We start from the raw sequence: 115,343 nt of genomic DNA on the forward strand, positions 1-115,343 counted from the left end.
GACCAACTTACATTTGAGCAGGTAATTTCTGTCTCTTCTTATAACTTTATCCTGGAAGCTCTATTCTATGCAGCTTCACATTGAATTGGTATTACATGCTATTTGATGATAAATACGCAGATATTAAGGTAGCAAATGGGATTAAAGGATTTATTGGCTGGGCTTTAGGAACTATCGGCGTGGACAATATAGCTACAGCTCGTGGCTATACTCCTCTTCCAGCTGCGATTAAAACTTTGTCTAAAGGTGTTGTCAATACTTACGTGAATGATGCCTTGAATCCATAATTGCGTGAATACCGTTTTTGGTTTTAACCGCCCTTGTCTGCTTTAAATTTATAAATATCTTAGACAGGATATGAAGATGATGCCCCAGGATTATATTTACAATCCTGGGAATTTATTTAGGCGATTATTTATGTCAATAACTCGTAAAGATGCTCTTAATTTTTAGAAAATATAAGGTAATAAATGGGTATAAATAAATATCAGAGAGTTTGTGATTGCGATCGCTTTTAGGCGTTCCAATATTGTCCGAAGTGAAGCGATCGCAGGTGTTGACAATTTAAGTATTTACCCATAGTACTTTGTATTAATAGCAACTAAAATAGTTGAGAAAAGTTTAACCGTCAACTATGTTATGATTAGGTGATTGAGAAATATTTTCGGTCATGTAACTGACTATATAGACTGCCTCTCCGAATCTAAATCTCTACATCCTTTGATTCTGGAGGTGTTTGATGTCAGTTTATATTGCTAATCTACCTAATAAGACCCAATCAGGTTGAAGATGATCACCTAGAATAAGTCTTCTCAAAGTAGAGATTATGTTAAAAGAGTTTTGGTGTCTACCAACTAGAAAAGTGGTGAAAATAGGGGATTTGCCGTTGTAGAAATGGAAACTGACGCCGAAGAATTAACTGCTATTCAGGCGTTGAGAGATATCCAAGGGATGGGTTATAGTGTCAAAGTTAATACAGCGAAGACCTTTAGAGATGAGAGTCTTCAGCATTCCAAAACTTGAAATTTTTAGTGAGCCGAACTGTATTGCAATACCTCGCGTGAAACTTATACATCTTACTGTCAAGAAATGTGCTAAGAAGAATGGACAGTAAAGTTTGTCACACACCCAGACAACATACGGATAATACTTGAATTTATGCCAACGGATATAATTACCCGTCCTGAATCCCTCACAGAAGATTGTTTCTTTACTTACGCCCTTGGAACTGATCTGCATGATACTAATTCGACAGCCCAATATTTACGCCGAATCAGGAAAGAAGATAAACCCTATATCGACATAGCTGTTTCTCCCAGACCTGGCTATCGGTTTGAGGTTTGCCTTATCCCTGTTGAAGGGTTTGCTCAAGAAACAATTTTGACAAAGGATGGGTTCGCCAAAGCTTTAGCGATTATTTGTGCTGTATCTAACAAAGCGAGGAAGCGATTCCCTTCAGGAAATGGACAAGATATAGTCCGGTGTCAATTTAGCAACTTAGCTGATGCAGTCGCTGTAGCGAACAGATTATCTGCATTACCCTCTGATATGTATGAAACTCTCGCCAAGCTACCAAGTGCCTTGTGAAATCGCGTCCGTGTGAAGATTTATTATTAGGACTGACGCGAAGACATTTTAATGGTAAGTAACTAGACGGACAAGAGAATAAAAAATTCAATGGTTCATTTATCTGTTGACAAAAGACTTGTTATACAAGACTTTTAAGCTTAGTGTAGAACTTTCCTGTTTTTGTCAGTTACCCGTAATTCAAAGTGAGTTTTTTTTATGCCTATAAGTCCTTTGCGTGAAGAACCTCGTAACCAACGAGCGCCTGTAATTCGTACAAGTAATGAGTTTATTCTCTTGGAATGGTTAAAGTCAACTGGTCGTCTAATAGAGCGTGAACATCAAGAATCTGAGTATCTAAATGAAGTAGAAGAAATTTCAGAAATGATCGACCTTGACGATATCCCTTATGATCATGACGATGACGATACTGAAATGGATTTAGAGGCTTAGTACCGCAAGGCGGAAGTTAAAAGTCACTCATTCACTCATTCAAAAGAATTATATTCCTTGCTCTTGCGCCATTTTGAATGGTGAGGCAGTCCGGTCTTCTCCCAAAGGGAGAGGCTAGCGCCTGCCGTAGGATGCCCGTTCGCGGAGCGTTTCGTAGAGAAGGGCTGTAGGGGGTTCCCCCGATGAGGAACTGCCGAACCCGTTAGCGCAGCGTAAAGCCTGCGGCATGGCTGCGCTTAGAGCGAGTCCTCGAGCGTCAGGGGTTGTTTATTTACGCGCCCGCTGTACTAGTAGATTAGCTCCATTTTAAAGCAGTTATATTGAGTCGGCTGGCATACTTGTAGCAGTTTTCAATTGCGTGAAATACTGACAATTCGTAGGGGCGCACAGGTATGCGCTCCTACTTGAGTAATAGATAAAATAATTGCCCATTGCTGGCTGTAATACCTGCGCGATCGCCTGCTAATTTCCCAGTACCTAAAAAATAATCTACCCTACCTGCGCCTTTAATTGCACCTCCGGTATCTTGGTCAAGAACATACCGACTAACGATGCGCTCCTCCATTTTTCCAGTAGGATTAACAAAGGGAATAGAAGTGTGAATCAACGCTAAAGCACCAGGAGGCATGAGGGATTTATCTGTAGCGATAGAACGCTCTGCTGTTAGTGGGACGTTGATAGAACCTTGGGCTGGCTCACCGTGATTTTCTTGAAAAAAAACAAAACTGCGATCGCGCGGAATATAAATATTTAATTCTTGGGGATGCTTTTGGAAATAGTCGAGAATAATTGGCATAGTCATACCTTGTAGCGGTAATTTGCCATCATTTGCTAATTCTCGCCCAATGCTTTTGTAGTTATAAGCGTTATTACCAGCATAGCCGATTGTTGTTTGAATTCCTTCGGGAAGCTGAAGTCTTGCTGAACCTTCAATTTGAGCTAGATATGGTTCGAGGCGATCGCGAAACCAAAATAACTCTAATCCTCGCAATTTCCCTTTTGCAGCTTGTAAACCATCTACTCCTTCTAACTCCAGGCGTGTAGGATGAGGTTTAGACCAGGAGTTTAAATCAGGAGGTAATCGATAAACAGGATAACGATATTCTGCTGTAGGGACGCGACTGGCTGCGTAAAGCGGTTCATAATAGGCGGTAAATAAAACGGAACCTTTGGTGTCTTTACCGACTGACTGGTAAAGAACAAATTCCCGCTCGATGGCTTGATGTAATTCTGTTGCAGAATTAGTTTTTAATAGAAGTTCGCGGAATCTTTTCAAGCTTTTGAATACGCGAGTCCGCAGGGGCAAGCCGCCGAAAGCGGCATCACGTTTAATGTCAGCCACCTGATAGTTTTGATAAGCAGCCACAGCGTTAGCTGTTTGCAGGTATTGGAGACTGTGAGCGATCGCACTCATCAGTGCCTTTTTGTCTGCTATTTGTTCATAAAGTACTTCATCCAAACAAGAGCTATCAGCTTGACAACAAGTAATTGGTAACTTCTTGATCAATGATGCTTTTTGCTTTTGTGTAAATGCATCTTGATTTTTAGCAGTCAAGGAAACTGGTATATCCCACTTTTTCAGGCGACATTCTGGCGGACTGAGTTCTCGATGCACCAAAGATTGCATCCACACCAGCAAAATCGAAAAAACCACAGGTAAGCTGATAACAATAATTTTGTTAAATTTTCCTAACCCAGCAAGTGTATTTTTCATCAAAATTAAAAATTTTTGCCTTCCCATACTCCAGCAAATAATGGTTTATGTCATTAGTGTTGATGGGTTGTGAAAGTTCGTACTCAGTAGATATAGCCTTGACACCAGTTGCGATAACGGAGAGCACCTCCCACCCACTGACTTACTAATGCCAAGACCAAATACCTTATTCATTCATATTACGGTAGGTAGCAACCGCAGAAGGAGATATCCGGTTCAAATATCGGAAGATCCAATATTTGAAAATGGTATCTAAAATCACTGGAAATGTGGCAATAAATAAGAAGATAAAATCTCGATTTGCTGGTAATCCCCAATGACGTGATACACCTTCTAGGAGTACTTCCCAGCCATGAGGAGAGTGGAAACCTACAAATATATCGGTAAACAAAATGATGATAAATGCCTTAGCACTATCACTAAGTCCATAGACAATATGATCAAAGAAATCTTTGATCACAGCAATAGAAGACTTGCTGACGAGTAAAAGCCAGATAAAAGCAGCAACTGAAAAAATATCTGCAAAAACATTTTTGATCGCATTAGAGCTTTCGTGACGAAATTCTTCAGAAAGCTCAACAGCCCTCTTTTTTAGTTCTATTTCTATCTGCTCAGGTAACAGTGGAGGGGCATTTCTAATGAGATTTTCAAACTTGACCTTTTCTTCAAATCTTTGTAATTCTTCCAGGGCTTCCTCTTCCATTTCTGAATTGAGGAATATTTGCATTTGCTCAGTGTCTCTTGACCGCTCAATAATTGGCCCTACTACGAAAGTTTTTGCTATCTGATGTGTCAAAAGTGGTACGATAATTAATAGTAAAATAAACCTGATAGATATTATTGTTCTTCTTTGACCCTGACGAAAATTTTGAATTACCTCTTGTTCAGAATTAGGGTCTAATTCAACTTGCAGACGAGTGATAGTACTTAAAATAGAGCGGGGCAAAACGCCCGTTGTATCAGTTTTACCCTTTGGTTTTGGTCTTTTATCCCAGTCTTGAGCTTGTATTTTGGGTGGTAATGTTGGAGTATTGACAAGCAGCGACTTGTTGTCAGATATCACAGAGTTAACTGGTAGATTTGAAGGTTTGACTACTAGAGCTTTGGAAGTTATCTGAGCAGAACTTGTTGTGTATTTGGATATAACTTGATCGATGAAGTTTAGCTTTTCCAAAACCAAAGAAGGACTGGGATGCTCTATACCTGCTTTCTGAGCAGCTTTTTGATTCTCTTCATTTAGAAACCAACGGCTTGCTTTAAACTCTGTCAGCCGCATCCTGGCAATTTTTAATAGCTTTTTTAGGTCTGACTCAAAATAATCCATGACGCTGTTACTGTACATGGCTGAGTCACTGTCTATTTTATTACCATTGAAATGCTTATTTTCTATTTCCTGAATCTTTAATGCTGCATCGTAAGCCTCATGTAAAGAACGTTCAGGAGTCTGTAAGTACCGTCGATAAGCAGCAAGTAAGAAAGAATAGATTTTTTGGCTAAAAACTGAGTTTTTCATTGCAGACAATCATCCAGCATTATTTGGTGATTATTAACCTTAAGTTAACGCACGAGGTATACTAGCAAATCTACAAGGAGAAAGTTTGTGGTTTCTCATTCGGTTTGGATTGTTGGCAATAGCCGCAGTGGTAAGACAGCTCGCTTGGTAGAGCAATTTTGTAGTTGGGTACAACCTGAGAAGCAGCATACTGAATCATTTTATACTAAAAAACCAGGACGTAAAAAAGGCGAACGCATACCCGAATTTTTAGATCTTAAACAAACAGAGCCAGGAGTTTTAGTCTTAGCTGCCAATGATGATAATCGTCGAGAATTGGGAGATATAATTGTTACATCTACATTAGGAAAATATCCGGTTCGTGCCAAGACGCCACTGGGGTTTTTTCAGGATGAAGTTATTTTATTTTGGCCGTTGCTAATTAACTCGTTGAATCTGAAGGCACAGTTTCCGGTAAGATTGCGACCAGAAACGGAGCAAGAGTTGGCAACCAAACTCTGGCGTCCCCAATTAGACGAAGAAATTTTACGGCTTGCGGGAGTGAATGAGTCTCGCCTGGTGCGTCGCATCTTAGACTTATTGCAATTAGCAGCTTACAGTGGTACACATTGCGAAGATATTGCCCAGATTTTGACAAGGGGTCTGGAGGAAAATACTACAAATTTAGAACCGGAATTTCTAGCCTCTTTGCTCCTAGATTGGCATAACTGGTGTTTAGAAAGGGGGTTACTGACTTATGGAATTATTACTGAACTTTATAGTCAACATTTGTTAAGCGATCGCAATTACCAGCAGCACTTAGCTAAACGCTATCAGGCGGTACTGGCGGATGATGTAGATGATTATCCTAGCGTAGCGCGTCTTTTGTTTGAGTTGCTGTTAGATCAAGGTGCAGTCGGGGCGTTTAGCTACAATCCCGATGGTGCAGTGCGATTGGGATTGGGAGCAGATCCCAACTACCTAGAAGGGCTAGCAGAGCGTTGTCGGGTAGAAATTTTAACTGGGCCGCCTCCTGAGTCGCTTGGTGAGCAACTCACTAAACAAATGGTGGAATTAGTCACAGAGCCGATGGTACTGTTGAGCTTACCTGAGATTGTGCATTCAATTCAAACCACCTCCCGCGCCCAATTATTGCGGCAAACAGCAGAAGTTATTGCTAATGCCATCCAATCACGGCAAGTGCAACCAGAACAAGTGGCGATTATTGCACCAGGTTTAGATGCGATCGCTCGTTATACTCTAGTAGAAATCCTCGTCAAGCAAAACATCCAGGTAGAATCGCTGAATGACCAACGTCCCTTAGTTAGTTCACCCGTCATTCGCGCATTACTCACCATGCTGGCACTAGTTTATCCCGGCTTGGGACGCCTCGTAGATCGCGATGCTGTGGCAGAAATGCTAGTTGTTCTGAGTAGGAAACAACAAGCACCAGAAAACTCTACAGACGCGATGAATCGTGTCTCTACCGATATTGACCCTGTACGTGCTGGTTTGCTTGCAGATTATTGCTTTGTACCCCATCCCGATCGCCCCAACTTGCTACCAGTATCAGCCTTCGAGCGCTGGGATAGAATCGGCTATGCAGCTACTACAGCCTATAGTGAGATATTACAGTGGTTAGAAGAGCAGCGATCGCAACAAGAACTGCGTTTAATTCCCAGCCCCATTTCCCTTTTAGACAGAGCAATTCAGCGCTTCTTGTGGAATGGTAGCAATCTCCCCTACGAACAACTAGCAGCACTGCGGGAATTATTAGAAACTGCCCAACACTACTGGGAAATTGATACCAGATTACGACAAATTGCCCCAGTTGAGACAACGCCTCACATAACTATTATTGAATTCATTCAACTATTACGACGTGGTACTATTACCGCCAACCCTTACCCTGTGCGCCCCATTGGTGGAGCGAGAAAGGCTGTCACATTAGCAACTATATTTCAATACCGGTCTAGTAGGCGATCGCACCGCTGGCATTTTTGGCTAGATGCTGGTTCACCCCTGTGGGCAAAAGGTGGGGCGGCGACTTTGTTCGGTGCGCCGTTTTTTCTCCGAGATAGGTTAGGCGAACCTTGGACAGCAGAAGATGAGAAATTGGCAGAAGAACAACGACTGCGAAGGATTTTAGCAGATTTACTGTCTCGTGTATCCGAGAGAGTTTATTTGTGTCACAGTGATTTAGCTGTAAATGGACAAGAACAATTAGGGCCACTGTTACCTTTAGTGAATGCCTGTGTAACGGTTATTTCTGATACTAATGCTAAGTAAGGCTCAGATCCCCGACTTTAAGAAGTCGGGGATCTTGTAGAATATTTGTTTGTATAAAGTAGTAATTGTCCCCTTTTTAACATTGAGGTTTGGGGTTGATCTTTGCAACTTTCGGGACTGTGGTTGAGTTGGAACAGGAGAATGAGAAGGGACTTGATCACGCCTTAAGAGCAAAGGAATACTGAGAAAGCCCAAAATAATTACTACTCCAGTCATTATCCAAACCATTAACCTATTTGGTTTATAATCCCCTAGTTCAATTTGCCAGAAAACTTGATTGTATCGCCACGCGGCTAACGCAATAATCAAAATTCCAAAAATTACCAAAGCCAGACCCAAATTTTCTGAGTTGGATAATGGATTTACCGGAGGTTCTTGTTGAGTAAGAGCAATATTAAGCTGGCGCAGAAATATACCAAATCGCGCAATCGCAAAACCAAAGCCAATCAATGCAATAGAAGTGCGTAGCCAAGCTAGAAAAGTCCGTTCGTTCGCTTGATGCTCCCTTTGACGATCAATTTTGGGTATTTTATCCATGAGTATCTTCTGACGCCAAGTTTCCCTTGATATAGCATTAACTAGTGAAACAAACACCCAGACGCATCTGTAAGGGTCAACACAATCCAGTGAGGATTCTCTAGAAAACCCCAAGCGATCGCGAGAATCTTTAGAATAGTAAATAAGGTAAAGATATATATCAGAGTCAAAATCAATGGCACTATTCGGATTTGGCAAAAAGCAAAATATGCCCACGGCTGAGGAAGCTTTGTCAGGAAGGGCACAGTCTATGTCAGTACCCGCTGCTCATTATGTGAACAAGAATCCCCTGAAACCTCCTTATCCCGAAGGATTAGAGAAGGCAGTTTTTGGCTTGGGCTGTTTTTGGGGTGCAGAACGCAAATTCTGGCAACTTAAAGGAGTTTACACCACCACAGTGGGTTATGCCGCTGGGTTAACACCCAACCCCACCTATGAAGAGGTATGTAGTGGGCGAACTGGTCATAATGAAGTGGTGTTAGTTGTGTTTGATCCCAAAGTGATTAGTTATTCCGAACTGCTAAAAGTGTTTTGGGAAAGCCACAATCCTACCCAAGGGATGCGCCAAGGTAATGATGCTGGCACTCAGTATCGTTCGGGAATTTATGTATATTCCGAAAGTCAGAAGCAGCAAGCAGAAGCATCGCGGGAAGCTTATCAGCAAGCTCTCAACGGTGCAGGTTATGGCAAGATTACTACAGAAATCTTGGATGCTCCTGAATTCTATTACGCAGAAGCCTACCATCAGCAATACCTAGCTAAAAATCCCAATGGGTATTGTGGTTTAGGAGGGACAAATGTTTCTTGTCCCGTGGGTGTAGTTGAATCCCAAGTGAGCGGGTAAGGGGGAATAGAGGAGCAGGGGGACAAGGGAGATAATTCTTCACTCCTAACTCCTAATTCCTAACTCCTTAAAGTGCAGCTTTGAGCAAAGCGATCGCTCGAAGCCACAACATAATACTAATCGGCGCTCCAATTAAAATACCAGCGATCGCCCAGCCTCTTTGATGGGCTTTGAATTGTTCAATACTGCGCCACGGCCTACTTTTCCAAGCCCATTCATTGCCTTTAGCACCAAGAGCGATCGCCATTAACCACCAACCGTGGGGTACAAAACAGAATAGACCATACCACACTTGATTCGGCCACATCCACAACCAAGGCATCAGAAATGCGCCCCAATTCCAACCGAGAATTTCCTCTGGAACTGTTTCATCCTGATTATTTATCCCGCATCCAGAATTGTTAATTATTTCTTTTAGCGGTAAAAGCTGATTCCTGTTTACAGATTTTACAGCCAGACCAGATTTGAGAGCATTTAGCGCTTGGCTGGCACTAGTAAATCTTTGTTCGGGAGCGGGTTCTATCAACTTTTGTAGCCAACTGACAAAACTAGGACTGAGATTAACTCGGTCTGTAAATTGCAGTCGCAAATTCTGCTGAGGTAAATCAGAAGGAGAAGTCCCAGTTAACAAATGAATTAAAGTCGCTCCCAGTGCATAAAGGTCTGAAGCCGCAACCGCTTGACCACCAAATTGTTCCATTGGGGCATAACCATAAGTACCTACAACGGTAAAAGTAACGCCCTCTCTTGCCGCTTTATCCTGAACTGCACCAAAATCAACTAAATAAATCCGATTATCTTCGCCCCAGATTAAATTACTCGGTTTAATATCTCTATGTAACACCCCTGGATTCAATTCATGTAGATACGTGAGAATATTTAAAACCTCAACAGCAATTTTCCTAGCTCGCTTTTCAGTAAACCTTTTGCCAACAGCAAGTTTTTCCTTAAGCGACTCACCAGGAATATATTCTTGGATTAAGCCAAACCAGAGTGTGCGATCGTCGATACAAAAATAATCTATATATCGAGGGATGCGGGGATGATTTAGCTGTTTAAGAATTTGTGCTTCCCTCTCAAAAAGTTTCAGGTCATCCCACTGTACAGTACCGCCAAAGGCCAAAAGTTTGACCACAACGGTCGAATTTTCGCCATTAGAGGCTTGTAAATCCAATGCTTGCCAAGTTTGACGAATTCCATTGTTGCCGAGTTGGCGTTGGATTTGATAACGATCTTGTAATATCTGTTCTGGTTGCAGCATCTGACACCTGCTGGCAGTTTACGCTGATCTGATTTCCTTATTATTTAAGGATAGTCATTATCTACAGAAACTGTGAGAGCCTGATAATTTTTTGAAAAGAGAGTACCTAAGCCGTGAGAAAATTTAGAACACTCGATGAATTTGAAGAAGAGTACTTCCGTAAGCACCCGGAAGAAATCGACGATTATTTGACCGAGATTTTTCAGAAATATTCAGAAAACAACGATTCTGGCGCATTGTTGGCATCCTTGCGCGTTTTTCTCAGTGTACAAGGAATTATATAGGTAGCAGATCAAATAAGTATGACGACACGAAGGGGGTTGCAAAAAGTGTCAGTGGAGGAGACAGCAATATGAGCCAGAAGCTAGTACTAGCAAGAATACCAACACCAGGAAAAATTTTAAGTCGAGAAATAAAGGCCCGTGGCTGGACACAGAAAGATTTAGCAGAAATTATGGGGCATCCAGTTCAAACCATCAATGAAATTATTCAGGGAAGCAAGCAAATTACACCTGAAACAGCTATCGAACTCTCCCAAGCCTTGGGTACTTCTCCAGAGTTCTGGACAAACCTTGAAGCAAAGTATCAAGTTCATCTAGTGGCTTCCCAAAAAACTTGATTTGATAAGCATTACAGTCTTTTGCTCTTGCTCTCTTGTTTTACTAAAATTAGCATGATAAAATACATCCGTTTAATATCAAGCTAAGGAGAAACTCAATGTTTAGTAATTGCTCTTGGAGTAAAGTCTTAAAAACTTTTGGTGGTTTAGCTGTTGGCATTGCAAGTATTAGTACAGTTAACTACTTAACCAGTAACCATCTAGCTTTAGCGACATCAAATTCTTCTAAACTCCAGAACAGCAATCAGTTAACTATTAGCAAAGGCAAAAGTAGCTCAGAAAATATACTACTTGCTCAGGTTCCTTTTATTACTCAAAGAATCAATGGTGTAGCAGTTACGGCATACCCACTCTACCGTTACTATAATCCATCAATTGTTGACCATTTTTATACGGTTAATTTTGCTGAACTAGGAAATGGTAATAGCGGATATATTTTAGAAGGAATTACCGCCTATATTTCTAAAATACAATACGCTGGAACTGTTCCTCTATATCGATATTACAGCTCCGCAGCTACAGACCACTTTTACACTACTAATTTTAGTGAGCTGGGTGGTGGTAAGAATGGGTATGTGTTTGAAGGTATTGCAGGTTATGTTTATCCTAGACCTATTACAAATACTCTTCCTGTATATCGATATTACAGTTCCGCAAGTCAAGACCACTTCTACACTACTGATTTTAGTGAGCTAGGTGGTGGTAAGAATGGGTATGTGTTTGAAAATATTGCAGGTTACGTTATCCCCAGTAGTTAAGAGGTCATCATGCCCAATATCGAATACGACTGTGTAAGGCACTAGCTTTGAAAAAAACAAGCAGCACTGTCTCAAATGTTGAATTAAAATTTTGGCATAAAAATTTTAATTCAACATTTTTAGTAGACCAAAAAGTTCTGCGATCGCACAAACTCCATCCATAATGCCTGTTAATCAATCAGTAGTAAAAAAGCTTTTTATCAAAAAGCGATTGAAGAATTTGCTCAAAATTAAAATAGACATCCAGACATAATTCTTGGTCACTTACATTATGATAAATTACTTCCCCATAAAAATTTGAGAACGTTACTCGTTAGAGTTAGCCCAATTTTGGATTATTCTACAGATAATTTTTGCGATAATAGACTTGATATTCCGCAGATAACAGAGTTTCCCACCAATCACGATGATTGAGATACCATTCAACAGTTAAACGTAAACCCTCAGCAATCGTTACTGAAGGTGTCCAACCAAGCTGAGTTTTAATCTTGTTCGCATTAATTGCATATCTTCGATCATGTGCCTGTTTTACCATCCCCTAAATAGTTACAGTAAGTATTTATTTAGGCAAATTAAGGAAAAGTTTCATGAAATTTACACAAGAAAAGACAAATATTGCCAAAGGTGTAGCAATTTGTTTGATGTTTACTCATCATTTATTCAGCTTCAAAAATCGTCTGATTAATGGCAATAATTACTTTCAAATTATCCCATTCTTCGATGCAGAAGTTGCACTAGGCGATTTTGGTAGTATATGTGTTGCGATGTTCTTATTTTTATCTGGGTATGGGATGTTTTTGGGTTATCTTCGAGCTAAGACATCACCAATAACTTATGCCTTGAGGAAAATCAAGGACTTCTATCTGACTTATTGGCTATATTTTCTGATTTTTGTACCAATAGGGATACTGTTCTTTAAAAATGTCACATTATGGAATTCACAAGAAATCCGATACATTGCAGAGCCACATATCTTATTAAAAGGTTTTTTAGGTTTTAGCTCAAGATATAATGCAGAGTGGTGGTTTGTTCGTTTGTTTATAGCAATACTTATTATATCTCCCATCTATCTCAGGCTTATAGAAAAAAATCCTATCTTGATATTATCTATAAGCTTCTTGGTTTTTTGTTTACATTTACAAATAGATGGGTATATTGATCATTATCTTTCTTTAAACTTATCTTTTTGGCAAATATTATTTGCATTGGGTATGTTATGTGCAAAAACAAATTTTTTTGCAGGTAGACTCATTGAAAAAATTGATAAATATAACTCATTTATTACTGTCTTAATTATATTATTGTGTTTTATAATACATCCTTTTGTTAAAGATAATTATGAATTTTTGATCATACCTTTTTTTATATATGCTTCTGTTCGGGCAATAACCATATTGAATCTGTCTCAAGTATTTTCATATCTAGGTAAATATTCATTTCCTCTTTGGCTAGTCCATTCCTTCTTTTGTTATTACTACTTTCAAAATATTGTTTACTGTCTGAAGTGGTCGCCACTTGTATTTGTAGTTTTAACTAGCCTGTCACTACTGCCAGTTTTAGGAATAGAATATTTGTGTTATTTTTTATCACAACTGAAATGTAAGAGCTCAGAGGGGTAAAAGCAGAGATAGTAAGTCAGGGGAACCAAAATTTGGTAATATTCAAAGGGCTAAAACAGTTGCACCCAGCTTGTTTAGAGGAAATAACCCAGGAAGATTGGGAAAAAACCCATTGGAGCCGACGAAACTAATTTTCCACAAGGAAACATCAACGGTAGCAATCCAAAACAGCGTCAAGCTTGCTTATGGGTTGCATAATTGTGACAGTGGATGGTGATGAAGAGGGAAACTATCTCATAATAATCGATATCGAAGACTACCACTAACTTTCGTCGGCAGGGGAGACAGCAACATGGGCATGACAAATTAGTTCCTCTTAAAAATTTTAGACCGTTACTCGTTAGAGTTAGTCCCCTTTTAAGTTATTCTACAGATAATTTTTGCGATAGTAGACTTGATATTCCGCAGACAGCAGAGGTTCCCACCAATCACGATGATTGAGATACCATTCAACAGTTAAACGTAAACCCTCAGCAATCGTTACTGAAGGCGTCCAACCAAGCTGAGTTTTAATTTTGTTTGCATTAATTGCATATCTTCGATCATGTCCCTGTCTATCCTTGACAAAAGTAATCAACTGCTTTGCCGGACGTACTGGTAAATCAGGCGCTAATTCATCCATCATCTGACACAAAAGTTGCACGAGGTTAATATTTTCCACCTCATTGTTACCACCAACATTGTATGTTTCCCCTGGTTGACCATGATTAATTACCATATCCAAAGCACGACAATGATCGCCCACATAAAGCCAATCCCGCACATTTTTACCATCGCCATAAACAGGTAATGGTTTCCCTATCAAAGTGTTGATACACATCAGGGGAATTAGCTTTTCGGGGAACTGATAAGGGCCATAATTATTAGAGCAATTTGTAATAATGCTTGGAAGTTTATAAGTATGATAATAAGCACGGACTAAATGATCACTACCAGCTTTCGAGGCTGAATAGGGACTATTGGGAGCGTAGGGTGTAGTTTCACAAAAAGCTGCATCATCTGTGCTCAAACTACCGTAGACTTCATCAGTAGAAACGTGTAGAAAACGATAATCAGATGGTTGTGCTTTTGCCTCCCAATGTTGGCGAAAAGCTTCTAGTAAGGTGAAAGTTCCCACCACATTAGTTTGCACAAAAGCAGCTGGCCCAAGAATCGAACGATCAACATGAGATTCAGCAGCAAAATGGGCGATGGTATCAATATTTTCTGTTGATATTAACTCATTTACAATGGTGCGATCGCAAATATCCCCCTGCACAAACCGAAAATTCTCTCTTCCCTCAACCAGCGCCAAATTCAGACGATTCCCCGCATAGGTAAGAGCATCCAACACCACCACTCGATCATCTGGATAAACCTGACACCAGTGATGCACAAAATTCGCCCCAATAAACCCCGCACCCCCAGTAACTAATAACCGCCGACTCATTCAATTTCCTCTCTTCTCTCTGTATTCTCAGCGTCTGGAGCGGTTCGTTTAAGTAAGCAAGAATAAATCAAACTATGTTACGCAATGTAAAATTAATTAAATCTTAAAATATTTCTTCCTCAGCTTACCGTATATCCTCTGTGCAAATAACTTTACTACACGTGTTCTCGTCAAACTCTTAATATTAGACGGCTGCTGAATTTTGTGGTCAAAAAAATCATTTAACTCATCCAGAATAACTTGAAAACGCTTAACAATATTTTCAGTCCGATGCTCAACCAAAAACTCTTCTGACAAGCTAACTGCTACTGAAGAATTAAGTACCTTCATAATCCGTTGGACATCATATTCTTGGGAATATCCAGCAATTTTATAGCAATTAAATCCCGGATCTAAATAATCTGCCAGTCCACCATTGACACTAGAAAATACTTGACAACCACAGGCAATAGCTTCCATTGGTTGCAGACCAAATCCTTCACTAACACCCTGTTGTGCCCAGTACTCAGCCGAATCATAGAGGTAAACCTTAGCTCGGTTGAATAGTCCAGGTAAATCCTCTACATAGGAATCAACAACCAATACTTTACAACGTTTTTGCAAGGCTGGAATTAATTCTTTAATTAAATACTCAGAAGATTTCCGAGCCTGAACTAAAACATCAATATCTCGTTCCAGACCTAAATTTTGAAACTCATCAGAAATTTGATTGGGCAAATAATAAATTAGAGAATTGGGTGATTTTTCTCCCCAATATCCCATTGTATAGCGGCTAACAGTGATAATCGGAATACTCGCTCTTAGCCTAAATGGATAACCTGCACTATGGGCATGGTAAACGACATTGTATTGCTTAAGTTTAGCCACGAGTTGAGCTACATCAAATCCCCAACTGATGACAAAAATTACATCACTTAAATTTTTCTCTTTTAGCAAATCATCAATAAAAAGCTTACCTTTTTCCCGTTGACGGTAAGTTACAACATCAGCACTACAGAACTGCTGAACTAGATTAAGTGCTTTTAACTCAGCCCAAAGACCACCACAAGCAAATTTGCCATCTGTACCGGGGAGTAAAAAGTAAAGCTTTCTCATTACACAATTCTCTAAGAACTGATTTATAAAGTAAATCTTAAATTTGTAGTAGCTTGTCTACTCTAAATTAGTGCAATAAATTTTGTAGATTGGGTTGAAATATGAAACCTAACATTCCTGTGATTGTTAAGTTTTGCTTCGCTCTTCCCAACCTACATTTAATGCACCAGGAATGAGGAAACAAAAATCACTTAGACTGGCTTCACCGTTTGCCAGAGAGCATCAACCTCAGATGGCGTGTATGCACTTTCCGACGCAACCGTTGTCATATCCGCGAGGTGTCCAGCAAGAAACGAACGTCCAACCTTGATGAGCTCGTTGTCTAGATAAGAGGGATGTACCCATAGCCCAATCTCTAAGGAATCTATTCCATCAGATTCTACCTTGAACACAACTTTATGGAACGGTTCGGGAAAGCCTGGTCGGTGCTGGTTACGAAACACTTCCTTAAGGGTGATACTGGTTTCAAAATGCATGATGAGTTCCTTTACTTTTTACTTTTTATTCTCGCCAGTTCACCTTTACAAAATGCTCCTGCTTTCCCCAAACGTCATGTGTACGGGTAATATTTTCAATTGCTAGATTAAAAGGAATGGCAGTTGTTAGGTAACGCTGTGCCATAGAACCTAAATCAGGTGAGAGTTCAGCGGCTGTCGTCGCTGCTAACCCCAAACCTATAAGTTGCTCAATTGGCCGAAATGGTAGCAACAGATGCACACCTATAGCTAGTCCAGCTGTTAAAAGCATCGTTACTGATAAATTTGTGCCGCAACGGGGATGTACAGCCAAATCCCATTCTCCACTTGTGAGGCGATGTCGAGCAAGTGTGACTGCACGCCGCAAATCACTAATATTCACCTCACCATAGAGGTAGAATCCCTGCTCAGTAGACAAACCGCCTAATAGTTCATTATCTAGTTGAACGTTAGTGGGTTTTCCTTTGGCAGGATAAGCACTTTTTGATTCGCTAAGAACCCAAACAGTAGCGTGTTCTAAGGCGTGAACCTGCCGCAGCATCAAAATTTCTTTCAACCCTGGAATAAACGATAGCTGCCTGAGTAAGTCGGCATCTTGTGTAGGTTGCGGAAAGTCTAAGGGTCGGTATTCTGGGGTCGGAACTTTCTCAGATACAAGTCTCGTAAAATCAAAGTTAAAAAATTCAAAGGGAGACGAGCCACCCTGAAAATAAGTAGAAGTATTCATTGGAACACTGCTCTCCAAGCCGATGGAGCAACATAGATTTCTTTCAAATGTAACGCTTGCACCACTGAATTGTTGCAAATTTTTGTGGATGATTATTGAGTTTGGGCATTGGGGATTGGGCACTGGTTATTAATTATTCTCCTCTGCTCCCTGCCTCCTGCCCCCTGCCCCCCTGCTTCTTAAAAATCCCCAGTCCCTAATGCCCTGTCCAAACCCTTAATTTTTCGTTGCTGATGCGTAAGTTCTACATTTGTTGTGCTGAATTTGGAAAGGAATTCTGATATAAGTTATAGTTTCCGAGTCCGAGGGTCAGCTGGCTCCACTAACATAAACTCCGGCTGAGTGAAGGACTCGGAACTTTTGGTAGAGTGTTCACACTGAAAACTTAGGCGTGAGGAGAGGAAGAATCAGTAAACCTCAAAATTGGCTTGTAGACTATACCAGACCAGAGCAATTACGTTGCTACTAGTAAATTGTTTATTCGATCTGGTTAGGCAGAAGACAGCAATTGACATCATTCAAACAGACTTTGCCCCACTGTAAAGCCCAGCGGACAAGAGCTACTCGATTTTCTGTCTCAGTCTTAGTGAGAATATTACTGATATGGTTATCAACTGTACGCTTGCTAATCTCCAGTTTTCCTGCAATCTCTTGGTTAGTTAAGCCAGTGGCCACTAAGTCGATAATTTGCAGTTCTCTGTCTGACAGACTAACGGGGGTCTCAGACTTGCCACCAGCCATGACTATTTCTATCCTCGTTTGGTATATCTACTTAATCGCTCTTTCTAATTCTAGAGGATTCTTTTGTTGGTAGGGGTTTCAAGTGTTAGCAGTAATACTATTGTCAATATTTTCTTTGGATTTAAAGTTGGCAGAAATATAACCTATAAATTTTTATAGTATAAAATAAGGCTTTTATACTGAAAAAATCCAGTTTATTTACTGAGATAAAGTTGGAGAGTATTAGAAGCATATACATGTTATAGGAGTAGTTAAAATTGCTATTTAATTCTATGAAGGACTGGCGACAGATTAGTAAAAATTATTGTAGATTTTATACTGTAAATTCCTAATCCCAAATCGAAATCTAAAATTGAAAATGAGATGAGCAATCCCCGTGTTTTGTGCCTTGGTGAAATTTTGTTTGATTGTTTAGCCGATCAATTGGAGCTAAAGCTGGAAGAAGTGAAATCTTGGACTCCCTACCCAGGAGGGGCACCAGCTAATGTAGCCTGTGCTTTAGTCAAGCTGGGGACATCAGCCGGCTTTATCGGAGCGGTTGGCGAAGATGAAGTAGGGAATGCACTGGTCAAGCTATTACAAGATGTAGGTGTAGAGACGACTGGGGTACAACGCCATCCCACAGCACCAACACGGCAAGTTTATGTTACACGGGATCTGGCTGGCGATCGCACCTTCGCAGGATTTGGTCAGTATGATACCGCAGAATTTGCCGATACTCGCCTGCAAGCTAAACAATTGCCAAATTCGCTGTTTCAAGAGGCAGATTTTCTGGTTTTGGGTACTTTGGAATTAGCCTATCCTGAAAGTGAACAGGCAATTTACCGCGCCTTAGAGTTAGCAGAACATTACGACCTGAAGATTGTGCTGGATGTCAACTGGCGTCCTGTATTTTGGGACGAGCCAAACATCGCTCATCAAAAAATTCCAGAATTATTTAAGCGAGTCGATTTCCTCAAACTCTCCAAAGAAGAAGCTGAATGGCTATTTGAAACCACAGATCCCGGAGCCATCACTTACCGTCTGGCTTCAATTGAGGGAGTACTAGTAACAGATGGGGAAAACGGTTGCACCTACTGTCTGGGTGAGAACGAAGGCAAATTACCTTCGTTTTCGATCCCCGTAGTTGACACAACTGGTGCAGGAGATAGCTTTTTGGCAGGATTCATCCACCAATTGAGTCAGCACGGCATCCACAGCTTGCGAGATGCAGAAACAGCAAAACGCATCGCCACTTATGCCAGTGCTGTTGGAGCGCTGACTACGATTAAACCAGGTGCGATCGCTTCCCAACCTACTGCTGCTGAAGTCGAAGCTTTTCTAGCCGCACATCAACTCTCGGAACTAGCATAAGCAACGGGGATATCAGCCACCAAAGGCTGATATCTTTAATTAGCTGCATAAACAGCAATACTGATACATATAAGTGAATAGAAAGTATAGATTAGCTTAAGGTATTGGTAAAGCATCATGAAAAATATCACAAAATGGCTTTTGGGCTTGGCGATTGTTCCCGCAGGTTTGGTGTTGGCATCTAGTCATGCTAACGCCAGTCAGATTGCTGGTGAGTGGTTCTTTGGTCTCTGGGATTGTAATATTGACGGTAGACCAGCCCAAATGCAGTGGAAAGTAGTCGATGACCCACAAACTAGTTGTAGTGGTGATGTTTGCTCTACTACTTCTGGTGTCCGTCTCGTCGGGCGGTTTAGTGATAATGGTAGTGCGTGGGTTCCTCTAGGAAAACGTTTTTCCAGCAGACAAAAACAGGATTTAGGTATTCGTTATTTAGGTGCAGAACAAGATAACTGGTATCTCAAATACAACACTCGTACTAAAATCGCAGATGGTTGGACGACATGGCGGGGTAAACGCTACCCATTACAATGTCGTAATCGCAGATAAACATTTGCCGCGAAATTTTATTAGCTATTGTATTGAGTAGCATAAATCAAAAATCAGGATACTATTACTTTCGTATGGTTAGCCTTAGCTTGCTGCCACAGAGTATCAACAGTCACAAACTCATAGCCTTGTTGTAGCAGTTGCGGAATGAGAATTTGAATTGTGGCAGCAACATCTTCTCCACCGCAAGCACCATCATGCAAGACTATCAGCGAACCATTTTTGACCTGCTGCATAATTCGCTCTACCACGGTGGTGACACCTGGTTGCACCCAGTCTTCTGGTACAACGCTCCACATAACTGGGCGGTAATTCCACTGAAATAACAATTTTAAAGTAGCAGGTATAAATAAACCGTTGGGGGGACGGACATCGCGCACTTGTTCAGGTTGCAGATTGCAGGCATTATAGATGGCAGCTTGGGTTTTTTCTAAACTGTCCTTCAGGTCATTTGGGGAAAGCATCGGAAAAGAGCGATGATCGTAGCCATGCAATCCGATCCAGTGTCCGCGATCGCTCACGGCTTTAGCAATGGCTGGTGAACGGTTGACGCAAACACCCAACCAAAAAAAACTGGCAATAATGTTGTAACGCTCTAATACTGCCAAGACTTCAGGTGTGTATTGAGGATGGGGCCCATCATCAAAAGTCAGGGCGATCGCTTTAGAATCAGGATTTCCAGTCCAAAGGCAGTTGGAAAAACTCGGCTGGAGAATGCGATATAAAATTGGGAACAGGGGAGCTAGTTGCATTTGCGTTTATCTGCTGCTGACAACTTTTTGTAGGTGTTGCTTAGGAAACTGCGATGTCTGCGACGGGCTGTAGGGTGAGGCTTCTGGCAATGAAGCATGTTTGCTTAAAGTATAAATATACTCGCTTTGACCTTGAAACTCGACACTTCCACCTCAGAACTCGAAACTTAGTGCAACGTTGAGGTAAAGACGATCGCCACGAGATACATGTTGAATTTGTTGCTCACTTTTTATTCTGGCAAAAACAAAGCTAACATTAAGCCTCTTTTTGTTCTACTCCCATACCCTCAATATATTTCTATCTCTGACTATATCCTCAGGGGTTTTTAGATTTACTGCTCTATTTTGTAACAAAATCTGTAACAGTAACATTATTTGAGCTAACACTCGTCTAGATTGGTGACAAATCTACGGGGAATCCCTGAATGAAAGGGTAATGTTGCTCAAAGATATACGAGATTATCAAATTCTATTTCTGGGCTTGTTCCTAGTCGTGGGAATCGGTACACGAGATTGGACGCTGCGACCAGAGTTGATTGCAGTAGCGATCGCCACAAGTCTTGTAACCCAATGGATATTGTCATTAGTTACTGGCAAAGAACAAATGACGAATCTTCGGAGTGCTTTAATTACATCTTTAGGACTGTCCCTGCTTTTGCGGGCTGATCACTGGACGACAATGGCAATAGCCGCAGCAATTGCGATCACCAGCAAATTTATCTTCCAAGTCGGCGATAAGCATTTCTTTAATCCCGCTAATTTTGGCATCATATCTGCCTTGATTCTGACCCCCGATGCTTGGGTTTCGCCGGGACAATGGGGTGAAGAGTGGTGGTATGCACTATTATTTGCCGGAAGTGGCGGCATGATTTTGCAGCACATTGGTCGCTGGGACACCACAGCAGCTTTTTTGGGTGCCTACTCCTTGCTGGAAGCGATTCGCAATCTATGGCTGGGTTGGACTTGGGATGTTTACTGGCACCGATTAATGAGCGGGTCTTTACTGCTGTTCGCCCTATTTATGATTACAGATCCGCGATCGATCCCCAATTCCCGAATTGGGCGTGTAGTTTGGGCAATGTGCATCGCCGGATTAACTTTTATTCTGCGGAATTATTTTTTTGTTTCCACCGCAGTTTTCTGGGCGCTGTTTGCCCTTGCGCCGTTGACCATTCTACTAGATGTTCTCTGGTTAGCTCCAAGGTTTGCTTGGCAAGAGGGAGATGAGGGAGAACTCCTAACTCCTAACTCTACCAATTTTAGATTTTGAGTCGCACCTTTGGTGCGCTGACAGCGCAACTTGGATTTTGGTGAAGCAGTACGGAAACAGGGGGTTTCCCCCATGAGTGACTGCACCAAGCCGAAGGGATTAAAGAAAAAATCTAAAATCTAAAATCTAAAATCCAAAATTAAATAACTCAGCACTAAAAAGTAGAGGTATAAAATGAAGTTTTTTCGACTTTTGACGCCATTATTATTGACAATTGTAGCTATTTTATGCTTTGCACCCGCAGCTTGGGCATTTTGTGGATTTTATGTAGCCAAGGCTGATACAAAACTGTATAACAAAGCTTCTCAGGTGGTGATAGCGCGGGATGGCGATGGCACTGTCCTGACGATGGCAAACGACTTCCAAGGTGAGGTCAAAGATTTTGCAATAGTAATACCTGTACCAACGGTGCTGCAAAAAGAACAAGTTCACGTGACTGAACCTAAAATTATTGAGCGCCTAGATGCTTTTAGTGCGCCGCGATTGGTAGAATATTTTGACTCAGATCCTTGTGCTGTTACTGATTCGGTAAATCTACCTGCTGCGGCACCTAGAGGACGTGCAGTCAATCAAGAAGCTGAAAAGACGAGCGATCGCAGTTTAGGTGTGACAGTCGAAGCACGTTTTAACGTCGGCGAATACGACATTGTGATCCTCAGTGCTAAAGAATCTGGTGGACTAGAAACTTGGCTCAAACGCAATGGCTACAAAATCCCTAGAGGAGCAAAACAGTTACTTCAGCCCTACATCCGCTCTTCAATGAAATTCTTTGTTGCCAAAGTCAACTTGGATAAATTCGAGAAATCTGGCTATCAGTTCCTCCGTCCGCTACAAATTTCCTACCAATCACCTAAATTCATGCTGCCAATTCGTTTGGGCATGATCAATGCGACGACAGAGCAGGATTTGATTGTCTACATCCTCTCGCCCCAAGGACAGGCAGAAATCACTAACTACCGGACGGTGAAAATTCCCTCCGACGCAAACATTCCCTTGTTTGTCAAAGATGAATTTGGTGAATTCTACAAATCCATGTTTCAAACTGCCTATACCAAAGAAGACAGGAAAGTTGGTTTTTTGGAATACGCTTGGGACATGGGTAGTTGCGATCCTTGTTCTGCTGATCCCCTGACCCCAGAGGAACTGAAGCAAGCAGGCGTATTTTGGCTAGATGATAATTCTCCAAGTAATGTAGTATCCCCCAGCTTTCGTCGTCCCTCTCCTACAAGTAATGTCTTCATCTCCCGGTTGCATGTCCGCTACACCCGCGACAAATTCCCTGAAGACCTGATGTTCCAACAAACTGCCAACAGTGAATCTTTCCAAGGGCGTTATGTTTTGCAACATCCGTTCCAAGGGGAACTCAAGTGTGAGGCGGGTAGAGAATATAAGCGGTCTTTGCCTAAGCGTTTTGAACAAGAAGCGCAAACTCTGGCTAAATTAACCAACTGGAATATTCAAGACATTCGTAACAAAATGAAGCTGAGTCTAGGTAATCTGAGATATTCTTTGTGGGAAAATTTCCTGTCCTGGCTGGGATTAAATTGAGGGAATTGGGGAGTAGTACTGCAAGGCGGAAGTCAAAAGTCAAAAGTATTGTATTCCGGGCTTTTGCACCATTTGAAATAGTATGTTTATTTTTGCGCCCGCTGTACTAGGGAGTAGAAATTTTAGATTTGAGATTTTTGGATTGAAATTTAATCCAATCATACGCTCGATAGCAAAGCGTTAATGAGTCCGCGTCCCTTGCGCGTCTTGTAGAGAGCGTCTGACTTACTAACACTGCGCTATCGTCAATCCAAAATCCAAAATCCAAAATTGAATTGCCCAATTCCTTTGAAAAAAGATACAGCATCTTGACCAAAAGGATTTTTTAAGGTGTTGTTATACGCAATACTAAGATATTCTTGCTTTCTGCCCCAAGATTGTCATGGTTCAATTCGATGAACAGCTACGCCGCTTAGTTACCGAAGCCTGTGGACACCCATCTGGAAGCCCTCAGCGTCAGAAGCTGCTCACGCAAATTATTCGCTTGACAGCAAGTAGACTTTGGAGGGAAAATACTCCCTACTATCAAGATGCACTACAACAAACTTGGTTGTATTTCTGCCGCAATGTTTGTGAGGGTTTGACAGGTAAAATCTATGACCCCACCTATGGCAGTGTCATCACCTGGCTGAATGCTTACCTAAACCGGAGACTACAAGATTTTTACATTAACCACAACCGCGAACAAGCTACAACAGTCCCTCCTCGGGTTCGTCAATCTAGATCGGGTGGAATAAGTGAAATCATTGATCCTGTAGATAACCTCCCAGCTACCCCCCAAGCACCTCCCATTCTGGAAGACTTAGAGACATGGGCTAAGACAGATTCTGAAGGAGAACTGCGCGGTACTTGCATTAAAGGGCGTCCAGATGTAAATTGTCAGGTTTTAATTCTCAAACGCCTACCCCCAGAAGTTAGCTGGAGAGAATTATCTGAGGAATTTGGGCTGTCAATTCCGACATTAAGCAGTTTTTATCAGCGCCAGTGTTTACCACGTTTGCGTAAATTCGCCGAATTGGAGGGATTGTTATAACAATTCAAAATTCATCTTAGAAAGTCTGAGCGGATAGCGCAGCGTGAAGCCTTCTCTTCTCCCTACAGCCCTTCTCCTAAAGGAGACGCTCTTGCGTTCGGGCATCCTATGGTAGGCACTAGCCTCTCTTTTTGGGAGAAGCTACAGTGTACACACAAGTATGACCAGCATAGGTTTCAACTCTTCTAGTTGTTTCGTAGGGTTCGTTATGGAGACGCCAAAATAACAAATGAGTTCGCCGAAATAACAAATGAGTTCGCCAAAATAACAAATGAGTTCGCCAAAATAACAAATGAGTTCGCCGAAATAACAAATGAGTTCGCCAAAATAACAAATGAGTTGGCTAGCAAGAACCGCAGGCATCGCCATGATTGCAACAATTTAGCTTTGTCACGCCAGCGTAACGCACCCTTCTCCTATCGGAGTGCTCCTGTGTCGCTAACGCTGCGCTAACAGCAGTCGCCTGCTCCAGGAAACCCTACCAAGAGCGCTGCTGAACCGCAAATCTTTGGTGGATGAAGTTTTTCCGACTTGTGTGTACACTGTAGCTTTGGGAGAAGGGGAGACGCTAATTTGCGTTCGAGAGGCAAGTCTTGCGACACGCTGTTCGCGTTCGCCAACGGCATGGCTTTAGTCTAGTAAAGTTGCGATCGCAAAGACTGAGATTGCAACTCTACCAGACGCTACGCGAACACTCCACTGCGTTACGTACCCTACGGGAAGGCTTACGCCAACACAATGACATTTTATATTTAATTTTGCCCAGCTACTTAATAGACAAAACCCAATCGCTTAAAAGTTGGTTTACTCTATCGGGTACTTCATCATGGGGACAATGACCTGCTGTTAAGAAATATTCTGTAAGTTCAGGATAATATTGACGAAATTTTTGGGAACGTTCTCTAGCATTCATCCAAGGATCAGCCTCTCCCCACAACATCAACAGAGGACAAGTTAATTGCTTTAGTAGCACGTCAACTTTTTCCCCTTGAGGAGTACTAAAGACTGACACAAATACTTCCATTGCACCAGGATCGTAAGCAGGACGAGAAATTTCTTCTACTAATTGGTCTGTAATCGCACTTTTGTCAAGATAAACTTTTTCTAGGGTTTGTCGAATTACCCAACGTTGTCGCACGTATTGAAATAACAGAGATTGGGCTAAAGGTTGTTGAAAAATCCACTTAGTACCGTCACCGAGAAGTTTTTGCAAAGTAGGGGATTGTTTAGGTAACTGAATTTCTGATTGTAAAGCTTCAGGCTCAGATGTAGGCTGGCTTTCGCTAAAAGGGCCAGCACTATTGAGTAACACTAAACCAGCAGCACTGTCGGGACGCTGTGCTGCAACACACAAGCCAGCATAGCCACCGAGAGAGTTACCCGCTAATATTGCTTTTTGACCAATTACTTCCCTGATAAAATCATGGAGTTGATCGCGCCACAAGTCGCCGCTGTACTGCAATTTCGGTTTTGCCGATCGCCCAAATCCCAAAAGGTCGATCGCAAATACTTCAAAATCTTGACACAATCCTGTGATATTCTTGCGCCAGTGGTCTGTGGAAGCACCAAATCCATGTACCAACAGCAAAGGCGGACGTTGCGATTGTTTTTCTCCCGCACACACATAGTAAATGTTGTGCCCTCGCCACTGCCAATATTTACCAGGAGTTGGGGTTGTTGAGGGGGCTGTAGTTGCCTGCATAATCAAAAGAAATGTTAAGTAGCTTTTAATAATTGTAGGCTAATTGGAGGTGTGAGAGAGTAGGGGAAGCAGGGGAAGCAAGGGGAGATGAGGGAGAAATAACCAATGCCCAATGACAAATGACAAATGACAAATTAATTACAGGCAAAACTAGACTGCTAGGGGTAATTGGACATCCGGTGGAACATTCGCGATCGCCAGTGATGCATAATGCAGCGTTAGCGCAGCTCGTCGTTCGCGTAGCGTCTCGCAGAGAAGACATCGCTCATTTAGGATTAGATTACGTTTATCTTCCCTTTCCCATAGCACCAGAGAATCTAGAGATAGCGATCGCAGGTTTCGCCGCTATTGGTGTTGTCGGCTTTAATGTGACAATCCCTCATAAACAGGCAATCATACCCCTACTCTCAGAAATTACACCCCTCGCTCAAACTATCGGCGCAGTGAATACTGTTAGTCGCCAAAATAATCAATGGGTGGGGACAAATACAGATATAGAAGGATTTATCGCTCCTTTGCAGACAACGTATAAGCAGGATTGGAGTCAGAAGGTAGCGGTAATTTTAGGCAATGGTGGCGCAGCCAGGGCAGTTGTAGCAGGTTGTCACCAGCTAGGTTTTGCCAAAATTCACGTTGTTGGGCGGAATGTGCAGAGATTGCAAGAATTTGGCAAAAGTTGGAGTAATTCACCCATAAGTGAAAATTTACAAGTTCATCAGTGGGAAGAATTGCCCAAGCTAATTTCTCAAGCAAACCTTTTAGTAAACACAACCCCCATAGGTATGTATCCCAAGGTTGATGAGTCGCCTTTGAGTGCAGGGGAAATAGCGAATTTGCCAACGGGTGCGATCGCTTACGATTTAATATATATTCCGAAACCGACGCAATTTTTAGAGCAAGCTGAAAAACAAGGCGCAATTGTGATCGATGGATTAGAAATGTTAGTTCAACAAGGGGTAGCAGCCTTAAAAATTTGGTTGCAGCAGGAAACTATACCTGTTGAAGTGATGCGCCAAGCTTTACTAAATCACCTGAGTTTGGGTTGATAGAGAAACAATTTGATCGCGCGGCATCGCAGACAGGGTAAACTCGATGCGCGATCGCACATCGAGTTTACTCCATTAATTTTTGCCAACTAGGCGTTAATTTTGAGTGGGCATTATTCATGCCGCACCAGTCTAAAAACGCTCAAATTTCACAACCTGCACTTTGGTGAATGATCGTTGGAGGATGCGTAGCGGGGCAGAACGACAGATGTTAGATTAGACTTATTCAAAGCCAACAAAAGCACTTTTAATATAGACAATCTAATGAATAAAGATTTTTTGATTGAGCAGATAAGGAAGAGAGAAGTTTTTGAAAAAGCTTATGTATATGCCATATCATACAGAATAACTCATGATTCTTACTGTAACTTTATTGAGATAGATTACTATAGGCAAAATAAAGAGAAGTTGTTTAAAGAAATTGAATCATCTCTTGAAAATCCAAATTTATATGATGCAGAAACTGCATTCTCTTACTATTTACCAAAATCAGATATGTTCTTCAGGAGAATGATCTACACTCCATTTAAAGACTTAGTAATTAAATTTATTTTTGTATCTGTATTAGCTGAATTATTAGATTTTACGTTTGTTCAAAATTGTTTCTCATATCGTCTTGAGAGAAATAGTGAAAAAAAGAAAAAATCCAAGGGATATTTATATAGGTATTACTATGAAGGTGTTAAAGAATTTATAGCTTGGCAATTAGCACAAGTTGAGAACAGCAGTTGTATGCTGAAAACCGATATATCATCTTTTTATGATTCTATATCCCACGAATACTTGCTTTTAGCAATTTCAAGACAAATCAATATAGGAAAAGATACACATTTCTTAATTCTTTTTGGTAAAACCTTGAAGTTCAAAATCTGTTACTACTCAATTGTGGATGGTAAACTAAGTGAAACACATAATAGTCAAGGTATACCGATAGGAAATGAAGCAGAGGGATTTATAGCCAATATATTTCTGAAGGAAGCTGATGAAGCATTATTTAACTTGGGTATAAACTTTGGAAGATATGTAGATGATTTCCGTATTTTTACAAACAGTAAAAGTGATGCGGTTAAAGCCTCAATAATATTACAAGAATTTCTTTTAAAGATAGGGGTAAATTTGAACGCTTCAAAAACCAAGATTATAGAAGCTGAAGAAGAAATAATTAATTTTATTGAAGAGTCAAAGGAAAGTGGAGTTTCTGCAATGCCATTTCAAGAAGAGGAATATAATGAAACCAAGCAAGAAAAAAAGCTAGATAAGGCAGATATAATAAAAGAAATTGATTCAAATAAAGTAAGTATGCATAAAGAATCCTATTATTCAGAACATCAAACAGGATTTTTAAAAATAGAAGATATTAATAATGAGGATAAAGCAAAACAATTTGGTAAGTTTTTGAATGAAATCCCATTAGGTATAGAGCTAGAAACTCAAATATTTAGTGATCATATAGAATGGGTTTATCAATTGTCTAAAATGTATCCAAAACATGGAAAATTATACTCTTGGTTATTTGTAAAGTTTTTATCTCAAGATTATAGTGATGATGTCCAAAGGATTAGCCTAAAATATCTTTTCGCTGTATTTGATGATGAGCTTATCAATACATTTATCAAGACTAGAATCATTCATCATTTAGTTAAGCCACGAAAGGGAGCATTAACCTATATAGAAAGAATATCGGCAAGAAAAAATCTCAGAGATAGAATTATTGAACATATAACTAAGTTAATGAAAATCACTTGTATGGCATTGCAATTGAATTGTATATATGCTTACTATCTGCTTTTCAAAGATCATCGATATGTGGAAGACTTTGTATCTAAAAGCTTAAAACGCAAGAAACCCAGCTATTAACATTTTTTATTTGAGGACGTAAGAGTAATATTTTTTGTGGTGCTTCAGAAGGTAGTCCATTTATAACCTCATCGACATCAGGAAAAGCAACACATTGTCCAATACAAAAATCTTGCACTGAAAATTCGCTATGTTTACTAAGAAAATCCAAAAACTTATACCTAATTTGTCTAGCTTGCTCAAAGGGAGATATTTTCATCCTAATTTGGTTTTGATACCAAGCCTTATCAAAAGAATCATATCTTATCTCTCCTCCTTTAGCTTCTACTATGAGTATTCCTCTATCAGGATGAATAATTATGAAGTCAGCTTCTCTATCTTGGACGACATATTTGATGTGCTGCCACCATGCTCCATGAAAAACAATATAATCATCACCCAGGTCTTTTGCAAAAATTTCAAAGAGTTTCTTTTCAGCATTGCTCTTTGTTGTTGATGATAACTTTTCAGGAATCATTCTTGCCATAATTCTTTACTTGCGATTTAGGATAAATAGCTACTTTGCAATATTACTCTGCACATTATCATTTAGTCATTAATTATGTTACATTACGACAACAATCTAATGGAATACTAATCAGGCTTTATCATGGTACTGCGATTGCACCACCATGATAAAGCTGTGTGGCAATAAACTGAGCGCTCAGCAAATCCAATCGGCAAAACTGGCGTGATCAGAGTCTGTTTTGACCCATGTAGCGTCTTTACAGAACACATCATTGATGTCATTTATTTTGTCTATGTTTTCTCAACCCAAAACATTTTTATCATGGCTTGCATTATTACTAAGTTTTGCAAGTCTATTTCTTAGTTCTTGGATTTTTCTTCCGGCTCCAAATATGTTTTTACTCACGCTAGCAGTGGGAGCGCCAGAAGTCAGTCCTTGGTTATTATTATTAAATTTGCTCTCTTTATTGCTTTCTTTGTTCTACATCCGTCGCCGTAAACTACAGCGTTTAGCTTGTATTTTCAGTTTAATAGGATTGCTAATTTGTGGGTGGGTGCTAGTGAATATCCCACTAACTCAAATACAGATGGCTAAAGCGATGAAACAAGGGTTAGGAGCAAATTATCTAGAGCAAATTCCAGTCCAAGTAAGGGCTAAGATGCAAACCTATCCCTTTAACTTAGTTAATTTTTTCCGGGGTATTCCATTAGGCAAAACGCGTCATCAAAAAGATATTCTCTTTGCTTCTCCTGCGGGAGTGCCTTTAAAAATGGAAGTTTACCAACCTTCAGAGGTAGGGAAATATCCGGCAGTAGTAGTAATTTATGGTGGAGCTTGGCAATATGGCAATCCTCATGCCAATTCTGAGTTTAATCAATATATCGCTCATCAGGGATATACAGTATTTGCGATCGACTATCGACACGCACCTAAATATCGGTTTCCATCTCAGTTAGATGATGTGCGTACAGCCCTAAATTTTATTCGCAAACATGCAGCAGAATATGAAGCCGATCCAGAACGTATGGTACTTTTAGGGCGTTCTGCGGGAGCACATCTAGCAATGCTAGCGGCTTATCAACCAGATGCACCACCCATTCGGGCTGTGGTGAACTATTACGGGCCTGTTAACTTAACTGAAGGATACAAAACACCACCGAATCCCGATCCCATCAATACTCGCGCTGTTTTAAAAGCATTTCTCGGTGGTTCTTTAGAAGAATTGCCTAATCAGTATCAAATTGCTTCACCGATAAATTATCTAACACACCCTTTACCACCAACTTTATTAATTTACGGCAGTCGTGACCATTTGGTAGAAGCACGATTTGGTAGACAGATGTATGAACATTTACATGACTCTGGTAATACTGCGGTTTTTCTAGAAATTCCTTGGGCAGAACACGCTTTTGATGCCGTTTTTAATGGTGTGAGCAATCAATTAGCGTTGTATCATACCGAAAGGTTTTTGGCTTGGGCGTTGTTCAAGCAATAATTTCATCAACATACAGCAGCAGTTAGAGCATAAAAACTCATTCACGAGTATCAAAGACTCATCAACGGAGTTCAAAGGTGGATGAACGAGTATAAAAGGTGGATGAATGAGTATAAAAGGTGGATGAATGGAGTTCTGAGCCTCATTAATCAGTATCAAAGGTGGATGAATGGAGTTCTGAGCCTCATTAATCAGTATCAAAGACTCATTCACGAGGATTAAAAACTCAGCACGGGCTAAACGCCCCGCTACCTATGTACAGCACTACTTCTGAGGCCAGCGCCAATTGTAGCGATTCCATTCGTACATTCCTTGAATTTCATACTCAGCGCCGTTAAAGAAGCGGACGACGCAATTAGTAGAGGAATAATCGCGTAGGCGTAGCCCGTCGTAGACATCGCTAATTTCCTCGACTTTGATCACCATACAAGGAAACCATTCACGCTTACAAGGCCCATCCTCTTGCACCCATTCCCATAGTGCATTGGAAACTTCAATGCGATCGCCTACTCTCAGCTTTAGTGCATCCTCAAAATAAGAATACTTATCAAAATGATATGACTCAACACGATTCAGCCACTGTAAACCATAGCGTTGCCGAATAAATTGTACTGTTCCAGAGTCATTTCCCAGCAGCCAGTCGTTAAGTAATTGCACTTTCCAAGTCCGGTTGCGTTGTTCTTCATCCTTAACAAACTCTAAAAATACTTCTAACTCCTCTGGGGTAAGTTCGTCTAAGGGATTAGCAATACCTGACGCTCCAGAAGTAGAATTTCCCTGAATTTGCTCGACGACTTGCAGTAATATCTGTTTCTGCGTGTCAGTGAGAGGACAGCTTGCTACATCACAATCATTAAAGGCTGCAAGCATAGCTACTTCAATCTCATCTGGAGTCATAAGTTAATAGCAATTGAGGGTTTATTTTCCTAATTATTACAAAAGTTAAATTAAAGTTTCCAATTACCCTGTAGTTAAATATGGACATAATTAAACATAAGATGTTTACAGCAGTTTTCATCTATTTGAACCACATCTGTCATAAAGGTACAAGGCCTTGCGCCCCTAGTGCATGGTCTATTTACCTGAAAATAGCTGTAATATTCAGGGAAGTCACAAGTCAGCAGAAAAACTTTAATCTCTCTTGTCTCCTGAGTTCTTGGTATCGGTTTGATATTTTCTAGTATTGACCTACTTATCATCTAGTTAGAGAAATTGCCATGACTCAAACTCAGCATCCCACAAAACTCCTGACTTTTGAAGAATTTCTGGCTTATGACGATCGCACTGATAGCCGCTATGAATTAATGGATGGGGAGCTAGTAGAAATGCCAAGTGAAAGCCAGGAAAACTGTGATATTGCCAAATTGCTGCTGTTTGAGTTGGCAAAGCATTTTCCGATCACCTTGCTGGCTTACAAGGACATTGAAGTTGAAGTTAGTGGGCGGCGAGCAACCTGTCGGCTACCGGATCTGGTGGTGCATACAGAAGAGTCGAAAGCGGCTTTGATTGGGAGTCCCCGCAATCTGATTACCCGCGATATGCCCCCACCAGTATTAGTGGTTGAAATCGTCAGTCCCGGAACTGAGAACCGCAGCCGCGATTACCGTTACAAACGCACGAAATACGCAGCTAGAGGCATTACCGAATACTGGATTGTTGATCCGGAGTTAAAACAAATCACCGTTTGCAAGTGGATGGAGGGACAGTATGAGGATACGGTGTGGAAAGGTACGGTTCGGATTGCATCAGATGTAGTACCCGATTGGAAATTGATCGTGGAGCAGGTATTTGCAGTTGCGAATCAATCAGAGAAGTAGAGAATAGGGAGTAGGGGTATGTTGTAAGCTGAGATTATAAGTTAAATAATTATTGAATTAAATCACGGGGTCTTTTATGCGGTTGCGCCCACTCACGGTCGTTTTTATTTCCTGTCTCATCACCTTTCTCTCGTGGGTGATTATTCCGCCAGCTGTAGCCCTAACACAGATTAAACTATTTGATGTTTCCTATAAAGATTGTCCATCAGAACTCGCACAAGGGGCTGTTATCAGTAGTGGTAGCGCGGCTGCCAATTGTTTTATTGTCATTGGCAAAGCAGAAAATGGCACTAATAAAACAGTCTACGACGCAGATATTTTTGGACGCATCTATGATGCTAATAATGACTCGGTGATGCAAAACCGCACTCGCTTAGGTTCTATTACCGAGATACCACCAGGCATTAGCGATTTTGAATTGAGAATTTCCGTACCTGCGAATCAGCCTACTCCGTTGAAGCTGAAGCAGTTTAAAGCAGCTGGATTTAGCGGTCAAGTGCGTAGGTAATAGCAATTTTGGATTTGAGATTTTGGAGCCAGTGCATTGGTGTGAGTGTTAGCAAAGCGTGGGAGCAAACCAAACAAAGAGCGATTGCTAAAAACTATATTCAGTACAAAAAACTATTTATTGCGCTTAAATACGTATTAATAGATAGAACTATTGACTATACCTGATGTGTGGGAACGCTAATAAACTACTGCCGATAAAAATTGTAGAGACGCTTTCACGATTAGCGTCTCTACAAAAGTTTTTATTGGGTTACTAATTAAAATCCCTGTACGAATGGCAGATGAGCTAAGGTTCTCAGTAAGTCGCCAGCTAAGTTGAGCGCTAAGAAAGCTAAGATTGGAGAAAAATCCATACCGCCCAATGGGGGAATAATTGAGCGGAACAGATTCAGATAAGGGTCGGTTATCTGGCCCAAAGCAGCAAATGGCTGGTTATACCAGTCGATTGTTGGAAACCAGGTCAGCAAAACCCTAATAATTAGCAAATAGCTATAAAAGGTAATGAAGGTAGCTAGTGTTGTAATCAGTAAATCCAGAGGATTCATGGATAGTTTTGTTTCCTGCTAAGTGTTAAAAGCGGTCTTATCTTTGATTTTAATTTAGTCTATGTCATAGTGTCTGCGGATTTAGCACTTACCACACTTGACATTTTCACCACACCTGAACAAACCTCAGGAGTCTTTAGTGAGGGAGCGGTCATTGGTTGCTTGGGGTGAACCGCCATTCACATTACCCAGTTGCTTTCGCACTTCATCAATTGTGGCATTTAGCTGGGCAATTTTATCTTCTAGCGATCGCCTAGCCGTTTCTATACCGATGTTCTCATTTTCTGAGGCTTTCATCTGACGTCGCTTTGCTGCTATTTTTTTAGCTTCGGCTTGGCTATCTGTCAGTTCTGTCTCCTCCTCTACTAACAATTGGGGGTCGCGTCGAGAAGCAATCAGTGCCCCGATAACACCACCAAATACGCCACCGACAAACGCCCCTGCGACAAAACCACTGGCAAAACCATCTCGCTGACTCATATCTTTACCGCCTTCAACAAACCTTGCAACTTTTACAGTAGTTATGCTATTTTCCTGCCCTAGCTGCATACTAGCTTAAGTCCCAAAAATGCGATCGCCTGCATCTCCCAATCCTGGTACAATATACCCCTTATTGTTCAGTTTTTCGTCAATAGTAGCGGTGTAAATTATTAAACCTGGATAAGCTTCACTCAGTTTTTGCAAAGCTGGTGCAGCCGCGACCACACACACAATCCGTGTCAGGGTTGGATCAGCACCCCGTTGTGTCAATTCTGCCATTGCCGTCATGATCGACCCTCCTGTTGCCAACATTGGATCGGTAATTAACACTCGTGTTTGAGGGTCAAATTTTTCTGGTAACTTGTTCAGATAACAATGAGGTTGCAGTGTCTCTTCATCTCGCGCCAAGCCAAGGTGGTAAATTGATGCTAAAGGTAATAAAGTCTGCGCTCCCTCAAGTAATCCTAGTCCAGCCCGCAGAATCGGAACTACTGCCATAGGCACCTGTGGATCAATCACCGTTGCTGGACAGATATCCAAGGGACTCTGCACCGATGTTTCTTGGGTCGGCAACCAGTCTCGCGCAGCTTCATAAGTCAGCCATCTTCCCAACTCAGTCATCGCACTGCGAAATAATACTGAAGGTGTACCTGCATCACGGGCGACTGCCAGCCAGTGTTTGATCAGAGGATGCGGTGGAACATAAACGCGCAATTGTAGCGTCATAGCCAGAAATAGGCGCCTTTTTATTGTATAAGAACTGAAACACCATAATACTCTTTCCTGCATCCGGCTGACAGCTAAAATTAACACTCTTAATTTTATTGATAAAGTTTTTCATTAGTAGTTGACATTTATTCTCAGTCAAGGCTATATTGTTCTACAGTGTTCTCCTCTCTTTTAAGGATCGGCAGCGGGATTAGCCAGCAGTAGCAGGCTCGTCCCTCTTTTTTGTGATTGGGCATTGGAAAATAAACAAAGGACTAATGACAAAAGAGAAAAATGCAAGATATCGATGCGATCGTGATTGGGTCTGGGATTGGTGGGTTAGTAACAGCGACCCAATTAGCGGCAAAGGGAGCGAAAGTGCTGGTACTGGAACGTTATTTGATTCCAGGTGGTAGCGCTGGTTATTTTGAACGCCAAGGCTATCGATTCGATGTTGGGGCATCAATGATTTTTGGGCTGGGACAGAACGGTACTACTAACTTACTCACCCGTGCATTATCAGCTGTAAATGTCAGCCAAGAAGCGATCGCAGATCCAGTGCAGATTCACTATCATCTACCCCAAGGTTTAGACCTGAAGGTTGACCGGGTTTATGAAAAATTTTTGCAAAATCTTACTGCTCATTTTCGCCATGAAGAACAGGGGATTCGTCGCTTTTATGACGAATGCCAAAAAGTATTCAAGTGCCTCAACAGCATGGATTTGCTGTCGCTAGAAGAACCTCGGTATTTACTACGAGTATTTTTCCAATATCCTTTGGCGTGTCTCGGTTTAGTTAAGTATCTGCCTCAAAATGCTGGAGATTTTGCCAGACGCTACATCAAAGATCCCCAATTATTGAAATTCATCGATATGGAATGTTATTGCTGGTCAGTGGTTCCATCGGACATGACACCAATGATTAATGCTGGGATGGTCTTTTCTGACAGGCATTATGGCGGAGTTAACTATCCTAAAGGCGGAGTGGGACAAATTGCTCAAAAACTGGTGGAAGGTCTAGAGAAGGCTGGAGGTAAGATTCAGTACCAAGCTAGAGTCACGAAAATTCTCACAGAACAGGGAAAAGCGGTAGGTGTGCAACTGGCTAATGGTAAAGTATATCGGGGTAAACGCATAGTTTCTAATGCTACACGCTGGAATACATTTGAACAATTATTACCAGCAGAAGAAATGCCAGATAATGAGAAAAAGTGGCAACAAAATTATCAAAAATCTCCAAGCTTCTTGAGTTTGCACATGGGGGTAAAGGAGTCAGTTTTACCTGCGGGGACAGAGTGTCACCATATTTTGCTAGAAGATTGGGAAAAGATGACAGCAACAGAAGGCACAGTTTTTGTTTCGATTCCCACATTGCTTGACTCAGATTTAGCACCAAGTGGATATCATATCATTCATGCCTTCACACCTGACTGGATTGATGATTGGCAAGAACTTTCTGTGAGTGAGTACGAAGCGAAGAAAGAAGAGGCGGCTTGGCGAATTATTGACCGCCTAGAGAAGATTTTTCCCGGCTTAGATGCTGGATTGGATTATTTGGAGGTAGGCACACCCCGCACCCATCGCCGCTTTTTGGGTCGTGAGGATGGCACATATGGGCCAATTCCCCGGCGCAAGTTGTGGGGGTTATTGAACATGCCCTTTAATCGCACAGCTATTCCAGGACTTTATTGTGTAGGGGATAGTACCTTTCCGGGTCAAGGGTTGAATGCGGTAGCTTTTTCTGGGTTTGCTTGCGCTCACCGCATTGCTGTAGATTTAGGACTTTAATGTGTATCGCAGAAGTCCCCACACTTAACTCTTAGTGCAGTGGGGATGGACAGCGATGAAAATTGTAAATCGACTAACTGAAAATATGAATGCAGCACTCGGTCTATTTCACTAGTGTCAACTTAAGCCCAAAGCTCTTAAAACCCAATATTGCGTAGGTTTTGCCTAAAAAATAATAAATGTGTAGGTTGGGGAGCCACTGCGCCCTTACGGTTTCCTGACTTGTTCGCTCTTAGCGTTCCTGCAGGGTAGCAAGTGGCGTTTGAGGAACAAAACCCAACATTTTCCAGGGTTTGTTGGGTAACACAAATGTTCTTAACCGAGCAGTATTGCTTTAAAACGTCCAGGACTTACGCACAGGTAACGGAAAATCGAACCACAGAGGACGCAGAGAAGCCAGTGCGTTGGGCGGGTTCCCCGACTTGAAGCAACTGGCGCGACACGGAGGAATAAGAGTTTGAGAGGTTTTTTGCGTAAGTCCTAACGTCGTTTCCAGCCGGAGGGGCTAGAAACGACGTTTTAAAGTGGCTCTGCGGCGAGTCAGAGAGGCGGCAGCCCTAAAATATGCATTCCCAGTCAGAGACTCTTAACAAGGTAAACGAGGTAATTTTGAATTTTCAATTTCATTATCCAAAATCCCCAATTTAAAATCTAAAATTCGGTGATTATAGGAATAGCTTACGCAAAAAGCCTAGTAAGTGGATAGCAAAATCTATATTTACCTGAGTTTTACGTGCAGCGTCGATTTCTTGTAAGATTTTCTGCATCTGTGCTAGATTTTCTTGATTTATTCCGATGATACTAACATTTATAATCGCTGCTCTTACACTATCGAGAGTAAGTTTGCATTCGCTAAGTGCTAACTCCAACTTATTTATTTGCTTCCAGTTTCTCTGATTTTGCACGTTTAAAAGTTCAAATTGAAGCTGAGAGCGAATATCAAATAATTTTTCTTCTGTGTTATTGAGTTGTTCTAAATTGATTTGATTGCTAGGGATTGCTTGAAACTGAGAAATTATTTTTGCAAAAGTATCTAAAATGTTATCGTTTGCCATAACTTATATATTCAGTTAAATTGCGAACATTTTTCATGACTAGTTGCACCTAAAAATTATTGGCATAATTGAGATGTTTGTGGTTGCATCTGTCTGTTTCTGAAAGAAATATCTTTCAGAAATTCTTTCAATACTTTATCTTCATTAACTTCTTTTTCCAGAGTATTAATCTTTGTAAGTGTCGAACTGTAGTCATTACCACTAAAACTGGTAGCTACTCCAACAATCTGAGTAACTCTAGCAGCAAGAACTTCAAAGTTAAGATTAGGGTAATCATCAATAAGTTCTGATAGTTTTCTTCCAGTATCAGCCGCAACCAAAAGTTTAAAGATAGATTCATTCAAACTTTTTTGTTCAAACAAATTAACTTTTCGCCACTCATCTATCTGTTTAGCAACTTGACGCTTAATTTCTTCTGCTTCTGGTTGTGAGGATATACTTAAATTTCTATACTGTTCACCAAGACGCTTTAGTTCAAAGCTAATGAGTACCCGTTGTGGATCGCTTGGTCTTGGTGGTCTTTCCTGAATTCTTTTGGCTAAAAGCAGCATCTTTACTGTTAAACATCGTGCTGGCTGGGCAGTTTTAGCAACTATCCTTGCACTTTCATAATCAATTGTTTCAAGCTTGTTAAATATCTCTGCAGCTGTGTCATATTCTGCTTTCAAATCATCGAGTACTTGATCAACATCTGATGGCTGGATATTTTGCTGACTTTCTCCTGTAATAATTCTATTTACTTCTCTAGGAATTCCAAATTGAATACTGGTATCATTTAATAATCTTTCAATAACTAAATTATCATCTCTAGGTAGATCATCAAGTTGATAGATTTTCTTCACCGATGTAATAGCATCAGCCGCGCGATCGCGAAAATTCTCGGCAGTTACTCGGAGCATTGCTCTTTTTTGAGGCGTACAACCGCTGATCGTGAAACTGATAGTACAGGCTACTATCCAAAATTTCCATAAACTGAATTTCTGGATATGGGAAACTCTCATAGACATATTTAGCTGTGTCCAGATATAGTTAATACTTGTTTACCATCATTAGATCATCCAGTATGGAAATAATTAAAAAGTTAACTGCGTCTGAATCAAATCTTTTTTCCCAATAAGCTGGAATTTTTAGAGATACTACTCACTAACTGTAGAGGATCACAGAATCCTTACATACTAGTTAAATTGAAAAATTATAACAGATGCTTTTTCGTGTAAACGTATAATTTACAAAAATTTTCATAATTGTGCTTTAATGATGAGCGGTTTTTATTTTTCAAGAATCTTCGTCACACACAAAGCGATCACCGATGCTCTTCACACACAAAGAAAACATTTTAAAATTTAGCTGGCTTCTACCCAGCTTCTTAAGTTGGTTGCTGTTTGGCTCCATTGTCAAAGCTACTGCGATCGCTAATGCTTAAAGCCTTGATGAGTCGCTATAGTTTTCTGAAAACAGGAATGTTTTTCCTAGATTTAGATACTGGGGATTATCTAGATGTTGGAGGCGATCGCGTTTTCCCCGCTGCTAGTACAATCAAACTGCCAATTCTCATTGCCTTTTTTCAGGATTTAGATGCTGGTAAAGTCACCCTTCAGGAAAACCTGACTATGCGGCGTGATTTGGTGACAAATGGTTCTGGAATTATGCAGTATGAACGAGTTGGCAAACTGACTTTTCCCGTTAAATCTGAAAAAGCAGACTCATAAAGGATTTAGGGAACAGCCCCGCATATACAATAGAGTAATGAAAATCGGGTGCTAAAGGTAACAAGCAATGTTGGACTGGTGGGAGAAAAATTTTGCAACCTGTGAACTGGGCGATAAGCCTGACGGCATGGCTACGCTTACCGCCGATTGAATGCATACTTCTTAACGTTAAGTAATTGATACAGGCTTTCGGTGTGTTAGGGCTTCCGTAACACACCGAAAGCCTGAAATGATGCCGTCCTCTCAGCGATAATATACCCTACAGCTACAGTGGTTTTATATTTAATTCAACCTACCTACTTGGATTAGATAATTGTGATTTTACTTGCTGCTCTAGTAGCTTTTTCTCTAGCCTCTTGGACATTAGCACCCTTCGCTAAAGCTACTCCCATTCGCCGATATAGATGAGCATTAGGTTTACCAAATAATTTAATATCTACATCTTTTTCTGACAAAGCATGGGCTACACCACCAAAAGCAATAGAATCAGATTTTTTGGAAGCTAAAATTACCGCACTAGCTGATGCTCCTAGCTGTTCTATATGAGGAATTGGCAAGTCTAAAATAGCTCTTAAATGTAGTTCAAATTCATTGAGATTTTGTGAGATTAATGTCACCATTCCCGTATCATGGGGTCTGGGAGAAAGTTCGGAAAAAATCACTTCATCTTTGGTAATGAAAAATTCAACGCCAAAAATTCCGGCTCCTCCTAAAGCATCAGTGACTTTTATGGCTATTTCTTGGGCTTTTAATATCTTGTCTTCCGAAATTAGTGCGGGTTGCCACGATTCTTGATAATCTCCTCGTTCTTGGCGATGACCAATAGGAGAACAGAAAATTGTCGGTGCATTCCACTGTTTAATTGTCAGTAAAGTTATCTCAATTTCAAAGTTAATAAATTCTTCAACGATCACCTTTTGACTGTCTCCTCTAGAATTAGCGATCGCATAATTCCAAGCTTTCTCAACCTCACTCTTATCCTGCACCACAGACTGACCTTTACCAGAGGATGACATTACAGGTTTAACAACATTAGCAAATCCAATTTCATCAGAAACTGTAATCAATTCTTCTAGAGTTATTGCATAGCCATATTTAGCTGTTCTGATGCCTAATTTTTGATGTGCCAGTTCCCGAATTCTGTCGCGATTCATTGTATAGTTAGTAGCAGCCGCAGTTGGTATAACTGTAATCCCTCGCTGTTCAAATTCTAGAAGTTTTTCTGTTCTGATTGCTTCAATTTCTGGTATAATAATATCTGGCTGATATTTTTTCACTACAGCTTCTAAATCATCCGCACTAAGCATAGAAATAACTTCAGAAGCATCAGCAACTTGCATAGCTGGAGCATTAGCATAACGGTCAACAGCAATCACATAATTACCAAGACGTTGAGCAGCGATCGCAAATTCTTTGCCTAGTTCTCCTGAACCCAGCAGCATCAATTTTTGGGGCAACTTAATACTCATTAACTTATCCAGGTGAATCTCAATTTAATAATCTTATAATTTTGTGTATTTTAATTACCATCTTCTCAAGAATTAAATCTAGCTCCGCGTAGTTGTAAATCTTGACGTTGCAGATGATTTAAACCAGTTCCTACGCCAAGCTGACACTTATCTACTAAAGTCTCTAACCAAATAGTCTCATTAAGAGTTGCACCTCGTAAATCTGCATTTCTCAAATCGGCTTTCGTAAAATTTACAAATAAGAGGTCTGCATTCACTAAACTACTATCTTGTAGATTTGCTCCTGATAAATTTCCTCGGATAAAGTTTACACCATCTAAAATTAAACCAGATAAATCTGCTCCTATAAGATTAGGAAATTTTAGCTGACTTGGATATTTCAAAAACCGCATAATACAAATTATATTTGCTTCATTTAGTCGTATTTTGGTTAAAAACTCATAACGAGCTATGCCCAGTTGCTTGAGAATTTGTAGACGCTGTGGGGGACTTTGTTCTAAAAACTGAATAGCTGTGTAGCGTAAGTCTTGAGTAGAGAGATTTAGCATAATTCTTAGATTATTGTGATATTTGTGCCGATTAAAAATTTAACAGCCGATGCAATATAGTTCAGTTAGGCATATTAATCCCTCGAAGATCCCCCCAACCCTCCTTTCTAAGGTGGGCAAAAGACCGCTTATTTCCGCCCTTTTTAAGGAGGATTAGGGGTGATCAAGTCTTATCCAAACCGTATTTACAGCCGATGTAGGCAAATAATAGATAATATAGCAGTCCTAAATCATTCGTAGAAAAACAAGATCCCCGACTTCTTTGAGAAGTCAGGGATCTAACATCTAACGTGTATCAATAACTACTTACCTAACGTCCTGCTAATAATGCTTTCGTAGCAGATTCGCCTGCTAATTTCACCTGCCTTGTCAGCTGGAAGTTTAACAACGCTAGAACACTCAAATCAGCTAACAGTGCCATAAAAACTGTTGTCGTTCCAGCGTGTTCTACAGCCGCCCAAGGAAAAGTTGTAAACATCCAGACAGTAGAATGTTTCCACGACGAGATACCGATAAATTCTAGAATCATCGGTGGTAGGAACACGGCTGCACCTAAAGTTCCAATTGCCCAGAAAGAACGCTTAGGAGTTTTCAGCAAAAGTATCAATTGAGCGATGGTAGCGTAAATCATCATTAAGCTGATAGACAAAGCTATAGTTAAAAGTACTTTAAACCTGTCAATCTCGTTAACGATCCAAGTTCGGCCATCGTTTGCGTCAACAATAGATGTAAGTGAAAGCCAAATTAACCAGGGAATAGTAACAATTGTTAAATTAATTGCGATCGCCACGAGTGCAGGGCTTTTTTCAGCCCACATTAGATCCTGCCTAATACTCTTGTGACTAGAAACTCCCTGATGTCGATATCTTGCCCAATCTTGTACATCTTGACGGTGAGGGGAAAGAACCGCAATTAAACTTAAAATCAACACCAAGTTGTACAGTGCCAGCAAAACGAAGTTTTCCCCAACCTGTTGATCCCACGTATCATTATTTTTACCATTTTGTAGAGCAAATCCCCAGATCATCAACTGGCAAAAAGCTACTAGCAAATAACTTTGCTTTTTGGTGATTATTGAGGCTTGAGGATTACGGAAGCAACGTTTAAGAACTTGCAGAATACCGTAACTGCACAATCCAAAGTTTAATAAATGGAAGCCAACAACATTAACTAAACTTGTCCCTAAGGGTAAATAGAAAAACTGCCAGTTTTTCATGGGAGAACCATTGGATAGATGGAACAAATTAGGAAATAAATAATTTGTTGTATCCCAAACACTAAAAAGTCTAAACCAAGCAGTTGAATTATTTAAACTGTTGTTATAAGACGATCCCAGCACCATCGTTGTGAACAAAAAAAGGAAAACGGCACCACTACCTAACCAAGGCTGAAAACCGCTAAACCAACGACTAACTAAGCCAAATAGTAGTGCAGCACTGTAGAAAAAAATACAACTGGCAGCAAGAATAGCGTAGTAACTCAAAATGTAACTAAATGCAATATTGGCAGAATGACCAGCCCACAAATGTAAAGGAACTGCTACTAAGATGATCAAATAAATTAAACTTGGAACTCCTAGCAACTTGCCAGTCAATATACTTGTTTCTGATTGGGGGCTGAGACGGATGAAATTCAGTGTACCGCGAGTTTCTTCTTTAGCTAAATCGTTAATTAGTAAATAAGTTCCTGCAACTAATAGTGTAAATACAAAAATTACACTAAATGTTAGAAATATATATTCCCAATGATCTCGCCACCACAACTGCCAATCAATTTCGTTTTGGGGACAAATATTATTTGATATTAAATCATTCAAATCAGCAGTTTTAGATTGATTTAATTCTTGCAAAACCGGGTTTTCTGGCTGTTCATATGTTTGAGGCAAACTACAGTATGTGCTATTTAGCGAATATTTATCATCAGGAAACTCCCGTAATTGATATAAAAAAACTACCAGTTGCAGTAGTAGAGATGTTGCAACTGCGATCGCTACATTAAAAAACTTCAGGCGTCCTTTGAGTTCCCGCAATAGTTGCGGATTCCAATCGCCGATTTTGTCTATCAAATTGGGCATCATAGCAAAAAAATCTCCAAAAATGGGGAGTGATATTTATTGACGTATCAAGATGCTTGTTTGTGACCTAATTTTAGGAAAATACTTTCTAAGTCTTCTTGCATACAGTGAAAATCAGTCAGAGGAATGCCTGTTTTGATGAGCGATCGCAATAACTCAGCACTATCTTCCTCTTTGCCCGAAAAATTTACCCGCACGCTGTTTTTTCCTAGTATTACCTCCCACTCTTCTACTAAAGGATGATGTTTTAGTTCGCTCAAAAGTGTCTCTAAGTCTCCCAAAGTTGATAAGACAATTTGCTGGTGGGAAAGACGTTGATAAAGTTGCTGTAAAGAAGTACTTTCTACCAAAAAGCCAAGTTCCATAATTCCCACAGAAGTACACAGTTCCGCTAAATCACTGAGAACATGGGAAGAAATAATTACAGTCATCCCAGCTTCTGGCAAAGCCTTAATGATTTCACGAAACTGCATCCTCGCAATGGGATCAAGCCCAGAAACAGGCTCATCCAGTAGTAGTAAAATCGGTTCGTGGATAATGGTTCGTGCTAAACTTAAGCGCTGTTTCATCCCCCGCGACAGAGTAGAAATCTGACTGTGGCGTTTATTACCAAGTTGGATTAGTTCTAAAACTTCATGCAGGCGTTGAGTGCGGCGTGGTTCTCGCAAACGATACAGACGCGCAAAATAATCTAGGTAGTCCCAGACAGTCAGATCCTCATATAGCGGGTAGTCATCAGGTAAGTAGCCTAGACGACGCTTAAGTTTGGGATTACTCTTGTCACGGAGTAGGCGATCGCCATTAATATAAATCTCACCTGTAGTTGGTTCCTCAGCAGTTGCCAACATCCGGATGAGAGTTGTTTTACCCGCGCCATTCGGCCCAATCAGTCCATATACTTCACCAGCCTGGATGTCTAAATCAACGTCATTGACAGCAACGTGTCGGTCAAATTGCTTAGTTAGTCCACGGGTGCAAATTGCTAATTCTTTTACCATCGCTGCTGGGGTGCGGCTTGTGATTAACACTTAACCTAACCTTTTTCTACAACTTCTGTCATGCTTGTTTCAGAAATTGAAACTGAGTTTATATAAAGTAGCTTTGAGTAATGAGCATTTTTGACCACCATCTTCATGAAATTTTTAAATAATCTCAATAATTAAGTTTTGTTACTGGGAATACTAAAGCTAGAAATTTCTAGGTCTTTCCAGTTAATCAGATAAAAAATGTATGGATTTTGAATCGATTATGAAAATGCCTGTTATCGGGCAAACTATTGCTTATGCTATTGAAGATGTTAGGCAATGGGGACTAAGTTTTGCCAACAATTTTTATTGGGTAGGTAATAAAGATAACATTGCAAACCTGATGATAGAGGACATTAGAAATTTGGCTAATTTTCCTTTTTAAAAGTGCATAGGCTAGCAAGAACCGCAGGCATCGCTTCGTTATGCTTCACATCATGATGGAGTTGAGCCACTATAGCAATCCTATTTGAGCTATGAAAATTATCGAACCACCTTTTCTACGAGACGCGTATTGCATACCCTTCTTGCGCGAGAATGGCTCAAGTCGCTGTACACAGTAGTAGCGTGTATGGAGAGAAAATAGTCTAATAAGATTGTTCAGCTTGATTATCTGCGTGCTGGTCAACGACTATAAGACTATCTATTCTTAAAGAGGTTACAGGTGTCAAGCAAAAAAATAGGTTTTTGGTCTGTGTGGGCATTGGGTGTGGGAGGCATTGTTGGTGGACTTTTTCCAGCGCTGGGAGTTGTGATTCAAATAACTGATGCAGGCGCACCACTAGCATTTGCGATCGCAGGGACAATAGCTTTGATAACTACTTATGCTTATGCAAAACTTTCAGTAGCTCATCCATGTCGAGGCGGGACAGTAACCTTCTTAAACCAGGCTTTTGGTCTAGGGCTGTTTAGTGGGACACTGAATCTTCTACTATGGTTTAGCTATGTAGTCATGCTTTCCTTTTACTTGCAGGCTTTTGGTAGTTATGGAATTAGTTTATTCACAGAGTCTACTCAACCTTTTTGGAAGCACTTACTGATTAGCTTGGCAATTTTAGGGACAACTGGACTAAATCTACTGACTGCCAATCATATTGGTAAATCTCAAATCTGGATTGTCAGCTTCAAACTGGGGATTTTAATACTGTTCATTATTATGGGGAGCAGTCATATCGACATTTCCCGTCTAGCACCAGCCTCAGTGTCGTCGCTACAGTCAATTTTCGCAGGAGCAATGGTGATTTTCTTGTCTTATGAAGGCTTTGAGCTAATTGCCAATACAGCAGAGGATCTTGTCAATCCCAAGCATACTTTGCCACGAGTTTATTACTCTGTAATCGGGTTCGTTATTTTGCTTTACGTTTTAATAGCACTCGTCACATTGGGAGCAGAACCAATAGAACAGATTTTGGCAGCAAAAGACTATACTTTGGCTGAGGTTGCCAAACCAATTATGGGGCAATTCGGAGCTGTTTTGATGACTATTGCGGCTCTTTTATCAACTCTCTCAGCTAGTAACGCAACACTCTACGGCTCAGCTCGTTTTAGCTCTATTATTGCTAAATCTAGGGGGTTTGACTCTAGTAGCGAAATAAATGGCCGTGACCAATCTTCAATTGGCTTATTTATTACTAGTGGTATTACTCTAATAATCGCCAATTTATTTGATATAAGTCGGATTTCAACGATGGGTAGTGCTGGGTTTCTTCTGATATTTGCTGCGGTTAATTTAGCTAATGCTCGTATGCATCGTTATACGAAAAGTAAGCAGTGGATTTCCCTTCTAGGTGTTGGAATATGTTTGGTAGCACTAGGAATGTTAATTTGGTTTGCTTTGCAAACAGATCCACAAACCGTCTGGGTTTTAGTGTTTATGGTAGGAGTAGCCATCGGTATCGAAGTAATCTACTACCTGTCAAACAACCGACAGCTACACCTTTGAAGAAGCTTTGCTCAACTCTAGGACGTATTTGGAAAGTGAATCTAGGAACAGATACAGCAGAATAAAGGCGTCAGTTGTCAGAATGGGCTACGCACCGCTGCGCTAACAGAAGTAAAACAGGCTTTATATCTGGCTTTGAGACTTCGCTTGTGTACAACACTCAACTTGAAATCTGCTGTATGTTGATGAGTCTTCCTCTATTTTTCCTGGTTTTCCTTTCCTCGTTTTGGGCATTGGGGGCGAATACCTCTGAAAGTATAGGGCAGCACGTTTTTCTTTGGAGCAAAAGAGCCGCACCCAAATAAATTAAAAACTCCATCGGTACATTTTGCTAGGTATGATATTTAATCTGCAAGCATTTACCCAGTAAAATTAGCTATGACCCAGAACTACCGCATTACTCTACTCCCCGGCGATGGCATTGGCCCTGAAATTATGGCAGTGGCGGTAGATGTGCTGAAAGTCGTAGGAAAGCAATTTGATCTGAAATTTGAATTCCAAGAAGCCCTGATTGGTGGTGCAGCAATTGATGCTACAGGGGAACCCCTACCATCTGCCACTCTAGAGACTTGTCGTAACAGTGATGCTGTGTTACTCGCTGCGATTGGTGGTTATAAGTGGGATTCTTTGCCATCTAATTTACGCCCAGAAGCAGGTTTATTGGGGCTACGTGCGGGTTTGGGACTATTTGCCAATTTACGCCCAGCGAAAATTTTGCCTCAACTAATTGACGCCTCAACTTTAAAACGCGAAGTTGTGGAAGGTGTGGATATTATGGTGGTGCGTGAACTCACTGGTGGAATTTACTTCGGTAAACCCAAGGGGATTTTTGCCACGGAAACTGGTGAGAAACGCGGTGTAAATACAATGGTTTACACTGAATCTGAAATTGAACGCATTGGGCGGGTGGCCTTTGAGGCGGCTAGAAAACGTGGCGGAAAACTTTGTTCGGTGGATAAGGCGAACGTATTAGAAGTATCTCAGTTGTGGCGCGATCGCATTACCCAACTTAGTACAGAATATCCAGATATCGAACTCTCTCATCTATATGTAGATAATGCTGCTATGCAGTTGCTACGGTCTCCCAAGCAGTTCGATACCATCGTCACAGGCAATTTGTTTGGTGATATTCTCTCTGATGCTGCTGCCATGCTCACGGGTAGCATTGGGATGTTACCCTCGGCTAGTTTGGGCGCTTCAGGGCCTGGTGTGTTTGAACCAGTTCATGGTTCCGCCCCAGATATTGCCGGACTTGATAAGGCTAATCCTTTAGCACAGGTTTTGAGTGCGGCGATGATGTTACGCTACGGTTTAGACCAGCCAAAAGCAGCAGATCACATTGAACAAGCCGTATTGCAAGTTTTAGAACAAGGCGATCGCACAGGGGATATAATCTCTCCAGGAAAAAATCTCCTGGGTTGCCGCGCTATGGGTGATGCACTGATTTTAGCTCTTGAAACAAAATAATTTCATCGCAATTAAGTATTAAGGTTTGAGACCCTGGCAATCCCTAATGCTTAAACGCGAACAGCGTGTTGTAAACAAGACTCGTTGGCGCAGCCTCTCCAAGAGTTGAGGCTACACTATCGGGTTCGTGGCTGATACTCGTTCGCCCTTGGTGTCTCCCCAACTCTAGAAGACGCTCCTTCGCGTTGCTAAAAGACTGCGATCCTCTGACTGCAAAGCGTCTACGAAGGTTTCCGATGCTCCGATTTGGCGCTAAATCCCCTTTCTGTTACAGAATTACGAATTGCGTTAGCGTAGTTAGCGTAGCCTAAAGCCTTCTCTTCTCCCAAAGGGAGACGCTGTTCGCGTTCGCTGAGAGCAAATATTCATACTCCTGCAAAAAAGCAAGCTATGCCTTGGTCTGGTAGAGAGCGTCATTACGAATTACGAATATTTAAAGTGCAACTTGGGCAATTTGGCAACCTTTGCTATAAGTTTCGGGTAGACTATAGAGAAATCTAGCAATCAAATAACAGTCGATAGTGTACGCATTACGACAAGGACAAGCAAATTTTACCGCCCCAAAAAACCAGCCGCCTTTGATTGATCCCGCCGTAATCAGAGCTGCTGGGCAGATATACTACACTCACTGTGAAGTACATCCCGAAATAGCTGGGCAACCTTCCGGTGTAGCAATTAATCGCATGACTCATCGAGGTAAGGTTATTTTTACTAACCAACCAGTTCTCTTACCTCAAGAATGTTTTGTGCCCTTGAGTCAAATTGAATCGCACATGTATTAGTCATTAGTCATTAGTCATTAGTCATTAGTCATTAGTCATTAGTCATTAGTCATTAGTCATTAGTCATTGGTCATTGGTCATTAGTCATTAATCATTAGTTCTCGACAAAGGACATCTCGACAAACGACAAAAGATAAACGACAAATGACACAGGACAAATGACAAAGGACAAATAAATGTATGGACATTTTGTTCGCCGTCCTGGCGAGTGTAATGGTTTTTGCTTTGGGTGCATCTATTGGTAGTTTTCTCAATGTTATTGTTTATCGGCTACCTGCTGGGTTATCAATTCTTTGGCCGCCTTCTCGTTGTCCTAAATGCTTAAACCAGCTAAAAGCTTACGACAATGTACCAGTATTTGGCTGGATTTCCTTAAAAGGGCGGTGTCGATATTGCAAAAGCAAAATTTATGTCCGTTATCCTGTGGTAGAAGGGGTAACGGGCATAATTTTTTTACTGGTTTTTTTAGTATTTCAGGTTTCGACTTTAACAATAGGCTATTGGGCTTTTTGTAGTTGGTTATTGGCGCTATCGCTTATCGACCTAGATACAATGACCCTACCCAATCCACTTACTCAGTCGGGTTTGGTGGTGGGGATTTTGTTTCAAATGGTGGTTGGTTTTTTACCAGAAGCTAGCTCTGTAGCATTGGTAAATCACCTGATGATGGCGATAGTTGGCGCAGTATTGGGTTTATGGCTGTTTGATGCGATCGCCATATTAGGTTCAATTGCCTTTGGTAAAGCTGCAATGGGTGCAGGTGATGCCAAGTTAGCAGCCATGATGGGAGCCTGGTTAGGGTGGAAATATTTGCTCTTGGCTAGTTTTATTGCTTGTACGCTGGGAGCATTAGTTGGTAGCGGTGTTATTATACATAAACGCATTCGCAAAGCGTCTGTCTGCGACACGCTGCGCGAACGTAGAGAAGCTGCCACTCAAGAGACATCCCGACAAAGATTAGGACAAAAGATGCCTTTTGGCCCTTTTCTAGCTTTGGGATCTGTGATTACTCTATTTTGCGGCGAAGCCATTTTGTCTAGCTACCTACGGTTATTTTTTCCAGCATCTTGAACTGAAGTGGGGAGTGGGGAGTGGGGGAGCTGAGGGGGACAAGGGAGAATTATTGAACAAGTTTCTTCCTTGTCTCCCCCCTCTCCCTCGTCTTCCTTGTCTCTTCCCATTACCCAATGCCCCATGCCCTTTGATAAGAAATATTTATAATTTCTGACTGTAACCAGCATTACCCCATCTGCCCTTCATATTTTGATAATATTCAGCTTGTGACTTGTATTACCCTCTTAACGACGATTAACCGTTGGCAAGCACAATTAGTGCAACAGATGCAGATTGCTCATCACCTAGCAATACGAATAATTGATTTAGGTGGGAGGGGGAGAGCATCTTATTTGGAGGTTGGTATTCTCATGGCTTTAGTCAGTACGTCCATAGAATTAAGTCTGCTGAAAAAAGAGCAAGAGACTTGTATTGGCATAAGTATTTTCGTTAAGCTGGCAACCAAAGATGAAAATTAAGGTTTGAATTGCTTAAAAGTGTAGTTTGACGATGTAGTCATCAGTCATTAGTAAAGACAAATGACAAAAAACTAAGGATAACCCAATACGGTTTGACATGTTTTCGACCTTATACCCACTTAAAATAAAATAAAAAATGGCTAACAACGAAGAATCACGCGGTTTAAAGTCTCTATTTGATTGGTTTGCAAATCGACGGAAATCAGGATCTACCAGCCTCGAACGCCAAGAGCGTGAAATTGCCGATGGTCTATGGAATAAATGTTCTAAGTGTGGTGTATTGACATACACAAAAGACCTAAAAGCCAATCAGATGGTTTGTGTCGAATGTGGTCATCACAATCGGGTAGACAGCGATGAGCGCATCCGTCAATTGATAGATAACAATACCTGGAAACCGCTGGACGAGCATTTGCGTCCAACCGATCCGCTGGAATTTCGCGATCGCAAACTCTACAGCGATCGCTTGCGGGAATTACAGGAGAAAATTGGCTTAATAGACGCAGTTAAAACTGGTTTGGGTCAAATCAACGGCTTGCCTATTGCCCTTGGGGTTATGGACTTCCGTTTCATGGGTGGTAGTATGGGCTCGGTCGTGGGAGAAAGACTCACCCGGATGATTGAGCAAGCCACTCAACGGCGGTATCCTGTAGTTATCGTCTGCACCTCCGGTGGCGCGAGAATGCAAGAAGGAATGCTCTCCCTGATGCAGATGGCGAAAATCTCCGCAGCCCTACAGCGCCATAAAGACGCCCGACTATTATATATTCCTGTTTTGACCAATCCCACAACGGGCGGTGTTACCGCAAGTTTTGCGATGTTGGGCGATCTCATTTTGGCAGAACCCAAGGCAACTATTGGTTTTGCCGGTCGGCGAGTGATTGAGCAAACCCTGCGGGAAAAACTTCCCGATGATTTTCAGACTGCTGAAGATTTGCTCCAGCACGGTTTTGTTGATGATATCGTACCCCGTACCCAATTAAAGAACACCCTAGCCCAGCTGATTGCCCTACACCAGCCTGTACTAACAACCCCTCATATGGTGTTGTGGGAAACAATGTCCTTAACTTCTACCGCTGCAGAATAAACAAAAGTTATGAGTGAGGAACAAAGCCGGAGACTCCAAAACTCCAGTGAGGAGTAGAAATTGAAAAAGAGGCAAGGGAGCAGGGAGCAATAAGCAAGGGGGACAGAACAAAATGGGGATTCGACCCCACAGTCACCAAAACCAGGTAACGTGAAGTGGGGGACTCAGACCCATGTTCCGATGCAGCTTCACAGCATGAGTCAGGGGTCATTTCCCCAAGCTTTGAGCCCCCATCCAAGAGCCTCTTCGGTGAAAACTTCATAACTCCTGACTCCTAACTCCTCAGTTTTGATTCCCTCACCTTCCCGGCTCTTTGACAAAAAACAGTGGAACAAGCGCTGCTAGTCGGAATAGACTAGAGAGGGCGAACAACCCCAGTAAGCCTCCAAACTGAGCAAATTGGACGATGAAGCTGCCTATAGTTGTGCCTAAAGCACCACTCGCTCCAGCAACGGCAGCTGCGATCGCAAAATAGATAGACTGATTTTTATTTGGTGCGATCGCCAATTGTATATTGTTGCTGCATAAGTCAATCGCCGCCCAAGTCCCTCCACTCAAGATATGTAACAGGGGTAACCACAACCAGATGTCAAGGCGATTAACACCAATCCCCAGCCACAGCAGTGGTGTGGCTGCAACCAAAATCCCAATACAGATGAGAATAGGACGATTACCTATCTTGTCTGCTAATTTGCCCCACAGGATGAGCATTAGCAAAGTCGCCCCCGCCTGAAGGCTGTTGTAGATAGTCACGTAGCTCACGTCCAAATTCAGCGTGTCCAGCATGTAGAGGTTAAAAAAAGGACCGCTGAGGCTCACAGCAAGTGTCCAGAAGCTGAAATACAGCAGAAATCTCAAAAAGTTAGAGTTTTTCCAAAGACTGTTAGCTAATTGGTTTTGTGGTGGATGAATTGATTGAGCTACTTCAGAAGATTCATATTTTGCAACCTCTGGCTCAATCTCACTTGTTCGAGGTAACTTACCATAATAAGTATTTTGCGTAGCTTGCTGCCGTAGGCATCGCGGATTCATATCCACTTGGAAATATTGACACCCTAATCCCATAATCCCAAACACGATGCCTACCAGCAAAATCACCCCATAGCCTTGGAGAGTTCCCCCATACCAATGTGATACAGCTAGACCGGCCATTGGTACGCAAACCAAATTAGTTAGACTAGCAGCACTATTGCGTGTCCCAAAATACCTGCCTCGCAATTGTCGGGGAACTATCATTGCTACCCAACTTAGCCACGATGCTGTTCCTAGTCCTCCCAAAAGATTGCTAAATAGGACAATCAAGAGTGTCAATATCACTAATTGGTGAGTATTAACCACTCCCCAGCCTACGCCTGCAATACTGATTACTAGAACCAGCCATAGCAGACGACCAATTCCGTGTGTCCGAAGAGAATATTGAAAGCGGCTGGTGCTGCGTTCAGACAAGTAAGCACCCAACGGCTGAACCAGATTGACCAACATCGGGATAGAAGAAAGCATCCCAAATACCACTGGACTAGCACCCAATTCCACCAAGAAATTGCTGAGTAAAATCCCGCCAGTTCCAAGGGAGTAAACCGCTGCTAAGACAGAATCTGTAGTGGAGGCTCTTAGACTTGTGCGAATAGTATCCTTGGGAATTCGAGAGGTTGGAGAGAGTGCTGTTAGTGGTAAGGCAATCTGGGAAATTTCTAGAGTCAGTGGCGCAGTTGTTTCAACCTGAACAAAATCCATAATGTATGTTTAATGAGTAAAACATCCTGATATAAATCCGGTTACCCTGGAACTCAGTATGCTTTCATTAATATTCCTGATAAGTTTTCGTTATTTCAGCTTGCAATTTTTAACAAAAATTTCAGAGAAGTAAAATATCACTCATTAATAACACAAGATATAAGTGAGTTGAGAGAGACTGTTATTTGTCTGTGATCAAGAAAAGATTGTTTAATTTTTTAGGACTGGTAATGGCGATCGCGATCGCCATCATTGCTTGTCACAGTCTACAATTACCAAGCAAACCCTTAGCGTCTACCGCAGTCACTATTAAACTTAGTGGTTGGGGAGGTTCCCCTGTTGAGCAAAAACTTTTGAGGCAGGTGTTGCAAGACTTTGAGGCACGGCATCCAACTATTAAGGTGAAATATGAGGTAATCTCCGACCAATACATGGATGTAATCAAAACTCGTTTAGTTGGGGAAGCTGCGCCTGATGTTTTTTATCTGGATGCGCTGGAAGCTCCTTTCTTGATGAGTCAGAATGTTTTGGAACCGTTAGATGCTTACATCACTCCCGAATTTGACCTAACGGATTTTGAGGATACCCTACTCAACAGCTTCAAATACCAGAACCAGATTTACGGTTTTCCTAAAGACTATTCTACCCTTGCCCTCTTTTATAACAAAAAAGCATTTGCCGCCGCAAGCTTGAGTAATCCGCCAGCTACTTGGGAGGAATTACGTAATTACTCGAAACAATTGACAGGCAAAATTAACAAATACGGCTTTGGAGAAATTCCCGAATTGGCGCGTCAGGCTTATAAAATTAAAGCCTTTGGTGGACAACTTGTTGATCAAAATGGTTCTGCTACCTTTGCCAGTGCAACAGGTTTGCAGGGTTTAGAGTTGGTAGTAGACCAGTATCAAAAAGACCACTCCTCTGCCCAAAAATCTGATGTGGGGACAAACTCAGGTAGTGAAATGTTTGGTCAGAGTAAAGTAGCAATGGTGATTGAAGGTAACTGGGCAATTCCCTATCTAACTGAAACCTTTCCCCAATTAGAGTTTGCTACCGCACCAGTGCCTACTATTAATGACAAAAAAGGCACGATGGTATTTACGGTTGCCTACGTGATGAACAAGCAAGCACAGCACAAAGCCGAAGCTTGGGAGTTGATTTGTTATCTCACGGGTAAAGAAGGGATGCAGAAGTGGACAGGAAAAGGGTTTGCTTTACCAACACGTAAATCAGTCGCAAAGAATTTGGGCTACGACCAAGATCCATTGCGCTCGCCATTAGTGGCGGGAGTGGATTATGCTACACCTTGGCAGGTAGGTAAGTATCCAGGGGCGATCGTCAATAACTTTGATAATCAGTTTGTCAGCGCCTTGCTTGGGCAACAACTATTAAATCAAGCGATGCTGAAGGCACAGAATGAAGCTAATCAGCAAATTAAGGCTATGGAGTAAGCAATCTTTCTTACCTTCACCAAATCACTTCTGAGTAGAAATTTGCTATCTCTTTATCTGCTGTAATTATTGCAGCTTGATTACTTCTGGCTAGTGCAACGACAACTCGATCTACTGGATCTCGATGACCCCATTCTAAATTGACACTTTCCATCCAAATATTTTCATCAATCAGTACAATCTGAACGACACTAGACTTTTTCAGCGTTACTACGTCTGTAGGCATCGCTGGGCATCCCAATTTATAAACTCAATGAGGTTCAAGCGATCGCGTAATTGAGTATATTTCTTTGAGCAATAAAACACTAACTCCATGACTGTAACTTCTGCCATTGAAGACTTTATTTCATTCCGTGGTCATCAGGTATGGTATCGCATCGTTAAACCAGACCAAGAAGATTCTAAAAAGCTACCGCTGCTGTGTCTTCACGGAGGCCCAGGAGTACCCTACGACTACTTAGAACCATTAGAAGCGTTGGCTTCGCCCGCCGCAGGCATCGCAGCAACCGGAAGACGAGTTATTTTTTACGATCAATTAGGGTGTGGTAATAGCGATCGCCCCACAGACCCCACCTTATATTCCATTGATTTGTTCAAAGAAGAACTCGTTGCCGTCCGCAGCGCATTGGATTTAGAACAGGTTCATCTTTTTGGACAATCATGGGGTGGTTGTTTGGCCCTAGAACATGCTCTTTCCCAACCGACTGGGTTAGTCAGTCTTGTTTTAGCTAGTACACCTTGTAGTATTCAACAATTTGTTAGTGAAGCTTATAGCTTAATGAATGAGCTGCCAATTGAAGTACAACAGGTCATTCGTAAGCATGAAGCTGACGGTACAACTCAAGACCCCGAATATAAACAGGCAATGGAAGCTTTTAATCATTCTTTTCTTTGCCGAGTAGATCCTTGGCCGAGTAGCTTAACTAGAGCCTACAGCAAAGTTGGTACAGAGTTTCGGGGTGCAGGCAAAATCATCGACTGGAATATTGAAGATCGTCTAGGTGAAATTATTGTGCCGACACTGCTACTTTCAGGTCGCTACGATGAGGTTACGCCTACTTGTGTTAAAACAGTTCACCAGGGTATTTCTGGCTCTGAGTGGGTACTGTTTGAAAACAGTTCACATATGCCTCATTTGGAAGAGACGGAACGATTCTTGCAAGTCTTGAACGAATTTTTAAATCGTGTCGAAACAGCGCTGTAAAGGTGAGATTGTAAGTTAAGTCTCATATTCCTTAAAGCTAACTCTTCACTTATTCTGGAATTATGGAAATTATAAGTTCTGAACACGGAGTTTCGAGTTCTGAGCACGAAGTTCTGAGAAAAAAGCTTGGCGTTTCGAGTTCTGAACACGGAGTTTTAAGTTCTGAACACAGAGTTTCAAGTTCTGAGCACGAAGTTCCGAGTTCTGAGCACAAAGTTTCGAGTTGTGAGCATAAAGTTTCGAGTTCTGAATACAGAGTTTCGAGTTCTGAACACGGAGTACGATAAATAATCATGTATAACCCATCGCTACAGTCGGGTTAGTACGAGATTAGGTGGAGGTTCAGTAGTGTTTGAAATCAGCAGGCGGCGGAGTAATCCTAGATGGAACATCACAGAAGACTTGGCTGGGTATATGTTTATAATGCCCACCATTCTAGTCTTAGGAACTTTTGTAGTCTTACCCATTCTCTACGCCATTTTTCTTTCCCTGCAAAAAGTTCAACTTCTCGGCGGTATTGAGTACGAGTTCATTGGTTTTCGGAACTTCACGCGATTAGCTGAAGATGAAAGGGTTTGGATTGCTTTGAGAAACACAGCAGAATATGTAGCCATTGTTGTGCCAATTCAAACAGTCCTAGCTTTAATTCTGGCGGTAACTTTGAATTCTGGGATTCGTGGTAAAAACTGGTGGCGTATCCTCTACTTTTTGCCTACAGTCACTTCTTCAGCAGTGCTGACGCTTATCTTTATGTGGATTTATAACACTGATGGGCTACTAAACGATTTTCTCACTTTTGTGGGGCTACCTACTTATAACTGGTTGGGTGATCCCGCAGTTGCGCTCAAAGGAATTATGATCATGAACATTTGGTCAACCGCGCCGTTTTTCATGGTGATTTATCTGGCGGCGTTGCAGGATATACCCCAAACACTTTATGAGGCGGCCCAACTCGATGGCGCAAATTGGTGGCAGCAATTTACCTACATTACTCTTCCCTTGCTTAAGCCTGTAACCTTCTTTGTGGTAACAGTAGGGGTGATTGGGACTTTTCAACTTTTTGACCAGTCTTACATCTTTTCTGGGGGTACTGGCGGGCCAAACAACGCTACTTTAACTGTGGTGCTGCTAATTTACCAAGCTGTGTTTCGGAATTTACAAATGGGATATGCAGCTGCGATCGCATTTTTGTTAGCGGCAGTGATTATTGCCATCACTTTGATTCAGCGGCGACTTTTTGGAGGCGAACGGATTTGACTAACATCTCTGGCTTATCCTGGCTGAAAGTCTTGTTGTACGTCTTGCTGACACTCTATGCGATCGTCACCCTTATTCCCTTTCTCTGGGCACTTTCAGCGTCATTTAAACCGCTAACAGAGATTGTCAGTGGTGAATCCAACTTTCTCCCCAAGAATTTTACTCTCGATAACTACAGGCAAATCTTTCTGCAAGAACCGCTGTTTTGGCACTGGTTGTTCAACAGTGTGGTGATTGCCGTCAGCGTCACGCTTTTAAATTTATTGTTAAATTCAATGGCTGGTTATGCTTTAGCAAGACTGCGTTTTGTGGGCAAACGCTTTTGGTTCTTCCTAATCTTGGCAGTACTGGCAGTACCAGCGCAAATCACCCTAATTCCGACATTTTTGATTTTGAAAGCGATCGGCTGGCTGAATTCTTACCAAGGCATGATTGTGCCTAGCATGGTTAATGCCACTTTTATCTTCATGATGCGGCAGTTTTTCGTTAATTTTCCTAAAGAACTAGAAGAAGCAGCTCAACTCGATGGCTTAAATACCTTTGGAATTTTTCGACATATTGTCTTACCTTTGGCAAAACCAGCACTAGCAGCCCAGGCAGTTTTTGTGTTCATGGGAAGTTGGAATAATTTCTTACTGCCTATAGTTATCCTATTTGACCCAGAAATGTTTACTCTCCCCTTAGGGCTGAACACCTTCAAAGGTCAATACATCAGCTATTGGAACTACATTATGGCGGCTTCTATGGTCTTCACCCTGCCGGCTTTAGGCATTTACGCCTTTTTTAATCGTTACTTTATTCAAAGCGTCACTTTTACCGGGGGAAAGGGTTAATAGGCATAGGACATTGGGCATGGAGCATTGGAAAACTCTTCCCCCCTGCTCCCCTGCTCCCCTGCCCCCCCTGCCCTCTTTCCCCCTCCCGATCCCCAAACCGTATTTTGGGCGATAAATTGCACTCCTAACGTGATATTGGTATTACAGCGACTCAATCTCTATTTATCAGTTAACAAGCATTATGGGTTTTGCAGACCTATCAATCGCAGAGATAGCAGCCGACTACAGCATTCCTGTAGAAAAAGTGTTTTCTCTGTGCAACCAACTGGGAATCGCCTACAAACACCAAAAGACCCGTTTGGCGTTAGAAGATGCAAAGGCAATTATTTCCCAAATATCGTCTGAAATACGCCCAAAAGGTACTAGCAACTTGGTGGGTGATCACGAGATCACCTGAAGGGTTATCTCGGACTTTGGCTAATCACTGATAGCTAATGACAAAAAACAATGAGTCATTAGCAATTAGTAGCTTGGAGATTGAGAATCGCTTTCTTAGCTGTGTTGAGCGTCATAAATTTTTAAGGGGAAACATGTTTAGAAGACTAATTGGCGTTGTTGTGGTTACTGTTTTTCTCTCGTTTCAGTTGATTGTCAGTAGCGCGACAGCAGTGGAATTGGACAAAGCTACCCGAACAGTGCCATTAAATACTCAGGGTGAGGTTACCGTACTCAGCCTTAAACAAGTCAAAGAAGGCAAACGTTTATTTAATTACGCTTGTGCCCAATGTCATGCTGGGGGAGTTACCAAGACAAACCAGAACGTGGGACTCACTCCAGAAGACCTGGCACTGGCAACACCCAACCGTAACAACGTTGAAGGCTTGGTGGATTACCTGAAAAATCCTACTACTTACGACGGGGAAGAAGAGATTTCTGAAATACACCCTAGTATCAAAAGCGCAGATATTTTCACAGCAATGCGAAATCTGACGGATGATAACTTGGAGGCGATCGCCGGTCATATTCTTTTACAACCCAAAATCGTTGGCACTAAGTGGGGAGGCGGAAAAATCTATTACTAAATCCTGTAATTAGTACTGAGTCATTGGGTATTGGGTGCTGGGGATTGGGGATTGGAAAGAATTCAGTCTCTAGTCCCCAATCCCAACTTTTCAGCAAAGTTTAGCTGCTTTCATTTTTACAGCAGCATAAAATGTTCCTATTGGGAGACAAAAAATTAAAAAAAAAACCAGGATATTCCTAAAGAAAAAATAAAAGTCTCTTATTTTACTGTTTACCTTTATTCACAGGCTTTTTGGGCTATGGCAGTCTAGTATTTATTACTGATTCCACAGCTTTTTGTAATAAATTCCTCCCAATTATTAAAAAAAAAATTGTATCTATGACAGATTGTCATATTTGGTGTTGATTTTATTTAAAATGAGAAAAGGAAAAAAATTATTTTGTTAGGAGAGAGCCATGAAATTGATTTCAGCAAGCTGGCGACGCCTTGGTTTAGCTGTATTAACAATCCTTTTAGTTGTTAGCAGCTTCGCTGTTTTTACTCCCAGCGCTTCGGCTGAAACTTACCAGGTGAAATTGGGTAGCGATAAAGGACTGCTGGCATTTGAACCGAAAAAGTTGACAATTAAACCAGGTGACACAATTGAATGGGTGAACAATAAAGTTCCTCCCCATAATGTTGTATTTGATCCTGCCAAAAACCCCGATAAGAGCGCTGATTTAGCAAAATCTCTGTCTCATAAGAAGTTGCTCATGAGTCCTGGTCAAAAGGAAACAACCACCTTTGCAGCAGACGCACCTGCTGGTGACTACACCTTCTACTGTGAACCTCACCGTGGTGCTGGCATGGTTGGTAAAATCACTGTCCAAGGCTAGAAACACTAACCTTTGATACAAGGTAATTTCTCAGTGAAATTAGCTCATAGCAACACGTCACACTCCTAGAGTGATACACAAAATGCATAAATGGCGGTAACGAGTCCTATCCTCCCCTAAGACGCTAAACAGCCTATGGCGATGGAAGGGGTGAACTCGTTACCGCCAATTTTGATCAAATTTGACTTAATCAGGAATTAATCACGTTTATACTCTTGCTGGAGGCTTGTTGCGAGGAAATTTCTTGAGAATACTTTTATTAATTCTGTTGTTAGCGATCGCCCAATTCAAATTGACATTCATTAGTCCAGCACTAGCTGCCGAAACATCTAACGGTGCTAAAATTTTCGATGCTAACTGCGCTTCTTGCCATATAGGTGGCGGTAACATCCTTGTTAACCAGAAAACCTTGAAAAAGGAAGCATTGTCAAAGTACCTAGAAAATTATAATAGCGACTCAATCGAGGCGATTATCCATCAAGTGCAAAATGGAAAAAATGCCATGCCTGCCTTTAAAAGCAAGTTAAGTCCTGAAGAAATTCTGGAGGTAGCTGCTTACGTTTTTCAGAATGCAGAACAAGGCTGGTAAACTAGCTATACTGTCTAGTTCTTGTGGGGTGAGCGTCTCGCCCGCCAGTAATTAAAGGCGAGACGCCTACCCCACAACATTGGAGAATTTATTTGTTAGAAATACCTGAATGTATTTATAGATATTAGGACTTACGCATTGACAGAAAAGTCAAAATAGCGGTTATGATTTTCAGTGCTTCTAGCCTGATTTTTCTATTCCTCACCAAGCGATCGCAACCAACGAACGGCCTTTATAAAAGCCTGAAATAACGTATTTGCGTTGATACACAAGATGATTCGTTTGTACAGTGCGTAAGTCCTAGATATAACCTTCTAACAAACTTCAAAGTTAGTTATATATATGACGAACTAACGATCGCCAGTTCGTCAACTGCTAAAAACCATATTTTAAAGATGAATGATAAATTCACAATTTTTATCATTTATGGCTTTTAGCTTGTTCTTAATCCAGAATCACCCGCTGGTGATTATTTTTCTGGATTAGACTTCTGTCTGTTTTCCTTTACTTCGCGCAACAGTTCTACTAATTTTTGATCCGATTCAGCAGAGAGTGTAGGCTGATTACTATTGACTTTTGGTAGCAATAACGGTTCGGAAGTAGTAGATGCCGATGAAGGCGTAAGCTGGTTATTTTTGATTGGCAGTTCAGATAATGGTTTAGAAGTAACTGCTGGTGAGGGCGTAGGTTGATTGCTATTGATTCCCGGCGAAAATAATGGTTTAAAAGTACCTGTCGGAAAGGATGCAGGCTGGTTATTTCTGATTCGCAGATCAGGTAATGGTTTAAAAGTAGCTGTTGGTGATCGGGTAAGCTGATTGTTATTGATTCCCGGTACAGATAATTGAGTAGTCCCAGTGATGTTGCTAGTATTATTTTGGAAACTTAGGTTAAATGGATAGGAACTTATCCGTTTATCTCCCTTGGGGGATTGCTTATTGAAGTATTCCCTTGCTTTAACAAGCAATTCCGGGGAAACTAACTTGTTTTGAAACTTAATATCTAAGACTTTACCATCAGGATCGACCACTAATACACCCAAAACAGCACCTTCAAGATTCGGCTTATCTGTAGGTAATGTTTGGCGAATGACTGGTTTTTGTTCAGCGTTGGGGTATTCTTGCTGGACTTCTTTTCTCAGGTTTGCGTAGGAGTCTAGCTGTGCTATCGCCAGTTGAGTTCCTTTTCCAGATAAATCGCGTGTCTTAAGCGTGGTTCCCCTAGTTAGGGTTAAGCTATCCCCAGCCCTTGGAGCTTGTCTTAGAGAATTTCTCAGCGGGTTTTGAGCAATTCTAAACGCATCATTACCCGATTGGATCATTTGTGAAGTTGTATTTCCCTGTGCTGTTGCAATGGGGGTAGTGTCAGATAGGTTAGGAGATTGGGCATTCCGCAGAATATCATCAGGTATTTGCTGCGACTGCAATTCTGGCAACCTATTTACAGCCAGCGGCTTAGGTGGCTTATATTTGGTATTACTATTATTCAAACGAGGAACTGATGGAACTGATGGAGAGAATTTGGCGCTGGTATTGAATTTAGAACTGTCAAATTTAGAGGCGTCAAATCGCAAATTTTCACTAGGAATCATCCGCAAAGACTGCCTTGTAGGCAAGGAAGAGACTCGATAGTTATTCGATGATGCGGGTAGTGGAGGCAGTACTAGCTGACTGGATGCCGGTGGCGCCAATGGCGGCAATATAGTAGTTTGGGCGCTAAAGTTCGGAGCAGAAAGTGGCGCTACTGGCGGAAATTGTTGTAAACCAAGTTTGGATGTGCTTTGCGGCAAACGGTTTTGATCGGCTTGGCTCAGTTCCAAAAGTCCGACTGTTTTGGATGATGCTGTTTCTTTGGGCTTGTTAGACTCCATAGGCATCAATGGCACAATCATGGCAATCGCACCGTGGATGCCAAGAGAGGCTATAGCTGCTATCCCAATTGGCTGGCTTAGGATTTCTGGTATATTTTTCAACAGGGAGACGTAAGACATAACTGTTATCGTTCACTCGGCTCAGTTGCAGTTGACTAGCGATTTTCTCTTTTTGACTATGTTGCAATATCTTGCAACAGATGCTTCCCTCTAAGGAAATAATAACTTCCTATGCTGGCAATCAAAACGCCAAAATTGCCATTTATTCAAGTTTTTAATTGATCAATGACGCTGGGTCATATCTTCCAATTTGAGCTTGCTAAAGGGATTTTTAAAAAATTACTACTTTTGATTTTTTATTGTTATAACGCACACAATTAAAATTAATATCTCGGATATTTATTAAAGCTTAAGTGAACACACAAGTGTGAGCTGATCACAACATCTGCTGAAGTTGCCTTGTTTTTTCTACTGTTTTTCAGTCAACTACGCTTCTGTAATAGATGGCACACCTGCTTGTCCGAGACAAGTCCCTATGTAAAAATACTACCACATCAGCAGCCCCTAAAACTGTTGCAAATTGTACAATTTTACTGAGATTCTAGTCCTAAACCCCACCAAAGCTATTTGGGTTTTTTTAGAAGGAGTCTGTCATGCGCTCGCAATTCTAGCTCCTGAATCATGACTACTTCTTCGTCAAAAAAGTTCAAGCCCTGAATAATTGCATCCAAAATTTAAAATGCCTTTACCGACAGTTATTTTGCCTGGATATCTAGAAAGCGCGATCGCTTACCGCCAACTAGAACAAGCCCTACAACAGTTAGATTTTCCCACAGTTACAGTCCCACTGCGACGCCGTGACTGGCTACCCACTATTGGAGGAAGACCAATAACGCCGATTCTGCAACAACTCGATCTGACGATCAAGCATACATTGCAGCAACATAATGCTACTCAAATTAACTTGATTGGTCACTCAGCCGGAGGTTGGATATCCCGCATTTACATGGGAGAAAAACCCTATTTAGCACGCGGTAATGTCAAACCATCCCTTTGGGAAGCGCATCCTCTAGTTGCTACTTTCATCACCTTGGGTACACCCCACATTAGCCAAGAACGCTGGACACGCTCCAATTTAGATTTTGTCACCAATAACTATCCAGGAGCTTTTTACAAAAATGTTCGTTACGTTTGTGTGGCTGGCAAAACTATCTTTGGAGAAAGGCGGCCTGGTAGCTGGTTAGCTTACAGTAGTTACCAATTAACCTGTGGCAAAGGTAACACTTGGGGAGATGGAATCACGCCTATCGAAGCTGCTCACCTAGAAGGGGCAGAAAATCTGGTGATTGAAGGTGTGAGGCATTCTCCGAGAAGTCCTGGGATTTGGTATGGTTCAGCAGAACCCTTAAAAGCTTGGGTACAATATTTAATTTAAAAAACTTGATCTTTTTCTAAGAAATGCAACATTTATTAATATTTCTTAGCTACAATCGTAACAAGAATAAATACCTAGCTAAGAACAGGAGGGGTGAGCCATGCAAAGCACCCAGTTCGATAGGATGTTGCGACGAGTAGCGACGATATTATCGGTCGTAATTGTGACTTTGTGCTTAATTTATGTGTCTACCGGAGTTTTGCTGTCTTTTTACTATCAACCGACAGCAGGTGGAGCTTATAACTCCTTGAAGATGATTAATACACAACTGCCATATGGCTGGTTGTTTCGGAGAGCGCATGATATTGCTGGTAATGCAGTAATTGCGATCGCTCTAATTCAAATTGTGGTGATGTTTTTAAGTCGGCAATTTCGCAAGAGTTGGCTGGCTGCTTGGATTAGCGGGATTTTGTTGACCTTAAGTGCGATCGGGCTGGACTGGACAGCGATGATCTTAGATTGGACTCAAGAAGGATACTGGCGTTTTAACATTGAGTTGGGAACTATCGAAGCTATTCCTTTCGTTGGTGGACAACTACGCGACATCTTGACTGGGGGTGGAGCGATTAATACAGTTACTGTCGAACACCTTTACACAATACACAGTTATCTAATTTCGATGACGACGCTAATTCTTGCCATAGTTCATCTATCTGCTTTACTCTGGCAAGAATGGCAAATGTATCAAGAAGCGCCAAGACCAGAAATTGCTAATTTGCAACAACCACCAGAAGGCGAATTTGTTTCTTCCCAAAGCTAATAAAAAGTCAAGAGTTAGAAATTCTTCCCTTGCTTCCCATGCCCCGATGCCCCCTCTGCCCTCCATCCCCTCATCCCCCAGGAGCCTCACTAGCGGAAAATTGAGATAATTGAGCCAGGGATAGGTCTTCAACCTCTGGTAACTTTTCTAGAGCAAGGGGAGTGGATTGGGTAGCACCAGATAAGCGTTTTAAAAGGCTAGGTCTGGGGTCATGTAACAGGTAAATAATCTGATCGCCAACTTCCCACTCTTGGTTAGCTGGCATTACTTGTAAGCGTTCTTCTCGTTCTACTAATAGCGGTATTAACACCCCAGTCCGAATCTTTTCTTGGATGTGATCGCATTGAGTAGAAAATTCTGACTCATTCAGCGTGGTTGTTCCCAGCTTGACTCGCCCATCATTCAGATATTCATTCCAAGTTTTAATTGCTAAGTCTGGAATAAAAGCTTGATTAACTTTATTACTAACCGAGGTACTAGCTTGTGGATCACGCGGGAAAACAGCTAAGACACGCGGTGGCTTAAACTCCTCAGCTGCCCTTTGAGCCAAAACAAAATTAACCTCACCATTACTTGTCATAGCTAAAAAAGTACCCATAGAGGCAAGTCCTGCCTCTTCCAAAACAGCAGCATCCAGCGCACTGCTAGCAATCACGCGGAGATTTTGTGCCTCAGCTTGGACAAGACATTGCGGGTCAGTATCAATCATGACTACGTTTTCTCCCCGTTCTTGAAAGAACCGGGCAATCAAAAGACTCAAGGGATTACAACCCACAATCACTGCCCCAGTTATGTCTTTGGAGGTGATTTGCAGCCATTTAGCAATCCAGCCAGCTGTTAGCCCTTGACAGACAACAGTCATGATAATTGTCAGGAAGACTAGAGCTTTGATGGAATCACCGCCGTTAATGCCGCGCTGGGTTAGGGAAATTGCAAAAAAAGAAGCTACGGAGGCGGCAACAATTCCTCTAGGAGCAACCCAGCTTAAAAACAGTTTCTGTCGCCAGTTTAGGTCACTGTTCCAGGTACACAAGAGGATATTAATCGGGCGAACAACAAACATTAATACCAAAACAGTGAATAAACTACCCCAACCCAAAGCAAACACACTAGCAATGGATAAGTCAGCAGCTAATAAGATAAATAGCACCGAGACGCTGAGAATTGTCAGCTGACCCTTGAAGCTCCGTAACAGACGTTCTTCTGGGACTGAGGAGTTAGCAAATACTGCTCCTGCAACTACTGTTGTCATTACTCCCGATTCACTGCGGATAATTTGCGATAAGGTAAACAGGCTCCAAAGTATCGCCAACACCACTAAGTTTTTTAACTCGAATGACAGAAAACTGGCGCGTTTGAAAATCAAACTCATCAAATAACCGCCAGCACCCCCAATCGCCGCACCAACGCCCAGGCGCATCAGTAAACCGACAATTGCATTGATCGGGCCAGCATCGCCGTTCAAAATGGTATCGAGGACAACGAAGGCGAGGATAGCCCCTACAGGGTCAATTAAAACCCCTTCTCCTTCCAAAAGTGTTGCCACTTGCCGATCTACATTGATTTGTTTGAGCAAAGGGCCAACGACGGTTGGGCCTGTAACCACGACTATGGAAGCATAGAGAAAAGCTATGTTCCAGGGAAATTCACCCAGCCAGTGAGCAGCCATACTCCCACCAAGCAATGTGAGCAGCGTTCCGAGAGTGACGAGCAATTGTAAGCTGACTGAAACTCTACCTAACTCTCGCAGATCCAAGTTAAGTCCGCCTTCAAACAAAATTATTGCCGTTGCTAGAGCGACAATAACTTCCAGTCCAGTACCTAGCAAATAGGGATGCAACAGCCCTATGCCATCAGAGCCAAAGAGGATACCCAACAGCAATAACAAGACGATACTGGGTATGCGAAAGTATGCAGCCAGCACCTGAGCGCTAATGCCTGCAAGGACAGCGATCGCCATCTGTAGGGTAATTTCAAAAGATGCTTCCATGTTGTAGATTTTGAGCGATTTATTTCAAAATCTTTGGTAAAAAATCGTAGACATTAACTCTACAGGGTACAACATCATACCCTTTGTCCTTTCCTGAATTTAGCATTTTTGCAATCTGTATATCCTCCAAATTCCGAGCCTTGGACGCTGATGCATCCTGCCGCTGATCACAGAAGTGTCTGCGGAATTCTTTTTGTGTCTCCATATCTTTGTATCTTCTGCAAGTTTTTGCCTCCACCTAGTTTAGCTGTCACAAACTTTTTTTGGCAAAAGCTGTTGACAACGGCAAGGAAATTCGTTACCTTATAAAAGGTCTGAGTCCGATGCCCCCATCGTCTAGAGGCCTAGGACACCTCCCTTTCACGGAGGTAACGGGGATTCGAATTCCCCTGGGGGTACTTAAAAGCAATAAAAAAAAAAGTGTTTTTTGCTCGAAATCTACTAAGCAAAACTATCATTCAGGATTTTTCCTGAATGATAATTTAACTAGACACAAGGTTTTTTGCTGGCTAACTCTTCTACACGTTGGTGAATAGCCAGAAGATTTAACTGCAAATCTTTACTTAAGCGGTTTTCAATGATTCCTACTGGCATAGTGAGTTTAGGCCAAACTTGAATTGTATAGCACAGATTTGTTCCTATATCCTCACCGAGGGAATAAGGCTCTAAGCACCAGCTACCAGAAAAGCCTTTAAAATCTCCCTCTACCATCCGGAAATTAATTTCTTTAGGGAAGTACTCTTCCAGATCCAAAACTACCCGCGCCCAAAAGTTGAAATTTAGTAAGCGCTGGGAGCCTACTTGCTCCAGTCGAATACCACCATTGGGATGCTCAATTAAACGACTCTTGGCGAGGTTGGGGATGAAGTCAGGCAAGGCTTCATAATCTGTCAGAACCTTCCAGATTTGTTCCACTGGTTGGGGAATTTGGACTTTAGCACTAATTTGTCGCTGTCGCTCTGCTATTTTTTCAATTTGAACTTCTACCTTAACTGACAAAGCAACTGCGTCAGTAGGTAAATCCTCTTCTAGGTTGGTGTCATCGCTAGGAGACTGGAAATCAGGGTTCTCTGTTGTGTTCTGTTTTTTAGTCACTTTCCGAATTATGGTTTGCCTTCGTCAGAAAATTGGGGCAGAGTCAGGGTGAAGCAAATTTCGCTTTGTTCAGAATCCGATATTTGGACACTTTCAACAGCGATCGCCCCATTCAGATGCTGGACTAAAGACTTAACTAAAGCAAGTCCTAAGCCAGTTCCTGGAGTCCAGCGCCCTTTTCCACGACGGAACTTGTCAAAAATGTAGGTGGCTTCTTCTTCGGAGATGGCACGTCCTATATTCGTCACCTTCATGATAACCTGATCAATTTGTTGATTAACTCGGTGAGCAGCTTGCAAGTGGACGATGGTATCAGGCTGTGAGTATTTATAGACATTTGTTAACAACTCTTGGAAAATGCGGTCAAAACTCTCCAGTTCAGTTTGCAGTTTTAACGACTCCTGTGGTAAATCTACAGAAATCTTTAATCCTTTTTCTGCGAGCTTTTTCTCAAAAGATGCTGCTATATCCTGGATTCTAGTATTTAAATCTATAGTTTTTAATTGTGGAGCTTCGTGAGGCGACTCTAGTTTCTGGAGTGTCAACAAGTCATCAATCAAGTTGATTTCCTTTGTACATTCCTCTTCAAGGATATCCAGGTATTTAACCTGACGCTCTGGTGCTATTCCTGGCAAACGTAAGTTCCGAATTGACATCCGCATATTTGTCAGGGGATAGCGCAAGCGATCGCTCATGTTGCTCAAAAATTCATCTTTGAGTTCGTTAAGTTTCCGCAGTTGCTCAACATATTGCCGGGTTCTTTCATGCAATTTTGCCTGGAGTTCCAGACTACTCTGAAGTTTCGCCGTCCGTTCATCTACCAAAGTTTGGACTTGGCGCAATGTCTGTGACTGAATTATGGCGTTACTCACTTGAGCACAAACCATTTCCACAAGATTTAATTCTGCTTGCCAATTGCGAGTAACGGCTTGCTGTAGCACCAAAAATCCTAAGATTTTACCTTGACTCTCTAATGGCACTAATAATACCGCAGGCAATTCCTCGACTGCAAATAATGGAGCAGCTGTCGAGGTATCATTTTGGTCTGTATAGTCATCAAAGATTACTGCTTTTCCAGAATCCATGAAGGCACGCTGGCACAAACCACACTCTGAAACCAAGAAAGACTGAGCTAAGGTGTCTAGTTTACTAGTGCGGAGACTTTGTGTTTCCTTAGCCCATTTACCGATCACGGTAGCTTTGGCTTTAGGAATTTGTTTTTTAGCTTGAGTCCTAAATAGTGGATCTGTATATTTCAGTAGTATAAGCAAACCCCGATCTGCCTGTAAAGATTCGGCAGTCGAGGCGATAACTAACTGGAGCATTTGATTAAGCTCCAAGTTGCTACGACTCAGTATAGTTAATTGCTTGATCAAGTTTTGATACTGATTGCTTTTTTGCAGGTGCTGCTCTTGATGAGCAATTAGTTGAGCTTGTGCTACGCGAGAAAAAGCGATCGCGCAAGCCGACTCCACTTCTTGGAGCAATTGTTTTTCTGATTCACTCCAATCATAGGGTTGGAATTTAATCAGACTAATCACTCCATTATTATTGCCACCAAGCCGGGTAGGAATTGCCAAAACTGCTTTTAACGGTAGTGGCAAATATTGACAACCAATTACCAGACTGTTGTGAATCAGGGAAATGTCTTCAATAGTCAATGGTTCAGCAGCACATTGCAGCACTGGCGAGTGCATAAGCAACTGTTCCATTGAAAACATCTCTTCTGGGTGTGGCAACCCTAAATACTCATCAGCACACCAATTAATAGCAGTCGCTTCGTCGGATGTTTCACCCGTTACTGAAACCAAGCAGCAACAATCTACTTGAAAGACAATTCCTAGCAATTGGGCAATATCTTGCAGTATGAATGCCGTCGCCGAGCTATTGGCAATGATTTGGTTAATCTTTTGTACTAACTGGTGGGCAGGTTCTTCCTGATGCTGCATCAGCTTGACTTGGTAAGGTTGTAGTCGATCTACGTCATCTACGTACTGTGGCGGCGACCATAAAGGCTTTTTCATTCCTGGCTTGCCCTCGGATAATAACCCATTGTTTTTGCACCCAACCTCTTGGCATATTCTTCACCGTTAGTTGTGTTGCTACACCTTGATAGTTGACAAATCTTGTATGAACACTTTCTCTCACCTGTTATAGCCCTTTTCTATGGCAGATGGTCAAGTTACTGCTATATCAAGTAAATTGCTACATAGGTGATCAGATACTTAGGATATATTAAAATGCCCCATCCAGATGATTTTTGGCTGTTTTATCTTCTTTATATTCAGATGATTGACTAACTTTGACCGAGAATATCCTGTCTTTAAGTATACATAAACCGTAATTTATCTGTTATCTAAGCAGAATCCGTTAACTTTAACAGTAAAAATACTGAATTAATCAAAAAAATTTCGTAATATTTATTTAAAATTTTCTCCACTTCCCAAGCTACTCTTTTATCTGTGTGACTCTCAATAAAATCTAAATAAGCCAGAATTTCAAAAAAATCTGACTTAGAACCGATCCGAAAACTCTCATGTTCTATAGAGCCAAGTGGAATGTAGACACAAAGTGCTTCCCTGACATTTGTGATCATCGCTGTAGACTGAGATTCTAACCTATGGAAACTTAAATTTTGAATGCAGCCCAATTACTTAGTAAAAATAACTGAGCCGCATTCGTCTGAATATAAGACTATCCAGCCAAACTCTCAACACTCAGAGGAACCATATCGCCATTCCTTGTCAGTCCTAACAACATTGGTTGTTGGGGTTGAATTAGTTGACCTGTCAACACACAGCGTTCTTCCTGCTGAGCTGTGGCAGCGATGCTAGCTCGAATGTCGGTTCGCGAAAATCGAGGCTTCCACTCACCTGATTTTTGCTGGACATAATTCCAAAGGATATCTCGGATCAGAGCTTGATATCCCTGATTCCCAGCTATTTCTTTGAGTTTATCTTTGAGTTCCCGCTCTAGGCGGATGCTGGTAACTTCCATATCGGTGGTTGGGGTGCGAGCAATCGTGTGCATCACTTTTTCTCCTTAAAGGTATAGACAGGATAGTAATACAAGTGTAGTATGTTTAAAGGAATGTTCAATAGGTGAAATTTTCTGTGAAATCCATTTACCCCATCTCTACTTCTTTGTGCGCTACCAATTGCCGAGCTGGTTGGGAATCAGCTGCTATGGAAGTGGAGTATTTATTTATGGGCGATGGTAGCCGAAATCATGGGCAAATCACAGAGGGTAATTATGATTCTAGACATCTCAGCATTATTGCACTGATTGCAAAACCAGAACTAGATGAAGAAAGCGGGGGGTACAGACAAAGAAATGCTGTACCGATATGAGACCAGAAAATTTTCCGGTCAATTCTAACCCCCGCTTCACCGAAAACTTGAAGCGGGGGTTTTTTTATAAGGAGTTAAGCTGTGACGATATCTTCGATGCGCGGCGCGAACGCAATGCAAGTGTTAGAGCAATCTGTGGTGGTATTTTCTCAAAATTACTTGCCACTGTGTCGGGTGAATATCAAGCGGGCGATTGTGCTGTTAGTAACCAACAAAGCCCAACCGCTGGGTTTTACCACAGAAGGCGGATGGCGAGTTCACTCACCCAGTTTGGTAATTGATGTGCCAAAACACATTCGCTTGACAATCACTTCTAATGAGCGGATGTGGAGAGTTCCGCCAGTGAATCGGCGGGAAGTGTTGCGACGAGACCATCACAGTTGCCAATATTGCGGCAGCAGCAAATATCTAACGCTAGATCATGTGATGCCGCGTTCTAAAGGCGGTTCTCACACTTGGGATAACGTAGTCACAGCTTGTGAAAGATGTAACTCCCGTAAAAGCGATCGCACCTTGTTTGAAGCTGGTATGCAACTGCGTACTAAACCAAAAGCACCAATGCACCCCGCGATTTCTTTTGCTGAACAGTTTTGGATAGATATGCAAGCAAGCCTGGAATAACAGGAGAGCATAAGGAATGCTGAAATTAACTTACACTGAAAGCAGTTTTGATTTAGAATGTCTCACTCTGTCGCTAGAAGAATGGGTAGCGCAGCGAGTGATTTTAGCCCTGCGAGTTGGGCAAAGTTTATGCATTGAACCCAATACCGCTTCCTTTTTGCTTCCTATTGATTTGTCAGGAGTAGAAGTACTCAGGGCTGAGGTAAAAAGAGATGACAGAGGAATTATTGCCCTCTGTACCTGCGATACCGAATATATGGAAGTCACCCTGCGAGGTTCTTGGCTATCAGATAGTTCAAAGGATGCCGTAGGTGTGTTTGTCACCACTATGAGCGATCGCGCTGAGTTCTTTTTGCACAAACTTTGGCAGGAAGCTCAAGAGAACAGTGCTTCTGTGATGAGCGAATAAAGGAAATCATTGGGTGAGGAGAATTTCTCACCCTTTATTGCCCCATTTTTAGAAGTTCGGGAATTGTCACAAATCGGTAGCCTTGCTGTTTGAGTCCGCTGATGATTTGTGGCAAAGCTTCTATAGTTCTTCGGCGATCGCCACCACCATCATGCATCAAAACAATAGAACCTGGTTTGGCGCCTTTCAAGACATTATTTACAAATGCTTGTGGTTTGGCGTGAGGGTCAGTATCGGCTGAAGTTAGCGACCACATAATTACAGCATCTTTCTGGCTTTTAGCGTAAGCGGCTAGTCCGTTGTTTAAAAAGCCGCCAGGAGGACGAAACAGAGCAGTTTTCACTCCTGTAGTTTTGTATATCAGGTCAGCTGTGCGATCAATTTCACTTTTGGCTGTGGCTTCATCCATTCGCCGATACCAATGATGCCAAGTATGGTTACCAATGGCGTATCCTTCAGCTACTTCGCGCTTGGCTAGGTCGGGATTTGTTTGTAAGGCTTGTCCTACCCAAAAGAATGTTGCTTTAACATCATTTTGCTTCAGAATATCCAGCATTTGTAAGGTTGTCTTTGGCCAGGGCCCATCATCAATGCTTAGAGCAATAACCTTCTCGTTGTTCCTGGGATGCACCTGATAAACTGTTTTTCCCTGAAATTTAGCTGGGACTGTAAAGGTAGGGTTTTCTACTTTGGCTGATGGCGATAGTTGGGCATTAATTTGGCCCTTTACTGGATGATTTTGAACTTGTGCAGTATGGCTTTTGCTTAAAGGCTTGTTCAACCCCAATTGTGGGGAAGTGCCTGGAGCCATACTACAAGCTGTAATCGTAGAGGCGATCGCGACAAAACTAATTATCTTTTGTCGCTTGAGGTAGTTGTCTGTCACGTCAGGCTTTTAAAGACTCACCCAATCATAACTGTAGTTTGACTTTTAAGAGGGGTTAGCAAGTTCAAATCTAAGTGCAGAAGCTTTTTTAGACAATTTCAAAAAAACTTTCTAAAACCCCTTGACACTTTTTGTAGTATTTTGTAGTATAAATGTAGTGAAGGGAAGGACAAGCTTCTCAAGAGTCAAAGTCATGTTCTACATACAACTAAAGGACATGCGTTGGAATAAACCAGAGTCCCCAGTCAACAAAGCTGCTCCTACTTGCAAACCATCAGAAGTAAAGGCAAGAAACGAAAAAAGTTCTAAGTTTGCACTCATCCAAACCACTGAATACATCCAGAATATACAACAGGCTTACTACCTAGAGTTTCGGTTGTTTTCCTAACAGTTTCTAACAGTAAAAGCTAATTTTTCTGAACCTTGAAAACTAAATAAGAAATGGGCAAGTTCACCAAAAATCTGTGCCTCAAAACCTAAAAGTTTAGGCACAGATTCCAAAAAATCGGGGTGTAGCTCAACTGGCTAGAGCGTTCCGTTGTCTGCGGAAATGTTGCGGGTACCCTTCGGGAAGCAAGCTACAAATCCCGTCACCCTGGTTGCAGTCCTGTAGGCGAATAGTTTAAGCCATCAGTTTCTCAAACTGAAGATTGCGAGTGCGAATCTCGTCGGACTCCCAAATGGCTGAGTAGCCAAGTGGGCGAAGGCGTCGGTCTGCAAAACCGATATCGTGAGTTCAAATCTCACCTCAGCCTCTGGTGCGATCGCAGCGTAGCTTAACCAGCAAAGCCCCAGGTTCATACCCTGGTTTATGCGGGTGCAAATCCCGTCGCTGCCACCAAATGCAGGGATGGTGTAACGGCAACACCTCGTGACTCCAAATCCGATGTTCTAGGTTCAAATCCTAGTCCCTGTGTCAGACAATTTTGGATTTTAAATTTTTTAATCCAAAATCTAAAATTTAAAATCTAAAATTCAGTCAATTATGCCCTCGTGGACGAATGGTTAAGTCAGTGTTCTTTCAAAGCACAGATGCGAGTTCAATTCTCGTCGAGGGAATGATTATGGGTCGGTGGCCGAGTCTGGCTGAAGGCGACAGTCTGTAAAACTGTTCTTTTTTGCACGCAGGTTCAAATCCTGCTCGACCCACTATGGAGAGGTGGCTGAGTGGCTGAAAGCGGCAGATTGCTAATCTGTTGTACGGCACGCGACTCCGTACCGAGGGTTCAAATCCCTCTCTCTCCGTTTTGAGAGTGTGGTGTAACTGGATAACATCTCAGTTTACGAAACTGAAGACTTGAGGGTTCGATTCCCTCCGCTCTCGTTACATCATCTCTTCTTTTATCCCCCGGTAGCTCAGTTGGTAGTTAGCGCCTGTTTGAAAAACAGGAGGTCGTCGGTTCGATTCCGACCTGGGGGGCTTCGTTGCCTCATAGCTCAATGGTAGAGCAAGCGGCTGTTAACCGCGCGGTTGTAGGTACCCTGCGGGAAGCCGCTTCGCGTCTACGAGTCCTACTGAGGCAGCCATTCATTGCCGGGTGGACGAATTGGTAAGTCGCATCGCTCTGAACGATGAGGTTGCAGGTTCAAACCCTGCCCTGGCAATAAAGCCCTGTGGTGTAATTGGCAACATAGCGCCCTTTGAAGGCGAAGATTCCAGGTTCGAGTCCTGGTGGGGCTGCCAAACTCTGCTCTTGTAGCCTAACTGGAAGAGGCTGCCGTCTCAAAAACGGTATGTTGTGGGTTCAATTCGCACCAAGAGTACCAAAACTTGCTCCTGTAGCCCAATTGGAAGAGGTGGCAGACTTAAAATCTGTTTGTTTGTGGGTTCGACTCCCACCAGGAGTACCAACGGGATGTAATTCAGTGGCGAGAAGCCATGCTTTGGGAGCATGGAGTCGCAGGTTCGAGTCCTGCCATCCCGATATGCCGCTTTCACGGAACGGGGCATAAGTGCTGGAATCAGAGTCCAGATTTTGCAGGTTCAAATCCTGTCGAAAGCACCAAAATATCTAGGTGTAGCGCAGGAGTTTCGGGAACTCCAGGTCGCAGGTTCAATCCCTGCCACTCAGACTTTGCCCTTGTAGCCCAACGGAAGAGGCGCTTCGCTTAGAACGAAGAGGTTGCTGGTTCAAATCCAGTCAGGGGTATTGGTGATTTTGCGGGGATGAAGCAAGAGTGGCTTGGAGGTCTCATAAGCCTCACATCAGCAGGTGCAATTCCTGCCCCCGTCACCAAAAACAGTGCTGGTGTAGCTCAATTGGCAGAGCAACTGACTTGTAATCAGTAGGTTGCAGGTTCAATTCCTGTTACCAGCTTGACTAATGCAGGTGTGATGTAACGGCAGCATGAGACGCTTCCAACGTCTTTGTGCGAGTACCCTTCCCTTCTTTACGAGAGGCTGCGCCAACGGGACGCTCCGCGAACGGGAAGCAAGCTACAAATCTCGCCGTCCGCTCTGAAACTTGCGGGTGTGATGTAGTCGGTAGCATCTAAGTACGCCATACTCAGTGCGTGGGTTCAAGTCCTACCACTCCCGCTTAAACAAGTCAAAAGTTAAAAGTTATAGCTATTTTCAGGTAAATAGACCACATGGTAGGGGCGCAAGGGCTTGCGCCCCTACCATGTGGTTCAAATACTTGAATTCTGCTGTAAAAGTCAAAATCTAATTATTTTTTTTCTTTTTACTTTTTACTTGTTTGATGGGGTCATAGCTCAAATGGCTAGAGCACCTGCCTTGCAAGCAGGAGGTTATGGGTTCAATTCCCATTGATTCCACTCCCATTGATTTCACTGATGGTGTCTGAAGCCAAAGTGGTCGAGGTGCTGGTTTGTGGAACCAGTCATAGCGGGTTCAAGTCCCGTCAGGCACCCCTGAATGGAAGATGCTGCTGAATGGATGGCAACTGGTCTTGAAAACCAGAGTATGGGCAACTGTAGGGGTACCCTACAGGAAGCAAGCTACGATTCCTCCATCTTCCTCTTTTCCACCTGAAGCCGAGAAGCGAGGTGCTGTGCTGATAACACAGAGAGAGGAGGGGCAGTACCTCCCAGGTGGATTTATATCTAATATTGGTGTTACAACGCTTGCAATGTAATACGATCGCAGCGGCTCATTTCTTTATTTACAGGACTTACGCACAGGTAACGGAAAATCGAACCGCAAAGTCCGCAGAGAAGCCAGTGTGCCCTTGGGTTAAGAGACTTGTACCCCTGCTCTTAAGCAAGCTAGCAAGAGCGTCTCCCCTTCTCCCAAAGGGAGAGGCTAGCGCCAAGGGAGAAGCAACTGGCGCGACACGGAGAAATAAGAGTTTCAGAGAGTTCTTGCGTAAGTCTTAATTTAAATTAACCAGGGTGGTTGGCATACCGGCTGTGCAGCGGGCTTTTAACCCGCAGAAATAGGTTCGACCCCTATACCACCCATCATGAATAGGAACTAGCGATCGCTAGTTGTGCATGTTGCAATAGTATATCTTTATCCAAAGCATAGACGGGATATTGCGGTGTTACTGCCAGTAGTTGATCGATTCTTTCTCTGGCTGCTTCCACTACTGATTCGTCTAAGCTGCCCTTACTGAGGGAATCAAGGAAATCTTCAGCAATCTGATAGGTTCTTTCAATAGATGATGAATTGATATTGCGTGAGACAATAAACAAGTCGCAGCCTGCATGAAATGACCGCGCCACAGTACCAGCCTTAGTAAACATATCTGAGATAGCTTTCATATCCAAGTCGTCAGATACAACCACTCCCTTAAAGCCAAGTTCCTCTCTAAGTATGGTTTTGAGGATAGCCTCAGAAAGCGTTGCTGGTACATCAGCATCTATCTTGGGAAATAAGATATGGACAGTCATCATCAAAGGAATCTGTAATTCGATTAGGGCTTTGAAGGGTATAAGTTCTCGAAGTCGCAGGTCTTTTAGAGTCAGATTAAGTATTGGTAGCTCGATATGAGAGTCCTTGCTGGTGTCTCCATGTCCAGGGAAGTGCTTGGCGCATCCCAAAATTCCTGACTCTTGAAGCCCAAGGTAGTAGTCACAGGCACCTTGAGTAGCAGTTTCGGGAGTGTTACCAAAGGCGCGAGGCCCAATCACAGGGTTATTAGGATGGGAAAAAACATCTGCTACAGGTGCCCACGATAAATTTATTCCCAGTGATTTGAGTTCTAATGCTGTGGCTTTTGCTACTTCGCGGGCGTGCGATCGCAGCAACAAGGCATGAGGAAAGCGCGTAATTGGCAGTGGTGTACGAATTACACGCCCTCCTTCATGATCTAGGGTGATGAACATTGAATCACGTTCAGTATATTCTCGTATCTGGCTGTTCAAATCCTTGAAGCTCTCCAGCCAAACCTCATAAGGGATGCCATCCAGAAAATTTTTAGCAAAAAAGATCACCCCAATAGGTCTCAATTCATTGAGTGCACGTTTATCATCATCGCTTAATGTACTACTGGAAATACCTAGAATCAGGTGATGTCCAAAGCGCCTTAGCTCCTGCGATACTGGCATAATCCTTTACCTATGGTTGTGTAGCAAACTACTGGGATGTTCAACCTAGAAGACATAAACCCTGATTCTACACCCTTATGGAGAGTGGGACTTTTAAGAGGCAGAGGGCAGAGGTGCTAAAGGAGAAGAATTTTTTGTTTGTCCCGCTTCTTGAACAATGCCCTATGCTCAATACCCTTCAACCTCTGACTAACTCTTTAAAAAATACTAACTTTGTAAAAAGAAACAGTAAATATACTCTCAGTAAGTATTGTTACTGGTTTTTAACAATTAAAATATATATTACACAGTATTACTTACGCAAGTATAGATTAGTTTTTTCGCAAAAGCATTTTTGCGATACTCCTTTGGAGTCACTCCGTAAACGCATCCTGCTATCTAAATCTCCGGAGACTTATGTCTATAAGTTTATTCAATAACTATCTAGATAGAATTTATTCAAAATTTTATAATATTTGTTATGAAAATTACAAAGGATTGACTAAAAATCCGAGATGGCTTTTCATGCGTAAAATTGCTCGATTTAAAACTGGGCGAGCTATGATGATATTTTTCTTAAAACGTTCAGCTAAATTATATTCACCAGTTTTCAATGAAAGCAATTGTTGTTTTCCAGATGTAAATGTAGATGACGTTGTTAACACCCTAAAAACCGAAGGGTTATATTTGGGAATTAATTTACCCCAAGATGTTGTTAAAGAAATAGTCGAATTTGCTCATTCAACAGTTTGTTATGGTAATAGAAAAACAAATATGGGTTTCTTTTATCATCAAAAGGAACAAGCACAAACTAAGTTAGTAAAACATTTTCTCACTGGTAGTTATTTTAATACGTCTTTGCTCTGCCCTGCTATAAAAAAACTTCAAAATGATCCAAAGTTATTGGCAATAGCTGCTAAATATTTAGATACTCAAGCAGTACATCAAGGAAATCTGATGTGGTGGAGTTTTTCAGGTTACACAATATATCGTCAAAAAAGTCAAGCTGCTCAATTATTTCACTACGATATAGACGATTATCGTTTTCTGAAGTTTTTCTTTTATTTGACTGATGTAGATGATCAAAGCGGTTCTTATGTCTGTGTTCGTGGTAGTCACAATCAGAAAAAGCTATCACATCTTTGGCTACGTAAACGAGAGACAGAGCAAGATATCACCGATTATTTTGGTTCTGAATCTTTAGTAAAAATTTATGGCAAAGCTGGTTTTGGATTTGCGGAAGATCCACTTTGTTTTCATAAAGGAATTACTCCTACTCATAAAGACCGTTTGATATTACAAATAGAATTTGCCCGAACTGACTATGGGATGCAGCACGATTTCCGAGCAGCTTCTCTACTTAAATGTATTTAGTAACTTGTGTGGTAATCAGTTCCTCTTCCTTTTCTACAATTGTAATCTTGCTGCAACAGCAAAATTACTTAAATTAAAATATATTTAGTCTTTATATTTACATTAATTAAATATTTGCCTAAGGAAAGTAACCTGGAAATCAACTAGCAGGCTTTACCAATGCCCCAGACATTTCCTCAGAGTAAATACACGGATTACCAAAGAAATCAACTACTTTAAGATAAGAGTTTGTAACTACTTATTATCATTCAAAGGAATGACTTTTGTTTCTTGACATCAAGTGGGGTAAATCTAGATGAAATGCACGTCGCAAACCCATTGCCAACAATGATATTGGCAATTTATTCTGGTAGGTGTGTCTCAGGTAAAATTCCCTTTTACAGAAGTCTTTTGGGGAAGCGATCGCACAATAACTGCCAAATGTAACGGATTGCAACGTATAATGAGAACGACAAAACCATTAAGAAATATTTAAGGGCATTAGGGTTAAATGCGAGTAGCGATCGCGGGTGCTGGTTTAGCAGGACTTTCCTGCGCGAAATATCTCACAGACGCAGGTCACACTCCCATTGTCTTGGAAAGCCGGGACGTACTGGGTGGTCTTGTTGCGGCGTGGAAAGATTCTGACGGCGACTGGTACGAAACCGGTTTACACGCCTTCTTTGGGGCATACCCCAATATGCTTCAATTGCTCAAGGAGCTGGGCATTGAAGACAGACTCCAGTGGAAAGAGCATACGCTGATTTTTAATCAGCCGGAGATGCCTGGGACAGTATCACGTTTTGATGTTCCAGATATTCCATCTCCCTTCAACGTAATTGCGTCGATTCTTCGCAACAAAGATATGTTGACTTGGGAGCAGAAGATTCGATTTGCAGTTGGCCTACTTCCAGCAGTGGTTCGGGGCCAGAAATATGTTGAAGACATGGACAAGTACAGCTTCTTAGAGTGGTTGAAAAGGCAAGGTGTTGACGAGCGGGTAACTAGTGACGTTTTTATCGCCGCATGTAAAGCGCTCACCTTTATCAATCCTGATGAAGTTTCGGCAACGATCCTATTAACTGCACTGAATCGTTTTCTGCAAGAACGATATGGCTCCAAGATTGCATTTTTGGATGGTTCTCCCACAGAACGGCTATGCAGCCCGATCGTAGATTACATCACAGAACGCGGTGGGGAAGTGCGGTTGAATGCCCCCTTGAAAGAGATTTTGCTCAACACCGATGGCACGGTGAAAGCATACTTGATTCGAGGGTTAAATGGGGCCGAAGATGAAGTTTTCACGGCTGATATGTATGTATCTGCTATTTCAGTTGACCCTTTGAAGGTGATTTTGCCTAAACCTTGGAAGCAAATGGAGTTTTTCAAGAAGCTAGAAGGTTTGGAAGGAGTACCAGTGATTAACCTGCATCTGTGGTTTGACCGGAAACTTACAGAAATTGATCACTTGCTATTTTCGCGATCGCCCCTCCTAAGCGTTTATGCTGATATGAGCAATACCTGCCGTGAATACGCCAACCCCGATCGTTCGATGCTGGAATTAGTTCTAGCTCCGGCAAAAGATTGGATTGCCAAATCCGATGAGGAAATTGTGGCTGCAACGATTGCCGAGTTAGAAAAACTCTTCCCCGACCACTTTGGGGGAGACAATCCAGCAACATTGCTGAAATCTCATGTGGTGAAAACGCCGCGTTCAGTTTACAAAGCGACCCCTGGTCGTCAACAGTACCGTCCTGCACAAGTTACGCCCATTGCCAACTTCTATCTCGCCGGAAGTTATACCATGCAACGCTACTTAGGCAGTATGGAAGGTGCCGTACTTTCTGGTAAGCTGACAGCGCAGGCAATTTCTGAGGCTCTCCCGGTAGCAAATTCCTCAAACCTGCAAACGCTCACCCGACCGCCCGCAACGAATGCTGCAACTGCCTGATTCCCCCCCGCGCATGAAAACGCTGGTCTCTGTAGACGAGTCATACAAACTTTGCCGGCATCTCACAGCAAAGTATGCCAAGACTTTTTATCTGGGTACTTTGCTAATGAGTCCGGTAAAACGTCAATCTATTTGGTCAATTTACGCTTGGTGTCGCCGTACAGATGAATTGGTGGATGGACCCGCATCTGCTATTACCACGCCAGAAACCCTAGACCTATGGGAACAGCAGCTGGAATCGATTTTTGCGGGACGCCCATTAGAAAATTACGATGTAGCTTTAGTTGATACCCTCCAACGCTTTCCGATGGACATTCAGCCCTTTCGGGATATGATTGCCGGTCAGCGCATGGACTTATATCGCAGTCGTTATGAAACCTTTGAGGAGTTATACCTCTACTGTTACCGCGTTGCTGGCACTGTTGGCTTAATGTCAACAGCAGTTATGGGTGTGGATAGCACCATATACACAGCTCCGTGGCGCCAGAACAAACAACCATATATTCCCACAGAAGAAGCGATCGCTTTAGGAATTGCCAATCAACTCACCAACATCCTGCGGGATGTGGGAGAAGATGCCAAACGGGGGCGGATCTACATCCCCCTTGAGGACTTGGCAAAATTCAACTACACCGAGCAAGACTTCTTCAAAGGTGTAGTAGATGAGCGTTGGCGGGCATTGATGCGCTTTCAAATTGATCGGGCTCGCCAATTCTATACCACGTCAGACCAGGGAATTACTTATTTAGCGCCAGATGCCCGTTGGCCCGTGTGGGCAGCATCGATGCTGTACGGTCAAATTTTGGAGGTGATTGAACGCAACAATTATGATGTATTCAGTCGGCGGGCTTACGTTCCCCAGTGGAAAAAGTTACGCACTTTGCCCGTGGCTTGGATGCGATCGCAAGTCCTTTGAGCAATTAGTCATTTGTCGTTGTTGTTACTAATGACCAATGACAGATGACTATTAGACATCTCCGAAAAAGATTTAGTTACCTTAAATTTACATCTAAAATATCACGAAAATTAAGCCTCTCTCCGCTTCGAGGAGAGGTTTGGAAAGGGGTCTTAATTGATTTTCTGAGATGTCTATTGACCATCCCCAACAAATCTGCTAACATTATTACTCGTGAGTCAGGAGAGGTGGCTGAGTGGTCGAAAGCGGCAGATTGCTAATCTGTTGTACGGCAGGCAACTCCGTACCGAGGGTTCGAATCCCTCCCTCTCCGTTTTCCAGTTTTTAAAACACGGAGTATGTTCTGTGTACAAAATTGAATATTAATTTAAGGGTTAATACTTCTATTTCCAAAGATGGATGATATGATTTATCCTTTGGAGTCTTGATTTAGATTCAGCTAAGTTACAAATCTAGTTTGAATCTTATTTTTAGGCTCCTAAATATCTAAGGAGTAAAAGTGATTAATGAAAAAAATTAGCGCCGCCTTAACCTTCAGTATAGCTACCCTAGCAATTGGGTTCCTAGTTGGGGCTTGTGGTGATACCAATACCCCCAATGGCACAGCTAACAATGGAAGTACTGCTACCCCAGTGGCAAACTCAACTACCACAAGCAATGCTAAAGGGCTAAAAATTGGTTCCCTGCTACCGACAACAGGTGACTTGGCTTCTATCGGACAACAGATGAGCGGTTCTGTCCCTTTACTTGTCGATACAGTCAACGCTTGTGGTGGCGTGAATGGCGAACCAGTGACCTTGGTGCAAGTAGACGACCAAACCGACCCCAAAGCTGGTGCTGCGGGTATGACCAAACTGGCAACTTTGGATAAGGTGGCAGGTGTAGTTGGTTCCTTTGCCAGTAGTGTTTCTAGTGCAGCAGTCTCTATTGCCACACCGAATAAAGTCATGCTGGTTTCCCCTGGTAGTACCAGTCCCGTCTTTACTGAAAAGGCCCAAAAAGGCGATTTTAAAGGCTTTTGGGCGCGTACTGCTCCCCCCGATACTTACCAAGCACTGGCATTAGCTCAACTTGCCAATAAAAAAGGTTTCAAGCGAATTTCTACAGTCGTGATTAATAACGACTATGGCGTTGGCTTTGAAAAAGCATTTGTGCAAACTTTTGAAAAATTGGGTGGAACCATCGTTAATAAAGATAAGCCTGTTCGCTACGATCCAAAAGCGCAGACATTTGATACAGAAGCAGCTGCTGCATTTGCTGGTAAGCCAGATGCAGTGCTGGCGGTATTATACGCTGAAACTGGCAGTCTGTTCTTGAAAGCCGCCTATCAGCAAGGTGTGGCTAAGGGAGTACAGATTCTGCTTACAGATGGTGTGAAATCACCTACTTTCCCCGAACAAGTTGGCAAAAGTAATGATGGTAAATATATTTTAACTGGAGCGATCGGTACAGTACCTGGTTCTGATGGTAAAGCACTAGAGGCTTTTAACAAGCTGTGGAAGGATAAAAAGGGTAGTGCACCAGGGGAATACGCTCCTCAAACTTGGGATGCAACTGCCTTATTGACGTTGGCAGCGCAAGCTGCTAAAGAAAATACAGGTGTTGGTATAGCCAGCAAAATCCGTGAAGTTGCTAATGGACCGGGCACAGAAGTTACCGATGTCTGCGAGGGACTGAAGTTACTTAAAGATGGTAAAAAGATTAACTATCAAGGAGCCAGTGGCAACGTAGATGTTGATGCTAACGGCGATGTCGTCGGTGTATACGATGTTTGGACAGTCGGAGACGATGGCAAAATCAAAGTAATTGATAAAGTTACCCCCAAGTAGAAAGTTAGGAGTTATCAGTTAAGAGTTATGAGTGAAACATTACTAACTCTTAACTTCTAACTGATAACTCCTAACTTTTAAAAGCCAGTAAAGTTGTAACCAACTCCTAACAACAAGCCCACATCAGTTTTATCGAAAAATCCGGCATTCACAGCAGCCGTTGCTGTGAATTGACGAGTTAGAGGCACATCAATGCCACCAGATACCAAAAAGGCAAATTGCGAATCATCACCAGTTTTGTAAGCTCCACCCACTCCGATGTAAGGTGCAATTGCTAACGGTTCGCTAAAAGCATCTGCTGACTTGAAAGAAAAATCGTAGGTGATCGGAAGTAGAATTGTGGTGTTGTCCCCAAATACGGCTGAGGGTCGCACCGATATAGAATTTGTCAGTCCGATTTTACTGACTACCGCGAAGTTACCGTCGCTCAAAGACGAGTCAGCATCACCACTCAAACCAATGTTAGCAGCAACGCCAATGTAGCTGCTGCCACCACGGGTAGTTCTACCTAAATCAATATCCGATTGCGCCACTTTGGGAGCAGATGGTTGAGCAGTAGTTTGAGAAATTGGTTGTACAAACTCAGAAGTGAGCGTCGCAGATGAGGTTGCCACTGTGCCTGGAATGGGTGTAGGTGTTACACTGGGGTTTTCCAGTATCGCAGCGTTGGGGAACTGCTGTGCCTTAGTTAAATTTGTTACTGTAAATGTTTCAGTTGTTTCTGTAGAGAGATTTTGGCTTGCAGTGTCTAGTTCTGTACTAAACTCTTTGGGAGACGCTACGGTTGCGGAAGGCTCGGTTAATGGCTGACTGCTCACCTTGTCCACTGTCTCGGCACTTGCAGATAAGCCGCTATTCAAGACTGCAAGAGCAGCTATAATTGGCAACCAAAAAACACCTTTACGAAGAAAAATAGTATTCACATTCACTCCTAAAACAATATTGCCACGAAAAATAAAGGGTTTTGTTGATTGAAGTCAACAAATTCGGGCAATACTCAAAATTTAACACCAAAAAATCTATTTTTACATCCTGACTTTGCTGGATTTATCTAGTTAATATTTACTAGCAAAAAAATAAATCCTATATCCTAAATATCCGGAATTTCACAAATGACAAAAATTATCTTGGCTTTAAGCAAAGAGTCTATTTGTTAAAGAAGTGATCAGGATTGCGAAAAATTTTACTAAAAAACTTAGTCTATATCAACATCGAGCTTTCTTAGTCCAGTTTTGCGTAAAAGCGTAGCTTTTTTAATGCAGGGAAACAGATTAACATTAACATTGAATTGGGATGCATTAGCATTGTAAGGGGACACATTCACAATGTGGCCACACACATTAACATTGAATTGGGATGCATTGGCATTGCAAGGAGATACATTTACAATGTGGCCGACGCATTAACATTGAATTGAGATGCATTGGCATTGTAAGGGGACACATTCACAATGTGGTCGACGCATTAACATTGAATTGATATGAATGGGCATTGCATCGGGATAGATTGGCATTGCAACATATTGCCAAATTTAATTCTCTACGAATTAATGAAATACTGTACTTAGTCTTTGTGCCAACTGTTCAGCACATTGGCTTGAATCTAGGATGGCGCGTTAGCCGTACGGCATAACACACTCTTGCATTACTAGGTTTTTAGGACTCGTGTGTACACGATAGTACAAGAGAAGGGAGAGAATTCCAAGCTGTGACGACTACAGGAGAAGGGCTTCCCGTAGGGTATGGTCGGTTTATTTACGCCACGCTGTACTAGGAATTGCGCTTTGTAACAATAAAAGTTCATTGTAAAGTGATATTACAAAGCTTGCAAAAATATTTAGAAATTGTCAACAAGGCAAACATGGTTCTAACCTAGAACCTATTAGGAGAGACTTGAGGCAAATGTGATGAGCGGAAATAATATTCAAAAATATCGGTTTGTCTGTACCCTGACTTTCGGTGATATCTACGGTCAAATAATTGTTTGGTTGATTACAATTACCCTAAGTTTGGCATCAGCCTTGGCGCTGATGGGTGCCAAGCGACCCGTGTACGCTTTAGCAACAGCGGGTCTCGTCGTTCTGCTATCGCTACCTTTCTTGTTGTTTGCGTTTGTCACTACCTTGTTAAATCATATTGAAGTCACTCCTGTAGGACCTGGAACCAAAATGGAACCCATACCAGGCAATGTGTCTCAGCAACAACCTGTACAAGCAACTAGCTAAAGAGTTAGGAGTTATGAGTTAAGAGTTATGAGTGACTTCATCTGTTCCATAACTCTTCATTTTTAACTTTTCACTCCTAATTTCAAAATTTGTAATGCATCCCTGTCTATAGGCAGGGAATTTTTTTGTAGAGAAGCGATCGCAATTCCTGATTAATCACCTCTTTACAATAGAACAGCAGTGGTTTGCAATCAGAGGGCTAATTATGCTGGAACACGATGTGATTATTGTTGGGGGTGGATTAGCAGGATGTCGCGCTGCTGTAGAAATTGCCCGTATTGACCCCAGTCTAAATATTGCTGTGGTTGCCAAAACCCACCCAATTCGTTCCCACTCAGTCGCGGCTCAAGGTGGTATGGCTGCATCGCTGAAAAATGTTGATTCCGAAGATAGTTGGGAAGCACATGCTTTTGATACTGTCAAGGGTTCTGATTACTTGGCAGACCAAGATGCTGTGGCAATTCTCGCCCAAGAAGCACCAGATGTGGTAATTGACTTGGAACACATGGGCGTTTTGTTCTCTCGCTTACCCGATGGACGCATTGCTCAACGGGCTTTTGGTGGACATTCCCACAACCGTACTTGCTACGCCGCCGATAAGACCGGTCACGCGATTTTGCACGAATTGGTTAACAATTTGCGGCGTTATGGGGTGCAAGTTTATGAAGAATGGTATGTGATGCGTCTGATTTTGTCAGAAAATGAGGCTAAGGGTGTGGTAATGTTCCATCTTTTGGATGGACATATCGAGGTGGTGCGAGCCAAGGCGGTGATGTTTGCTACAGGAGGCTATGGTCGCGTTTATAACACCACCTCTAACGATTACGCTTCTTCTGGTGATGGTTTGGCAATGACTGCGATCGCCGGTTTGCCCCTCGAAGATATGGAATTTGTCCAATTTCATCCCACTGGTTTATATCCAGTAGGAGTGCTGATTTCGGAAGCGGTACGGGGGGAAGGGGCTTATCTGATCAACTCCCAAGGCGATCGCTTTATGGCGAACTATGCACCTAGTCGCATGGAACTAGCTCCTCGTGATATTACCTCACGGGCGATCGCTTACGAAATTCGCGCCAGTCGTGGTATTCATCTCAATGGTAGTGCTGGTGGCCCCTTTGTCTATCTGGATCTACGCCATCTGGGCAAAGAGAAAATTATGAGTCGCGTCCCCTTCTGTTGGGAAGAAGCACACCGTTTGGTAGGTGTTGACGCGGTAACTCAACCGATGCCAGTCCGTCCGACAATTCACTATTGTATGGGTGGTATCCCAGTTAATACTGATGGGCAAGTCCGCAGTAGTGGCGATGGTTTGGTTGATGCTTTCTTTGCCGCTGGCGAAACATCTTGTGTTTCCGTACATGGTGCGAATCGCTTGGGGAGTAATTCTTTGCTGGAATGTGTAGTTTATGGTAAACGGACTGGGGCTGCGATCGCAAAATTTGTGCAAAAACGTAAGTTGCCCTCTGTAGATGAGCAACGCTATGTAACGGAAGCCCAGCAACAAATTCAAGCTTTGCTAGAACAACCAGGGCAGTACCGCATTAACCATGTCCGTCAAGCCTTCCAGGATTGTATGACTGAGTACTGCGGTGTTTTTCGTACAGAGGCATTAATGAGTGAAGGGTTACACAAATTAGAAGAAATACAACAGCAATTTCCGCAAATTTATTTAGATGACAAAGGTAGTTGCTGGAATACCGAACTCGTAGAAGCCTTGGAACTGCGAAGTTTGATGGTAGTGGGACAGACTATTTTGGCATCAGCCCTGAATCGTCAAGAAAGTCGTGGCGCTCATTTCCGCGAAGATTATTCGCAGCGAGATGATACCAACTTCCTGAAACACACAATGGCTTACTATTCACCAGCAGGAATTGATATTCAATATCGTCCCGTAGCGATTACCATGTTTGAGCCAAAAGAGCGGAAGTATTAGTTATTGGGTCTTGGGGGTTAAAAAATGTTTTTCTTAATCCCTAAGATATAAAGATACAAGGAAAATATGAGTTTTGGTGTTAGTCCTGATCAAATTATAGGTTGGGTGGGAATAATAAGTTTAGTTTACCTGCTCTTCTAAAAAAAATTGTGAGGTTTTAAGCCATGCCAGAAATGAGTATTAGTGATTCTGTAGCCCATTCCTTAGCAAGATATCGTAATCATTTGGAGTTCAATGGATATCATGTTGAAGAAGGGGATGATTTACTTTTATGTCGTCATCCTAGAAAGCAAAATTTGATTGTTAAATATATTTCAGGTAGAGGGGTATTAATTAGAACTCTTTATTCTCTTGAGTCAAATGTTAAGAGAATACACCTTTTAGAATATATGAACGAATTGAATTCGGAGTTCGTATTTATGAAGGCGTATATTGATGAAGACAATGATCTGTGCCTCGAAACTTTTTGTGAGGGAGACTATGACAGAACAAATTTTTCAATTCTTTTAGATAATATTGAATATGACATGGAAATTTTTGGCAATCACAAGTTAACACGAGAATATTTGCAGTAAGTAGAGATATTAGATTTCACGAGCGGAGGGTGGGTATCACCCACCTTTAATTAGCTCTCAAGTAAGTTAAGCCCTAAATTAAGTCTTGAAAGTATGTGGCCTAAAGATTTTTTTGAATTTGCGTTTATTCCAGATATGGATGCTAGTCTTCAGAAATTAGCAAAGGAGGAGACTGAATCGGAAGACTGGAATTATCAAAATACGGTTATTGATCGTTCTCTTCCAGTTCTTTACAACTACATTCGTTACACCTACTGCAAGGTTGCTGAAGAAGGAAAAATTTCCCTTTCTGAGGATGGTCAATACAGTTGTTTTAATACAGGTCTTGTCACACCTAGCCAAGAGGCAATTTATGCTTCGTTTGAAGTTAATCGCAAAACAGACGTACAACTTTGGTTCTTCAAGGCTTGGCTCCGTCGAGGACGCTGGGAGTTAAACAGCTTTCCAGAACTTCCTGATTTAGCTCACTACTTTGATGACCCAGCTTCACTTGTTTTTGACACTCGCAAAGATTTGAGAATAAATGTAGAACATATCATTGAAGAGAACAAAGAACGTTTTCCAGAGCCATACAAATCTATGGATAACTACGCTCTTCAAACTTTCTTGAAGGGAGCGATAGACAATGCGAAAGAAAGAGTTTGCAGGAATTACAAGACAGCAATCCCCCAATACTACAAAGGGCAGATTCAATTACTTCTACCACTGTGTATAGGAAACCCTCAACGAGCAGACCTTGCTTTAGTTGTTGAGAGACATTCAACCTTTTACCGAGCTTCAACATGTCTTACACTTGACATGGCATACAACAATGCTCGTCAAATCACAAAGCCTGATCGGGATTGGTTACAGCCTTAAAAGCTTGGAAATTTGTTCTATAATGCAGAATCTCAACCAAATGACCAATGCTGAACTAAAACGGTATATTTCAGAACATAGAAATCAAGAAGAAGCTTTTCGGGCTGCATTACAAGTTTTGATAAGTCGTTGTGACTCTGCTACACAACAACCTTATCCTTTCAATCTTGACAATCCTGAGAGCGAGGTAGAAGCTCTTTTAAGAGAGAAACTCAATCGAAGTGAATGATTGCCTAACAGTAAAATCTAATGACGTTATCAAGTTTTGTAACTCTGTCATCTTAGTTCAGCCTAATACAGTATTCAAAAAGCTGGTGACAATGATGGCTCACTGGTGTGAGATCCTAGAGACAGTCAATGAAGGCTGAACAGAATGGAACAACATCAGAAGCCAACGGTTGTAATTACGGGTGCCTCTTCGGGGGTGGGTTTGTATGCTGCAAAAGCTCTTGCTGAAAGGGGATGGTATGTGGTACTCGCCTGTCGGGATTTAGCGAAGGCACAAAAAGCTGCCCAAGCTGTAGAAATCCCCTACAACAGTTACACCAGCATACATATCGACCTTGGCTCCTTGGAAAGCGTTCGACAGTTTGTGAACAACTTCCGAGCTAGTGGAAAGTCCCTAGATGCTTTGGTGTGCAACGCCGCAATTTATATGCCCTTAATAAAGGAACCGTTACGCAGTCCAGAAGGATACGAGTTAAGCGTTGCGACAAATCACCTCGGACATTTCCTATTGTCCAACCTGATGCTAGAGGATCTGAAGAAGTCATCTTCAGAGCCAAGGCTCGTCATTTTAGGAACTGTCACTCACAATCCAGACGAGCTGGGTGGGAAAATTCCGCCACGTCCTGACTTGGGAGATTTGCAAGGCTTTGCAGAAGGATTTAAAGAGCCAATTTCGATGATTGACGGCAAGAAATTTGAACCAGTCAAAGCTTACAAGGATAGCAAGGTTTGCAACGTGCTGACTATGCGGGAACTGCACCAGCGCTATCACGAGTCAACCGGTATCATCTTTAATTCTCTCTATCCGGGATGTGTTGCAGAAACGCCGCTATTTAGAAACCACTATCCCCTGTTTCAGAAAATCTTCCCATTATTCCAGAAGTATATCACTGGGGGATACGTGTCTCAAGAGTTGGCGGGAGAACGGGTTGCTGCGGTGGTTGCCGATCCTGAGTACAATCAATCTGGTGCTTATTGGAGTTGGGGAAATCGCCAGAAGGAAGATGGCAAGTCCTTTGTTCAAAAGGTTTCTCCGCAAGCGCGTGATCATGAAAAAGGCGATCGCATGTGGGAATTAAGTGCAAAGTTAGTTGGACTTGCGTGATGGAAAAGAATTTGGTATTAGCCTTGTGCATGATTATATCGATTCATCGATCCACTTTTTTGAATGAATTGTCATTATGTGCGGGTAAGTAATAGTTGAGGTGATTATTATGTCACCTCTGGCTTTATTGGTAGCTTTACCCTACACAGCCAACAGGTTACACGGTTGTAGTGTGAGTGCAATGTCTGTTTTGAAAAGTGCCGCTTCACTCTCTCTCCATTCTCGACTCTTGACTTTTAGCTGGAGAAAGAGGTACAATCACATTCGCGTAGAAGGGGAGTAGCTAGCTGGCTAAAAAACTAAAAGCCAGTACATCTGAATCAACATACTGGCGATGAGCCTGGTTCAGATGGCAAGTAATCAATATTTGAAAGCGAGACCTTCACTAAGTTCACACCGAAAAGTGTAAACTTGGTGAGGTCTTTTGGTTCTCATCAAGCTTCACATCGGTAAACGATTCTTCAGGAGCTTGAAAGAGTGCTAACAGCTTTTACCGCAAGTTTATTACTAATAACAGTTTCGGAACTAGGCGATAAAACATTTTTTATTGCTGTGATTTTGGCAATGCACCACTCGCGGCGGCTGGTGTTTATAGGTGTGACATCTGCTTTAGCCGCGATGACAATCCTTTCGGTGCTATTTGGACAAGCGGTATCTTTGTTGCCAAAAGTTTATATTCATTACGCCGAAATAGCTTTATTTATTGCCTTTGGTATCAAGCTGTTGTACGACGCGAGTAAGATGTCCGCTGCTGCTTGTGATACAGAAGTTGTACAAGAGGCCGAAGCTGCGGTGAAAAAAGCAGATTTGCAGCTACCAAAGCAAAAGACTTCCTTGGGAATTATAATAGAAGCCTTTGTGTTGACATTTATGGCAGAGTGGGGCGATCGCACGCAAATTGCCACTATTGCTCTAGCAGCAGGTAATAATCCAATTGGAGTCACAATAGGTGCAATTTTAGGACATGCCATTTGTGCTGCGATCGCAGTTATCGGCGGCAAAATGATTGCCGGACGCATTTCTGAGCGTCAACTCACCTTTATTGGTGGATGCCTGTTTTTGGTCTTTGGTATCGTTGCTGCCATTGAGGGAGCGTAAGGGGATGAGGATTAGGGACTAAAGAAGCAGGGGGGCAGGGTGCAGGGGAGAAGAAAGATGTTTTCCCCTCTGCCCCCTGCACCCCGCCCCTTTGACTCTTTTCAATGCCCCATGCCCCACTCCCCATTACTTGGGCGTACTTTCCAATGAAGGCGCTTTAGATGTGGCAGGACTAGGAATGGGGGAAGCTGTTGCTGCCTTGTTAATTTCGTCTTTGTATTGAGCAGGTGCTAAAGCTGCGGCACTATCAAACAAAGGTTTTGCATCTGCGTCTTTGCCCTGTTGTTTCAGGAGCATCGCTTTTGCCACAACAGGGCGAAAATCCTTGGGATCTTTCTTAATTGCTTGGTCATATGCAGAGCTAGCTTGAGCGTAGCGTTTCTGGGAAGCGTGAACAGAACCTAACAGCACCTGCACGGCTACTGTATCTACACTTCCGGGCTGAATTGTATTTGCTTGGGCTGCGTTAGAGAGGGTTTCTTGCAACAAACCAATGGCTGCTTCGGGGCGTTGCTGACTGATCAACAGAGCCACCATTCCTTGCAAAGCCTTCAAATCGCCTGGTTTGGTGGACAAAATCGAACGATAAGCTTGAGCGGCTCCTTCGCGATCGCCAATTTGCTGTTTAGCTTGAGCTAGTAGCACTGAATATTCTGACTGTTCAGGATTCAGCTTGGCTAGCTTTTCTAAGGGTTCAATCACAACTTGGATATCAGCTGGTTTAATCTCACTTTTTTCTTTTTGACTCAGTAATTGTAGCCGCGCCTGTAATAGGCCCTTAAGCGCAGTCTGATTTTCTGGTTCCCTTTGCAAAACCAGTTCATAACCCCGTACTTCGTCTTCCAGTTTTGATTTTTGGTCAGCGGAGGGCAAACTGCCTCTGCTGCTAGCGGTAGTCTGGTTTGAGGATGGCGTATTATTAAATGCTCCAATTATGGGAATTACCGAAACACCCACAAAAGCAAGAATTGCCAGCGCCAAGACGACTTGAACTATCCAGCGATTGCGCGGTTGAGACACAGTTTTGTCTTTCTCCTGAACTTTAATGACATTATCATTTACACAAATCGTAAAGTTAAAAATTTCTAAAACTTTGCGGAATACCGCCAATTGCCTGTGAATTTTATAACAATTAACTATCCACACTGCTAAAGTAAGTGATGACTTTAGGAGGAGCCGTCAAAATTGTAGCTATGATATGCTTCCGAAACTAGTGTAAAGGCGCTAAATTACACATTTAGTGTTTATACACTAAATTTAGCGCCTTTAGGATTGTCTAGAGTATCCTAGTGTGACTTTGTGAAAAGCTAATATACTTTCATCAGTCGCACAAATGCTCTTTCCAGCTGCCTTTGTAAAATCCCACAATGGGATGTGTCTCCGCCGCAAGGAGTTTTTATGAATTCCGACCTGATGCCGTTGCCTGAATCCTCCAATTCCTCTGCCTCTAACCAGGGCCCAACTAACATAGAGGCAGCCGCTAATGTTCATATAGCAGCCCAGTCCTCTAAGCTTGAAAATTCGCCTGTCAATCCCAGTGAGACTGACTCAAATGGGAACTTAGTCAATCGACAGCAACCGATTCCGCCTCCCAGCGAACCGATGCAGTACCGAGCGATCGGGTTAGTCCGGGGTCGCTATCATGCTAGCAGCGAACAATTTACTCAAGGTACGCTGCTGACCATAGATGGTGTAGAACTCAATGCCGTCCTCCTAGGCCGGATTATGAGCTTAGTCAAGAATCATCTAGACTTAGAAAAAGAACATTTATGGGTAGTATATCCACGCACAAGACAAGAAAATGATACCTTGCACATCCAAATCGTCGGAGTTTGGGAGCCAGAAAATCTGGCTAAAAACTCAACAGATGAGGACGAGTCAGATTTGGAGTTGCAAGAGTTACAGACGACCGATGATGGCTTATCCGAGAAATCTGAACTAAGTACAACTGCGGTGATCCCCTCATCAGAAGTTGCAGATGGTGGTTTTTCTGTTCGTGGTGAAGTAGTATACCAATCTTTTGATGCTAAAAGCTTGGTAGTCAAGATTAGGCAGGCTCCACGCAAATCAACTGACAAACCCAAGTATTTTAAGTTGAAATTGAGGGGTGTACTAACCACCAAAGCAGTGGGAAAATTCTGGGACTTCCAAGCCAAGCGGGAAGCTGACGTTTTGGTAGTAGAAAAAGCTGAGGTGATCGCTGACTTGCCCAAAAAACGCAGACCACCATTCAAAGGTGGTCCTCGTGCCGGTGGTTCTGGTGGTGCTAGTGGTAGAAAACCATTCCCCCCCAGACGCAGTGGCGAAACCCCACGTCCTATCAAGAAAACAGGCGCAGGCGGCGACCCCTCTGTGGTGTCAAAACCTATACCAAAAATGCCCACTCCTAAGCCCATCAAGCGACCGAAACCAACTCAAGAGTAGGGCATTGAGCAATTCAATTTTGGATTTTGGGTTGACGATAGCACAGCGTAAAGCCAACTCTACCGAGGCTGCGCCAACGGCATGGCAACTCTTAGAGACGCTGTTCGTGTTCGCTTAGAGCAAGTCTGCAAGCGTCTTTTAGATTAAATTTCAATCTAAAATCCAAAATCTAAAATTCTTACCCCCAGTCCCCAGTATCAAAAATCCGTCCGACGGTCTTGGGGTAGAAAAGATCGCTCCATCGGAATTGGGGCAACTGGTTCTGTGAGGGTAAACGTACCTGCTTCGATCCACTTTTTCAACTCTAAGGCGACTTGCCTAGAAAAAAACAAACTCGCTAAGGGGGCAGAGCGTACTGCTTTGCCCTCAATGGTGATCCGCCCAGATTTAAGCTGGGCGTAACTCACCAAACCAAAAGTGGGACGGACACGCCGGGGAATGGAAAAATCTACTATTGGGGCTACTAAGTCTTGATCTTGCACAGCACAGTGTTCAACTACTTGTTCATTTAATACAGGGAGTGGTACACCAACGCCTAACATCAATGAGGGGCCATAACTTTTGAAGTAACAACCTCGCACCCAATGAGCATCCATTTGCTTGGCATCACCAATTAAAGCTAAAGTGGCGGAAGGCCCAATCGGTGTACGATTAGCTAAACGCTTTTGTAAGGGGAAGTGCTGAGTGCCTTCCCAGGCGACATAGCCAACACCACCGCCTAAAAAAATTCTTGTACCTATACCAACGAGTTGCAAATCAGGGTCGTTGAGTAAGGGGGAAATGGCACCGGGGTTAGAATAAACTGCATTCCCCAGACGCGGTTGTAAAGGGCCGAGATAGGTGAAGAGGGGGCGATCGCCACCATTTACACCAACAATAAAATTTTGATAAAGATTGCGCGGATTAAATAAATAAAACTGATTAATCGTTTCACTGGTAACTGTAGTTTCAAAACTTGCTCTCGGGTAACAATCTGTTACTTGTCCTTGTGCTTTTACATGTATAGGTTTACCAGCGATCAAATCTTCGATTACATGACCACCACCACGTTCTCGGACTTCCTCCCCGTCCATCGCTTCCATAGCACAACTCGCACCCAAATATAAATCTACTGCCCCAAAACCAGAGTATGCTTGCACGCCATCTAACCAGCAACGGCGAATTTTTATCGGGGGGTCAGTGTGTCCGAGATTAATAATTGCACCACTTGATTCCATCGGCTCAAACGTGCCAGTGGTAATTACATCAACTTCTTTAGCAGCTTTAGTAACACCGATTTCAACAACTCGTGCTTTTAATTCTTCAGTTGTCAACACTACCGCACGTTGGCGGCTGATTTTCTCGTTAATTTCTGCAATTGTTCGCATCTTATCAGTGCTAGCGCTTCCTGCTGTCTTCCTTTTTGAAGGATATCTTGATAAATCACAGACTCTTATATAATTTTCTCTCGAAATAGTTGTCGCCAATCTCTGCGCGACAGCTTAACATCCCAAATAAAGTTAAAATTCAAAAAAATAATTCAAGTATTGCAAAGTTCAGATTATATATTTTTTTGAAGCAAGCACGCTATCTATGTCAAAATTATTCTTTGTACCTACGTAAAATTACTAGAAAGAAAGCCTTGCATTATCAATCAAATGTATGTATGGTTAGATTGATGAGATTCACTGGACTTAAATAATTTTACGTCAACCGAAAGAAACATTTTTGGCTTTTGTAAAGCATTCTAAGCCAACTAGTCAATCACAAACTGAGAGCTAATAGCAGATGCTAGAAGGTTTTGGGAAGGGAGAAACTACCTAAGAGCAATAGTAGAAGGGATGTCTAAGCAAAAGTTAGAAGGCTAGCTATTTATAATAAAGCTGCTCTCTGGCGAACTTATCCTGACTTCTACTCCCTCAAACAATTCTACTTATTGCCATTCATTTTATTGCTACATTTCACCCGATAACAAATTAAGTAAGAAGCAATGACTACTTCTGAATTAACTAATCTTGAGCAAAAAAACCAAAGTAAGATTTCTAATAGAGTTGAAAATTTATCCTCCCCTTCAGATGAAAAAAAGTTGTTCAACTTGAAAGTAATTGAGTATTTATTACTTGCAGCTTTTGTCTCTTCTGGACTCTTTATTATTTTTCTTTTGGAGAATAAAATATTTGTAATTTCTGGAGCGATATCTCTAACTTTTTTATTTTTTTTACTGCTGATCAATAGACAAGTATTTCAGAACTATAAGAAGGCTACTTATCAGTCTGAACTCACCAAAAAAGCTGAACTTTATAGTTATCTATTGACTAATCCTAATTCCTGGGATAAAGATACGCTGACTCTGACAAGAGGGAAGGCTTTACAATATAGCCAAGACTTGATTGACGATTATAAAAGAATTAGGGGTGTATCAAGGAACCTTTACTATGGTTTGCAAATTGCAACAGTGATTTTATCAGGGGTCACGCCAATTTTAGTTCTGGTAGACAAATTAGAAGCAGGACAAGCTTGGCTCAAGTGGCTCCCTGTACTCTGCCCAGCTATTGCTTCTATAGTTGCCAGTATAGTTACCTCTTTTCCTTTTCAGAAGAATTCGCTTGCTGCTAACACAGCCGTTGAATTGTTAGAAGCTGAACAAGAGAAATTTATATTGGGAGTGACTCTACCTTATCGTTGCTATGATGTGTCTGACGAAACCCAACAGCAACAAAAGGCAAGTCAGGCATTAGAACACTTTATTGTTCAAGTGAACAACATTCATCTCAACCAATTGCAACAAACGAGTGAGACGCAATCAGAGAAGACAGAATCTGCTCTATCTAATGAGTCAAACAAAGCAGGAGCAGAGGTAACGAAATAGAAGGACACCTGATTAGCTAATTGTGGTCACGAATCAGTCAAATAATTTTGGATTTTGGACTTTCCTGCGGAACGCTACACGTAGCTTGCTTCTCCGTTCGCGGAGCGTCTGTCTGCGACACGCTGCGCGAACGTAGAGAAGGAGTACGGCTACGCTCAGTCGAACGATTTTGGATTTTGGATTGACCCCGACCACAAGGATACGCGGCAAGATGATTTAAATTTTGGATAATGGAATTGTTCCGCCCAAGCAATGTCGGGGCATGAACCGAAATAATTTTTAGTTCTTCAATCTAAAATTTAAAATCTAAAATTGGTACGGTCGAGTATTGTTTGTGGTTATTGTTTCAAACAAGATTTCTTCAGATTGACTAGAAAGGCTAGATTCCCGACTTTTTTAATAAGTTGGGAATCTTATTGTTATTTTACTCCAGTATTGCTTGTCACAATCGCCTCTGAATCTGCAACACTTCACCCAACTCGTGTCGTCAAGGAAATAGCGAAAATTCCGTGAACCGTATACTGGGGAGCATCTGTGTCATTGGCTTTGGTGTAGCTTTGAGCAATGTGAAAGCTTGGGTTTGTGGTTAAAAGTGCTGGTTACAATCTTGGTTTCTTTGATTCTAGCAGCGATGCCTGCGGCGGGCTATGCCTACGCAGTTGTGGCTTGAGAAGTTTTTTGGTTCTGTGTACTGAAACAAAAACAGGAGTTAATAGAAAGGCATCACATCAAAAGCATCTAGCGAAATTATGATTGTTTTCAGATACATGATCATTGGGCTGACTTATATAGGCTTGAGTTTAGGGTATCTACCTGGTTTGCGGATGAACCGAGCTAGTATTGCTTTAGTTGGGGCATCTTTGCTCATGGCATTAGGGGTATTAGACCTTAAAGAAGCATGGCTTGCCATAGACTATAAAACGCTGATTTTCCTGTTTGGCATGATGGTAATCAGCACAAACTTAGCTTATGCTGGTTTTTTCCAACTAACGCTTAATACAGTTACACACTTTACCCGCAGCCCTTTGGGTTTGCTGATTGTTTTAACTTTTGGCAGTGGAATTCTCTCCGCTTTTTTTCTGAATGATACCATCGCTCTGATTCTGACTCCTTTGGTTCTCGGCTTAACCCAAGCTTTGAACCTCAATCCTATTCCTTACTTACTTGCTTTGGCGGGAGCAACTAATCTGGGTTCAGTGGCTACCTTAAGTGGCAATCCGCAAAATATCCTGATTGGTTCCTTCTCTGGTATCAGCTATCTCAATTTTGCTAAAGCATTGACTCCCATAGCATTAGTAAGTTTATTCATACAAGTTGGATTACTGTGGTGGCTTTATCCTGATGTCCGTTCTACTAAGTCTTGTGCGAGCGTAACCCCCGTGCGTTACCGCGTATTTAAACCGTTACTTACTAAAAGCCTATTGATAACCGGAGGACTATTAATTGCATTCTTAATTGGGATAGCCCCAGCCCAAGCAACACTTGTAGCCGCTAGTTTACTGTTTATTACTAGACGAATTAAACCGCAACGAATTTTAAATAATGTAGATTGGGATTTACTGGTGATGTTTTCTGGACTGTTTATTGTGACCGCTGGAGTGGAAAAATTAGGAGTATTGAATTTATTTGGCGGTTTAGTTGATACTCCCCTGAGCATATTAGGGGTTACTGCTCTCTTTTCAAATTTAGTTTCCAATGTTCCAGCAGTATTGCTATTACAACATTTACTTCCCCATCCAGACACAAAAACCTGGTTACTATTAGCAGCAGGATCTACCTTGGCAGGTAATCTAACTTTGTTAGGTTCAGTTGCTAATTTAATTGTTGCTGAGGCTGTTATAAAACTTGGTTATCAGTTGTCATTCTGGGAACATTTACGTTTTGGTCTACCGCTAACTGTCCTGACTCTCATTCTGACTTATTTTTGGATTTAGTCATTAGTCATTTGTTTCAATGAAAGATAAATAAGGGTATAAGCAAGTTGTTAAGTTGCCTATACCCTCAGATAAACATGTTAGGTTTTTGTAGTAACGTATTAGTCTAAGTTAGTGCCGGAGCAACTACTGCCGAAATTGACTCGTTTGCTGCTTGCTTCAACAATTCGGCTTTATCGGTCTGTTCCCAAGGCAAGTCTAAATCAGCCCGCCCAAAGTGACCGTAAGCCGCGACGTCCTGATAAAAACGTCCGCCTCGTTCACTTGGTAAGTTGCGTAAGTTGAAGGTATGGATAATCCCTGCTGGACGCAGTTCAAAGTGCTGGTTGATTAATTCCAGTAAGGTTTCTTCATCTACTTTGCCAGTGCCAAAGGTATCCACCAGAATGCTTGTTGGTCGTGCTACACCGATAGCATAGGATAGCTGGATTTCAACTTTTTCTGCTAACCCAGCGGCGACAATATTTTTCGCCACATAGCGAGCCGCATAGGCAGCAGAGCGGTCTACCTTGGTGGGATCTTTGCCGGAAAAAGCGCCGCCACCATGCCGTGAATAACCACCGTAAGTGTCAACTATTATTTTCCGTCCTGTCAAACCAGAGTCTCCCTGAGGGCCACCAACGACAAATTTGCCAGTGGGGTTAACTAAAAAACGTGTTTCCTGATTAGGCTTAATGTCAATGTCGCCAAAAACAGGTTCGACCACTGCTGACCACAGGTCTTGTTTAATCTTGGCTTGTACCGCCGCCTCATCTGTAATTTCCCCAATAGTGGCTGTATGCTGGGTGGAAATCAGGATAGTATCAATGCCTACAGGGCGTCCGTTTTCGTAAGCCACAGTTACTTGGGTTTTGCCGTCAGGACGCAGGTATGGCAGTTCACCAGTTTTGCGGACTGCTGCCAGTCGGCGAGCAATGCGATGGGCGAGACTGATGGGTAAAGGCATCAGTTCTGGTGTTTCGTTGCTGGCAAAGCCAAACATTATACCTTGATCGCCTGCGCCAATTTTGTCGAATAGTTCATCACTATCTTCCTGGCGGGTTTCTTGGGCGGTGTTAACGCCTTGGGCAATGTCAGGTGATTGTTCGTCTAAAGCTACCAGAACGCTGGTGCTGTTAGCAGAAAAGCCATTATCGGCATTGGTATAGCCAATTTCGGCAATTTTTTTGCGGGCAAGATTGACGAAATTCACATTGGCTTTGGTGGTTATTTCACCAGTGATTAGCACCAAACCAGTATTAACTACTACTTCAGCAGCAACACGGCTGCTGGGATCTTGTGTCAGTAGGGCATCCAGAATGGTATCAGAAATCTGATCGCAGATTTTATCTGGATGACCTTCGGTGACTGACTCGGAGGTAAATAGATATCGACGAGACAAAGGAAATTCCTCCTTTATTGAGTTTTTTTCGCTGACTAAATATGGGTATTTAGTTCAACTATCTAATTTATGAAATCATAACAATATTTATACTTCAGTAGTTAGTATCTTCTTAATATTGATAAAAACCACTAGCTATAAGGTAAGTATCTGTAAAGAAGATAAATTTATGCTAATTATTTTCTGGATAAAATGTATTTAATAACACAAAAAAAGGGGGACACCCAGAAGCGCCCCCACAAACTTTGACACAAACACTGCTGCTTTTAAACCTGAACTGCTAACTTTGCTTCCGTAGCTGTCAACCGCTCATAGGCAGCACGCATTTTCAAACCTGTAAGCACTTGGAAGAAACCAGTACCATTATTGGAACCTGGATATTCGCGGTGCTGGAGTAACAAGTGGGTTAATTCACCCTGATATTTTGTGGATGTATTGCTGAGATGAGTTTCGATATAAATTACTTCTTCCAAGTTGTCAAATTGACCATCCACCTCTAATACTGAGACATAACGACCGTAGTAAACATCTGACCCGTAGTATAGTTGCATACCAGGATATGAACAGGTCAGCTTGCGTCCACAGGGAGTCCAATTAATTGTTGACCCTTCATCAAAAAGATAGGTTGGCTCAAAGCCTTCCTTACCTTCCCGTTGGAGCATACGTACCCTTAAGACTCTGCGCTCCGTGTCGTTTTTGATCAAGTTTGTGGGTAATACCTGGAGAACCACATCAGCAAATTCTCTTTGTGGTTCGATAAATTTATCAAAGTCAGGTTTGCGGGAATTGATTTGTGCTAAAACATCTTCATAGCGATGACCGCGTTCAGCCATATCTCGCTGGATTTTCCAAGCAATTTTGACTTCATCGCTAATGTCAAAATAAACACTGAAGTCGATTAGCGATCGCACCCGCTCATCATATAAAGGATGCAGCCCTTCAACAACTATAATGCGATTCGGCTCGATCCGCTCTGGCGGATCAAGCAAGCCGGTTTCATGATTGTAAATCGGCTTATCAATCCCTTGACCATTTTTGAGCGCTTTTATTTGCTCATACATCAGGTCAAAATTGTTCGCCCTGGGGTCTAATGCAGTTATCCCCGTTTCTTTACGCTGTTTGCGATCCAGGGAGTGATAGTCATCCAAGCAGATGACTGTCATTAAATCTTCACCAAATAAATCTATCAAACGACGCAAAAACGTAGATTTCCCGCACCCAGAGTCTCCGGCTACTCCAATCAGTACCACGCGTTCCGGCTTACTTGTCATAAATTTCCTCTAAAATACTAAAGTTGTGTCAATAATTTTTCACACAGCAGATTCTGAAGCCAGGAGTTTACCCCTTTGGTTTATCCTGCGTTCTTGCTACCTAGCACATCTATAAGACACCAAGCGGGTTGGCAACAAAATAATTAAGTTGCTACTCGTCGGACTAGCCTGAATGTTGGTGCCGGTAAGTATTTAATCCTAGTGGTATATTTGATTTTAACAGAAGGGGGTATCCCAATACAAGATTGCTGTCAAGAAGAATTAGCGTGGTTCATCAATCATTTTGTTGATTTAGTCGTTAATTTAAAAATGGGGATCATCACCGCCCATGAGTGTTACGCCTTTGTCAGTTTGTTACTTGTGACTCTATATAATCAAGTCTATAAGCTATAATTTATAATCGCAGCGAATTTTTTGACGTTCCTAAATTGTAATTCCGGCTGGACAATGTTTAAGATATTCAAAGCAAAAATCTATCCAACGAATGAGTCAACAAGTTGCATTAGTCAAATTATTGGCAGTAAATTTATGGATATGCTCAAATAGAAGTGTCGGCGTTATGGCAAAGTACTGATAAAGGTTGACAGATTTTTCACATCAAGTAAAACTGATTACAGTTGATTAAATTAGGGTTCTCTCTGTCATTCTATTTGTAGCTAGAGTCTGTCCTAGTCATGTAATTATCCATAGACAGGTTATGAATATAGCTAACAACATTCCCAGAGAGTAGTGGATTTGGAGAAGTAAAACCAATCGGAAGAAAACCTTCCTCTCCTTGGCATTCTTCAGTTTAAACCCTTAGAGTAAGCAAGCACAACGGCAACTTCTGGAGGTAAACTGAGCGGTAATTTTCACCAATCAAAGCAGGCCTCGGACAATATCTGTCATTGTAAATTGCTCGTTGGGTAGTAAAGTAAAAAGCTATCTCCCTAATGGGGGTGGTAGTTAACGAAAAAAAGATTAAATTGACTCATTATTAACATTCTCCACAAGACTTCTCCTTTACCTTAGAAGGTGAACAGGTGTGTTTTTTGCTATGCCTGCATGTCTTTGGTGAGTGTACTTAGCAAGGCATTAATTTAATGATGCCGTTTTTCCTTCAAGGCTAGTTTTGTGAAACGAAAATCCGGTAAACTAAAGCTGGCATGGGATGGGAATAGTTTTTTGAAAAACGGTTAAGTAAATATCGGAGTGGTAGAACGAATGTACAATCAAGGTGCTGTTGAGGGTGCTGCCAACACAGAATTAGGTAGCCGCGTCTTCCTCTATGAAGTAGTGGGTTTGCGTCAGAGCGAAGAAACTGATCAAACTAACTACCCAATTCGTAAAAGTGGCAGTGTGTTCATCAGAGTGCCTTACAACCGCATGAATCAAGAAATGCGACGTATCACTCGTCTAGGCGGCACAATTGTTAGCATCCAGCCTGTAACTGCTCTAGAGCAAGTTAATGGTAAAGCCTCACTTGGAAATGCTACAAGCGTTGTCAGCGAGTTAGCTACATCTGGGGAAACTACTAACACTGAAGTCAGCGAGTTAGCTACATCTGGGGAAACTGCTAACAGTCAAGGAAATGGTAAAGCCACACCTGTGAATCCTAATAGTGAAGTCAAAGGCTTCACTAAACCACCAGCTGAAGAACAGCTCAAGAACAAGGACAAGAAAGGCAACACCATGACTCAAGCGAAAGCCAAAAAAGACCAAGGTGACGTTCCTGTCAACACTTACCGTCCCAATGCTCCGTTTATTGGTAAGGTAATATCTAATGAACCGCTAGTCAAAGAAGGTGGGATTGGTATTGTTCAACACCTTAAATTTGACATTTCCGCCGGGGATTTGAAGTATATAGAAGGTCAAAGTATTGGGATTATTCCGCCAGGATTAGACAAGAACGGGAAGCCGGAAAAACTCAGACTATATTCCATCGCCTCAACTCGTCATGGCGATGATGTAGATGATAAGACAGTATCACTGTGCGTCCGCCAGTTGGAGTACAAGCACCCGGAAACTGGTGAAACAGTCTACGGTGTTTGCTCTACACACCTGTGTTTCCTGGAACCAGGGGCAGATGTAAAAATTACAGGGCCTGTGGGTAAGGAAATGTTGTTACCCAATGACCTTGATGCTAATGTCATCATGTTGGCAACCGGAACAGGTATTGCCCCGATGCGGGCTTACCTCTGGCGTCAGTTTAAAGATGCTGAAAGAGCAGCTAACTCAGAATACGAATTTAAAGGATTCTCTTGGCTAATATTTGGTGTGCCGACAACTCCAAACTTCTTATATAAGGAAGAACTGGAAGAAATTCAACAAAAATATCCTGATAACTTCCGCCTTACTGGTGCCATCAGCCGCGAACAGAAAAATCCCCAAGGCGGTAGAATGTACATCCAAGACCGCGTAGCGGAACATGCTGATGAATTGTGGCAGTTGATTAAAAATGAAAAAACCCACACCTACATCTGCGGTTTGCGGGGTATGGAAGAAGGTATTGATGCAGCCTTAACTACTGCTGCTGCTAAGGAAGGCGTAACCTGGAGTGATTACCAGAAGGAACTCAAGAAAGCTCATCGCTGGCACGTAGAAACCTACTAAGTTACGAAGTTCAGAGCGGCGCAAGCCGCCTCTGTGACTCTCGCTGAGTTCCAAGTTCTGAGTTATGAATCAGTAGGGTGGGCAGTGCTCACCCTACAATTGTTTTGTGATGAATATTATAAATAGCTGAGGAAAGAGTTCTAAGTTCTGAAGAGTAAAGTACTAAGTACTGATAACTACTCAGCACTCAGCACTCAGCACTCAGCACTTAGAAATAAATTGGGTGCAAAATTTGTGGGTGTGAAACTAGGAATACTGGGATTAGGCACCGTGGGAACGGGGACAGTGCAGTTGTTGCAAGATAGGGCTGGGCGTCACCCGTTGTTGCAAGAGATAGAAATATACCGGGTGGGAGTCCGATCGCTAGATAAACTCCGTACAGTAGAATTGTCTACAGAAGTCTTAACGACAGATTTAGAAGCTATTGTCAACGATCCGGCAGTAGATATAGTTGTCGAGGTGATCGGTGGATTGGAACCGGCGCGATCGCTAATCCTTAAAGCTTTGAGTAATGGTAAGCACGTAGTCACCGCCAATAAAGCAGCGATCGCCCGCTTTGGGGCAGAAATTTTCACAACTGCCAATCAAGCTGGCGTATACGTGATGATAGAAGCCTCTGTGGGTGGTGGTATTCCTGTGATTCAACCCCTAAAGCAGTCTTTAAGTGTTAACCGCATTCATACTGTAACAGGCATCGTTAACGGTACGACTAACTACATCCTGACGCGGATGCAAACAGAAGGCAGTAACTTCAGCGATGTTTTGGCTGACGCCCAGCGTTTGGGTTATGCTGAGGCTGACCCCACAGCCGATATCGATGGCTTAGACGCAGCAGATAAAATTGCCATTTTGGCATCATTAGGCTTTGGTGGACGCATCAACTTGCAAGATGTTTATACTGAGGGGATTCGGCAAGTCAGCAAGACAGATATTGCCTATGCTGAAAAATTGGGATTTGTGATTAAATTGTTAGCGATCGCTAAACGTGATACTCCATCATCTCCTCTCTCCATCAGAGTTCATCCTACCTTAGTGCCCCAAGCCCACCCTTTGGCTAGCATCAACGGCGTTTACAATGCCATTCTTGTCGAAGGAGAACCTATCGGCCAGGTAATGTTTTTCGGCCCCGGTGCTGGTGCTGGTGCAACCGCCAGTGCTGTCACATCAGATATTTTGAATTTAGTTGCTGTGCTCAAAACCAATACAGCAGTTGCAAATCCATTATTAACTTGTGGGCATCAAGAATACTGCCAAATTGCGCCGATGGCAGAACTGATAACTCGGTTTTACGCCCGTTTCCTCACGAATGACCAACCTGGAGTTATCGGTAAATTGGGGACTTGCTTTGGTAACTATGGCGTTAGCTTAGAGTCAATTGTCCAAACTGGCTTTAAAGGGGAACTAGCAGAGATTGTGGTTGTTACCCATGATGTGCCAGAAGGTAACTTTCGGCAAGCTTTGGCAGAAATTCGGAATTTGTCAGCGATCGAAAGCATTCCCAGTTTACTGCGTGTACTTTGAGATTATTGTTTAGCGATCGCAGGGAATCTTCATCAGCGAAGCGAGATAAAGGCGCACCGAGCTTCGCAAAAATTAAATAGGAGTTTGATATTGCAATCAAACGAGAAGCATGATATTGAATTCGGGCAGTCGTTTATTGAATTTGGGCAGTCGTTTACTGAATTCGGGCGATCGTTTATTGAATTCGGGCAGTCGTTTATTGAATTCGGGCAGTCGTTTACTGAATTCGGGCGATCGTTTATTGAATTCGGGCAGTTGTTTACTGAATTCGGGCAGTCGTTTATTGAATTCGGGCAGTTGTTTACTGAATTTGAATGTTTGTAAATAAATTTACTTAATAAATATAATATTTTTTGTATTATATATTTTATATAATACTGAATATTGCGGGTGTTAATCACCCCGGTTTTATTTATCATAATGGTGTAAAGACAAGGATAGAAGTCAGTTTTTATCCTTGTGCATGATTAAGAAAAGGAAAGTTATTTATGTCACGTCCAAAACGTGGGTCTAAAGTACTTGATAGAGCACAGCGTCGGATTGCCGCTTTGAAATCGATTAGTCCCACCTTAGATTTATGTAATGGAGTCACTATTGACACCTTTGCCGCCGCCATCAAAAAAACACAGGACAAGTTGGAAGCTTATAACTCCAGCCTCTCCACCGTGGATCTAACTCAGGGAGCTTTAGAATTAACCGAAAAGTCGCTGATGGAACTAACAGAACATGTGTTAGTCAGCGTAGCTGCAAAGTATGGCAAGAATAGCGATGAGTACAAAATGGCGGGGGGCGTTCGTCGCAGCGAACGCAAGCGTCCAGTGCGGAAACCTAAGCAAGAGGTTGTTACTTGATAAAGACAATACATTTGGGTTTTTTTAACACTCTCCCGAATTCAACTCAGGAGATTCTTAGTTAGGTGGTGAACCAATCGATAAATATTATATTGGCTCTCTTTTGGGCGATCGCTTAACTCACGCTGAATATGATAAGGATAAATGGAAAAATGACCCACGCGATACTACAAGCGAAGCATTAGCTGAGTTAATTGGTTCCTTGGAAATTGCCTTGCAAATTGTTAATGGCGATTCTCCTTTAGAGACGCTTTGCGATCGCACCATTAGTAAAACTCAAGCAGAAGCGTTGGCAGACTATTTTAATGTAGATATCAGTTTATTTATTTAGCTTATCTTTCATAACAACGCTCTTAAAACCAGCGCTTGGTATTGAGCCGGAAATTTAATATTTTGGTATGAGGTTAAAGGTATCTAGACGCGCAGCGGCTTGTACTTAGACATCGCTTCTCCACTCGATCAACAGCTACAAAATCTTTTGCCAGTTAGCTTCTAGAGCTTGAGTAAGCTATGTACCTGTATTCAAAATCTTATGTCCTAGCCATCCCAAACCCAAGCCTAGACTAGAAATGCTAGCTAAAATTAGAAAAGTATGAATCTTGCTAAAAGATTTTCGTAAATTCTCTCCAGCCATACCCGCAGCCACAACCACAGCCATAGACACACCCCCAGCCACAGTCCCAGCGACAACCAGAGTCACAACTACAGTCCCAACCACGGTCACACCCACAGCCTCAGCCACAGTCAAAGACCAAGACCAAGCCCCAGTCCAAGCCACAGCCTCAGCCCAAACCAATCGTCCTCTTCCCAATTCCCTTTCAATAGTATATTTGCCACCTTGTAATTGATCACCTGCTACCCAAGCCATCTTTGCAACTCTCAAAATATTTGTATTAATTTTCACATAAGAAAGCCTGAAGAACTGGAGCCTAGCTTTACATCAACAGCGCTATGTCTCAGGATAAGACTCTTTGCGTTTATACTTGCTAAACTAATTTCAAATCTCGAATAAAAGCAGCGAAAAAACAACCATAGAATTATGGCTCAAATCCTAGTTGAAAATTTAGATCCCATTATTCTAGAAAAGCTAGAAACTCTTGCCAAACAACACGGTAGATCATTGCAAGAAGAACTAAAGCAGATCCTACAACAAGCGGCTGAAAAAGCGACACAGTACCACACTGGCGGCGACATGGAAAGGACTAGAGAAGCTGTAGCACGCGCTCAAGTTAGATATATAGGAAAAATTTTCAGTGATAGTACTGAACTCATCCGCGAGGACAGAGAACGGTGAGTCAGTATGTTTTAGATGCTAGCATTGCTATAAAGTGGTTCATCCCTGAAGTCTACTCTGATGCAGCTAGGCGTTTAGTAGCAAGTAATCATACTTTCTTAGTTCCAGATTTTTTCTTCCCAGAAGTGGGAAATGTCTTGTGGAAACGAGTACGTCGCGGTGAAGACACTGCTGAAAATGCAAGACAAACATTAACAGATTTAAATGCAGTTCCTGTAGAGGTGTATTTATCTCAGCCGTTAATGCCACTTGCTTTAGATATTGCCTTTCAGACAGATCGTGCAGTGTATGACAGTTTATACTTAGCCCTTGCTATTACTCAACAATGCCAAATGGTAACAGCAGACGAAAAATTTTACAACGCACTGAGAACCAGTGCTTATATCAGTAATATTTTATGGGTGGAGAATATTTAAAGAGCTTTAATGTAGACTACCACAGGCATCTCCCCTTCCACTGCTAAACTAAAAAACAACCCTTATTCCTGCAAAGGTAGTCTTATGACCTCTGCAACCGATCCATCCACCGCCCTCACACCGTTCCCAGACCATACGCAGTTACCAGAGTCTGACGGTACATTCGTGAAAAACTTTCAGGAACATCCCCAAAGCATTCTCCTAACAGACTCTATTAAACCGATATTGCAAAAACGTCATCCTGATGGGCAATACTGTATTGGTCAAGATAGCGGTATCTACTGGCGCATCACTGACCCCCCAGAAAAAGGTGCAGAAGCTCCCGACTGGTTTTATGTAGGGAATGTACCACCGACTCTGAATGGGCAAACGCGCAGGTCTTATGTACTATGGCGAGAGTTTATTGCTCCATTGATTGTATTGGAATTTGTTTCTGGCGATGGTAGTCAAGAAAGAGATAAAACTCCTTGGAAGGGGGAATTTTGGATTTATGAGCAGGTGATTCGTCCTCCCTTCTATGGCATTTATGAAGTGAATAAAGCTAGTGTGGAAGTTTATGAATTAATTGGTGGACAATATCAGTTATTAATAGCAAATGAACGTGGACATTATCCTATACATTCTTTAGGGGTTGAGTTAGATCTATGGCAGGGAGAATATCAAAATATGGAATTACCTTGGCTACGCTGGTGGGATTCGCAAGGTAATTTGTTGTTGACTGGTGAAGAAAGGGCTGAACAAGAACGTCAAAGAAATGAGCGCCTAGTTGCTCAATTGCGATCGCTGGGTATCGAACCAGAAGTATAATATTGATCAAAAATCAACTATTTATTCACATCTAGTAACCGCGAAGTTTGTAACCGACTCATCCACTTCTCTAAATAAACTTGATTACCTTTTTCCTCATTTGGATCTTTAGTATCCAAAGGATAAGGCATCAGTCCCAAAATCGTTGCTGTCGTTACGCAAAACATTGATTTTTGGAAACTCATGCAAATTTGGACTCGCAAATCATCTTCACCCCGAAGACTGTGACGATAAATTTTGTGCAAATATTCTGGAAGATAATGACGCATATCCTGCATCAACAAGGTGGGAGGAATACCAGCGCCGCCAATAGGCAAAGGATCGGCATACAATGCGCCATATTCAAATCGAGTTTGATCTGGGGGAATTTGAGCTCCTTGGGCGTTGTATGAAACTGTACCGTGGAAAGGAGTTCCCCGGAAGAATACTGCCTCTACATAAGGTATTGCTGTATCTGCTAAGAAGGTCAAACCAACGCTTTTAGGAATGATTTCATAGACTTCATCCCGAATTTTGACGGCGTAGGTAATTGGGTTTGATGCATTTGCCACTAACGCTGCTTTTATATGGTCTACAACTTGGGGAATCGATTTGATTTCGCCTTGGTCGTAGCGGTCTGATAAGCTGAGGAACATATCAGCCATTACTCGCCAGAATTGACCTAAACCAGTGTAGTAAGTAGAGACACGCAAGTGTTCTGTTAAGAAATCTGGAAACAGTTGGTTAATACCCAAAATTAAGGGATTATTTTTAAATTTTGCGGCGATAACGGCTTGCGCTCTTTCTTTAAATTCTTTTGTATCTAAATACGTATCTAGTCCGCCGCCACCGTGCCACATCATGGCTTTCATACAATACTCGGCATATTCAAAATTAATTCGGTCATGCCACCAGTGACGGAGTAATTTCTGAAAAGAAATCTTTCCATTAAAGTATTTAAAAAATGGGAAAAATACTAAAAACTGATGCTCAGCAATATAGTTAAGATTTTTTGAATAGGCATCTAAAACTACGCCATAGCTTTTAAGAATACCAACAACTTCCAATACATTCTCTGGACTATCGGGAAGTAATGCCTCTCCTTTTTGCAGACGTTCAATATACTCAGCTAAGGGATTGTGAGTAGCTTTCTTTTTAATAGTTACCATTACCATCTCTCCAAAAAGTATAGGAATTAGGGATTTGGTACTGGGGATTGGACATTGAAAAGAGGCAGAGGGGCAGGGGGCAGAGAGGAAAACTCTTTCTTCTCCGTTGCTCCCTGCTCAAGAGCTTCTTCCCCAGTCCCTAATCCTCAGACCTGATTGCTTTATCCAAAGACACTGCTGCTACTACGTTTTGGGTATTTACCATTGCTGTAATTGTTGGTTCACTCCAGCGCACTAACCAGTTAGGTTGAATGCCGAAAATCACAATCAGCACAGCTAAAATTGCAGCTGGGATGCGATCGCTCCAATACACCCGCGGCAAGTTGGTAACTTGTGCAGACAGGCGTCCAAAAAAAGCGCGGTTGAGGAGTATTAGGAAGTAAACCGCAGTTAAGCCTGTACCAATCATGCATAGCAAGGTTTGCACTGGAAAAACTGGAAAACTCCCCCGATAAACTACGAATTCGGAAATAAACCCGACCATTCCTGGTATACCAGCGCTGGCCATGACTCCCACAACAATCAAGCTACCAATTACAGGCATACCCCGTTCTGGGTTCAGCAGTCCTTGGAGGACTTCTAAATCCCGGCTTCCGGCTTTTTTATACACAACCCCTACCAGCAAAAACAGCATTGCTGAAATCAAGCCGTGGCTAATCATTTGCATGACAGCACCCAAAACGCTTAAGGGTGTAGCCGCCGCCGCTGCTAAAAGCACATAGCCCATGTGTCCAATGGAACTGTATGCTACCATTTTTTTCATATCAGTTTGGGCGATCGCGCAGGATGAACCATAGAGTACACTTACTACTGCCCAAATTGCTAACCAAGGAGCAACATAACTCCAAGCTTCTGGTAACAAGTTCATGCCAAATCGCAGTAAGCCGTAAGTTCCTAACTTCAATAGCACCCCAGCCAACAGCACTGAAATTGGTGTAGAAGCTTCAACGTGAGCATCTGGCAACCAAGTATGGAAGGGAACCAAGGGAATTTTAATCCCAAAACCTACCAAAATTCCTGCTAGCAGTAAAAGCTGTGTTGCTAAAGGTAAAGTTGTAGCGTTCAAGGTTGCTAGTGCAAAGTTAGAGGAACCACTCAACCAAACCATGCCGAGGAAACTTGCTAAAATCAAGATTCCAGAAACGGCGGTATAAATGAGAAATTTTGTTGCAGCATAACCCCGCTTGGCGCCACCCCAAATAGCTATCAACAGATACAGCGGAATCAGTTCCAATTCGTAAAATAAGAAAAATAGCAGTAAATCCTGTGCTAGAAAGGCTCCAGTCACGCCAGCGCTTAATAATAGTATTAAAGAGTAATAAAATTTAGGACGCTGTAGGGATTCATCACTGCTGTAAATGGCAATGCAAGTTAACAATCCATTTAAAATCAGCAATGGTAAAGATAAACCATCTATCCCAAGGTTATAGTTCAAGCCTAAAACATCTACCCAAGGGAAAGACTCGGCAAACTGTTGAGTAATTTCCCCTGGATGGAACTGAATTGCTAGTACGATTGTCCACAAGAAAGCGATACTGGCAAAGACCAAAGCCAGCCCACGCGCGAATTTCCCACTGATGCCAGAGGGCCAAAAACCGATTAAAGCTGCGCCGATTAACGGCACTAGAATTAAAACACTAAGCATAAAATTCAGATAAAGGGAGCAGGGGGAGCAGGGGGAGCAGGCGAGAATAGTAACTTTTAACTCCTAACTCTGTCAATTTTAGATTTTGGTCGCACCTTTGGTGCGCTGACAGCGCAACTTGGATTTTGGTGAAGCAGTGCGGTCTTCTCACATTGCCAGAGGCTAGCGCCTGCCGTAGGATGCCCGAACGCAAGAGCGTCTCCTTTAGGAGAAGGGCTGTAGGGGGTTTCCACGCCACTTGCTTTATGCCGGGGAACCCGTCCACCGCAGTGGCTCCCCATGAGTGACTGCACCAAGCCGAAGGGATTGAAGAAAAAATCTAAAATCTAAAATCCAAAATTGAATGACTTCTAACTCAGTTAAAAAGGCAATTTATCTAGTAAACCTGATGACCAGCTGATGAAAAAACCCAGGACGCTGACAACTACTAGGATGGTCAACATATAGCCCTGAGATTGCCCAGAAATACTGTACTTTAAAGTTTGTCCGCCGAGAATTGTCGCAAACCCAACCAAGTTTACTAAACCGTCAACCAAGTAGCGATCGCTCCAAGCAGAAATCTTAGATAGCAGTTCTACTGCACTTACCACAGTTACACGATAAACTCGGTCAATATAGAAATCATAACCTAACAAGTCTTGCAGAAATCTCCACGCCAAGATTCTGGATCTTGACCAAGCTTTGTGCAGATAAACTGTACACCCTAAACCTACTCCCACCACAGTAGAAGCAAATAATGCGAACGCCACATACCAATTAATACTTTGCCAATTAGGTAGTAAGTACCATTGCTGTAGCATCAGAGGTACAAGCAGAGTCAAGACTGTGAGAATAACCATTGGCAAGGCCATGTGCCAACCAACTTCTGGCGTGCGACGGGTCTTTTGTTGCGGTTTCCCCCAGAAGACTAATCTAAATACTCTGGTCAAGTTCAATGCTGTCAAGCCATTGACCAATAATAAAACCCCAATCACCCAAGGGCTAATATTCACGAAGCCGTCAGCCCATGCTAGCATTGCCCAGAAGCTTCCCAATGGTAGCAGTGTTACCATCCCCGCTGAACCGACAACAAAGGCAGTGGTGGTGGCTGGCATCCGTGACCACAGACCGCCCATTTCTGTTAAATCTTGGCTTTGAGTAGTCAAGATTACTGAACCAGAACTCATGAATAGTAGTGCTTTAGCGATCGCATGAGTTAACAGCAACATCAAGGCTACACCCCCTTGCTGCAACCCCACCGCCAAAAACACTAAGCCCATGTATGCACTGGTGGAATGAGACAGCGATCGCTTAATGTCAATTTGAGCTATGGATACTAATGTGGCCCCAATCGCTGTCACCGTGCCCATCACTACCAAGGTATTCAAGGCAACTGGCGACAGTGCTAACAATGGTTGCAGTTTATACAAAAGATAAGCACCACCAGCTACTACTAGTGAGTTTCGCATTACCGAGGCTGGATTAGGCCCTTCCATGGCCTCATCTAACCACAGGTGCAGTGGAAATTGGGCACATTTGCCAGCAGGCCCAGCAATTAACGCCAACCCCAGCAATGTTGATGTCATTGGGCTTAAATTAGCTGTTTGCGCCCACTCATATAAATCCGAAAAGTTCAAACTGCCGGCTAAGGTGGAAAGCGTCACCACAGCCATCAGCAGCAACAAGTCTCCCACCCGTTTAGTCCAAAACGCATCTCGCGCTGCTGTCACTACTAGTGGTTGAGCATACCAGAACCCCACCAACAAGTAAGTCGAAAGCGTCAGGAGTTCCAAAAGCGCATAGCTAAGAAACAAAGAATCACTGATTGCTAGAGCACTCAGCGCTGCTTCAAAAAATCCCAGCAGCGCAAAAAAACGCGCCAACGACCAGTCTTTTTCCATGTAACCCAGAGCGTAAACTTGTGCCAGTAAGCTTAACCCTGTAATTAAAACTGTTGTCCCAATGCTGATTGGTGATAGTTCCAAGTTAAAAGATAAGTCTAAACCCGCAGCTTTGAACCAAGTGACCAATAAGTTTTCTGGTTCTCTATCCCAAATATTTTTAAATACAAACAGGCTATGGGCAAAAGCCAAAACTGTCGTTAACAAGTTGATGTATGCCGCAGGTCTTGGCCCTGTTCGCCGAATTATTCCTATTCCCCACGGCAACGTCAAAATTGCACCCAATAAACTATATAAAGGCACAAACCAACTTGTTGAAAATAGAAATTGATTCATTTAAATTTCCCTTGACGACTCCGCCTTTATTTTAAAAAATTTTCAGACAATTGTTTATTTAAAAAGATTAATTTTGTAAAACATCAACGTTTTTTATTTTTTGTTTTAACTAAATTCTCAGAAATATTTTTTCTTTAGTTTACCCAATTAAATTTCGATAAAATATAACTTTACATACGCAAAAGCATTTACTTACCTTAACCTCACCGACCTTTTTATATTTGTATTTCTACTTTGATCAAACTACTTTATACGATATATTTGAGAAATTTATATATTTTTCACCTAGTCCTTGTGCGGATAACGAAATTTCACGAAAGATAGAGACAGCATGAGATACAGCCGCTGCTTGCACCTCGGCAGATGGAACTAGCCTTGGTTATGAATCTCCTTTTGTAAATGTGATAAAGAAATTATAAAGCATAAGTGGCTGCTCTCGGAATCAGTAAACTTTAATTGCTCAGAAGCACAGATAAATATTTGTTAAGTTTTTTAAAACTTTCTTATCATAAACTATTATAGTAATTTATATTGCCAGGGACGCCAAGCTTTCCTATGCTTAATTTGGAAGTGTTTTCTTAGCTTAAGATAAAGCTCTCCCCGTCAAAAATTTCAAACGACAGTACAGATTGGATTAATTTTGTAGGAGTTCTGCGGTGCCAATTGCAGTTGGAATGATTGAAACTAAAGGCTTTCCAGCAGTCGTGGAAGCTGCTGATGCGATGGTGAAAGCCGCCCGTGTCACTTTAGTAGGATATGAGAAAATTGGTAGCGCTCGCGTCACCGTGATAGTTAGGGGAGATGTATCGGAAGTCCAAGCTTCCGTAGCAGCTGGGGTTGAAGCTGCCAGAAGAGTCAATGGTGGTGAAGTGTTATCCACTCACATCATTGCTCGTCCCCACGAAAACCTAGAATACGTCTTGCCGATACGTTACACAGAAGCTGTGGAACAGTTCCGCACTTAAAAGCTGTTTAAACAAAGTAATTAACGCTCTTTGCCTAATTGAGCATCACTTTTGTCCAAGGCTAAAAACTTTAAATAGGGATTAAAACTAATGTCAATTGCAGTAGGAATGGTTGAAACGCTAGGCTTTCCAGCGGTGGTGGAAGCTGCTGATGCAATGGTGAAAGCTGCCCGCGTCACTTTAGTAGGCTATGAAAAAATCGGTAGTGGTCGGGTTACAGTGATTGTCCGGGGTGACGTGTCGGAAGTGCAAGCTTCCGTGGCCGCAGGTGTTGAATCTGTAAAGCGAGTCAACGGCGGACAAGTGTTATCCACTCACATCATTGCTCGTCCTCACGAAAACTTGGAATATGTCCTGCCAATTCGTTATACCGAAGACGTAGAGCAGTTCCGCGAAAATGTGAATGCAATTCGTCCTTTCGGTAGAAGACCGTAATTTGTAATGCAAGTTGCTAAAGTTCGCGGCACAGTAGTTAGCACCCAAAAAGACCCAAGTCTTAGAGGTGTCAAACTACTGTTGTTACAATTAGTGGATGAAGATGGAAACATCCTCCCACAATACGAGGTAGCAGCAGATAGTGTGGGAGCAGGAGTAGATGAGTGGGTACTTGTCAGTAATGGCAGTGCTGCTCGTCAAGTTATAGGGAATGAGCAACGTCCATTAGATGCAGTGGTGGTGGCGATCATAGACACCATTCACGTTGAAGACCGTCTCATTTACAGCAAAAAAGATCAATATCGATAGTCAACAGTTAGAGAAGTTATGAGTTAATAGTGAAGAGTGAGGAGTTAAGAGTGAGGAGTTAAGAGTGAAAACTCATAATTCCTAACTTAAATCGATAGTAAACAGTTAGAAAAGTGAGGAGTAAAAACTCATAACTCATAACTCCTAACTCCTAACTCATAACTCATAACTCCTAACTTAATACAGGA

General features: G+C 42.2%; 108 protein-coding genes, 25 tRNA genes and 3 pseudogenes. 93 read left to right on the forward strand and 43 right to left on the reverse strand.

Going from position 1 to position 115,343, the window contains the following annotated elements; all coding sequences use genetic code 11:
* Positions 1 to 95: 95 nt before the first annotated feature.
* From V7K48_RS07720 to V7K48_RS07735, 4 genes are all read left to right on the forward strand, one after another.
* Positions 96 to 287 (forward strand): hypothetical protein, encoded by a 192-nt coding sequence (locus tag V7K48_RS07720; RefSeq protein ID WP_335071156.1) that lies wholly within the window; start codon positions 96 to 98, stop codon positions 285 to 287.
* A 607-nt stretch (positions 288 to 894) separates the two neighbouring features.
* Positions 895 to 1,023: a hypothetical protein gene (locus V7K48_RS07725; RefSeq protein WP_335071158.1), complete on the forward strand. Its 129-nt coding sequence runs from the start codon at positions 895 to 897 to the stop codon at positions 1,021 to 1,023.
* Between the two features lie 135 nt (positions 1,024 to 1,158).
* Positions 1,159 to 1,587, forward strand: coding sequence for a hypothetical protein (locus V7K48_RS07730; RefSeq protein ID WP_335071160.1), 429 nt, complete (start codon positions 1,159 to 1,161; stop codon positions 1,585 to 1,587).
* Positions 1,588 to 1,785: 198 nt separating this feature from the next.
* The gene (locus V7K48_RS07735; protein WP_292831394.1) at positions 1,786 to 2,019 is read left to right on the forward strand and encodes a DUF3134 domain-containing protein; all 234 of its coding nucleotides are present in this window, start codon (positions 1,786 to 1,788) and stop codon (positions 2,017 to 2,019) included.
* Positions 2,020 to 2,419: 400 nt separating this feature from the next.
* Here V7K48_RS07735 and mltA read toward each other — a convergent pair whose 3' ends face one another.
* Both mltA and V7K48_RS07745 read right to left on the reverse strand, forming a co-directional pair.
* The gene (gene mltA, locus V7K48_RS07740) at positions 2,420 to 3,733 is read right to left on the reverse strand and encodes a murein transglycosylase A (protein ID WP_335071162.1); all 1,314 of its coding nucleotides are present in this window, start codon (positions 3,731 to 3,733) and stop codon (positions 2,420 to 2,422) included.
* A 166-nt stretch (positions 3,734 to 3,899) separates the two neighbouring features.
* Positions 3,900 to 5,255, reverse strand: coding sequence for a proton extrusion protein PcxA (locus V7K48_RS07745; protein WP_335071164.1), 1,356 nt, complete (start codon positions 5,253 to 5,255; stop codon positions 3,900 to 3,902).
* Between the two features lie 78 nt (positions 5,256 to 5,333).
* Here V7K48_RS07745 and V7K48_RS07750 point away from each other — a divergent pair, with 78 nt between their 5' ends.
* Positions 5,334 to 7,514: a recombinase family protein gene (locus V7K48_RS07750; protein WP_335071166.1), complete on the forward strand. Its 2,181-nt coding sequence runs from the start codon at positions 5,334 to 5,336 to the stop codon at positions 7,512 to 7,514.
* 102 nt (positions 7,515 to 7,616) lie between these two features.
* On the opposite strand, the pseudogene V7K48_RS07755 reads toward V7K48_RS07750, so the two are convergent.
* Positions 7,617 to 8,051, reverse strand: a pseudogene (locus V7K48_RS07755) (YidH family protein); the annotation flags it as partial.
* A gap of 175 nt (positions 8,052 to 8,226) precedes the next feature.
* Between V7K48_RS07755 and msrA the strand changes: the two are divergent.
* Positions 8,227 to 8,895 carry a peptide-methionine (S)-S-oxide reductase MsrA gene (msrA, locus tag V7K48_RS07760; protein ID WP_335071168.1) on the forward strand — a complete coding sequence of 223 codons (669 nt, stop codon included), beginning with the start codon at positions 8,227 to 8,229 and terminating at the stop codon, positions 8,893 to 8,895.
* A gap of 67 nt (positions 8,896 to 8,962) precedes the next feature.
* Here the strand turns inward: msrA and V7K48_RS07765 are convergent, their stop codons facing one another.
* Entirely contained in the window at positions 8,963 to 10,156 is a 1,194-nt protein-coding gene (locus V7K48_RS07765) for a serine/threonine protein kinase (protein ID WP_335071170.1), read from the reverse strand.
* Positions 10,157 to 10,269: 113 nt separating this feature from the next.
* Here V7K48_RS07765 and V7K48_RS07770 point away from each other — a divergent pair, with 113 nt between their 5' ends.
* From V7K48_RS07770 to V7K48_RS07780, 3 genes are all read left to right on the forward strand, one after another.
* Positions 10,270 to 10,440, forward strand: a complete 171-nt coding sequence (locus tag V7K48_RS07770) for a hypothetical protein (protein WP_335071172.1) — start codon at positions 10,270 to 10,272, stop codon at positions 10,438 to 10,440.
* Positions 10,441 to 10,508: 68 nt separating this feature from the next.
* Positions 10,509 to 10,775: a HigA family addiction module antitoxin gene (locus V7K48_RS07775; protein ID WP_335071174.1), complete on the forward strand. Its 267-nt coding sequence runs from the start codon at positions 10,509 to 10,511 to the stop codon at positions 10,773 to 10,775.
* Between the two features lie 98 nt (positions 10,776 to 10,873).
* Positions 10,874 to 11,533, forward strand: a complete 660-nt coding sequence (locus tag V7K48_RS07780) for a hypothetical protein (RefSeq protein ID WP_335071176.1) — start codon at positions 10,874 to 10,876, stop codon at positions 11,531 to 11,533.
* Positions 11,534 to 11,873: 340 nt separating this feature from the next.
* Here the strand turns inward: V7K48_RS07780 and V7K48_RS07785 are convergent.
* Positions 11,874 to 12,062, reverse strand: a pseudogene (locus V7K48_RS07785) (dTDP-glucose 4,6-dehydratase); the annotation flags it as partial.
* A gap of 58 nt (positions 12,063 to 12,120) precedes the next feature.
* Between V7K48_RS07785 and V7K48_RS07790 the strand changes: the two are divergent.
* Positions 12,121 to 13,152, forward strand: coding sequence for an acyltransferase family protein (locus V7K48_RS07790; RefSeq protein ID WP_335071178.1), 1,032 nt, complete (start codon positions 12,121 to 12,123; stop codon positions 13,150 to 13,152).
* A 367-nt stretch (positions 13,153 to 13,519) separates the two neighbouring features.
* Here V7K48_RS07790 and rfbB read toward each other — a convergent pair whose 3' ends face one another.
* From rfbB to V7K48_RS07815, 5 genes are all read right to left on the reverse strand, one after another.
* The gene (gene rfbB / locus V7K48_RS07795; RefSeq protein WP_335071180.1) at positions 13,520 to 14,581 is read right to left on the reverse strand and encodes a dTDP-glucose 4,6-dehydratase; all 1,062 of its coding nucleotides are present in this window, start codon (positions 14,579 to 14,581) and stop codon (positions 13,520 to 13,522) included.
* Between the two features lie 96 nt (positions 14,582 to 14,677).
* Entirely contained in the window at positions 14,678 to 15,676 is a 999-nt protein-coding gene (locus V7K48_RS07800) for a glycosyltransferase (protein ID WP_335071182.1), read from the reverse strand.
* Between the two features lie 191 nt (positions 15,677 to 15,867).
* Complete coding sequence (locus tag V7K48_RS07805) at positions 15,868 to 16,152, reverse strand: hypothetical protein (protein WP_335071184.1); 285 nt, start codon at positions 16,150 to 16,152, stop codon at positions 15,868 to 15,870.
* A 25-nt stretch (positions 16,153 to 16,177) separates the two neighbouring features.
* Positions 16,178 to 16,879 carry a DUF6391 domain-containing protein gene (locus V7K48_RS07810; RefSeq protein WP_335071186.1) on the reverse strand — a complete coding sequence of 234 codons (702 nt, stop codon included), beginning with the start codon at positions 16,877 to 16,879 and terminating at the stop codon, positions 16,178 to 16,180.
* Positions 16,880 to 17,356: 477 nt separating this feature from the next.
* Positions 17,357 to 17,620 carry a helix-turn-helix domain-containing protein gene (locus tag V7K48_RS07815; protein ID WP_292764399.1) on the reverse strand — a complete coding sequence of 88 codons (264 nt, stop codon included), beginning with the start codon at positions 17,618 to 17,620 and terminating at the stop codon, positions 17,357 to 17,359.
* A 363-nt stretch (positions 17,621 to 17,983) separates the two neighbouring features.
* Between V7K48_RS07815 and V7K48_RS07820 the strand changes: the two genes are divergently transcribed.
* A complete protein-coding gene (locus tag V7K48_RS07820; protein WP_335071188.1) occupies positions 17,984 to 18,973 on the forward strand; it encodes a carbohydrate kinase family protein in 990 nt (329 codons plus the stop codon).
* A 117-nt stretch (positions 18,974 to 19,090) separates the two neighbouring features.
* Entirely contained in the window at positions 19,091 to 19,522 is a 432-nt protein-coding gene (locus V7K48_RS07825) for a DUF6006 family protein (protein WP_335071190.1), read from the forward strand.
* A 53-nt stretch (positions 19,523 to 19,575) separates the two neighbouring features.
* Here V7K48_RS07825 and V7K48_RS07830 read toward each other — a convergent pair whose 3' ends face one another.
* Positions 19,576 to 20,274: a polysaccharide deacetylase family protein gene (locus V7K48_RS07830; protein WP_335071192.1), complete on the reverse strand. Its 699-nt coding sequence runs from the start codon at positions 20,272 to 20,274 to the stop codon at positions 19,576 to 19,578.
* Between the two features lie 436 nt (positions 20,275 to 20,710).
* Here V7K48_RS07830 and V7K48_RS07835 point away from each other — a divergent pair, with 436 nt between their 5' ends.
* From V7K48_RS07835 to V7K48_RS07845, 3 genes are all read left to right on the forward strand, one after another.
* Positions 20,711 to 21,544, forward strand: a complete 834-nt coding sequence (locus V7K48_RS07835; RefSeq protein ID WP_335071194.1) for an RnfABCDGE type electron transport complex subunit D — start codon at positions 20,711 to 20,713, stop codon at positions 21,542 to 21,544.
* A 174-nt stretch (positions 21,545 to 21,718) separates the two neighbouring features.
* On the forward strand, positions 21,719 to 23,092 hold the full coding sequence (locus V7K48_RS07840) for a DUF2330 domain-containing protein (RefSeq protein WP_335071196.1): 1,374 nt from the start codon (positions 21,719 to 21,721) through the stop codon (positions 23,090 to 23,092).
* 382 nt (positions 23,093 to 23,474) lie between these two features.
* Positions 23,475 to 24,125 carry a sigma-70 family RNA polymerase sigma factor gene (locus tag V7K48_RS07845; protein ID WP_335071198.1) on the forward strand — a complete coding sequence of 217 codons (651 nt, stop codon included), beginning with the start codon at positions 23,475 to 23,477 and terminating at the stop codon, positions 24,123 to 24,125.
* 766 nt (positions 24,126 to 24,891) lie between these two features.
* Here V7K48_RS07845 and V7K48_RS07850 read toward each other — a convergent pair.
* Positions 24,892 to 25,827 carry an alpha/beta fold hydrolase gene (locus V7K48_RS07850; protein ID WP_335071200.1) on the reverse strand — a complete coding sequence of 312 codons (936 nt, stop codon included), beginning with the start codon at positions 25,825 to 25,827 and terminating at the stop codon, positions 24,892 to 24,894.
* 119 nt (positions 25,828 to 25,946) lie between these two features.
* Between V7K48_RS07850 and V7K48_RS07855 the strand changes: the two genes are divergently transcribed.
* Together V7K48_RS07855 and V7K48_RS07860 are read left to right on the forward strand one after the other, a co-directional pair.
* Positions 25,947 to 26,873: a shikimate dehydrogenase gene (locus V7K48_RS07855; protein WP_335071202.1), complete on the forward strand. Its 927-nt coding sequence runs from the start codon at positions 25,947 to 25,949 to the stop codon at positions 26,871 to 26,873.
* A 264-nt stretch (positions 26,874 to 27,137) separates the two neighbouring features.
* The gene (locus tag V7K48_RS07860; RefSeq protein WP_335071205.1) at positions 27,138 to 28,730 is read left to right on the forward strand and encodes an RNA-directed DNA polymerase; all 1,593 of its coding nucleotides are present in this window, start codon (positions 27,138 to 27,140) and stop codon (positions 28,728 to 28,730) included.
* Here the strand turns inward: V7K48_RS07860 and V7K48_RS07865 are convergent.
* The gene (locus V7K48_RS07865; protein ID WP_335071207.1) at positions 28,696 to 29,196 is read right to left on the reverse strand and encodes a nuclease-related domain-containing protein; all 501 of its coding nucleotides are present in this window, start codon (positions 29,194 to 29,196) and stop codon (positions 28,696 to 28,698) included. The genes V7K48_RS07860 and V7K48_RS07865 overlap by 35 nt on opposite strands.
* Before the next feature lie 274 nt (positions 29,197 to 29,470).
* On the opposite strand from V7K48_RS07865, the gene V7K48_RS07870 reads away from it, so the two are divergent.
* Positions 29,471 to 30,673 (forward strand): alpha/beta hydrolase, encoded by a 1,203-nt coding sequence (locus tag V7K48_RS07870; protein ID WP_335071354.1) that lies wholly within the window; start codon positions 29,471 to 29,473, stop codon positions 30,671 to 30,673.
* 264 nt (positions 30,674 to 30,937) lie between these two features.
* Here the strand turns inward: V7K48_RS07870 and V7K48_RS07875 are convergent, their stop codons facing one another.
* Positions 30,938 to 31,570, reverse strand: a complete 633-nt coding sequence (locus tag V7K48_RS07875) for a hypothetical protein (protein ID WP_335071209.1) — start codon at positions 31,568 to 31,570, stop codon at positions 30,938 to 30,940.
* Between the two features lie 320 nt (positions 31,571 to 31,890).
* Between V7K48_RS07875 and V7K48_RS07880 the strand changes: the two genes are divergently transcribed.
* On the forward strand, positions 31,891 to 32,490 hold the full coding sequence (locus tag V7K48_RS07880; protein WP_335071211.1) for a Uma2 family endonuclease: 600 nt from the start codon (positions 31,891 to 31,893) through the stop codon (positions 32,488 to 32,490).
* A 76-nt stretch (positions 32,491 to 32,566) separates the two neighbouring features.
* Positions 32,567 to 32,998 carry a biotin carboxylase gene (locus V7K48_RS07885; protein WP_335071213.1) on the forward strand — a complete coding sequence of 144 codons (432 nt, stop codon included), beginning with the start codon at positions 32,567 to 32,569 and terminating at the stop codon, positions 32,996 to 32,998.
* Between the two features lie 259 nt (positions 32,999 to 33,257).
* On the opposite strand, the gene V7K48_RS07890 is transcribed toward V7K48_RS07885, so the two are convergent.
* From V7K48_RS07890 to upp, 3 genes are all read right to left on the reverse strand, one after another.
* Positions 33,258 to 33,536: a YggT family protein gene (locus tag V7K48_RS07890; protein WP_335071356.1), complete on the reverse strand. Its 279-nt coding sequence runs from the start codon at positions 33,534 to 33,536 to the stop codon at positions 33,258 to 33,260.
* Between the two features lie 135 nt (positions 33,537 to 33,671).
* On the reverse strand, positions 33,672 to 34,025 hold the full coding sequence (locus V7K48_RS07895; RefSeq protein WP_335071358.1) for a hypothetical protein: 354 nt from the start codon (positions 34,023 to 34,025) through the stop codon (positions 33,672 to 33,674).
* Positions 34,026 to 34,100: 75 nt separating this feature from the next.
* Positions 34,101 to 34,751 (reverse strand): uracil phosphoribosyltransferase, encoded by a 651-nt coding sequence (gene upp, locus V7K48_RS07900; protein WP_334968449.1) that lies wholly within the window; start codon positions 34,749 to 34,751, stop codon positions 34,101 to 34,103.
* Positions 34,752 to 35,027: 276 nt separating this feature from the next.
* Here upp and crtH point away from each other — a divergent pair, with 276 nt between their 5' ends.
* Entirely contained in the window at positions 35,028 to 36,521 is a 1,494-nt protein-coding gene (gene crtH / locus V7K48_RS07905) for a carotenoid isomerase (RefSeq protein ID WP_335071216.1), read from the forward strand.
* A 665-nt stretch (positions 36,522 to 37,186) separates the two neighbouring features.
* Here the strand turns inward: crtH and V7K48_RS07910 are convergent.
* Entirely contained in the window at positions 37,187 to 37,576 is a 390-nt protein-coding gene (locus tag V7K48_RS07910; RefSeq protein WP_335071218.1) for a hypothetical protein, read from the reverse strand.
* Positions 37,577 to 37,632: 56 nt separating this feature from the next.
* A complete protein-coding gene (locus tag V7K48_RS07915) occupies positions 37,633 to 38,475 on the reverse strand; it encodes a hypothetical protein (RefSeq protein WP_335071220.1) in 843 nt (280 codons plus the stop codon).
* 519 nt (positions 38,476 to 38,994) lie between these two features.
* Here V7K48_RS07915 and V7K48_RS07920 point away from each other — a divergent pair.
* Positions 38,995 to 39,243, forward strand: a pseudogene (locus V7K48_RS07920) (serine hydrolase); the annotation flags it as partial.
* Positions 39,244 to 39,590: 347 nt separating this feature from the next.
* Here V7K48_RS07920 and purT read toward each other — a convergent pair.
* From purT to V7K48_RS07940, 4 genes are all read right to left on the reverse strand, one after another.
* The gene (gene purT, locus V7K48_RS07925) at positions 39,591 to 40,754 is read right to left on the reverse strand and encodes a formate-dependent phosphoribosylglycinamide formyltransferase (protein WP_335071222.1); all 1,164 of its coding nucleotides are present in this window, start codon (positions 40,752 to 40,754) and stop codon (positions 39,591 to 39,593) included.
* Between the two features lie 65 nt (positions 40,755 to 40,819).
* A complete protein-coding gene (locus V7K48_RS07930) occupies positions 40,820 to 41,302 on the reverse strand; it encodes a pentapeptide repeat-containing protein (RefSeq protein WP_335071224.1) in 483 nt (160 codons plus the stop codon).
* A 310-nt stretch (positions 41,303 to 41,612) separates the two neighbouring features.
* Positions 41,613 to 43,379 carry an ABC transporter permease subunit gene (locus V7K48_RS07935; RefSeq protein ID WP_335071227.1) on the reverse strand — a complete coding sequence of 589 codons (1,767 nt, stop codon included), beginning with the start codon at positions 43,377 to 43,379 and terminating at the stop codon, positions 41,613 to 41,615.
* A gap of 44 nt (positions 43,380 to 43,423) precedes the next feature.
* The gene (locus V7K48_RS07940) at positions 43,424 to 44,374 is read right to left on the reverse strand and encodes an ABC transporter ATP-binding protein (RefSeq protein ID WP_335071360.1); all 951 of its coding nucleotides are present in this window, start codon (positions 44,372 to 44,374) and stop codon (positions 43,424 to 43,426) included.
* A 232-nt stretch (positions 44,375 to 44,606) separates the two neighbouring features.
* Here V7K48_RS07940 and V7K48_RS07945 point away from each other — a divergent pair, with 232 nt between their 5' ends.
* From V7K48_RS07945 to accD, 7 genes are all read left to right on the forward strand, one after another.
* Positions 44,607 to 44,786 (forward strand): hypothetical protein, encoded by a 180-nt coding sequence (locus tag V7K48_RS07945; RefSeq protein WP_335071230.1) that lies wholly within the window; start codon positions 44,607 to 44,609, stop codon positions 44,784 to 44,786.
* A gap of 279 nt (positions 44,787 to 45,065) precedes the next feature.
* Positions 45,066 to 46,343, forward strand: coding sequence for an APC family permease (locus tag V7K48_RS07950; RefSeq protein ID WP_335071232.1), 1,278 nt, complete (start codon positions 45,066 to 45,068; stop codon positions 46,341 to 46,343).
* Between the two features lie 378 nt (positions 46,344 to 46,721).
* Positions 46,722 to 47,810: a 3-isopropylmalate dehydrogenase gene (gene leuB, locus V7K48_RS07955; RefSeq protein WP_335071234.1), complete on the forward strand. Its 1,089-nt coding sequence runs from the start codon at positions 46,722 to 46,724 to the stop codon at positions 47,808 to 47,810.
* A gap of 521 nt (positions 47,811 to 48,331) precedes the next feature.
* Positions 48,332 to 48,592, forward strand: coding sequence for a hypothetical protein (locus V7K48_RS07960; protein ID WP_335002032.1), 261 nt, complete (start codon positions 48,332 to 48,334; stop codon positions 48,590 to 48,592).
* Positions 48,593 to 48,772: 180 nt separating this feature from the next.
* Positions 48,773 to 49,663, forward strand: a complete 891-nt coding sequence (locus tag V7K48_RS07965) for a prepilin peptidase (RefSeq protein ID WP_335071236.1) — start codon at positions 48,773 to 48,775, stop codon at positions 49,661 to 49,663.
* Positions 49,664 to 49,872: 209 nt separating this feature from the next.
* Positions 49,873 to 50,124, forward strand: coding sequence for a hypothetical protein (locus tag V7K48_RS07970; protein WP_335071238.1), 252 nt, complete (start codon positions 49,873 to 49,875; stop codon positions 50,122 to 50,124).
* A 136-nt stretch (positions 50,125 to 50,260) separates the two neighbouring features.
* Positions 50,261 to 51,211 (forward strand): acetyl-CoA carboxylase, carboxyltransferase subunit beta, encoded by a 951-nt coding sequence (gene accD, locus V7K48_RS07975; protein ID WP_335071240.1) that lies wholly within the window; start codon positions 50,261 to 50,263, stop codon positions 51,209 to 51,211.
* Between the two features lie 297 nt (positions 51,212 to 51,508).
* Here the strand turns inward: accD and V7K48_RS07980 are convergent, their stop codons facing one another.
* Positions 51,509 to 52,945, reverse strand: a complete 1,437-nt coding sequence (locus tag V7K48_RS07980) for an MFS transporter (RefSeq protein WP_335071242.1) — start codon at positions 52,943 to 52,945, stop codon at positions 51,509 to 51,511.
* Positions 52,946 to 53,175: 230 nt separating this feature from the next.
* Between V7K48_RS07980 and V7K48_RS07985 the strand changes: the two genes are divergently transcribed.
* Entirely contained in the window at positions 53,176 to 54,396 is a 1,221-nt protein-coding gene (locus tag V7K48_RS07985) for an ABC transporter substrate-binding protein (RefSeq protein ID WP_335071362.1), read from the forward strand.
* A gap of 16 nt (positions 54,397 to 54,412) precedes the next feature.
* Here the strand turns inward: V7K48_RS07985 and V7K48_RS07990 are convergent, their stop codons facing one another.
* The gene (locus V7K48_RS07990) at positions 54,413 to 54,622 is read right to left on the reverse strand and encodes a PIN domain-containing protein (protein WP_335071244.1); all 210 of its coding nucleotides are present in this window, start codon (positions 54,620 to 54,622) and stop codon (positions 54,413 to 54,415) included.
* Positions 54,623 to 54,709: 87 nt separating this feature from the next.
* On the opposite strand from V7K48_RS07990, the gene V7K48_RS07995 reads away from it, so the two are divergent.
* From V7K48_RS07995 to petJ, 7 genes are all read left to right on the forward strand, one after another.
* Positions 54,710 to 55,600 carry a proline iminopeptidase-family hydrolase gene (locus V7K48_RS07995; RefSeq protein WP_335071246.1) on the forward strand — a complete coding sequence of 297 codons (891 nt, stop codon included), beginning with the start codon at positions 54,710 to 54,712 and terminating at the stop codon, positions 55,598 to 55,600.
* 348 nt (positions 55,601 to 55,948) lie between these two features.
* Positions 55,949 to 56,857 (forward strand): carbohydrate ABC transporter permease, encoded by a 909-nt coding sequence (locus V7K48_RS08000; RefSeq protein WP_335071249.1) that lies wholly within the window; start codon positions 55,949 to 55,951, stop codon positions 56,855 to 56,857.
* Positions 56,854 to 57,690: a carbohydrate ABC transporter permease gene (locus tag V7K48_RS08005; protein WP_335071251.1), complete on the forward strand. Its 837-nt coding sequence runs from the start codon at positions 56,854 to 56,856 to the stop codon at positions 57,688 to 57,690. Before V7K48_RS08000 ends, V7K48_RS08005 begins: the two co-directional genes overlap by 4 nt.
* A 184-nt stretch (positions 57,691 to 57,874) precedes the next feature.
* Entirely contained in the window at positions 57,875 to 58,090 is a 216-nt protein-coding gene (locus V7K48_RS08010; RefSeq protein WP_334968501.1) for a hypothetical protein, read from the forward strand.
* Between the two features lie 133 nt (positions 58,091 to 58,223).
* Complete coding sequence (psbV, locus tag V7K48_RS08015) at positions 58,224 to 58,715, forward strand: photosystem II cytochrome c-550 (RefSeq protein WP_335071365.1); 492 nt, start codon at positions 58,224 to 58,226, stop codon at positions 58,713 to 58,715.
* 397 nt (positions 58,716 to 59,112) lie between these two features.
* Positions 59,113 to 59,532: a plastocyanin gene (gene petE, locus V7K48_RS08020; RefSeq protein WP_335071253.1), complete on the forward strand. Its 420-nt coding sequence runs from the start codon at positions 59,113 to 59,115 to the stop codon at positions 59,530 to 59,532.
* A gap of 244 nt (positions 59,533 to 59,776) precedes the next feature.
* Positions 59,777 to 60,121 (forward strand): cytochrome c6 PetJ, encoded by a 345-nt coding sequence (gene petJ / locus V7K48_RS08025; protein ID WP_335071255.1) that lies wholly within the window; start codon positions 59,777 to 59,779, stop codon positions 60,119 to 60,121.
* A gap of 469 nt (positions 60,122 to 60,590) precedes the next feature.
* On the opposite strand, the gene V7K48_RS08030 is transcribed toward petJ, so the two are convergent.
* Positions 60,591 to 62,111: a hypothetical protein gene (locus V7K48_RS08030; protein ID WP_335071257.1), complete on the reverse strand. Its 1,521-nt coding sequence runs from the start codon at positions 62,109 to 62,111 to the stop codon at positions 60,591 to 60,593.
* A 619-nt stretch (positions 62,112 to 62,730) separates the two neighbouring features.
* On the opposite strand from V7K48_RS08030, the gene V7K48_RS08035 reads away from it, so the two are divergent.
* Complete coding sequence (locus tag V7K48_RS08035) at positions 62,731 to 63,426, forward strand: esterase/lipase family protein (protein WP_335071259.1); 696 nt, start codon at positions 62,731 to 62,733, stop codon at positions 63,424 to 63,426.
* 100 nt (positions 63,427 to 63,526) lie between these two features.
* A complete protein-coding gene (locus V7K48_RS08040; RefSeq protein ID WP_335071261.1) occupies positions 63,527 to 64,186 on the forward strand; it encodes a cytochrome b N-terminal domain-containing protein in 660 nt (219 codons plus the stop codon).
* Between the two features lie 70 nt (positions 64,187 to 64,256).
* On the opposite strand, the gene V7K48_RS08045 is transcribed toward V7K48_RS08040, so the two are convergent.
* Entirely contained in the window at positions 64,257 to 66,176 is a 1,920-nt protein-coding gene (locus tag V7K48_RS08045; RefSeq protein WP_335071263.1) for a cation:proton antiporter, read from the reverse strand.
* A gap of 325 nt (positions 66,177 to 66,501) precedes the next feature.
* On the opposite strand from V7K48_RS08045, the gene V7K48_RS08050 reads away from it, so the two are divergent.
* Positions 66,502 to 66,574, forward strand: a tRNA-Glu gene (locus tag V7K48_RS08050).
* A gap of 88 nt (positions 66,575 to 66,662) precedes the next feature.
* Here V7K48_RS08050 and V7K48_RS08055 read toward each other — a convergent pair.
* The 5 genes from V7K48_RS08055 to V7K48_RS08075 form a co-directional block, all read right to left on the reverse strand.
* Positions 66,663 to 67,271, reverse strand: coding sequence for an SRPBCC family protein (locus V7K48_RS08055; protein ID WP_335071265.1), 609 nt, complete (start codon positions 67,269 to 67,271; stop codon positions 66,663 to 66,665).
* Positions 67,272 to 67,279: 8 nt separating this feature from the next.
* Positions 67,280 to 69,295 (reverse strand): GAF domain-containing sensor histidine kinase, encoded by a 2,016-nt coding sequence (locus V7K48_RS08060; protein WP_335071267.1) that lies wholly within the window; start codon positions 69,293 to 69,295, stop codon positions 67,280 to 67,282.
* On the reverse strand, positions 69,255 to 69,419 hold the full coding sequence (locus V7K48_RS08065) for a hypothetical protein (protein ID WP_334968520.1): 165 nt from the start codon (positions 69,417 to 69,419) through the stop codon (positions 69,255 to 69,257). Before V7K48_RS08065 ends, V7K48_RS08060 begins: the two co-directional genes overlap by 41 nt.
* A 208-nt stretch (positions 69,420 to 69,627) precedes the next feature.
* Positions 69,628 to 69,867, reverse strand: a complete 240-nt coding sequence (locus tag V7K48_RS08070; RefSeq protein WP_335071269.1) for a hypothetical protein — start codon at positions 69,865 to 69,867, stop codon at positions 69,628 to 69,630.
* A 98-nt stretch (positions 69,868 to 69,965) separates the two neighbouring features.
* Positions 69,966 to 70,301: a hypothetical protein gene (locus tag V7K48_RS08075; RefSeq protein ID WP_273765967.1), complete on the reverse strand. Its 336-nt coding sequence runs from the start codon at positions 70,299 to 70,301 to the stop codon at positions 69,966 to 69,968.
* Positions 70,302 to 70,372: 71 nt separating this feature from the next.
* On the opposite strand from V7K48_RS08075, the gene V7K48_RS08080 reads away from it, so the two are divergent.
* The 3 genes from V7K48_RS08080 to V7K48_RS08090 all read left to right on the forward strand — a co-directional run bounded on the left by V7K48_RS08080 (position 70,373) and on the right by V7K48_RS08090 (position 71,651).
* Positions 70,373 to 70,621: a hypothetical protein gene (locus V7K48_RS08080; RefSeq protein WP_335071272.1), complete on the forward strand. Its 249-nt coding sequence runs from the start codon at positions 70,373 to 70,375 to the stop codon at positions 70,619 to 70,621.
* A 114-nt stretch (positions 70,622 to 70,735) separates the two neighbouring features.
* Entirely contained in the window at positions 70,736 to 71,242 is a 507-nt protein-coding gene (locus V7K48_RS08085) for an HNH endonuclease (protein ID WP_335071368.1), read from the forward strand.
* Between the two features lie 16 nt (positions 71,243 to 71,258).
* Positions 71,259 to 71,651 (forward strand): alr0857 family protein, encoded by a 393-nt coding sequence (locus tag V7K48_RS08090; RefSeq protein ID WP_335071274.1) that lies wholly within the window; start codon positions 71,259 to 71,261, stop codon positions 71,649 to 71,651.
* Between the two features lie 34 nt (positions 71,652 to 71,685).
* On the opposite strand, the gene V7K48_RS08095 is transcribed toward V7K48_RS08090, so the two are convergent.
* Entirely contained in the window at positions 71,686 to 72,537 is an 852-nt protein-coding gene (locus V7K48_RS08095; protein WP_335071276.1) for a polysaccharide deacetylase family protein, read from the reverse strand.
* Positions 72,538 to 72,730: 193 nt separating this feature from the next.
* Here V7K48_RS08095 and V7K48_RS08100 point away from each other — a divergent pair, with 193 nt between their 5' ends.
* From V7K48_RS08100 to V7K48_RS08215, 24 genes are all read left to right on the forward strand, one after another.
* Positions 72,731 to 72,925: a hypothetical protein gene (locus V7K48_RS08100; protein WP_335071278.1), complete on the forward strand. Its 195-nt coding sequence runs from the start codon at positions 72,731 to 72,733 to the stop codon at positions 72,923 to 72,925.
* Between the two features lie 118 nt (positions 72,926 to 73,043).
* Positions 73,044 to 73,136, forward strand: a tRNA-Asp gene (locus V7K48_RS08105).
* A gap of 4 nt (positions 73,137 to 73,140) precedes the next feature.
* Positions 73,141 to 73,216: transfer RNA gene (locus V7K48_RS08110), tRNA-Glu, on the forward strand.
* 3 nt (positions 73,217 to 73,219) lie between these two features.
* A tRNA-Cys gene (locus tag V7K48_RS08115) sits at positions 73,220 to 73,292 on the forward strand.
* Between the two features lie 10 nt (positions 73,293 to 73,302).
* Positions 73,303 to 73,378, forward strand: a tRNA-Met gene (locus V7K48_RS08120).
* 3 nt (positions 73,379 to 73,381) lie between these two features.
* Positions 73,382 to 73,453, forward strand: a tRNA-Trp gene (locus V7K48_RS08125).
* Positions 73,454 to 73,525: 72 nt separating this feature from the next.
* Positions 73,526 to 73,596 (forward strand) — tRNA-Glu (locus tag V7K48_RS08130).
* A gap of 7 nt (positions 73,597 to 73,603) precedes the next feature.
* Positions 73,604 to 73,686: transfer RNA gene (locus tag V7K48_RS08135), tRNA-Tyr, on the forward strand.
* A 4-nt stretch (positions 73,687 to 73,690) separates the two neighbouring features.
* Positions 73,691 to 73,782: transfer RNA gene (locus V7K48_RS08140), tRNA-Ser, on the forward strand.
* 4 nt (positions 73,783 to 73,786) lie between these two features.
* Positions 73,787 to 73,861: transfer RNA gene (locus tag V7K48_RS08145), tRNA-Arg, on the forward strand.
* Between the two features lie 21 nt (positions 73,862 to 73,882).
* Positions 73,883 to 73,957 (forward strand) — tRNA-Phe (locus tag V7K48_RS08150).
* 6 nt (positions 73,958 to 73,963) lie between these two features.
* A tRNA-Asn gene (locus V7K48_RS08155) sits at positions 73,964 to 74,064 on the forward strand.
* Positions 74,065 to 74,069: 5 nt separating this feature from the next.
* A tRNA-Gln gene (locus V7K48_RS08160) sits at positions 74,070 to 74,142 on the forward strand.
* A gap of 3 nt (positions 74,143 to 74,145) precedes the next feature.
* Positions 74,146 to 74,221: transfer RNA gene (locus tag V7K48_RS08165), tRNA-Gln, on the forward strand.
* A gap of 6 nt (positions 74,222 to 74,227) precedes the next feature.
* Positions 74,228 to 74,304, forward strand: a tRNA-Leu gene (locus V7K48_RS08170).
* Between the two features lie 6 nt (positions 74,305 to 74,310).
* Positions 74,311 to 74,388 (forward strand) — tRNA-Leu (locus V7K48_RS08175).
* A gap of 1 nt (position 74,389) precedes the next feature.
* Positions 74,390 to 74,462 (forward strand) — tRNA-Pro (locus V7K48_RS08180).
* A gap of 6 nt (positions 74,463 to 74,468) precedes the next feature.
* Positions 74,469 to 74,543, forward strand: a tRNA-Leu gene (locus tag V7K48_RS08185).
* A 71-nt stretch (positions 74,544 to 74,614) separates the two neighbouring features.
* Positions 74,615 to 74,687: transfer RNA gene (locus tag V7K48_RS08190), tRNA-Leu, on the forward strand.
* A 95-nt stretch (positions 74,688 to 74,782) separates the two neighbouring features.
* A tRNA-Thr gene (locus tag V7K48_RS08195) sits at positions 74,783 to 74,855 on the forward strand.
* A 149-nt stretch (positions 74,856 to 75,004) separates the two neighbouring features.
* A tRNA-Gly gene (locus V7K48_RS08200) sits at positions 75,005 to 75,078 on the forward strand.
* Between the two features lie 163 nt (positions 75,079 to 75,241).
* Positions 75,242 to 75,315: transfer RNA gene (locus tag V7K48_RS08205), tRNA-Ala, on the forward strand.
* Positions 75,316 to 75,336: 21 nt separating this feature from the next.
* A tRNA-His gene (locus V7K48_RS08210) sits at positions 75,337 to 75,410 on the forward strand.
* Positions 75,411 to 75,889: 479 nt separating this feature from the next.
* Positions 75,890 to 75,960 (forward strand) — tRNA-Lys (locus V7K48_RS08215).
* On the opposite strand, the gene V7K48_RS08220 is transcribed toward V7K48_RS08215, so the two are convergent.
* Positions 75,961 to 77,049 (reverse strand): glycoside hydrolase family 3 protein, encoded by a 1,089-nt coding sequence (locus tag V7K48_RS08220; protein WP_335071280.1) that lies wholly within the window; start codon positions 77,047 to 77,049, stop codon positions 75,961 to 75,963.
* 396 nt (positions 77,050 to 77,445) lie between these two features.
* On the opposite strand from V7K48_RS08220, the gene V7K48_RS08225 reads away from it, so the two are divergent.
* The 5 genes from V7K48_RS08225 to V7K48_RS08245 all read left to right on the forward strand — a co-directional run bounded on the left by V7K48_RS08225 (position 77,446) and on the right by V7K48_RS08245 (position 83,077).
* Positions 77,446 to 78,402, forward strand: a complete 957-nt coding sequence (locus V7K48_RS08225; RefSeq protein ID WP_335071282.1) for a hypothetical protein — start codon at positions 77,446 to 77,448, stop codon at positions 78,400 to 78,402.
* A gap of 490 nt (positions 78,403 to 78,892) precedes the next feature.
* Positions 78,893 to 80,332, forward strand: a complete 1,440-nt coding sequence (pds, locus tag V7K48_RS08230; RefSeq protein WP_335071284.1) for a 15-cis-phytoene desaturase — start codon at positions 78,893 to 78,895, stop codon at positions 80,330 to 80,332.
* Positions 80,316 to 81,248, forward strand: a complete 933-nt coding sequence (gene crtB, locus V7K48_RS08235; protein WP_335071287.1) for a 15-cis-phytoene synthase CrtB — start codon at positions 80,316 to 80,318, stop codon at positions 81,246 to 81,248. The genes pds and crtB overlap by 17 nt, the downstream gene beginning before the upstream one ends.
* A 221-nt stretch (positions 81,249 to 81,469) precedes the next feature.
* Positions 81,470 to 81,561: transfer RNA gene (locus V7K48_RS08240), tRNA-Ser, on the forward strand.
* 193 nt (positions 81,562 to 81,754) lie between these two features.
* Positions 81,755 to 83,077, forward strand: coding sequence for an ABC transporter substrate-binding protein (locus V7K48_RS08245; protein ID WP_335071289.1), 1,323 nt, complete (start codon positions 81,755 to 81,757; stop codon positions 83,075 to 83,077).
* Between the two features lie 77 nt (positions 83,078 to 83,154).
* On the opposite strand, the gene V7K48_RS08250 is transcribed toward V7K48_RS08245, so the two are convergent.
* Positions 83,155 to 84,000: a hypothetical protein gene (locus tag V7K48_RS08250; RefSeq protein WP_335071291.1), complete on the reverse strand. Its 846-nt coding sequence runs from the start codon at positions 83,998 to 84,000 to the stop codon at positions 83,155 to 83,157.
* Between the two features lie 983 nt (positions 84,001 to 84,983).
* On the opposite strand from V7K48_RS08250, the gene V7K48_RS08255 reads away from it, so the two are divergent.
* From V7K48_RS08255 to V7K48_RS08285, 7 genes are all read left to right on the forward strand, one after another.
* Complete coding sequence (locus tag V7K48_RS08255; RefSeq protein WP_322678631.1) at positions 84,984 to 85,301, forward strand: hypothetical protein; 318 nt, start codon at positions 84,984 to 84,986, stop codon at positions 85,299 to 85,301.
* A 205-nt stretch (positions 85,302 to 85,506) separates the two neighbouring features.
* Positions 85,507 to 87,234, forward strand: a complete 1,728-nt coding sequence (locus V7K48_RS08260; RefSeq protein ID WP_335071293.1) for a succinate dehydrogenase/fumarate reductase flavoprotein subunit — start codon at positions 85,507 to 85,509, stop codon at positions 87,232 to 87,234.
* 164 nt (positions 87,235 to 87,398) lie between these two features.
* Positions 87,399 to 87,809 carry a DNA mismatch repair protein gene (locus tag V7K48_RS08265; RefSeq protein ID WP_335071295.1) on the forward strand — a complete coding sequence of 137 codons (411 nt, stop codon included), beginning with the start codon at positions 87,399 to 87,401 and terminating at the stop codon, positions 87,807 to 87,809.
* A 93-nt stretch (positions 87,810 to 87,902) separates the two neighbouring features.
* The gene (locus V7K48_RS08270) at positions 87,903 to 88,667 is read left to right on the forward strand and encodes a DUF3825 domain-containing protein (RefSeq protein WP_335071297.1); all 765 of its coding nucleotides are present in this window, start codon (positions 87,903 to 87,905) and stop codon (positions 88,665 to 88,667) included.
* A 22-nt stretch (positions 88,668 to 88,689) separates the two neighbouring features.
* Complete coding sequence (locus tag V7K48_RS08275; RefSeq protein ID WP_335071299.1) at positions 88,690 to 88,896, forward strand: DUF6887 family protein; 207 nt, start codon at positions 88,690 to 88,692, stop codon at positions 88,894 to 88,896.
* A gap of 144 nt (positions 88,897 to 89,040) precedes the next feature.
* Positions 89,041 to 90,000, forward strand: coding sequence for a protochlorophyllide reductase (locus V7K48_RS08280; RefSeq protein ID WP_335071301.1), 960 nt, complete (start codon positions 89,041 to 89,043; stop codon positions 89,998 to 90,000).
* Positions 90,001 to 90,477: 477 nt separating this feature from the next.
* Complete coding sequence (locus V7K48_RS08285; protein WP_335071303.1) at positions 90,478 to 91,098, forward strand: TMEM165/GDT1 family protein; 621 nt, start codon at positions 90,478 to 90,480, stop codon at positions 91,096 to 91,098.
* Between the two features lie 126 nt (positions 91,099 to 91,224).
* Here the strand turns inward: V7K48_RS08285 and V7K48_RS08290 are convergent, their stop codons facing one another.
* Positions 91,225 to 92,118 (reverse strand): tetratricopeptide repeat protein, encoded by an 894-nt coding sequence (locus V7K48_RS08290; RefSeq protein WP_335071305.1) that lies wholly within the window; start codon positions 92,116 to 92,118, stop codon positions 91,225 to 91,227.
* Between the two features lie 378 nt (positions 92,119 to 92,496).
* Between V7K48_RS08290 and V7K48_RS08295 the strand changes: the two genes are divergently transcribed.
* Complete coding sequence (locus V7K48_RS08295) at positions 92,497 to 93,522, forward strand: hypothetical protein (RefSeq protein WP_335071307.1); 1,026 nt, start codon at positions 92,497 to 92,499, stop codon at positions 93,520 to 93,522.
* A gap of 197 nt (positions 93,523 to 93,719) precedes the next feature.
* Here V7K48_RS08295 and V7K48_RS08300 read toward each other — a convergent pair whose 3' ends face one another.
* Positions 93,720 to 94,889 (reverse strand): homocysteine biosynthesis protein, encoded by a 1,170-nt coding sequence (locus tag V7K48_RS08300; protein ID WP_335071309.1) that lies wholly within the window; start codon positions 94,887 to 94,889, stop codon positions 93,720 to 93,722.
* Between the two features lie 602 nt (positions 94,890 to 95,491).
* On the opposite strand from V7K48_RS08300, the gene V7K48_RS08305 reads away from it, so the two are divergent.
* Both V7K48_RS08305 and V7K48_RS08310 read left to right on the forward strand, forming a co-directional pair.
* A complete protein-coding gene (locus V7K48_RS08305; RefSeq protein WP_335071311.1) occupies positions 95,492 to 96,370 on the forward strand; it encodes a DUF4231 domain-containing protein in 879 nt (292 codons plus the stop codon).
* Positions 96,371 to 97,119: 749 nt separating this feature from the next.
* Positions 97,120 to 98,304, forward strand: coding sequence for an anion transporter (locus V7K48_RS08310; protein ID WP_335071313.1), 1,185 nt, complete (start codon positions 97,120 to 97,122; stop codon positions 98,302 to 98,304).
* A gap of 106 nt (positions 98,305 to 98,410) precedes the next feature.
* Here the strand turns inward: V7K48_RS08310 and metK are convergent, their stop codons facing one another.
* Both metK and V7K48_RS08320 read right to left on the reverse strand, forming a co-directional pair.
* Positions 98,411 to 99,685, reverse strand: a complete 1,275-nt coding sequence (gene metK, locus V7K48_RS08315; RefSeq protein WP_335071315.1) for a methionine adenosyltransferase — start codon at positions 99,683 to 99,685, stop codon at positions 98,411 to 98,413.
* A gap of 266 nt (positions 99,686 to 99,951) precedes the next feature.
* Entirely contained in the window at positions 99,952 to 100,956 is a 1,005-nt protein-coding gene (locus V7K48_RS08320; RefSeq protein ID WP_334968573.1) for a phosphoribulokinase, read from the reverse strand.
* Between the two features lie 1,203 nt (positions 100,957 to 102,159).
* On the opposite strand from V7K48_RS08320, the gene petH reads away from it, so the two are divergent.
* The 5 genes from petH to V7K48_RS08345 all read left to right on the forward strand — a co-directional run bounded on the left by petH (position 102,160) and on the right by V7K48_RS08345 (position 106,251).
* Positions 102,160 to 103,548: a ferredoxin--NADP reductase gene (petH, locus tag V7K48_RS08325; protein WP_335071370.1), complete on the forward strand. Its 1,389-nt coding sequence runs from the start codon at positions 102,160 to 102,162 to the stop codon at positions 103,546 to 103,548.
* A gap of 234 nt (positions 103,549 to 103,782) precedes the next feature.
* A complete protein-coding gene (locus V7K48_RS08330) occupies positions 103,783 to 105,069 on the forward strand; it encodes a homoserine dehydrogenase (RefSeq protein ID WP_335071372.1) in 1,287 nt (428 codons plus the stop codon).
* Positions 105,070 to 105,159: 90 nt separating this feature from the next.
* Positions 105,160 to 105,393, forward strand: coding sequence for a hypothetical protein (locus V7K48_RS08335; RefSeq protein ID WP_335071317.1), 234 nt, complete (start codon positions 105,160 to 105,162; stop codon positions 105,391 to 105,393).
* Between the two features lie 164 nt (positions 105,394 to 105,557).
* Positions 105,558 to 105,920 (forward strand): hypothetical protein, encoded by a 363-nt coding sequence (locus tag V7K48_RS08340; protein ID WP_335071319.1) that lies wholly within the window; start codon positions 105,558 to 105,560, stop codon positions 105,918 to 105,920.
* 103 nt (positions 105,921 to 106,023) lie between these two features.
* The gene (locus tag V7K48_RS08345; RefSeq protein ID WP_335071321.1) at positions 106,024 to 106,251 is read left to right on the forward strand and encodes a hypothetical protein; all 228 of its coding nucleotides are present in this window, start codon (positions 106,024 to 106,026) and stop codon (positions 106,249 to 106,251) included.
* Positions 106,252 to 106,428: 177 nt separating this feature from the next.
* Here V7K48_RS08345 and V7K48_RS08350 read toward each other — a convergent pair whose 3' ends face one another.
* Positions 106,429 to 106,824: a hypothetical protein gene (locus V7K48_RS08350; protein ID WP_335071323.1), complete on the reverse strand. Its 396-nt coding sequence runs from the start codon at positions 106,822 to 106,824 to the stop codon at positions 106,429 to 106,431.
* 135 nt (positions 106,825 to 106,959) lie between these two features.
* Here V7K48_RS08350 and V7K48_RS08355 point away from each other — a divergent pair, with 135 nt between their 5' ends.
* The 3 genes from V7K48_RS08355 (at position 106,960) to V7K48_RS08365 (ending at position 108,437) form a co-directional block, all read left to right on the forward strand.
* On the forward strand, positions 106,960 to 107,214 hold the full coding sequence (locus tag V7K48_RS08355; RefSeq protein ID WP_335071326.1) for a FitA-like ribbon-helix-helix domain-containing protein: 255 nt from the start codon (positions 106,960 to 106,962) through the stop codon (positions 107,212 to 107,214).
* Positions 107,211 to 107,630, forward strand: a complete 420-nt coding sequence (locus V7K48_RS08360; protein ID WP_335071329.1) for a type II toxin-antitoxin system VapC family toxin — start codon at positions 107,211 to 107,213, stop codon at positions 107,628 to 107,630. The genes V7K48_RS08355 and V7K48_RS08360 overlap by 4 nt, the downstream gene beginning before the upstream one ends.
* An 84-nt stretch (positions 107,631 to 107,714) precedes the next feature.
* Positions 107,715 to 108,437 carry a Uma2 family endonuclease gene (locus tag V7K48_RS08365; RefSeq protein ID WP_335071331.1) on the forward strand — a complete coding sequence of 241 codons (723 nt, stop codon included), beginning with the start codon at positions 107,715 to 107,717 and terminating at the stop codon, positions 108,435 to 108,437.
* 17 nt (positions 108,438 to 108,454) lie between these two features.
* Here the strand turns inward: V7K48_RS08365 and V7K48_RS08370 are convergent, their stop codons facing one another.
* The 3 genes from V7K48_RS08370 to V7K48_RS08380 all read right to left on the reverse strand — a co-directional run bounded on the left by V7K48_RS08370 (position 108,455) and on the right by V7K48_RS08380 (position 113,446).
* The gene (locus V7K48_RS08370; protein WP_335071333.1) at positions 108,455 to 109,585 is read right to left on the reverse strand and encodes a CO2 hydration protein; all 1,131 of its coding nucleotides are present in this window, start codon (positions 109,583 to 109,585) and stop codon (positions 108,455 to 108,457) included.
* Positions 109,586 to 109,724: 139 nt separating this feature from the next.
* On the reverse strand, positions 109,725 to 111,230 hold the full coding sequence (locus tag V7K48_RS08375; RefSeq protein WP_335071335.1) for an NADH-quinone oxidoreductase subunit M: 1,506 nt from the start codon (positions 111,228 to 111,230) through the stop codon (positions 109,725 to 109,727).
* Positions 111,231 to 111,589: 359 nt separating this feature from the next.
* Positions 111,590 to 113,446 carry an NAD(P)H-quinone oxidoreductase subunit F gene (locus tag V7K48_RS08380; protein WP_335071337.1) on the reverse strand — a complete coding sequence of 619 codons (1,857 nt, stop codon included), beginning with the start codon at positions 113,444 to 113,446 and terminating at the stop codon, positions 111,590 to 111,592.
* A 656-nt stretch (positions 113,447 to 114,102) separates the two neighbouring features.
* Between V7K48_RS08380 and V7K48_RS08385 the strand changes: the two genes are divergently transcribed.
* The 3 genes from V7K48_RS08385 (at position 114,103) to V7K48_RS08395 (ending at position 115,155) form a co-directional block, all read left to right on the forward strand.
* On the forward strand, positions 114,103 to 114,411 hold the full coding sequence (locus V7K48_RS08385) for a carbon dioxide-concentrating mechanism protein CcmK (RefSeq protein ID WP_015209255.1): 309 nt from the start codon (positions 114,103 to 114,105) through the stop codon (positions 114,409 to 114,411).
* Between the two features lie 90 nt (positions 114,412 to 114,501).
* Positions 114,502 to 114,846 carry a carbon dioxide-concentrating mechanism protein CcmK gene (locus tag V7K48_RS08390; RefSeq protein ID WP_010995041.1) on the forward strand — a complete coding sequence of 115 codons (345 nt, stop codon included), beginning with the start codon at positions 114,502 to 114,504 and terminating at the stop codon, positions 114,844 to 114,846.
* Positions 114,847 to 114,852: 6 nt separating this feature from the next.
* The gene (locus V7K48_RS08395) at positions 114,853 to 115,155 is read left to right on the forward strand and encodes a EutN/CcmL family microcompartment protein (RefSeq protein ID WP_335071340.1); all 303 of its coding nucleotides are present in this window, start codon (positions 114,853 to 114,855) and stop codon (positions 115,153 to 115,155) included.
* Positions 115,156 to 115,343: the final 188 nt, after the last annotated feature.

It is taken from the genome of Nostoc sp. (genome assembly GCF_036919615.1).
Classification (GTDB): Bacteria; Cyanobacteriota; Cyanobacteriia; order Cyanobacteriales; family Nostocaceae; genus Nostoc.

Coding starts and splice junctions, on each gene's coding strand:
- accD (WP_335071240.1), top strand. CDS start 50,261: ATGGCTAACAACGAAGAATCACGCGGTTTAAAGTCTCTATTTGATTGG.
- psbV (WP_335071365.1), top strand. CDS start 58,224: ATGTTTAGAAGACTAATTGGCGTTGTTGTGGTTACTGTTTTTCTCTCG.
- V7K48_RS07980 (WP_335071242.1), bottom strand. CDS start 52,945: ATGGATTTTGTTCAGGTTGAAACAACTGCGCCACTGACTCTAGAAATT.
- V7K48_RS08355 (WP_335071326.1), top strand. CDS start 106,960: ATGGCTCAAATCCTAGTTGAAAATTTAGATCCCATTATTCTAGAAAAG.
- V7K48_RS07800 (WP_335071182.1), bottom strand. CDS start 15,676: ATGAGAAAGCTTTACTTTTTACTCCCCGGTACAGATGGCAAATTTGCT.
- V7K48_RS07765 (WP_335071170.1), bottom strand. CDS start 10,156: ATGCTGCAACCAGAACAGATATTACAAGATCGTTATCAAATCCAACGC.
- V7K48_RS08380 (WP_335071337.1), bottom strand. CDS start 113,446: ATGAATCAATTTCTATTTTCAACAAGTTGGTTTGTGCCTTTATATAGT.
- V7K48_RS08395 (WP_335071340.1), top strand. CDS start 114,853: ATGCAAGTTGCTAAAGTTCGCGGCACAGTAGTTAGCACCCAAAAAGAC.
- V7K48_RS07935 (WP_335071227.1), bottom strand. CDS start 43,379: ATGATGCCCAATTTGATAGACAAAATCGGCGATTGGAATCCGCAACTA.
- V7K48_RS07830 (WP_335071192.1), bottom strand. CDS start 20,274: ATGCAACTAGCTCCCCTGTTCCCAATTTTATATCGCATTCTCCAGCCG.
- V7K48_RS07990 (WP_335071244.1), bottom strand. CDS start 54,622: ATGCCTACAGACGTAGTAACGCTGAAAAAGTCTAGTGTCGTTCAGATT.
- V7K48_RS07945 (WP_335071230.1), top strand. CDS start 44,607: ATGGATTTTGAATCGATTATGAAAATGCCTGTTATCGGGCAAACTATT.
- V7K48_RS07885 (WP_335071213.1), top strand. CDS start 32,567: ATGCGGTTGCGCCCACTCACGGTCGTTTTTATTTCCTGTCTCATCACC.
- V7K48_RS07840 (WP_335071196.1), top strand. CDS start 21,719: ATGAAGTTTTTTCGACTTTTGACGCCATTATTATTGACAATTGTAGCT.
- V7K48_RS08085 (WP_335071368.1), top strand. CDS start 70,736: ATGCAAGTGTTAGAGCAATCTGTGGTGGTATTTTCTCAAAATTACTTG.
- V7K48_RS08390 (WP_010995041.1), top strand. CDS start 114,502: ATGTCAATTGCAGTAGGAATGGTTGAAACGCTAGGCTTTCCAGCGGTG.
- crtH (WP_335071216.1), top strand. CDS start 35,028: ATGCAAGATATCGATGCGATCGTGATTGGGTCTGGGATTGGTGGGTTA.
- V7K48_RS08100 (WP_335071278.1), top strand. CDS start 72,731: ATGTTCTACATACAACTAAAGGACATGCGTTGGAATAAACCAGAGTCC.
- V7K48_RS07805 (WP_335071184.1), bottom strand. CDS start 16,152: ATGCATTTTGAAACCAGTATCACCCTTAAGGAAGTGTTTCGTAACCAG.
- V7K48_RS07965 (WP_335071236.1), top strand. CDS start 48,773: ATGGACATTTTGTTCGCCGTCCTGGCGAGTGTAATGGTTTTTGCTTTG.
- pds (WP_335071284.1), top strand. CDS start 78,893: ATGCGAGTAGCGATCGCGGGTGCTGGTTTAGCAGGACTTTCCTGCGCG.
- V7K48_RS08225 (WP_335071282.1), top strand. CDS start 77,446: ATGTCTATAAGTTTATTCAATAACTATCTAGATAGAATTTATTCAAAA.
- V7K48_RS08280 (WP_335071301.1), top strand. CDS start 89,041: ATGGAACAACATCAGAAGCCAACGGTTGTAATTACGGGTGCCTCTTCG.
- V7K48_RS08060 (WP_335071267.1), bottom strand. CDS start 69,295: ATGAAAAAGCCTTTATGGTCGCCGCCACAGTACGTAGATGACGTAGAT.
- V7K48_RS07940 (WP_335071360.1), bottom strand. CDS start 44,374: ATGGTAAAAGAATTAGCAATTTGCACCCGTGGACTAACTAAGCAATTT.
- V7K48_RS08035 (WP_335071259.1), top strand. CDS start 62,731: ATGCCTTTACCGACAGTTATTTTGCCTGGATATCTAGAAAGCGCGATC.
- msrA (WP_335071168.1), top strand. CDS start 8,227: ATGGCACTATTCGGATTTGGCAAAAAGCAAAATATGCCCACGGCTGAG.
- V7K48_RS08375 (WP_335071335.1), bottom strand. CDS start 111,230: ATGCTTAGTGTTTTAATTCTAGTGCCGTTAATCGGCGCAGCTTTAATC.
- V7K48_RS08075 (WP_273765967.1), bottom strand. CDS start 70,301: ATGCACACGATTGCTCGCACCCCAACCACCGATATGGAAGTTACCAGC.
- upp (WP_334968449.1), bottom strand. CDS start 34,751: ATGACGCTACAATTGCGCGTTTATGTTCCACCGCATCCTCTGATCAAA.
- V7K48_RS07780 (WP_335071176.1), top strand. CDS start 10,874: ATGTTTAGTAATTGCTCTTGGAGTAAAGTCTTAAAAACTTTTGGTGGT.
- V7K48_RS07930 (WP_335071224.1), bottom strand. CDS start 41,302: ATGCTAAATCTCTCTACTCAAGACTTACGCTACACAGCTATTCAGTTT.
- V7K48_RS07850 (WP_335071200.1), bottom strand. CDS start 25,827: ATGCAGGCAACTACAGCCCCCTCAACAACCCCAACTCCTGGTAAATAT.
- V7K48_RS07865 (WP_335071207.1), bottom strand. CDS start 29,196: ATGGCAAGAATGATTCCTGAAAAGTTATCATCAACAACAAAGAGCAAT.
- V7K48_RS08275 (WP_335071299.1), top strand. CDS start 88,690: ATGCAGAATCTCAACCAAATGACCAATGCTGAACTAAAACGGTATATT.
- V7K48_RS07790 (WP_335071178.1), top strand. CDS start 12,121: ATGAAATTTACACAAGAAAAGACAAATATTGCCAAAGGTGTAGCAATT.
- V7K48_RS07815 (WP_292764399.1), bottom strand. CDS start 17,620: ATGGCTGGTGGCAAGTCTGAGACCCCCGTTAGTCTGTCAGACAGAGAA.
- V7K48_RS07810 (WP_335071186.1), bottom strand. CDS start 16,879: ATGAATACTTCTACTTATTTTCAGGGTGGCTCGTCTCCCTTTGAATTT.
- V7K48_RS08245 (WP_335071289.1), top strand. CDS start 81,755: ATGAAAAAAATTAGCGCCGCCTTAACCTTCAGTATAGCTACCCTAGCA.
- V7K48_RS07995 (WP_335071246.1), top strand. CDS start 54,710: ATGACTGTAACTTCTGCCATTGAAGACTTTATTTCATTCCGTGGTCAT.
- V7K48_RS08295 (WP_335071307.1), top strand. CDS start 92,497: ATGAATTCCGACCTGATGCCGTTGCCTGAATCCTCCAATTCCTCTGCC.
- V7K48_RS08010 (WP_334968501.1), top strand. CDS start 57,875: ATGGGTTTTGCAGACCTATCAATCGCAGAGATAGCAGCCGACTACAGC.
- V7K48_RS07735 (WP_292831394.1), top strand. CDS start 1,786: ATGCCTATAAGTCCTTTGCGTGAAGAACCTCGTAACCAACGAGCGCCT.
- V7K48_RS07725 (WP_335071158.1), top strand. CDS start 895: ATGGAAACTGACGCCGAAGAATTAACTGCTATTCAGGCGTTGAGAGAT.
- V7K48_RS07860 (WP_335071205.1), top strand. CDS start 27,138: ATGAATAAAGATTTTTTGATTGAGCAGATAAGGAAGAGAGAAGTTTTT.
- V7K48_RS07720 (WP_335071156.1), top strand. CDS start 96: ATGCTATTTGATGATAAATACGCAGATATTAAGGTAGCAAATGGGATT.
- V7K48_RS07845 (WP_335071198.1), top strand. CDS start 23,475: ATGGTTCAATTCGATGAACAGCTACGCCGCTTAGTTACCGAAGCCTGT.
- V7K48_RS08030 (WP_335071257.1), bottom strand. CDS start 62,111: ATGTCTTACGTCTCCCTGTTGAAAAATATACCAGAAATCCTAAGCCAG.
- V7K48_RS07825 (WP_335071190.1), top strand. CDS start 19,091: ATGAAAAATATCACAAAATGGCTTTTGGGCTTGGCGATTGTTCCCGCA.
- V7K48_RS07895 (WP_335071358.1), bottom strand. CDS start 34,025: ATGAGTCAGCGAGATGGTTTTGCCAGTGGTTTTGTCGCAGGGGCGTTT.
- leuB (WP_335071234.1), top strand. CDS start 46,722: ATGACCCAGAACTACCGCATTACTCTACTCCCCGGCGATGGCATTGGC.
- V7K48_RS08370 (WP_335071333.1), bottom strand. CDS start 109,585: ATGGTAACTATTAAAAAGAAAGCTACTCACAATCCCTTAGCTGAGTAT.
- V7K48_RS07915 (WP_335071220.1), bottom strand. CDS start 38,475: ATGCTCCGAGTAACTGCCGAGAATTTTCGCGATCGCGCGGCTGATGCT.
- V7K48_RS07875 (WP_335071209.1), bottom strand. CDS start 31,570: ATGACTCCAGATGAGATTGAAGTAGCTATGCTTGCAGCCTTTAATGAT.
- V7K48_RS08265 (WP_335071295.1), top strand. CDS start 87,399: ATGCCAGAAATGAGTATTAGTGATTCTGTAGCCCATTCCTTAGCAAGA.
- V7K48_RS08300 (WP_335071309.1), bottom strand. CDS start 94,889: ATGCGAACAATTGCAGAAATTAACGAGAAAATCAGCCGCCAACGTGCG.
- V7K48_RS08270 (WP_335071297.1), top strand. CDS start 87,903: ATGTGGCCTAAAGATTTTTTTGAATTTGCGTTTATTCCAGATATGGAT.
- purT (WP_335071222.1), bottom strand. CDS start 40,754: ATGAGTATTAAGTTGCCCCAAAAATTGATGCTGCTGGGTTCAGGAGAA.
- V7K48_RS08070 (WP_335071269.1), bottom strand. CDS start 69,867: ATGATCACAAATGTCAGGGAAGCACTTTGTGTCTACATTCCACTTGGC.
- V7K48_RS07880 (WP_335071211.1), top strand. CDS start 31,891: ATGACTCAAACTCAGCATCCCACAAAACTCCTGACTTTTGAAGAATTT.
- petH (WP_335071370.1), top strand. CDS start 102,160: ATGTACAATCAAGGTGCTGTTGAGGGTGCTGCCAACACAGAATTAGGT.
- V7K48_RS08090 (WP_335071274.1), top strand. CDS start 71,259: ATGCTGAAATTAACTTACACTGAAAGCAGTTTTGATTTAGAATGTCTC.
- V7K48_RS07870 (WP_335071354.1), top strand. CDS start 29,471: ATGTTTTCTCAACCCAAAACATTTTTATCATGGCTTGCATTATTACTA.
- V7K48_RS08260 (WP_335071293.1), top strand. CDS start 85,507: ATGCTGGAACACGATGTGATTATTGTTGGGGGTGGATTAGCAGGATGT.
- mltA (WP_335071162.1), bottom strand. CDS start 3,733: ATGAAAAATACACTTGCTGGGTTAGGAAAATTTAACAAAATTATTGTT.
- V7K48_RS08340 (WP_335071319.1), top strand. CDS start 105,558: ATGTCACGTCCAAAACGTGGGTCTAAAGTACTTGATAGAGCACAGCGT.
- V7K48_RS08305 (WP_335071311.1), top strand. CDS start 95,492: ATGACTACTTCTGAATTAACTAATCTTGAGCAAAAAAACCAAAGTAAG.
- V7K48_RS07855 (WP_335071202.1), top strand. CDS start 25,947: ATGACAAATGACAAATTAATTACAGGCAAAACTAGACTGCTAGGGGTA.
- V7K48_RS08045 (WP_335071263.1), bottom strand. CDS start 66,176: ATGGAAGCATCTTTTGAAATTACCCTACAGATGGCGATCGCTGTCCTT.
- V7K48_RS07835 (WP_335071194.1), top strand. CDS start 20,711: ATGTTGCTCAAAGATATACGAGATTATCAAATTCTATTTCTGGGCTTG.
- V7K48_RS07985 (WP_335071362.1), top strand. CDS start 53,176: ATGGCGATCGCGATCGCCATCATTGCTTGTCACAGTCTACAATTACCA.
- V7K48_RS08365 (WP_335071331.1), top strand. CDS start 107,715: ATGACCTCTGCAACCGATCCATCCACCGCCCTCACACCGTTCCCAGAC.
- V7K48_RS07820 (WP_335071188.1), top strand. CDS start 17,984: ATGAGCAATCCCCGTGTTTTGTGCCTTGGTGAAATTTTGTTTGATTGT.
- petE (WP_335071253.1), top strand. CDS start 59,113: ATGAAATTGATTTCAGCAAGCTGGCGACGCCTTGGTTTAGCTGTATTA.
- V7K48_RS08040 (WP_335071261.1), top strand. CDS start 63,527: ATGCAAAGCACCCAGTTCGATAGGATGTTGCGACGAGTAGCGACGATA.
- crtB (WP_335071287.1), top strand. CDS start 80,316: ATGCTGCAACTGCCTGATTCCCCCCCGCGCATGAAAACGCTGGTCTCT.
- V7K48_RS08320 (WP_334968573.1), bottom strand. CDS start 100,956: ATGACAAGTAAGCCGGAACGCGTGGTACTGATTGGAGTAGCCGGAGAC.
- V7K48_RS07730 (WP_335071160.1), top strand. CDS start 1,159: ATGCCAACGGATATAATTACCCGTCCTGAATCCCTCACAGAAGATTGT.
- V7K48_RS08310 (WP_335071313.1), top strand. CDS start 97,120: ATGATTGTTTTCAGATACATGATCATTGGGCTGACTTATATAGGCTTG.
- V7K48_RS07910 (WP_335071218.1), bottom strand. CDS start 37,576: ATGGCAAACGATAACATTTTAGATACTTTTGCAAAAATAATTTCTCAG.
- rfbB (WP_335071180.1), bottom strand. CDS start 14,581: ATGAGTCGGCGGTTATTAGTTACTGGGGGTGCGGGGTTTATTGGGGCG.
- V7K48_RS08220 (WP_335071280.1), bottom strand. CDS start 77,049: ATGCCAGTATCGCAGGAGCTAAGGCGCTTTGGACATCACCTGATTCTA.
- V7K48_RS07775 (WP_335071174.1), top strand. CDS start 10,509: ATGAGCCAGAAGCTAGTACTAGCAAGAATACCAACACCAGGAAAAATT.
- V7K48_RS08255 (WP_322678631.1), top strand. CDS start 84,984: ATGAGCGGAAATAATATTCAAAAATATCGGTTTGTCTGTACCCTGACT.